Raw genomic sequence first — 113156 nt, 5'->3', positions numbered from 1 at the left:
AGCCGCCGCGCACCGGGTCGACCCGGTTGGCCGTACCGGTCTTGCCCGCCACCCGGTAGCCCGGGATCTTGGCCTTCGTGCCGGTGCCCTCCTCGTCGCCGACCACCGACTCCAGCATGGTGGCGAGCGTCTTGGCGGTCTTCGCGCTGACCACCCTGGTCCGCTCGGGCGGGGCGGCGGCCTGGAAGCGGCCGTCGGCGTCCTTGGTGCCGCGTACCAGGGTGGGTGCGACGCGGACCCCGCCGTTGGCGATCGTCGAGTAGATGGAGGCGGCCTGCATGGCGTTGAGCGAGAGGCCCTGGCCGAACGGGATCGTGTACTGCTGGGAGGTCGACCAGTCCTCGGGCTTGGCGAGGATGCCGGGGGTCTCGCCCGGGTAGTCGAGACCGGTCGGTGAGCCGATCCCGAACTTGCGCAGGTAGGAGTAGAGGACCTTGTTGGCCTCGGCCTGCGTCTTCCCCAGCTCGCCGGTGGCCAGGATGGTGCCGATGTTGCTGGACTTGGCGAGTACGCCGTTGAGCGTCAGGTACCAGGTGGGGTGGTCGATGTCGTCCTTGAAGAGCCGGTCGCCGCGGTGCAGCCGGTTGGGGACGGTGACGTGGGTGCCGGGGGTGGCGGCGCCCTCCTCCAGCACGGCGGCCATGGACATGACCTTGCTGGTGGAGCCGGGCTCGTAGACGTCCTGGAGGGCCGCGTTGCCCAGCGTCGCCGCGTCGGCCTGCGAGAGGTCGTTGGGGTCGAAGCCGGGGGCGTTGGCCATGGCGAGGACCTCGCCGGTCCTGGTGTTCTGGACGACCACGTAGCCGCGGTCGGCCTTGGACTTCTTCACCTGGTCGGTGATGGCCTGCTGGGCGGCCCACTGGATGTCCCGGTCGATGGTCAGCTCGATGTCGGCGCCGGGGACGGCGGGGACCTCCTCGGTGCCCGCGGTGGGCACCCGGCGGCCGCCGGCCTGGGCGTACCTGATCTGGCCGTCCTCGCCCGCGAGCTCCTTGTCCAGCTGCGATTCGAGGCCGCCCGCGCCCTTGCCGTCGGCGTTGACGTAACCCAGTATCCCGGCGGCGAGGCCCCCGTTGGGGTAGACCCGCTTGGTGGTCGCCTCCCGGAAGACGCCGGCCAGCACATTGGTTCCGGGGCCGCCGCTCGCCCGGTCCTTGCCCGCCTTCTCCGCGAAGACGGACTTGAGGTCCTTGATCTGGTTCCAGACCTGCGGGGTCTGCCGGCGGGCCAGGACGACGTAGCGGCCCTTCCCGGACAGTTTCCGGGTCAGCTCGGTGGCGTCGGTGCCGAGGATCGGGGCGAGGAGCGCCGCTGCCTGCCGGGGCGCGTCGGGGGCCTTGCTGAACCCGGGCGTGAACATCGAGGGGTCGGCGGTGATGTTGTACGCGTCGACGCTGGTGGCCAGGGCGATCCCGCTGCGGTCGGTGATCTCGCCGCGCTCGGCGGAGATCGTGTAGCTGAGGTAGCGGTTCTCCTTGGCCTTGGCCGAGTACGCGGCGGCGTCGACGGCCTGGACCTGGAGCAGCCGGACGACGAACGCCAGCATGACGAGCGTCAGGGCGAGGCTGACCAGGCGGAGCCGGGGGCGCGGGCTGCCGAGCCGCAGGGGCGTCGCGCTCCGGTTGCGGGGCGTGCGCGGGCGTGATGCCGGGGAGGAGCGGCGGGCGGCGGGGCGGGGGCGCGCCTGGCCGCCCGCGGCGCTGCGCGGGCGCGCGGGGCCGGGGACCCGCCGGCGCGGTGGTTCCTTGGGCGGCACTGCGTCACCTGCCGGGGCTCGTCGGAAGCTGGTCTGCCGGGGTACGCGTCCCGGCGGGCGGGGTCGCGGAAGTGCTGGGCCGCGCTGCGGCGCCCGGAGGCGTGGCCGATGCCGACGGAGCGGGCGGGGCCGGGGCGGTGGGCCGGGGCCGGGTGGCCGCGGCGGGGGACGCGGTCGCGGGGGGCGCCGCCGGCGCACTGCTCTTCGGGGCCGGTGGCGGGGCGGGCTCGGCGGTGGTCTCGGCGGGTGCGCCGCGGACCGTGCCGTCCGGGTTCAGGAAGGCGGGGCTGCCGCCGGGCACCATACCCAGCTCGCGGGCGCGCCGCTCCAGGGCGTCCGGCTTGGAGTAGTTGTCGACGTCGCGCTGGAGGGCCTGCTCCTCGTCGGTGAGCTCCGTGGTCCGCTTCTTCAGCTCGCTCAGCCGGAACGACCCTTCGTTGAGGGCCGAGTTGAGCACCAGGAGCATGATCAGGCCACCGCCGAGCAGCACCACGACCAGCAGCACGAAGGGCGTACGGGCCGCGTTGCTCGGTTTGGTCGGCATCAGCCGGGCGAGCCGCGCGGCACGCCCTTTCAACTGCCCGGCCGGTCCGCTCACCGCGCCGCCGCCCCGCACGTCACCGGTTTCCGGGCTCCCGGACGCCGGGCTCTCATCGTTCCTCCTCGCGGATCCGCTGGGCTCCGCGCAGTCGGGCGGGGGCGGCCCGCCGGTTCTCGGCGACCTCCTCCTCGGTGGGCAGCTCCGCGCCACGGGTCAGCAGCTTCAGCCGGGGCTGGTAGCGCTCCGGGACGACCGGCAGGCCGGGCGGCGCCGTGGTGGCGGCGCCCGCCGCGAACACCTGCTTGACCAGCCGGTCCTCCAGCGAGTGGTACGAGAGGACGGCGATCCGGCCGCCGACCGCGAGGCTCTGGACGGCCGCCGGAATGGCCCGCTCCAGGACGCTGAGCTCGCCGTTGACCTCGATGCGCAGCGCCTGGAAGGTCCGCTTGGCCGGGTTGCCGCCGGTGCGCTTGGCCGCCTGGGGCAGCGAGTCGCGGATCAGCTCGACGAGCCGGGCGCTGTTGCTGAACGGCTCCTTCTCGCGCTCGCGCACGATCGCGGAGACGATCCGCTTGGCCTGCTTCTCCTCGCCGTACGCCCGCAGGATCCGTACCAGCTCGCCCGGCGGGTAGGTGTTGAGCACCTCGGCCGCGCCGATGCCGGTCGTCTGGTCCATCCGCATGTCGAGCGGGGCGTCCTGGGCGTACGCGAATCCGCGCTCGGCCTCGTCCAGCTGCATGGAGGAGACGCCGAGGTCGAACAGGACGCCCTGGACCCTGGGGATGCCGAGCCGGTCGAGCACCTCGGGCAGTTCGTCGTACACGGCGTGCACCAGGGTGGCCCGGTCGCCGTACGGGGCGAGCCGCTCGCCGGAGAGCCGCAGCGCCTCCCTGTCCCGGTCCAGCCCGATCAGCCGTACGGAGGGGAAGGAGGACAGCAGCGCCTCGCTGTGTCCGCCGAGGCCGAGGGTGCAGTCGACGACCACGGGCGCCTGCGGGCCCGGCGCCTCCAGAGCCGGGGCCAACAGGTCCAGGCATCGCTGGAGCATCACCGGGACGTGTCGGGTCTGGCTCATGCGCCCTCTCAGGCTCAGGTCCCGTGTGGCCGCACGTACGGCCTGGTCCCCGCCCGCTCAGAAGGGGAGGCGGGCCGGCGCCGGGGAAGGGGCGTCGGCCGACCGCGAGCGGGAGAGGGCCGGGCCCGTACGTACGCCGCACACACAGGGGAAATCTACGGAATGTGCAGGGTGTCGGTAACTTCCCGTCACTTTAGTCCACCCTGCCATTCGATCGATTCCCGATCAATCAACCCGGCAGCGCGTCGCCGGGCCCCCCGTTCACCCGCTCGACGCAACGACTGTGAAGCTTGTGGGTTACCTCACAACAAGCCTCGTTGACGTTCTTTGTCCCTTCCCACAGCACGACGGGGACAGGTGCGGGAGCTAACGTCATAGCCATGTCGACTTCCGCGCACTCCCCCGTCCGGTCCTCCGCGACCGATGCCCACCAGGCCCGTCCCGGGGACACGGTCACCGATCGTCTCGTCGAGGCGAACGTCCGGTACGCCGCCGGCTTCGAAGACCCGGGCATGGACGCCAAGCCGGTGCTGCGCGTCGCCGTCGTCGCCTGCATGGACGCCCGGCTCGACCTGCACGACGCGCTCGGCCTGGCGCTCGGCGACTGCCACACCATCCGCAACGCGGGCGGCGTGGTCACCGACGACGTGATCCGTTCGCTGACCATCAGCCAGCGGGCCCTCGGCACGCGCAGCGTCATACTGATCCACCACACCAACTGCGGCCTGGAATCGATCACCGAGGAATTCCGCCAGGAGCTGGAGGTGGAGGTCGGCCAGCGTCCGGTCTGGGCGGTCGAGGCGTACAAGGACGCCGACCAGGACGTACGGCAGTCGATGCAGCGCGTGCGCACCTCGCCGTTCCTGCTGCACACCGACGACGTCCGCGGCTTCGTCTTCGATGTGACCACCGGCCTGCTGCGGGAGATCCTTCCCGCCTCCTGACGTCCCGGACGCCACCTCCCAGGAACCGAAATTCCCACCGAAACCGGCATTTCACCCCCAGTTGTCCACAGGCGAGTGACACGAAGCGGTAACGGCAACAAGAATGCGCGTGTGACATCCCGCCGGACGTGTCCGAGGGGTGTCCCTGTTTCGGGGTGGGCCGGACCGCTGCGTGCGCGTCGGCCCGTGAATGGGGTACCCCACCGCTCCCGGTGAGCGTGGGGCAGGGCCGAGGAGGGCCGGGTGACGACCTATGACGATCGAGCGAGCCTCACAGATCTGACCACGACCGCGGAGCGGGTGCGCAGGTCGGTGGAGAGTGTGATCGAGGGCAAGCCTGAGGTCGTACGGCTTTCGCTGACCGTACTGCTGGCGGAGGGGCATCTCCTCATCGAGGACGTCCCCGGGGTCGGCAAGACGATGCTGGCCAAGGCGCTGGCACGGTCCATCGACTGCTCGGTGCGGCGCATTCAGTTCACGCCGGACCTGCTGCCCTCGGACATCACCGGTGTGTCCATCTTCGACCAGCAGCGGCGTGACTTCGAGTTCAAGCCGGGTGCGATCTTCGCCCAGATCGTGATCGGCGACGAGATCAACCGTGCCTCGCCGAAGACCCAGTCGGCGCTGCTGGAATCCATGGAGGAACGCCAGGTCACCATCGACGGGCACAGCTACGAGCTGCCCGACCCGTTCATGGTGGTGGCCACGCAGAACCCGGTGGAGATGGAGGGCACCTATCCGCTGCCCGAGGCCCAGCGCGACCGGTTCATGGCGCGGGTCTCGATCGGCTATCCGAGTGCGGAGGCCGAGCTGCGGATGCTCGACGTGCACGGCGGCCTCCCGCCGCTCGACGACCTTCAGCCGGTGGCGCACGCCCATGACATCGTGAAGCTGATCGACGCGGTGCGGACGGTCCATGTGGCCGACGCCGTGCGGCGGTACGCGGTGGAGCTCGTCGCGGCCACCCGCAGCCATCCCGATCTCCGGCTCGGCGCCTCGCCCAGGGCCACCCTGCACCTGCTGCGCGCGGCGAAGGCCGCCGCGGCGCTGAGCGGCCGGGACTACTGCCTGCCGGACGACGTGCAGGCGCTGGCGGTCGCGGTGCTCGCGCACCGGCTGCTGCCGACGGCACAGGCCCAGCTCAACCGCCGCAGCGCCGAGCAGGTCGTGCTGGAGATCCTCCAGCAGACACCGGTTCCGACCGCGGGCGGCGCCACCCAGGTGCAGCCGCAGCATCAGCCGGGCCGGGCGGCGTACGGCCGGCAGCAGCCCGGCGCACGGCGGGTGTGATGGCCGCCGGGGGGCCGGCCGCGTCGGACGACGACGGCGAGAAGGGCGGTCTGCGGGCGGCTCTGAGCGGGCTGACCACGCGGGGGCGGTCCTTCCTGGCGGCCGGCGTCGCCGCGGCGGTCTGCGCCTATGTGCTCGGGCAGGCGGATCTGCTGCGGGTCGGGCTGCTGCTCGCCGCGCTGCCGCTGGTCTGTGTGGTGGTGCTCGTCCGCACCCGCTACCGGGTCGCGGGTACCCGGCGGCTCTCGCCGTCCCGGGTCCCGGCGGGCTCGGAGGCGCGGGTCCACCTGCGGATGGAGAACGTGTCGCGGATGCCCACCGGGCTGCTGATGCTCCAGGACCGGGTGCCCTACGTGCTCGGGCCGCGGCCCCGGTTCGTACTGGACCGGGTGGAGGCGGGCGGCCGCCGTGAGGTGTCCTACCGGGTGCGGTCGGATCTGCGCGGGCGCTATCCGCTCGGGCCGTTGCAGCTGCGGCTGAGCGATCCCTTCGGGATGTGCGAGCTGACCCGCTCGTTCAGCGCGTACGACACCCTCGTCGTCATTCCGCGGACCGAGCCGCTGCCGCCGGTGCGGCTGGCCGGCGAGGCCGCGGGGTACGGCGAGGGGCGGCAGCGGTCGCTGGCGCTGGCCGGTGACGACGACGTGATTCCGCGCGGCTACCGGCACGGCGACGATCTGCGCCGGGTCCACTGGCGCTCGACCGCGCGCTACGGCGAGCTGATGGTGCGCCGCGAGGAGCAGCCGCAGCGGGCCAGGTGCACGGTGCTGCTGGACACCCGGCGGATCGCCTACCAGGGGGCGGGGCCCGACTCCGCCTTCGAGTGGGCGGTGTCCGGGGCCGCGTCCGCGCTGGTGCACATGCTGGAGCGCGGCTTCGCCGTCCGGCTGCTGACCGACGACGGGAACGCGGTGCCGGGCGAGGGCATGGGCGGTTTCGCCGGATCGACGCAGGAGTCCGCCGACTCGGCGGGTCTGATGATGGACACCCTGGCGGTGGTCGACCACTCCGACGGCAGCGGTCTGTCACGCGCCTACGACGTGATGCGCGGCGGCAACGAGGGGCTGCTGATCGCTTTCTTCGGTGATCTGGACGAGGAACAGGCGGCGGTGGCCGCGCGGATGCGGCAGCGCAGCGGCGGCGCCGTCGCGTTCGTACTGGACAGCACGGACTGGGTACAGGGCGATGCCCCGCCCGCCGGGGCAGAAGCGGCGTCCGAGCGGCGGCTGCGGCTGCTGCGGGAATCGGGGTGGACCGCCGTGGCGGTTTCGCCGGGGACCGGGCTCGCCCGGTACTGGCAGCAGGCGGGGCACCAGGGCGCGGCGGTGCAGTCCGCCGCCGCGGGCGGCACGACGGGTTTCTCCGGGGGATGGTCATGAGCGGTCGTGGTCGGCTGGCGCTGTGCGCCTTTGCGGCGACGCTGATGGCGGCGGCCTCGATGCTGCCGCTGGTCGAGCCGGCCGGGTGGATCCTGCAGGCGGCGTTCCTGCTGGCGGTCCAGAGCGGGACGGGGGCGCTGGTCCGCCGGGCGCCCGTGCCGCGCGTGCTGGTCGTGGGGGCGCAGGCGCTGGTCACGCTGGTCCTGCTGACGGTGGTGTTCGCCCGGCAGCAGGCGATGGCCGGTCTGCTGCCCGGCCCGGAGGCCGTCCAGCGGCTCACGCATCTGCTGGCGTCGGGCGCCGAGGACGTCGGCAGGTATGCCGCCCCCGCGCCCGTGACGGACGGCATCCGGCTGATGCTGATCGGCGGTGTGCTGCTGGTCGGCCTGGCGGTGGACGCCCTCGCGGTGACGTTCCGCAGCGCGGCCCCGGCCGGCCTGCCGCTCCTGGCGCTGTACTCGGTGGCCGCGGGGCTGTCCGGGGGCGGAGCCGACTGGCTCTGGTTCCTGCTGGCGGCCGGTGGCTATCTGCTGCTCCTGCTGGCCGAGGGCCGGGACCGGCTCTCCCAGTGGGGGCGGGTCTTCACCGGCGCGGCCAGCAGGTCCCCGGGAGGTCCGGCGGTCGGTGCGGCGCTCTCGGGCAGCCGGCCGACGGCCCCGGTCCGTACCGGGCGCCGCATCGGCGCGCTGGCGCTGGGCGTCTCGCTGATCGTCCCGGCGGCGCTGCCCTCGCTCGAAAGCGGAATGCTGTTCGGTGCGGGCGCCGGCGGGGGCGGCAAGGGGGGCGGCGGCACGATCTCCGCGGTGAACCCGCTGGTCTCGTTGCAGGACAACCTGAACCAGCCGGAGGACCGGCAGGTGATGTCCTACCGCACCAATTCCGGTGCTCCGCAGGACTTCTATCTGCGGATTCTGGCCCTGGACCAGTTCAACGGGAGCGAGTGGCGGCCCTCCACACGCCGGCTGAAGGACGTGCCCGAGCGGCTCCCGCAGCCGGAGGGCCTCGGCCAGGACGTGGCGGTCACCGAGATCACGTCGAACATCTCCGCGTCCCGTTCGTACCAGCAGACCTATCTGCCGCTCCCCTACCCGGCGACCGAGGTCGCGATCAGCGGGCGCTGGCGGTACGAACCGGTGGGGCGGACGCTCGTGGGCGACCGCGGTGAGACGACCCGCGGTGCGCAGTACCGGGTCTCCAGCCTGGTGGTCGAACCGACCGCCGAGCAGCTCGCCGGGGCCGGCCCCGCGCCGGCCGCTCTGCGGCGCGAGTACACCCGCGTTCCCGACTCGCTGCCGGAGGTGGTCGAGGAGACCGCGGACCAGGTGACCAGGGGCGCCGCCAACGATTACGAGCGGGCGGTGAAGCTGCAGAACTACTTCGCCTCGGAAGGCGGCTTCAGCTACGACACCTCGGTGAACTCAGGCACCGGAAGTGCGGCGATCAGCCGGTTCCTGAAGGACAAGCAGGGTTTCTGCGTCCATTTCTCCTTCACCATGGCCGCGATGGCCCGGACGCTGGGCATTCCGGCCCGGGTCGCGGTGGGCTTCACCCCCGGCACCGAGCAGTCCGACGGTTCGGTCTCGGTGGGGCTGCGCGACGCGCATGCCTGGCCCGAGCTGTACTTCCAGGGTGTCGGGTGGACCCGTTTCGAGCCGACGCCGACGCGGGGCAGCACGCCGCCGTACACCCTGCCTGATGCCCCCGAGAGCGACACGGACACCCCGGCCCAGCCCGAGAAGGGCCCCTCGGCGGCTCCCTCGATCGCGCCGTCCGTCCCGGACAGCTGCCCGGCGCAGATGCGCAAGCAGGGCGAGTGCGGCAGCCCGGCGGCGCAGGGCGTGAAGCCTCCGACGGACTCCGGGACACCGGCGGGCACCGTCACCGGTGTGGTCCTGCTCGCCGTGGTGCTCCTCGCACTGCCTCTGCTGCCGCTGTTCTGGCGGCTGCGGGCACGCAGGCGGAGGCTGGGGCTCTCTGCCGGGCGCACGCCGGGACGCGGCCGGGCCGCGGTGTCGCCGACGGGGCAGGGCGCCCCGGGCCGGGGCACCGAGCCGCACCCGCCGTCGCACGCGACGGCCGGAACGCTCGCGGCCTGGCAGGAGATCACCGACACCGCCTGGGACCACGGCATCGAGCCGGACGACTCCCGGACCCCGCGCAAGGCGGCGGACCGGGTGGTGCGGCTGGGCCGGCTCGAACCCGATGCGGCGGAGGCGGTGCACCGGGTGGCCGGGGCGGTGGAGCAGGTGCTCTACGCCCCGGAGCCCCGGGCGAGCACCGGTCTAGCCGAGGACGTGGAGACGGTACGAGCCGGTCTGCGGGCGGCCGCCGACCGCTTCACCCGGATCCGGGCGATCGTGGCACCGCGCTCGGCCGTTCGGGTGGTCTGGGCGGCCTCGGACCGCTGGGCGGCCTTCACCGGCAGGTGCGCCGCGCTGCTGGGCCGCGACCGGTGGGCCGGGTGGCTGCGGCGCCCGTCACGCCAGCAGGGGTGACCGGGGCGACCGGGGGCGTGGTCCGCGACCTGTCGGCCTGCGGCCCGCCACCGGTCCAGGCCGCGGGGCGGCTCCATGAGCCGTGCCCTGGGCCGCCGGGGCGATGTCCGTCCGCGGTCACCGGCCCGCGGCCCACGTGCCGGTCCCGCGGCATACGCGCCGGTCCCGGGCACGCACGACGGCCTCGGGCATACGTGACGGCCGCGGGCACGCATGACGGTCCTGGGCACGCATGAGGGGCGGCCGCGAAGACGCGGCCGCCCCTCATCCAAGTGTCCGAGGGCCTACTGGCCCTGCTCGTCGCGGCGGCGCTGCCACCGCTGCTCGATGCGGTTCATCACGGTCCGGCGTTGCCTGGGCCGGCTGCGCTCACCGCCGCCACCGCCTCCGGCTGCCGGATGCTCACCCGGTTTCGGTGCCTTGCGCCAACCAGTGACCGCAAGGACCGCGCAGCCCAGCATGACGAGAAAACCCACCACGCTGATCCAGATGAGCTGGGCGACCATTCCGGCCATGAGGAGCGCGATACCCACCAGGAAGCCTGCGACCGCCTGGTAGACCCGTCGCCGGGTGTACGTACGCAGCCCGCTTCCCTCGAGCGCTGTCGCGAACTTGGGATCTTCGGCGTACAGCGCTCGCTCCATTTGCTCGAGCATTCGCTGCTCGTGCTCCGAGAGCGGCACGGAGTCCTCCTCGTCGTCGGCCGCGGGGGGCGGCCGGTATGCGGCCCTTCCAGGATAGGCAGGGATTCGCCCCCGTGAAACCCGCCTTCTTGCCCATCAGCCAGTCCGGGCCGCCACGACGGCTCAGCTGCTGAGGCGTTGATTCCCCAACCTCCGATCCGTCATGCCGGATGGTGTCCCCCGATCATACGGGGCGAAGCCCCCGATCGGGGGGCCCGGTACGTACTCCGTCTGCCGCTGCGTCGCTGATCAGCCGCGCTACGGCCGAGCCACCGCCGGACCGGGCCGGGCCGGACCGCGCTCAGGCGCGCTTCGTGCCCAGAACGTGCAACTGTGTCGCGACGGAGTGGAAGGCGGGCAGCTCGGCCGCGGCGGACTCCAGCTTGAGCAGGGCCTCCACGGCACCCGGCTCCGTGTCCACCAGGACGCCCGGCACGAGGTCCGCGAAGATCCGTACGCCGTGGATCGCGCCGACCTCGACGTCCGCGCCGGAGACCAGCTCGGTGAGCTGCTCCGCGGTGTAGCGCCGGGGCACCGGGTCGCCCTCGCCCCAGCGGCCCGCCGGGTCGCCGAGCGCCTGTCGGGCCTCGGTGAAGTGGCCGGCGAGCGCCCGGGCCAGTACGGCACCGCCGAGCCCGGCGGCGAGCAGGCTGAGCGCACCGGACGGCCGGAGTGCCGCCACGGCATTGCGTACGTCCTCGGCCGGGTCGTCCACGTACTCCAGGACGCCGTGGCACAGCACCGCGTCGTACCCACCGCGCTCGACCACCTCGAACAGACCGTGGATGTCGCCCTGGACACCGCGGACCCGGTCGGCGACCCCGGCCTCGGCAGCGCGGCGCTCCAGCGCGAAGAGCGCGTTGGGGCTGGGGTCGACGACCGTGACGCGGTGGCCGAGACGGGCGACCGGCACCGCGAAGTTGCCGGTGCCGCCGCCGGTGTCCAGGACGTCCAGGGCGTCCCTGCCGGTCGCCTTCACCCGGTGGTCGAGGGCGTCCTTGAGGACCTCCCAGACCACGGCGGTACGGAGGGAGGCGCGGGGGCGCAGCTGGTCCGACACGGCAGATGACTCCTCGGCACGGTGCCGCCTGGGACGGCGGAGCGTGAACAGTGCAGGTGGTACGAGCAATGCCCACCCTATTGCCTCACGCCGCCGCTGCCGTCATCCCGCGTCGGGCCGCTCCCTCCTGGCCTGCGGGAGCACCGGCTGGAGCACCAGCAGCCGCTCGACCAGACGCAGGAACACCGCCGCGTCACGGAGCAGGTCGTCCGCGTCCCGCCGGGTCGCGGCGCCGGGTATGCCAGCCTCCGCGCGAGCCCGGCGGCGGGCGCCGGAGGCGAACAGTGCGCTCCACTCGGTCAGCTCGGGGGCCATTTCGGGCAGGAGCTCCCAGGCGCTGCGGATGCGCTCCCGGCGCCGCCCGGACGTCTCCGGACGGGCCCGCGCGGCGAGCACCGCGGCCGCGGTGCGCAGCGCTGCGAGGTGGGCGGTGGCATACCGCTCGTTCGGCACATCGAGAACGGCGGCCTCGTCGAGGCCAGCGCGGGCCTTGGCGAGCAGATCGAGGGCGGCGGGCGGCGCCGTGGTGCGGCGCAGAACGGGGTGGACATCGCTTGCCGGGCCGGTCAGTGAGGGGGCAGGGCCGTCTGCGCGGCGCCGGGGTGCGGCTGCTGCGGACGAGTGGGCCATGACGAAACCTCCTGTCTCGTGTAACGGCTCCGTGGCCGTATGTGTCCATCGTGAGGGGCACCACTGACAATCGGCTTCGAACCCGCCCTGACCTGCTCTTTTGCTTCGCTCGCAAGTTCGGGCTACCTTTTTGCACTGACTAGTCAGTTCAAAGCAGGGGGAGGGTCTGTGGACAGCCCGCACGGGGCATCCGTCACCGCCGAGGATTTCGGCCTCAAGGGGCCGCGCGGCTGGGCCTTCCGAGGCATCGGGATCGACGCCGGGCCCGGCTCGCTGGTGGCGATCGAGGGCCCGTCCGGCTCGGGCCGCACCTGCCTGCTGCTCGCTCTCACCGGACGGATGCGCCCCACCGAGGGCCACGCGAGGATCGGCGGGCTGCGCCTGCCGCGCCAGATGGCCGCCGTACGCCGCATCGCCGCGCTGGGCCCCGTCCCCGGGGTCAGCGAGCTCGACCCGGCCTTCACCGTCGCCGAGCACCTGCGCGAGCGGGCCCTGCTGCAGCGCCGCTTCGACGGTTCGCTGCGCGCCCTGCTGCGCCCGCGTGCCGAGCGGATCGCCAGGGCCCAGGGACGGATCGACGCGGCGCTGGACGCCGCCGGACTCGACCCGGTCACCCTGCCCAAGGCCGAGCGGACCTCCGTACGGGATCTGGAGCGGCTGGAGGCGCTGCGGCTGTCCATCGCCCTCGCGCTGATAGGCAGCCCCCGGCTGCTGGCGGTGGACGACACCGATCTCAAGCTCTCCGACGCCGAACGAACCGAGGCCTGGGAGCTGCTGCGGTCCGTCGCGGCCGGCGGCACGACCGTGCTCGCCGTCTGCAGCCAGGCCCCCGAGGACGCGATCACCCTGCGCACGGACACCGCCGCCGAAGGCGGAACGACCGGGGAGGACCCGGCCAGAGAGAACACCGCCGGGGAAGACACGACCGAGGAAGACACGACCGAGGAAGGATCGGCCGATGCGTTCGCCGAGACTGGCCGCGCTTGAGCTCAGGCGTTTCGGCAGGGGGAAGCTGCCGCGCGCCGCGCTCGTCGCACTGCTGCTCCTGCCGCTGCTCTACGGCGCGCTGTACCTGTGGTCCTTCTGGGACCCGTACGGCCGCCTCGACAAAATCCCCGTCGCGCTGGTCAACAACGACAAGGGCGCCACCGCCGCCGGCAAGCGCATCGCGGCCGGTGACGAGATCACCGGCAAGCTCCTCGACTCCAAGGTCTTCGACTGGCACGAGGTGAGCTCCGCCGAGGCCGCCAAGGGCGTCGAGGACGGGACGTACTACCTCTCGCTCACCATGCCGTCGGACTTCAGCAGGCGGATCGCGTCCAGTTCGGGCGACTCCCCCGAGACCGGCGCCCTCCAGGTGCGGACCAACGACGCCAACAACTACATCGTCGGACAGATCTCCCGGACGGTGTTCTCCGAGGTGCGCACCGCCGCGTCGACCAACGCCTCGCGCGGCTTCTACGACCGGATCTTCATCAACTTCTCCGACCTCCACGACGCCACGGCGAAGGCCGCCGAGGGCGCCGACGACCTCAAGGGCGGCATCGGCAGGGCCAAGAAGGGATCGCAGGACCTCGCGGACGGGCTGAAGGACGCCAAGGCCGGCAGCGGCCGGCTGGCCGGCGGGATCGTCAAGCTCAACAAGGGCGCGGGCGACCTGGAGACCGGCTCCCGGCAGGTGGCCGACGGCACCCAGCAGCTCGCCGACAAGGTGAACGGGGTGGCGGCCGACGTCCGCCCGTTCCTGAAGGACAACGGCAAGTCGATCGGCGACACCGCCCGGCTGGTCTCCGACACCTCCAAGGCCGTGCGGCACAACCTCGATCTGCTCGTCGAGGCGGCGCCCACCGCGGCCACCGCCGCCCACACGGCCTCCGACGACCTGGCCCGGATCCACCGCACCAGTTGCGTGGACCAGCAGCCCGCCGACCCCGACATCTGCCCGCCGCTGAAGCGCGCCACGACCTCCGCGGCCGATGTCGCGAAGATCGCCGACGACGTGAACGTGCTGGTCACGAACCAGAACGGGGACCTGAAGAAGCTGAGCAACCAGCTGACCACGCTCCAGAAGCAGGCCGACGCCCTGGCCGAGCACGCGCCGCACCTGGACGAGGACCTGGAGTCCGCGGCCAAGAAGATCAACGCGCTCAACTCCGGTGCCCACAAGGTCGCCAGGGGCGCCGACGACCTGCACACCGGCCTGACCACGGCCAGGACCGGCTCCGCCGACCTGGACTCCGGCGTGAGCGACCTCAAGAAGGGCGCGACGAACCTGGACAGCGGGCTGATCCGGCTCGGCGACGGCTCGACCACCCTGGCCGAGGGACTCAACGACGGCGTCGGCCAGATCCCCGACTACGACAAGAAGGACCGCGACGCCCGTACCGGGGTCATGGCCGACCCGGTGCAGCTGGCCTCCCAGTCGCTGCACGCGGCCCCCAACTACGGCACCGGCTTCGCGCCGTACTTCATCCCGCTCTCCCTCTGGGTCGGCGCGATGGTGGCCTACATGCTGATCCAGCCACTCAACCGGCGCGCGCTCGCCGCCGGGGCCTCCGCCTGGCGGATCGCGTTCGCGGGCTGGCTGCCGGTGGCCGCGATCGGTCTGCTCCAGGTGACGGCGCTGATGTCGGTACTGCACTGGGGGCTCGGTCTGCAGATGACCCGCGCCGCCGGAACGATCGGCTTCCTGGCACTGGTGACCTGCTGCTTCGCGGCGATCGTGCAGTGGCTGAACGCCCGGTTCGGAGCCGCGGGGCGGATCCTCGTACTGGCGGTGCTGATGCTCCAGCTGACCTCGGCCGGGGGAACGTATCCCGTCCAGACCAGCCCCGGGTTCTTCAACGCGATCCACCCCTATCTGCCGATGAGCTACATCGTCGAGGGGCTGCGCCGGCTGATCACCGGCGGTGACCTGGGCCCGGTCTGGCAGGGCAGCGCGGTGCTGCTGGCCTTCACGGCGGGGGCGCTCGCCCTGACCGCGGTGGCCGCGCGCCGCAAGCAGGTGTGGACCCTGGACCGGCTCCATCCGGAGCTGAGCCTGTGAGCACGCCGGAACCTGTGAGAATCGGGGGCATGGAAAGCAGCAGCACCACGCGGCGCCGGGCCACCCGGCAGAAGCTCTACGAGGCGGCCGTCACCCTTATCGCGGAGAAGGGCTTCTCGGCGACCACGGTGGACGAGATCGCCGATCGCGCCGGGGTCGCCAAGGGCACGGTCTACTACAACTTCAAGAGCAAGACCGAGCTCTTCGAGGAGCTGCTGCGGCACGGCGTCGGGCTGCTGACGGCCTCGCTGCGCTCCGCGGCCGAGGAGACCGGGGAGCGCGGCGGCACCCGGGTCGAGGCCCTGGACGCGATGATCCGGGCCGGCCTGGTCTTCATCGACCGCTATCCCGCCTTCACCCAGCTCTACGTCGCGGAGCTGTGGCGCACCAACCGGGCCTGGCAGGGCACTCTCCTGGTGGTGCGTCAGGAGGCCGTCGCGGTGGTCGAGGGGGTGCTGCGCGAGGGCGTGGGCAACGGCGAGCTGAGCGAGGAGATCGACATCCCGCTGACGGCCGCCGCGCTGGTCGGCATGGTGCTGGTGGCGGCCCTGGACTGGCAGGCGTTCCAGCCGGAACGTTCGATCGACGATGTGCACTCGGCGCTGTCGCTGCTCCTGCACGGGCGGGTCAGCGGACGCTGACCGTCCGGGTCCGGTGCCCAGGAGCGCGGAAGGACGCCGGTCCGGCGAGGCTCGATCCCCCCGAGCCTCCGCCGGACCGGCGTCCTTCCGCGCTGCCGGAGAGCCTTCCCCCGTGACCCCGTTCTCCCCCGTGGTCCACGAGCTCTCCGTCGTACTCCCTCCGTACCGGAGGGAGCGCCGCTGCCGTTCCGCCGCCCCGTGCCGGCGGTGCGGAGCCGCGCCCTCCCCGTGCGCTCCACTCTCCCGTCCGCGCAGGTGGGAGCCCATCCGCGCACCTACTCATCTCCTCGTCTAGGTACGGATACTCAGGGCTGCGCTCCGAACCCCTCCCCCGGCGTTACGCCATCTGGTTACGATCGCGTCCGTGTCCGTACTTCCTCTGGTATTCACAAGCGGCTGGGCGAGCGGGATCAACGCCTACGCGGTGGCCCTGCTGCTCGGCCTGTTCGGCGTCACCGGCCTGAGCGACGAGGTGCCCGCGTCGCTGCAGCGCACCGATGTCCTCGTGGTGGCCGGTGTGCTCTTCCTGTGCGAGGTGGTCGCGGACAAGATCCCGTACGTGGACTCGGTCTGGGACTCGGTGCACACCGTCGTCAGGCCCGTCGCCGGCGCCGTCGTGGCCGCGCTGCTGGCCGGCGAGAGCGGTTCGCTGCCGGAGCTCGCGGCGGCGGCGATCGGCGGTTCCACCGCGCTGATGAGCCATCTGGTGAAGGCGGGCACCAGGATGGCGGTCAACTCCTCCCCCGAACCGTTCAGCAATATCGCCGTGAGCATCGCCGAGGACCTGGGCGTCGCCGGGATCGTCACCTTCGCGATCTTCCATCCGGTGGCGGCCGCGGTCATCGCGGGGACGCTGCTGCTGCTGGGCATGGCCATGGTGGCCTTCCTGGCCTCCAGAATCCGCCGGTATCTGCGCCGCAGGGCCCAGCGGCGGGCGGAGAAACGCCTGGCCGCAGCGGGTTCGCACCGGCCGCCGGGGTGACTGTCGGCGGTGGCCGTTAAGGTCACTGACATGGCACGTATTGCGGTGATCGGCGCCGGGATGGGCGCGATGGCGGCGGCCGCCCGGCTCGCCGTGGCAGGCCACCGGGTGACGGTGTACGAGCGGTCGGAGACCTTCGGCGGCTCGGTCGGCCGGTATGCCCATGAGGGCTTCGTCTTCGACACCGGTCCGGCGCTGCTGCATCTGCCCGCCGTCTACCGCGACTTGTTCGTGAAGACCGGCAAGGAGCCGCTGGAGCGGTGCGTCACCATGGCCCAGGTCGATCCGGCGAGCCGCCATCTGTTCGCCGACGGCACCGCGGTCTCGCTGCCGAACGCCTCCCGGGCCGGGGTCGTCTCCGCGCTGGACGACGCGCTCGGCGGCGGTGCGGGCGCGGCCTGGGGCGGGTTCCTCGACCGGGCGCGCGACGCCTGGGACCGGTCCCGGCGTCCGCTCCTGGAGGAGCCCCTGCGCTCCGACTGGCAGGTGCTCGGCCGCGATCCGTATCCGGCGCTCCGCCGGCGCCGCCTGCTGCGCTCCGCCCGGCAGGCGGGCACGGTCGCGGAGGTCGGCGCGTGGGAGCTGGCGGACCCCCGGCTGGCCGCCCTCCTCGACGGGTACGCCCTGTCGTACGGGCTCGACCCGCTACGCGCACCGGCGGCGGCCGCCCTGTTGCCGTACATGGAGGAGACGTTCGGCAGCTGGTACGTCTCCGGTGGGATGCGGGCCCTGGCGCAGGCGGTGTACGAGCGGTGCCTGGCCCGGAAGGTGGAGTTCGTCCTCGGCGCCGAGGTGGCCCGGGTCGTGGAGAAGGACGGCCGGGCGGCGGGCGTGGAGCTCGTGGACGGGACGGTCGCGGAGGCCGGTCATGTGGTGCTGGGGGCCCGGCCCTGGGCGGGGCTGGTGCCCGGTCAGGAGCTCCGGCAGGAGGGCGGCGTGACGGTGCGCCCGGGGCCGGAGCAGGGGGTGGTGCCGGGCCGGTTCATGGTTCTGCTCTCGTTGCGCGGCGCCCGGCCCTCGGACACCGTGCACCGGACGGTGGTGCACGCGGCGGACGGTGCGGCGGAGCGCGAGGCGGTGTTCGGCGGCCGCCTCGCCGAGCGTCCCACGGTGACGGTGCTGCGCCCTGACGACCCGTCGACCCGCCCCGACGACGGCCACGAGGCGGTGACGCTGATGGCGACGGTCGCCCCGCACGGGGCGGTGGACTGGACGGACCCGGCGGTGCGCGAGCGGTACGCCGACGCGCTGATCGAGACGGCGGCCGCGGCCGTGCCCGGGATACGGGAGCGGCTGCTGCGGGCCGAGGTGCGGACGCCGGCCGAGACGGCTGCCGACACCGGCGCCGAGGGCGGTGCGGTGCCCGCGCCCGCGCTGGCCGGGGCGGGCGGCGCGTATCTGCACCCGGGCAATCGCACCCGGCTGCCGGGGCTCTACGCCGCGGGCGGCTGGTCGCACCCGGGCGGCGGGCTCGCGCACGCGGGCATGTCCGGAGCGCTGGTCGCCGGGCTGATCGTGGAGGGCGACGGCTTTCGCGGCTCGCAGTGACCCGGAAAGCCGCCGGCCGGCCGCGGTCCGGCGGCCCCGGGCGGCCGGACCGTCGTCAGTAGCGGTATTGCTGCTCGTCGTAGCCGTTGCCGTTGTTGTAGCCGTTCGGGTACGGGGCGGGCGGCTGCGGCGGTGCGGCCGGGTACTGCTCGCCCTCGCGCTGTTGCGGCACCCAGACACCGCCCGGCGGAGTGTCGGCGGCGTACTGCTGGGCGTACGGGTCGGCGGTGTACTCCTGCCGGCCGCCGAAGCTGTCGTAGTTGCTGCCGTTGCCGTAGCTGTCGTACGCGTCGTACTGCGGGGAGCCGGTGGTGGTGCCGGTACCGATGTACGGGTCGGAGTAGGCGGCGTACTGCTGCCGCTCGGTGCCGTAGTCGTACTGACCGGCGAGCGGGTCCTGGTCGGCGTGGTTGCTCTGGCCCGCGTAGGTTCCCTGGTCCGGCGCACCGTACGCGGCGGAGTCGGCGTACGGGTCGTAGGCGGCGTACTGGGGCTGGGGCTGCTCCTGCCGACCCTGCTCCTGCCGGGACCGGTGGTGGTCGGAGTAGATGCCGTACTGCCCGGTGTCGTCCGGCATCGGCTCGGGTTCGTAGACCGCGGCGGCCTGGGGGCCGGGGGGCGGCGTCCCGGGGACCGCGGGCTGCGGGGTCCCCTCGTCGTACGCCATCTCCAGGTCCGACACCTGGAGGGTGGGCCCGCGGCCCTCCCGGTCGCCGCCGCCGCGACGACGACGGCTCTCGCCGGGGCTGCCCCCTATGGCCCAGCCGGTGGAGAAGCCGCGCCGGAAGGAGAGCGTGACGTACGTCTGGCCGGTCGCGAAGGCGATCGTGCCGAGGACGATGACGAACACCGACGGCATCAGCACGCCGACGACCACGATGCCGAAGCCCGCGAAGGCGAGCAGCCGCCATCGCAGGCGCGCCTTGTACTGCAGGAGCACCTCGCCGAGCAGCCACAGCGCGACGATGCCGAACGCGATGTAGAGGACCGTCCAGCCCATGCCCGCCCCCTCCTACGGCCACCCCCCGGGTCGCGGCGGGTACGGCCGGTCACGACTGCTTGTGCAGTCCGAGATTCTCGTAGATTTCGAGCGTCGCCGTCGAGTTGTTGAGCGTGATGAAGTGCAGTCCGGGCACACCCTCGGACAGCAGCCTCGCGCAGAACTGCGTGGCGAAGTCGATGCCAATGGAGCGTACAGCGGCGGGATCGTCCTTGGCGGCGAGGATGCGTTCTTTCAGGAAAGAGGGGAAAGACGCGTTGCTGAGCTGCGCGAATCTGTCCAACTGCTTGACGCTGGTCAGCGGCATGACCTCGGGAATGATCGGGGTTTCGCAACCCGCAGCGACCACGCGGTCACGCATACGCAAATAGTCCTCCGGATTGAAGAACATCTGGGTGATCGCATAGTCGGCCCCGGCGCGGCACTTGTCCACGAAATGCCGGATGTCGGTGTCCCAGTCGGTCGATCGCGGGTGCATCTCGGGAAATGCCGCGACGCCGACGCAGAAATCGCCGGATTCCTTGATGAGCCGGACGAGATCGGCCGCGTACCGCACGCCCTGCGGGTGCTCGACCCATTCGCCCATGGGGTCGCCCGGCGGGTCTCCGCGCACGGCGAGGATGTTCCGGATCCCGCAGTCCGCGTACTGCCCGATCATGTTGCGCAGCTCGGCGACGGAGTGGTTGACCGCCGTGAGGTGGGCGACCGGGGTGAGGGTGGAATCGGCCGCGATCTGCTCGGTGGCCTTCACCGTCCCGGCCCGCGTGGAGCCACCGGCCCCGTAGGTCACGGAGACGAAACTCGGCCGCACCGCCTCGACCCGGCGCAGCGCGTTCCAGAGGTTCCGCTCGCCCTTCTCGGTCTTGGGCGCCCAGAACTCGAACGAGTACGAGGTCTTGCCGGTCGCGAGAAGCTCACGCACCGTGCGCGCGTGATCTGTCCTGGTGGATGGTGTGCCAAGGGCCATACCGGCAGGTTAACCAGAGCGCGACGACCGATGGACCGAACCAGTGTGAATTGCCCGAATTGACCGGTTGTTTGTCCATCCCTCGGACAGTCGGCCGGAAACCGCCTCCGCGTCGCTCGGCCACCGCCTCCGGCCGGGCCGCCGGATCACGCCGCGACGCGCTCCCGGATCCTCCTGGCCAGGTCGGCGGTGGCGGCGGCCGGGTCGGCGGCCTCGGTGACCGCCCGGACGACGACGATCCGGCGGGCCCCGGCGTCCAGCACCTCGTCGAGGTTGCCGGCGTCGATCCCGCCGATGGCGAACCAGGGGCGCGGCTGGTCGAGCGAGGCGGCGTACCGCACCAGGTCCAGGCCGGGGGCGTGGCGTCCGGGCTTGGTCGGGGTGGGCCAGCACGGACCGGTGCAGAAGTAGTCCACGCCGGGCTCGGCGACGGCCGCGTCGACCTCGGACCGGGCGTGTGTGGAGCGGCCGATCACCACGTCCTCGCCGATGATGGCGCGGGCGGCGGGCACCGGCAGGTCCCCCTGGCCCAGGTGCAGCACATCGGTGCCGATGGCGTGGGCGACGTCGGCCCGGTCGTTCACCGCGAGGAGCTTGCCGTGGCGCCGGCACGCGTCGGCGAGGACGGCCAGGTGGTCGAGCTCCTCGGCCGCCTCCATGCCCTTGTCGCGGAGCTGGACGATGTCCACTCCCGCGGCGAGGACGGCGTCGAGGAACGAGGGGAGGTCGCCCTGACGCCTGCGGGCGTCCGTGCACAGATAGAGCCGGGCGTCGGACAGCAGCGCGCGAGGCGTGGACATGGTGCGGATCCCCCTGGGAGAGCGTGGTGGAGCGGCTGCCGCCGGGCGGTGCGGGGCGCGGGCCGCGTGGTGTCGCGCGGCCCGCCCCTCACATCCGGCCGGTCGTCAGACGGCGAGCGCCTGGGCGCGGCGCTTCACCTCCGTGCCGCGATTCTCGCTCAGTGCCTGGGCGGGGGTGCCCGGCAGGGTCGGGTCGGGGGTGAAGAGCCACTCCAGCATCTCTTCGTCGTTGTAGCCGTCGTCCTTCAGGAGCGTCAGGGTGCCGGAGAGGCCCTTGACCACCTTGTCGCCGTCGATGAAGGCGGCAGGCACCTGGAGCGTCCGGTTCTCACCACGTCGTACGGCGATCAGCTGGCCCTCCTTGACCAGCTGCCGCACGCGCGTCACCTCGACACCGAGCATTTCGGCGATGTCGGGCAGGTGCAGCCAGTCGGGGACGAGAGCATCGATCTTTGCGTCAATCTCGGTCACAAGGACAAGCCTGCCATCCCGCACTGACAGCCGATACCCGGACTCGGCCCTTCAGGGCCTCGCGGACCGCGCCGGCCGGGCCGGCCCGTCGAGAACGGCCATGCTCCAGCGGCTCCCGCACACCGGACGCCCCGCGCGCCCGGCGGCGCGCTACTGACGGGTCGCCGACTTCAGCGGTACGGAGGGGTCGGCGGCCCGTTCCGGATCGAGCCGCGCCCCCGCCTCGATGAGCTTGCGGCCCTGTGCCAGATCGCGCGGCCGGCCGACGGCGAGGACCGCGACCAGGACGCCGTCGCGCAGCCAGCACACCGACCAGGCGGGCCCGGCCGGATCGCCGCGCCACAGCAGGGTGTCGGCGCTCCCGTGGTGGCCCGCGTACTGCACGAACCGGTCGAACTGCTCGGACCAGAAGTACGGCACGGGGTCGTACACCACCGGCTCCGGGGCCTCGTCGGCCATCGCGCCGATGATGTTGGCGGCGGCGGTGCGCGGGCCCTGGAGCGCGTTGTCCCAGTGGTGGACGAGCAGGCGTTCGCCGTACCGGGCGGAGGGGAACGAGGCGCAGTCGCCGACCGCGTACACATCGGGTGCCGAGGTGCGCAGCGCCCCGTCGGCGGTCACCGATCCGTCGGGGCCGAGCGCGATGCCGGAGCCGGCCAGCCAGCCGGTGGCGGGCCGGGCACCGATTCCGACGACGACCGCTCCGGCCGGGACGGTGCGGCCGTCCGCGAGGACCACCCGGCCCGGCTCGACGCGCTCGACCCGGGCCCCGGTGAGGAGTTCGGCGCCGATCTCCGCGTACCAGGCGGCCATCGGGGCGGCGACCTCCGCGGGCATCGCGCCCGCCAGGGGCCGGTCGGCGGCCTCGACGACGGTGACGGCGCAGCCGGCGGCGCGGGCCGCGGTGGCGAACTCGGCACCGATCCAGCCCGCGCCGACGACCACGACGCCGTGCTGCTGGTCGAGGACCGGGCGCAGCCGTGCCGCGTCGTCGAGGGTGCGCAGCAGGTGGACGCCGACAACGCCCTCGGTGCCGGGCAGGACGACCGGTTCGGCACCGGTCGCGATGACCAGGCTGTCGTAGGGAACGGGCCCCGTCGGGGTGTCCAGTTCGTGCGCGCCGGGCCGTACTCCGGTGACCTCGCGGCCCAGTTGCAGATCGATGTCCAGGGCCTCGAAGTCGATGTCGAAGGCGGAGTCCTCGGCCTTGCCGAGCAGCACCGCCTTGGACAACGGGGGCCGGTCGTAGGGCTGGTGCGGTTCGGCGCCGATCAGGGTGACGGGGCCGGTGAAGCCCTGTTCCCGCAGGGCCACCGCGGTCTGCACCCCGGCCATGCCCGCGCCGACGACGACCACGCGGTGCCCTGCCCGCCGGTCCGGCCGCTCTGACTGCTGCTGATCGCTCACCCGTACACCATAAACACCTGACTGATCGTCAGGAAAGGGCGAGTTCCTCGACCGTGCTCGTCCCGCTGCCTTCCTGCGATTCCCACGCCCACCGTTCCTCCAGCCGGACCCGGCCGTCCGGGAGGTCGACGACGGTGGAGACGCAGTGGCCGCCGGCCGTCGTGCCGTCCTGCTTCAGCTGGACGTACCGGAAGTCCAGGGTGTCGCCGTCCCGGGTGCCGACGAGATGGCCGCGCACCACGTCGCCGCCCGCGTACTCGGCCCAGATCCGGCCGTCCTCCTCGTGGTACGTGAAGCGGGTACGGGTGCCGACCTGGCCGGGCGCCTGGTCGGCGACCGGAGCGAGGACGAGTCCGTCGAGCGAACGGGCCACGGTGGCCACTCCCTTACTGGTCCGGCGGGACGGGGTTTAGGGTGGCCAACGTAAAGCACTCGCGGGAGCCCGGACGCACCGGGCTGAGAGGGAGGCTGGGCGGCCTCCGACCGTACGAACCTGATCCGGGTCATGCCGGCGAAGGGAGGGGCTGGAAGCCCATGCGTTCTTCTCGGAACGGGAACGGATCCGATGTCCTGGTCATCGGGGGCGGGATCATCGGCCTGGTGACGGCCTGGCGGGCCGCGCAGCGCGGACTGCGCACGGCGCTCGCCGACCCCGAACCGGGTGGCGGTGCCGCCAGGGTGGCGGCCGGCATGCTGGCCGCCGTCACCGAACTCCACTACGGCGAACAGCTGCTGCTGGGCCTCAACGTCGCCTCGGCGGACCGGTATCCGGCCTTCGTGGCCGAACTGGAGGCGGCGAGCGGGCAGGAGACCGGATTCCGGACCTGCGGCACCCTGGCCGTCGCGCTGGACTCCGACGACCGCGCCCACCTGCGGGAGCTGCACGCCCTCCAGCAGCGGTCGGGCCTCGAATCGGAGTGGCTCACCGGCCGTGAGTGCCGCCGGCTGGAGCCGATGCTCGCGCCGGGCGTCCGGGGCGGCCTGCGGGTCGACGGCGACCACCAGATCGATCCCCGCCGGCTGGCCGCCGCCCTGCTGACCGCCTGCGAGCGGGCCGGGGTGGTCTTCCACCGCGGCTGGGTGGAGCGCCTGAACGTGGTGGGCGACCGGGCCGCCGGGGCGGTGCTCGCCGGGGGTACGGAGCTGACGGCCGACCAGGTCGTGCTCGCCGCGGGCAGCCTCAGCGGGCGGCTGGCCGGGCTGCCGGACGAGGTGGTGCCACCGGTCCGGCCGGTGAAGGGCCAGGTGGTACGGCTGACCGTGCCCGCCGGGTACGCGCCGTTCCTGAGCCGCACGGTCCGGGCCGTGGTCCGGGGCGGCCACCTCTATCTCGTACCGCGCGAGAACGGCGAGCTGGTCGTCGGCGCCACCAGCGAGGAAATGGGCTGGGACACCACCGTCACCGCGGGCGGCGTCTACGAGCTGCTGCGCGACGCCCACGAGCTGGTCCCCGGCATCACCGAGCTGCCGCTCACCGAGACCCTGGCCGGTCTGCGCCCCGCCTCCCCCGACAACGCCCCGCTGCTCGGCCCCACCACCCTGCCCGGCCTCCACCTCGCCACCGGCCACCACCGCAACGGGGTGCTGCTCACCCCCGTCACCGGTGACGTGATGGCGGAGTTCCTCACCGGCGGCGAGCCGCCCGAGCCGGCCCGCCCCTTCACCCCGCAGCGTTTCTCCTCCGTCGCCGCCTCCGTGCGTCAGGATCAGCCCGCAGTACGTCAGGAGCAGCCCGCATGACCGAGCCCGCACCGCTCCCCGGGGCGACCACCCTCTCCGTCTCCGTGAACGGCGAGGTCCGACGTCTCGCCGGGGGCACCACCCTGGCGGCGCTCGTTGCCACGCTCACCACCGCGCACTCCGGCGTCGCGGCCGCCGTCAACGAGACCGTCGTACCGCGCGGCCAGTGGTCCGCCACCGCACTGCTCGACGGTGACCGCGTCGAGGTCCTGACCGCGGTCCAGGGAGGCTGATCATGTCGGACGACCTCTTCGCCCTCGGCGACACCACGTTCGGCTCCCGGCTGATCATGGGGACCGGCGGGGCGCCCAGCCTGGACGTGCTGGAGCGCTCCCTGACCGCCTCCGGCACCGAGCTGACCACCGTCGCGATGCGCCGCCTCGATCCGACCGTGCAGGGTTCGGTGCTCTCCGTCCTGGAGCGGCTCTCCATCCGCGTGCTGCCCAACACGGCGGGCTGCTTCACCGCGGGCGAGGCCGTGCTGACCGCCCGGCTGGCCCGCGAGGCGCTCGGCACCGACTGGATCAAGCTGGAGGTGGTGGCCGACGAGCGGACCCTGCTGCCCGATCCGATCGAGCTGCTGGACGCCGCGGAGATCCTGGTGGACGACGGCTTCACCGTGCTGCCGTACACCAATGACGACCCGGTGCTGGCGCGCCGGCTCCAGGACGTGGGGTGCGCGGCGGTGATGCCGCTCGGCTCCCCCATCGGCTCCGGGCTCGGCATCCGCAATCCGCACAACTTCCGGCTGATCGTCGAGCAGGCCCGGGTGCCGGTGATCCTCGACGCGGGCGCCGGGACGGCCTCCGACGCGGCGCTCGCGATGGAGCTGGGGTGCGCCGCGGTGATGCTGGCGTCCGCGGTGACCCGGGCCCAGGAGCCCGAGCTGATGGCCGCGGCGATGCGTCACGCGGTGGAGGGCGGGCGGCTGGCGTACCGGGCCGGCCGGATTCCGCGCCGCCACTTCGCCGAGGCGTCGTCGCCGGTGGAGGGGCGGGCGGTGCTGGACCCGGAGCGGCCGGCCTTCTGAGCCGCCGGTACGCGGGTGGATCGCATGTCCCTGTCACGGCTCGGCTGCAGTACGGCCCCGGGAATGCCCCGGCCGGTGGGTCGTGTCCGTGGCGGCTCGTAGACTCGCCTGCGTGGATACGACCCTCCAGGACCCTCTCGTCGGGCAGCTGCTCGACGGCCGCTACCGCGTCGATGCCCGTATCGCCGTGGGCGGCATGGCCACGGTCTACCGGGCCGTGGACACCCGGCTCGACCGGGTGCTCGCCCTCAAGGTGATGCACCCGGCGCTGGCGACCGACGCCTCGTTCGTCGAGCGCTTCATCCGCGAGGCGAAGTCGGTGGCCCGGCTCGCGCACCCCAATGTGGTCGCGGTCTTCGACCAGGGGGCCCAGGGGCAGTACGTCTACCTCGCGATGGAGTACGTCGCGGGCTGCACCCTGCGCGACGTGCTGCGCGATCGCGGCGCCCTCCAGCCGAGGGCCGCCCTGGACATCCTGGAGCCGGTCCTCGCCGCGCTCGGCGCCGCACACCGGGCGGGCTTCGTGCACCGCGACATGAAGCCGGAGAACGTCCTGATAGGCGACGACGGCCGGGTCAAGGTCGCCGACTTCGGGCTCGTACGCGCGGTGGGCACCGTCACCAACACCACCGGTTCCGTCCTGGGCACGGTCTCCTATCTCGCCCCCGAGCAGATAGAGAACGGCACCTCGGACACCCGCACCGATGTGTACGCCTGCGGTGTGGTCCTGTACGAGATGCTGACCGGCGCCAAGCCGCATGGCGGCGACACCCCCGCCCAGGTCCTCTACCAGCACCTCAACGAGGCCGTCCCGCCGCCGTCGGCCGCCGTCCCGGGGCTCCCGGCCGAGCTCGACGGCCTGGTGGCGAGCGCCACCGCCCGCGATCCCGAGGCCCGCCCGTTCGACGCGGTGGCGCTGCTCGCCGAGACCCGCACGGCTCGCTCCGGCCTCACCGAGGCCCAGCTGGACGCCGTACCGCCGCAGGCCACCGCCGAGACGCACGACGCCGCCGAGGACCGCACCAGCGTGATCCCGCGGCTGCTCCCGGCCGGCCAGGGCGTCTCGCACCACACCAGCCGGCTGGAGATGCCCCCGCCGGTGCCGCCCGGGGCCACGCCGGAGAACCGGCGCCGCCGCGGACCGAGGCGCTCGGTCGTCGCCGTGGTCGTCGCCGTGCTGCTGGCGCTGGGGATCGGCACCGGTGTCTGGTACATCAACTCCGGGCAGTTCACCCGGGTCCCCTCGCTGCTCGGCCAGACCGAGAAGGACGCCCGGCAGCGGCTCGCGAAGGCCGGCCTGGAGCTCAAGGGCGTCGACCGGGCCTACAGCGACACCGTGGAGCGCGGCGAGGTCATCAGCAGCGACCCGGGGTCCGGCGACCGCATCAGGGGCAACGACGCGGTGAAGCTCGTCGTCTCGCGCGGCCCCGAGACCGTGAAGGTGCCCGACCTCCGGGACCTCTCGGTCGCCGACGCCAGGCGTGAGCTGAAGAAGGTCGGCCTGGTGCCGGGCATGATCACCAAGGAGTTCAGCGAGGAGACGGTCCGGGGCGACGTGATCCGCACGGACCCGGTGGCCGGCACCGAGCGCCACTCGGACTCGGCGGTCGCCCTCCATGTCAGCAAGGGCGCTCCGGTGGACGTACCCGACGTCAGCGGGCTGTCCGTCGAGGACGCCACCGCCGCGCTGGCGGACGAGGGGCTGAAGGCCAAGGTGCTGCCCGACCGGGTCAATTCCCCCGAGGTCGAGGGCGACATCGCCCGGCAGTCGCCGGGCGCGGGCTCCGAGGCCGCCGAGGGCGACACCATCACGCTCACGGTCTCCGACGGGCCGCGGATGATCGACGTCCCCGACGTCACCGGCAAGGACGTCGACGAGGCCACCGACGAGCTGGAGGCCGCGGGCTTCGAGGTGAAGGTCGACCGCCCGTTCCTGTCCTTCAGCGACACCATCGAGAGCCAGTCCGTCGACGGCGGGGATCAGGCCCCCGAGGGCAGCACCATCACCATCAAGACCAAGGGACTCTAGGGCCTTTCGTTAGGATCGTGCCGGGCTCGCGGGGTCTTGCACGTACTCCCCCAAAACCTTGAGGGCCAGGGGGACCCCCTCCGCGTTGTCGTCGGTCGCCGACGCCCCGCGTCGACTCCCTCCTCCGCCTTGCGATCGCATGCACCAGGCCCCGCTCCCTGATCCGGCCTGATCCAAACGAAAGGCCCCATCCATATGCGCAACCCAGTCGGCGGCCACATCCCGGTGGCCGGCGGCCTCGCCAAGGTCGGCCTCCCCTACGCCCGCGAGATGGGGGCGGAGGCCGTCCAGGTCTTCGTCGCCAACCCGCGCGGCTGGGCGACCCCCGTCGGCAACCCGGCCCAGGACGAGCAGTTCCGCGCCGGGTGCGCCGCCGCGTCCATACCGGCGTACGTCCACGCCCCGTATCTGATCAACTTCGGGTCGCACACCGCGGCGACCGTGGAGAAGTCCGTGGAGTCGCTGCGCCACTCGCTGCGCCGGGCCCGGGAGATCGGTGCCCTGGGCGTCGTGGTGCACACCGGATCGGCGACCGGCGGCCGGCCGCGCGAGCAGGCCCTCGCACAGGTACGCACGCACATGCGGCCGCTCCTGGACGAGCTGACGCACGACGACGACCCGTATCTGCTGCTGGAGTCGACCGCCGGGCAGGGGTTCTCGCTCTGCTCGCGGACCTGGGACTTCGGCCCGTACTTCGACGCGCTCGACGCCCACCCCAAGCTCGGCGTCTGCCTGGACACCTGCCACATCTACGCGGCGGGGCACGACCTGACCGGCCCGGAGGGCATGCGGAAGACCCTGGACCTGCTGGTGGCGACGGTCGGCGAGGGCCGGCTGAAACTGATCCACGCCAATGACTCCAAGGACGTGGTGGGAGCCCACAAGGACCGGCACGAGAACATCGGCGCCGGACACATCGGCGAGGGACCGTTCCGTGAGCTCTTCTCGCATCCGGCGACCGAGGGCGTACCGCTGATCATCGAGACGCCGGGCGGCAAGGAAGGCCACGCGGCGGACGTGGCACGGCTGAAGGGGCTGCGCGACAGCTGATTCCCCAGGTGATTCCCTAGGTGATTCCCTCTTCGATCACCATGAGGGAATACCCCGCTGGGGTATACGCTAGTACCACCACCGAGGAACCGGGCCAGGAGCCGCCAGGTCAGAGCTCGGGGCCGTCCCCGGGCTCTTCCTGGTAGGAGTACCGCTGCTCGCTCCACGGGTCACCGATGTTGTGGTAGCCGCGCTCCTCCCAGAAGCCGCGGCGGTCGGCCGTCATGTACTCGACACCCCGGACCCACTTGGGCCCCTTCCAGGCGTAGAGATGCGGCACGACGAGGCGGAGCGGGAAGCCGTGCTCGGCGGTGAGCAGTTCCCCGCCCTTATGGGTGGCGAAAAGTGTTCGGTCCGAGGCGAAGTCGGAGAGCCGCAGATTCGAGCTGAATCCGTACTCGGCCCAGACCATCACGTGCGTGACGTTCGGTGCGGGCGGCGCGAGTTCCAGGACCGTGCGGGCGAGCACCCCGCCCCATTCGGCACCGATCATGCTGAATTTGGTGACGCAGTGCAGGTCGGCGACGACCGAGGCGAACGGCAGTACCGAGAATTCCTGGTGGTTCCAGCAGTGCTTCTCGCCGTCCGCGGTGGCCCCGAAGACCCGGAACTCCCAGCGGTCCGGCTTGAACCTGGGCACGGGCCCATAGTGGGTAACCGGCCAACCGCGCTGGAGTCGCTGGCCCGGCGGAAGCTCGGACTGCTCTGACGCGCGGTGTTCCCGGCTTTCCGGCTGACCCATGCCTCCATGGTGACAGACAGGCAGGGGTGGTCCTGACCAGGGCAGGGGGCGATTCGGACAACTCACAGTAAGCCTGCACTTACTGGACGGCCATCGGGTGCGATGCGAAGATGCGGCCAACTTGCCAGTTCACCGGTTGGAAGGAGCCTCTGCGATGCAGGGCGACCCCGAGGTCCTTGAGTTCCTGAACGAGCAGCTGACCGCAGAGTTGACTGCCATCAACCAGTACTTCCTGCACGCGAAGATGCAGGACAACTTCGGCTGGACGAAACTCGCGAAATACACCCGCTCCGAGTCGTTCGACGAGATGAAGCACGCCGAGATCCTCACGGACCGCATCCTCTTCCTCGACGGACTGCCCAACTACCAGCGGCTGTTCCATGTGCGGGTGGGCCAGACCGTCACCGAGATGTTCCAGGCGGACCGCCAGGTCGAGGTGGAGGCGATCGACCGCCTCAAGCGTGGAATCGAGCTGATGCGCGGCAAGGGCGACATCACGTCCGCGAACATCTTCGAGTCGATCCTGGAGGACGAGGAGCACCACATCGACTACCTCGACACCCAGCTGGAACTGGTCGAGAAGCTCGGTGAGCCGCTCTACATCGCCCAGCAGATCGAGCAGCCGGACAGCTGAGGGCCGCGGCCCGACCGGCTCAGGTCAGGCCGCGTCGGGAAGCTGAATTCCCGGTGCGATCCCCGGCCCGGTCCCCGGTGCGGTGCCCGGTTCGGCGCCAGGTCCGGATCCGGCACCCGTGGCGGTTTCACCGGCGGCGCCGGGCATCCGCTTCTGGTCGAGCAGTTCGCGGCGCGGGCAGGCGCCACGGCCGAGCATCGCCTGGATGGCCCGGACGCAACCGCCGCAGTCCGTGCCCGCCTTGCAGGCGGAGGCTATCTGCCGGGGTGTGCACGCTCCGGCGTCCGCATGCTCCTTGACCTGCTTCTCCGTGATGCCGAAGCACGAGCAGACGTACACGCGGTTCACCTCCCGGCGGGATCGGTCGTTCACTGCCACCCCGTTTATCGGTGAGGCTTACCTAACCTTACCCGGCACCCAGAGGCGTTAAAAGCCTCCGGACGCCCTGTGGGGCACGGATCACATCGATCCGTGCCCCACAGTCGTACGCGCGCCACCTGCGGTGATGCCTACTGGTCCCGGTACATCTCGGCGACCAGGAACGCCAGGTCGAGCGACTGGCTGCGGTTGAGCCGCGGGTCGCAGGCCGTCTCGTAGCGCTGGTGCAGGTCGTCCACGAAGATCTCGTGTCCGCCGCCGACGCACTCGGTGACATCGTCACCGGTGAGCTCGACGTGGATGCCGCCCGGGTGCGTACCGAGGGCCTTGTGCACCTCGAAGAAGCCCTTGACCTCGTCCAGGACGTCGTCGAAGCGACGGGTCTTGTGGCCGGAGGCCGCCTCGAAGGTGTTGCCGTGCATCGGGTCGGTCACCCACGCCACGGTGGCGCCGGAGGCGGTGACCTTCTCGACCAGGGCCGGGAGCTTGTCACGGACCTTGTCGGCGCCCATGCGGACGATGAAGGTCAGCCGGCCGGGCTCGCGCTCGGGGTCGAGGCGGTCGATGTAGCCGAGCGCCTCGTCGACCGTGGTGGTCGGGCCGAGCTTGATGCCGATGGGGTTACGGATCCTCGACGCGAACTCGATGTGCGCACCGTCCATCTGGCGGGTGCGCTCACCGATCCAGACCATGTGGCCGGAGGTGTCGTACAGCTCGCCGGTGCGCGAGTCGGTGCGGGTCAGCGCCGACTCGTAGTCCAGCAGCAGGCCCTCGTGGGAAGCGTAGAACTCGACCGCCTTGAACTCGGCCGGGTCCGTGCCGCACGCCTTCATGAAGTTCAGCGCGTTGTCGATCTCGCGGGCGAGCGCCTCGTAGCGCTGGCCGGACGGGGACGACTTCACGAAGTCCTGGTTCCAGGCGTGCACCTGGCGCAGGTCGGCGTAACCGCCGGTGGTGAAGGCGCGGACCAGGTTCAGCGTGGAAGCGGATGCGTGGTACATCTGCTTCAGCCGCTCGGGGTCCGGGACGCGGTCCTTCTCGGTGAAGGCGAAGCCGTTGACGGAGTCGCCCCGGTAGGTCGGCAGGGTGACGCCGTCACGGGTCTCGGTCGGCTTGGAGCGCGGCTTGGAGTACTGTCCGGCGATCCGGCCCACCTTGACGACGGGCACGGAGGCCGCGTACGTCAGGACGGCGCTCATCTGGAGCAGTGTCTTCAGCTTGGCCCGGATGTGGTCGGCCGACACGGCGTCGAAGGCCTCGGCGCAGTCACCGCCCTGCAGCAGGAACGCCTCGCCCTTGGCGACGGCTCCCATGCGGGCGCGCAGCTGGTCGCACTCACCCGCGAACACGAGGGGCGGATACGACGCGAGGTCCGCGAGTACATCGCGCAGAGCCTCGGCATCGGGGTACTCGGGCTGCTGCGCCGCGGGAAGGTCTCGCCAGGTGTTGCCACCGGCGACGGAGGTATTGGCGTTCACGGTCACAACCCCAACATTACGGGGTTCGGCGGTGGGTCCTGCCACAAGCTCAATAGTTGAGACACGCGCTCGGACGAGGCCGGCGTCCGCTAAGGTTCGGAACATGTTCGCGCTGACAAACCAGAACTGGTGGTGGACCGCTCATCCGGCGGCCCACTGACAATCGCGCGCGACAAACCACGCGAAGGCCGCCCGAGGGGCGGCCTTTTCCGCGTTTTCGGGAGCCGTTCCTCCGTCCGGAAGGAACAATCCCATGCCTCACCGCACCGATGCCGTCATCGACAGGCTCCTGGGTGACGACTGCCCGCCGTTCGCGCTGCTGCGCAGGCGCACCCCCGGCCGCGACCACGACACCGTCGAGGTGCTGATCGGCCGGGTCCGTGAAGCGGACCGGCTCGCCGATCTCCCCGTCGGTGAGCTGCCCTCGCTGGCCCTGGTGCCGTTCCGGCAGATCGCGGAGCGCGGCTTCGACGTGCGCGACGACGGGACCCCGCTGTCCGTGCTGGTCGCGCAGGAGTCGTACGAGCTGCCACTCGCCGAGGTGCTGGACCGGCTGCCGGTCCGGGAGGTGCGGGTCGAGGGCGGTGCCTTCGACGTCGGGGACGAGGAGTACGCCGGGATCGTCCGGCGGGTCATCGAGGACGAGATCGGGCAGGGCGAGGGCGCGAACTTCGTCATCCGGCGGACCTTCCGGGGCGAGATCCCCGGCTTCGGGCGGGCCGACGCGCTGGCCCTCTTCCGGCGGCTGCTGGCCGGTGAGCGCGGCGCGTACTGGACCTTCGTCGTGCACACCGGGGACAGGACGCTGGTCGGCGCCAGTCCCGAGGTGCATGTGCGGATGTCGGGCGGAACGGTCGTGATGAACCCGATCAGCGGGACGTACCGCTACCCCGCCGAGGGCCCGAGCGCGGAGAGTCTGCTGGCCTTCCTCGCCGACCGCAAGGAGACCGAGGAGCTCTCCATGGTGGTCGACGAGGAGCTCAAGATGATGTGCACCGTCGGCGACATGGGCGGGGTGGTGGTCGGGCCGCGGCTCAAGGAGATGGCCCATCTCGCCCATACGGAGTACGAGCTGCGCGGGCGTTCCTCGCTGGACGTGCGGGAGGTGCTGAAGGAGACCATGTTCGCGGCGACGGTCACCGGCTCCCCGGTGCAGAACGCCTGCCGGGTCATCGAGCGGTACGAGCCCGGTGGGCGCGGCTACTACGCGGGGGCCCTGGCGCTGCTGCGGCAGGAGCCGGGCGGGGCACAGACCCTGGACTCGCCGATCCTGATCCGTACCGCCGACATCTCGGCCGGCGGCGAGCTGCGGGTGCCGGTCGGGGCGACGCTCGTACGTCACTCCGATCCGGACGACGAGGTCGCCGAGACCCACGCGAAGGCGGCCGGGGTGCTCGCCGCGCTCGGGGTGCGGCCCGGACGGCCGGTGGACGAGGCGGCCCGGCCGCGGCTGGCGGGCGACCCGCGGGTGCGGGCGGCGCTGGACGCCCGGCGGGACGGTCTCGCGCCGTTCTGGCTGCGGATGCAGGAGCGTACCCACGAGCTCTCGGGCCGGGCGCTGGTGGTCGACGGGGAGGACACCTTCACCGCGATGCTGGCGCATCTGCTGCGCTCCTCGGGTCTCGATGTGTCGGTGCGCCGCTACGACGAGCCGGGGCTGAGCGAGCTGGTGCGGGCGCACACCGGGCCCGTCGTGCTGGGTCCCGGGCCGGGGAATCCGGGCGACACCGCCGATCCGAAGATGCGGCTGATGCGCGGGCTGGCCGCGGAGCTGGTCCGGGATCACCGGTACGGCCTGCTGGGGGTCTGCCTCGGCCATGAGCTGATCGCGGCGGAGCTGGGGCTCGACATCGTCCGCAAGGCCGTGCCGTACCAGGGCGCGCAGACCCGGATCGAGCTGTTCGGGCGGCCGGAGACGGTCGGGTTCTACAACAGCTTCACCGCGCGCTGCGACGGGCCGGTGGCCGACGAGCTCGCGGCGCACGGCGTCGAGGTGAGCGTGGACGCGGCCACCGGTGAGCTGCACGCGCTGCGCGGTCCGGGCTTCGCCACGGTGCAGTTCCACCCGGAGTCGGTGCTGACGCTGCGCGGCTCGGCGATCGTGGCGGAGCTGCTGGCGGGGCTGCCGGTGGCCGGCTGAGGAAGGGGCGTACGGGACCCCGGTACGGCCGGGGTCTCAGCTCGCCGGGAGCGCGGGGACGAGGACGTTGTCGCTGCGGCGGCCGGCCAGGTAGTCGGCGACGTTCCGCACGGTGGTGTCGATGATCTGGCCCACCGCGTCCTGGGTGTAGTACGCCTGGTGCGAGGTGACGATGACGTTCGGGAAGGTGACCAGCCGGGCCAGGGTGTCGTCGTCGATGCCCTCCAGCGACTTGTCGAGGAAGAAGAGCCCGGCCTCCGCCTCGTACACGTCGAGTCCGACGCCGAGGAAGCGGCCCGCGCGCAACTCGGTGACCAGCGCCGTGGTGTCGATGAGTCCGCCGCGGCTGGAGTTGATGAGGATCGCGTCGTCCTTCATCCGGGTCAGGGCGTCCGCGCCGATGATGTGGTGGGTCGCGGGCAGCAGCGGGACGTGCAGGCTGATCAGGTCGGACTCGGCCAGCAGTTGTTCCTTCTCCACGTACTTCATGCCGAGGGCGACACAGGCGGGGTTCTCGGCGACGTCCCAGCCGAGCAGCTGCATGCCGAAGCCGTGGGCGATCCGGGCGAAGGCCTCGCCGATCTTGCCGGTGCCGATCACGCCCGCCGTGCGCCCGTGCATGTCCCGGCCGAGGAGCCCGTGCAGCCGGAAGTCGAAGTCGCGGGTGCGGCTCGCGGCCCGGATGATCCGGCGGTTGACGGCCATCGCGAGGGTCCAGGCGAATTCGGCGACCGAGTACGGCGAGTAGGAGGAGACCCGGGCGACCCGCAGGGCGAGGCGTTCGGCGACGTCCAGGTCGATGTTGTTGAAGCCGGTGGAGCGCTGGGCGATCATCTGCGTACCGCCCGCCGCGAGGGTCTGCAGGACGCCGGCGCCCAGGTCGGCGTTGACGCTGGTGGAGATGATCTCGTAGCCCGCCGCGATGGGGGCGGTGTCCTTGTTCAGGAAGACGTCCAGGCAGCGGACCTCGTGCTGTCCGGCGAAGGCCTTCTCGATCAGCGGCTTCTCGTCGGACTGCACACCGAAGGCCAGGATTTCCACGACTTCTCCCGTTCATCGCGCGGATCGGCGGATCAGCGGATCGGCAGATCAGGGGCATGGGCCGGTCATCGCGAATATACGGCCCGTGCCCCTGCCGCGCCGCCCGGCGTCGGAGCCGTCGGCTCAGACGTCGTCGAGACCGCGCTCGATCGCGTACCGCACCAGCTCCACCCGGTTGTGCAGCTGGAGCTTGCCCAGGGTGTTCTGCACGTGGTTCTGCACGGTGCGGTGCGAGATGACCAGCCGCTCGGCGATCTGCTTGTACGAGAGACCCTTGGCGACCAGCCGCAGCACCTCGGTCTCGCGCTCGGTGAGCTGCGGGGCCTTGGGCTCGTCGGACGCGGCGGGTGCGGGGTCGGAGGCGAGCCTGCGGTACTCGCCGAGGACCAGTCCGGCCAGGCCCGGGGTGAAGACGGGGTCGCCGACTGCGGTGGACCGCACGGCCTCGGTCAGCTCCTGCGTACTGGCCGACTTGAGCAGATAGCCGGTGGCGCCGGACTTGACCGCCTCCAGCACGTCGGCGTGCTCGCCGCTCGCGGAGAGCACCAGCACCCGCAGTCCCGGGTGGGAGCCGACGAGTTCCTTGCAGACCTGGACGCCGGGCATGCCGGGCAGATTGAGGTCGAGCACCAGGACGTCGGGGGTGACGGCCTGCGCCCGGCGGACGGCCTGCGGTCCGTCACCCGCCGTCGCCACCACGTCGAAGCCCGACTCGGAAAGGTCGCGGGCGACCGCGTCGCGCCACATCGGGTGGTCGTCGACCACCATCACCCTGATGGCCCGCTCCTCGGCTGCCTGGGTGTTCTCCGTGCTCATCTCGCTGATCCTGCCTTCCCCCGTGAGACCTTCGGAACCTTCAACTCGACCTCGGTGCCCTGGCCGGGCACCGAGATCAGCTCGGCCGTGCCGCCCAGGTCCCGCAGTCTCCCCCGGATCGACAGGGCCACCCCCATCCGTCCCTCCCCCTCGGCCTGGGCGAGCCGCCCCTCCGGGATTCCCGGGCCGTCGTCCCGGACCGTCACGATCACCTCGTCCGGCCAGTCCTCGACGAGGATCCACGCCTGGGCATTCTCCCCCGCGTGGACCCTGACATTGTCCAGGGCGGCACTGACAGCGGCGGCCAGCTCCATCGCCGCCGCGGGGGCGAGCAGCACCGGAGCGCCCGGCTCCGCGAAGCTGACCCGGGAGCCGGCGTGCGGGGCGAGCAGCGAGCGCAGATCGCAGTCGGCCTGCTCGGAGGGTTCGTCGTCGACCTCGACGCTGCGGACCACGGCGCCCTCGGCGGCGTCCTCGGAGACCCGGGTGGTGGGCACCAGACCGCTGGAGACCAGGGTGCGCAGGGCGACCTCCTGTTCCCCGGCCATCCGGCCCAGTTCGGCGGCCTCCCCGCCGAGCGCGGTGCCGCGGCGCTGCACCATCGCGAGGACCTGGAGCACGCTGTCGTGGATGTCCCGGGCCAGCCGTTCCCGCTCGCGCGTGGCGGCCTCGATCTCCAGGGCGCGGGCGAGGGTGCGCTCACTGGCCCTGGCGACCTCGATGACGTACCCGATGGCGATGGAGGCGACCCAGACCAGCAGCACGTTGTGGAAGGTGTCCCGGCTGGGATGGCCGCGCTCGACGATGTTGGCGACGGCGACGAAGCTGGACGCGAAGGCCGCCCACCGCCAGCCGCCCTTGATCGCGAAGGCCAGTACGGAGCCCGCCGTCCAGATGGACGGCAGCGTCGGGCCGTCGACCCGCTGGGCCTCGAAGTCGGCGAGCGGGGTGAGGAGTATGCCGGTGAGCGCGATGGTCAGATCGGCGCCGAGGAACCGTTTGGTGCAGGCGGTGGCACCCGCGACCTTCGGGAGGGTGGCGAGCGTCCAGACCACCATCACCACCAGGAAGGCGACGGCCACCCACGGCCGGTCGTACTTCTCCCGGCCGAAGACGGCGAGCAGTACCGCGTACAGCATCGTGAGGACGCGGTACGCCCTCAGTGCGCTCCACAGCGGCTGCTCGACCGACATCCGTACGACGCGCTCGCGCCTGGCCACTTCCCCCACCCCCTGGACGGAACGGGCGCGGTCACGCGCCGTCCCGTCGCGTCACGTCTGCGATCCGGACCCGGTGTCCTTGTGCTTCTCGGCCTCGGCGCGGCGCTTCGCCTCGTCCGCGATCTGCCGCTTGGCCGCCGTCGCGTAGATGTCGACGTACTCCTGGCCGGAGAGCTTCATGATCTCGTACATCACCTCGTCGGTGACCGAGCGCAGGATGAAGCGGTCCCCGTCCATCCCGTGGTAGCGGCTGAAGTCGAGCGGCTTGCCGATCCTGATCCCCGGGCGCATCAGCTTGGGGATCACCTGGCCGGGCGGCTGGATCTTCTCCGTGTCGATCATCGCGACGGGGATGACGGGCGCCCCGGTGGCCAGCGCCACCCTGGCGAGCCCGCCGGGCTTGCCGCGGTAGAGACGGCCGTCGGGCGAGCGGGTGCCCTCCGGGTAGATGCCGAAGAGGCCGCCGCTCTCGATGACCTCGATGCCCGCCTTGATGGCCGCCTCACCGGCGCCGCGGGCTCCCGAGCGGTCCACCGGGAGCTGGCCGACGCCCTTGAAGAAGGCCGCGGTCAGTTTGCCCTTCACGCCGGGTGCGGTGAAGTACTCGGACTTGGCGATGAAGGTGACCTTGCGGTCCAGGACGGCCGGCAGGAAGAAGGAGTCGGAGAACGACAGATGGTTGCTCGCGAGGATCGCCGGTCCCTGCGCGGGGATGTTCTCCAGGCCCTCCACCCATGGCCTGAAGGCGAGCTTCAACGAGCCGCCGATGGAGAACTTCATTGCGCCGTAGATCAACTCGGGTGCCTCCTGTGTGCTGTCGGACAGACCTTAACCCGTGGGGCGCCCGCGCTCCCGCCCGGCACGGAGCGGCCGCGGGGGCCGGAGCCGGTGACGGCTCTGGTCGGTGTCAGTCCGGTCGCGTACGGTGAAGTAATCCTCTGCACTCCCCCCTTTCGCTCCCCTGCGAGCCTCACGAACAGGAGACCCCGGTGCCGGTCCTCCCTGGAGCCGAGCCGTTCCGCCACGAGGGCGGAGAGGTCGGCGTCCTCCTCTGTCACGGATTCACCGGTTCCCCGCAGTCGATGCGCCCCTGGGCCGACCATCTGGCGGAGCGCGGGCTCACCGTCTCGCTGCCCCTGCTGCCGGGGCACGGCACCCGCTGGGAGGATCTGCAGATCACCGGCTGGCAGGACTGGTACGCGGAGGTGGACCGGGAGTTGCGCGCCCTGCGGGAGCGGTGCAGCCAGGTCTTCGTCTTCGGGCTGTCCATGGGCGGCGCGCTGACGCTGCGGCTGGCGGCGAAGCACGGGGACGCGATCAGCGGTCTGGTGCTGGTCAACCCGGCCAACAAGGTGCACGGCCTGTCGGCGTACGCGCTGCCGGTCGCCCGCCATCTGGTGCGGACGACGAAGGGGCTGGCGAGCGACATCGCCCTGGCGGGCTCCGACGAGGTGGGGTACGACCGGGTGCCGCTGCACGCGGCGCATTCGCTGCGGAAGTTCTTCCGCCTGGTGGATGCCGAACTGCCCCAGGTCACCCAGCCGATGGTGCTGCTGCACAGCCCGCAGGACCATGTGGTGCCGCCCGCCGACTCGGCGCGCATCCTCAGCCGGGTGTCGTCGACGGACGTCGAGGAGATCCTGCTGGAACAGAGCTACCACGTGGCGACGTTGGACCACGATGCGGAGCGGATCTTCGACGAGAGCTACCGGTTCATCGGCCGCCTCGCCCCGAGCGTCGGAAAGAAGGGGAGCACGTCAGGTGGCTGAGCACGACGCGGAGCGCGCGGGCAGCGAGGAGGAGCGCGAGCCCCTTCCCGCGGAGGGAGCGTCCGTGCCCGACGACGGCACGGGCCCGCAGGACGCCGCCGCCCAGCAGGCGGCACCGGGCGGTGACGGCGACCGTCCCGGACAACCGGTCGACGAGGACGCGGTGTGGAAGGCGATCGTCGCCGGGTACGGCGAGGAGCCGCCGGACCCGCCGGGCGCCAGGCCGTTCAGGTCGGTCGAGGATCTCGCGCTGCCGGAGGACGACCACGACCGGCCCGGCGTCCTGGATCCGGACAAGGGGCTCGGCAAGAAGTCCGTGAAGCCGCCGGAGAAGCCGCTCGGCAGCTCGGTCGTGTTCGCCCCCGGAGTGGTGGGCCCGCGCGACTACGAGGTCGCGGAGCCCAAGGACGACGACCTCGACGACAGCGACGAGGGGCATTTCGTCCCCCCGGAGCCGCCGCCGCTGCCGGAGGCCGATGTCACGGCGAAGTTCGCCTGGCTCGCGGTCGTCGGCGGTCCGGTGCTGATGCTGATCGCGGTGCTGCTGCGGTGGGACATGACCTGGTGGCTGACGACGGTCTGCGTCGGCGGTTTCCTGGGCGGTTTCGTCACGCTGGTGGCGCGGATGAACGATGACGACGAGGACGGCGACGACCCCGGGCGCGGGGCGGTGGTCTGAGCGAGCCTGCCGGGGCGGCGTGGCGGAAGGTGCTCAGGGCAGCATCGCGGGCACCCGTAGCGCCGCCAGCACCGGCAGGTGGTCGGTGGCCGCCCGCAGGTCCACGTCGGTGACCCCGGGCAGCCCGGCGGGGACACCGCAGCCGAGCACCTCGATCCCGTCCGTCGCGAACACCGCGTCGATGCGCCGTCGCGGGTGGTCCGGCGAGTAGGTGTGCTCCTCGCCCCACGGCCGGACCGCCCAGCAGTCCTGGAGCCGCCCGGCCAGCCGCTGGAACGCGCTCCCGGTCGGTACGTCGTTGAGGTCGCCGGCCGCGATGGCGTGCTCGACACCCATCTCGTCCAGCTGCTCCAGCAGCATCTCGGTCTGGGCCAGGCGTTCGTCCCGCTGCAGGCTCAGATGGAAGCTCAGCAGGCCGATCCGGGTGCCCGCGATCCTTACGACCGAGGTGGCGAAGCCCCTGCGGTGCAGCCCGGGGGTGAGCGGCAGCAGCACGTCCTGCGTCCGCTCCACGGTGGCCCGCAGCGAGCAGAGCAGCAGCGGCCCGGCCGCCGTGGCGCCGCCGCCGAGGACGACCAGGTCGGTGCGGGCCGCGAGCCAGGCGGCGCGCTTGCGCCAGCGGAAGAAGCGCGGGGCCTCCTGGATGAGGACCAGGTCGGGGGCGCAGGCGGTGATGACGCGGGCCAGCGCCTCGCAGTCGTCGCGCATCGACCGGATGTTGTAGCTGAGCACTCTGATGACGGCCGAACCATCCGGCTCGGTACGGGAGTCGGGCAGTGGCGTCAGAACCATGCGTCTCACGATACGACGGACGCCCGCCGCTGCCACAGGGGCGCGACGGGCGTCCGGGTCGGTCCGGTTCCGAACAGGCCCTAGCCCTGGCGGGCGAGGTCCGCCGCACCCACCAGCCCTGCCTCGCCGCCCAGTTGGGCCGCGAGCACCTGGGCGTGCGGGCGCCATTCGCCGCCGATCAGCCAGCGCCGGAACGACTTGCGGATCGGGTCGAGCACCAGCTCGCCCTCGTCCGAGACGCCGCCGCCGACGATGAACGCGGACGGGTCGAAGAGCGAGGCGAGGTCGGCGAGTCCGGCGCCGGCCCAGCGGGCCAGTTCGCGGAACGAGTCGATCGCCACCGGGTCGCCCTGCCGGGCGGCCTGGCTGATGTGCTTGCCCTCGATGCCGTCCACCGTGCCGTCGCCGAGCGACAGCAGGACCGTGGCGTTCTCCGGGGTGGCGTTGGCGCGCTGCTTGGCGTACCGGACGAGTGCGCGTCCGGACGCGTACTGCTCCCAGCAGCCCTGGCTGCCGCAGCCGCAGAGCAGGCCGTCCGGGACGACCCGGATGTGGCCGAACTCGGCGGCCACGCCGAAGCGTCCGCGGCGCAGCTTGTTGCCGATGATGATGCCGCCGCCGAGGCCGGTGCCGAGCGTGATGCAGATGACGTCGTCGTGGCCCTGGCCGGCGCCGAAGCGGTATTCGCCCCAGGCGGCGGCGTTGGCGTCGTTCTCGACCACGACGGGCAGGCCGACGCGCTGTTCGACCTTGTCCTTCAGCGGCTCGTGCCGCCAGTTGATGTTCGGCGCGAACAGCACGGTGGCGCGCTTGTCGTCGACGTATCCGGCGGCGCCGATGCCGACGGCCTCGATCTGGTGGCCCTCGCTCGCTCCGGACACGGCCGTGGCGATCGCGTCCACGATGCCTTCGGCCGTCGGCGGGGTCGGCACCTTGTGCGTCGAGAGGATCCGGCCCTCTTCGTCGACCACTCCAGCCGCGATCTTCGTGCCGCCGATATCGACGCCGATGGTGAGTCCCATGAATCCCTCAGTTCCGGTCGAGCCCCGCTGGGGCCAACCGTACCCGAGCCGGGGCCCGGCCCTTCGGTGCCGGTCAGTCCAGGTCGATGTGTTCGCCCGCGGCGGGGCCCTCGTCGCGGGGGTCGGAGGGGTCGTCGGCCTTCTTCGCGGTGCCGGCCGGATCGCCGGCGTCCTGGGTCCAGCGGCGTTCCTGGCCCTCGACGGCGGAGCGGTAGGCGGCCAGGAGCTCGCTGCCGGCCGCGGCGATGTGGTCGAAGACGTCCGGGTTGCGCTCGATGACGGGCTCGACCGCGGACTTCGCCTGCTTGATGATCTGCTGCACGGTGCCCTGGGCCGCCGCGCCGAACAGCGGCGACTGGAGGGACGAGAACTTGTCGGCCACGGCGTCGACCAGCTTGCGCAGTTCCTCGGCGGCGGAGCCGGGCGGCGGGCCGTACTGGGCCCGGCGGCGGGCCTTCTCCGCTTCGAGGTCCTCGGCGCAGGCCTTCGCCCACGCGTCGTCGTCGACGGGACGATCGGTGGCATCGCTCATGGCGGACTCCTGCGACGTGGTGTGCCTGCGGCCCGGCATACGGGGCACGTACTACCGACGTTACCCGAAGCGTGACGCGCCGTTCAGCCCGTCCTCGGCCACAGCCCGGGGTCCGGCGTGAACCGGACCCGGAGCACCCCGTCGGTGAGGGCGGCGCCCGAGACGGTGCAGCGGCGCAGTCCGGACTCCAGCGGGACGATCCGGTGGAACGGGCCGACGGTGAGCAGCAGTTCGTCGCCGCGGCGGACCAGCTGGAGGTCCTTCTTGGCGGCGCCGGGCAGCGGCAGGCACCAGACGAGGACCGGGTCGCCGTCGCCGGCCGGCGGGCCGGTGGTCACGATCCGGGCGCCGGGCAGCAGCCCGTCGAGGCCGTCCGGGGTGTCGGGGCTCTCTATCCACCAGGGGTCGTCGGCCCGGCCGGGGCCCCGCCCGTCCAGCCCCCCGGCGAGTCCGGCGTCCCCGGCGGCGCCGTCGGCCGCCGTGCCGAGGCGGGCGAGGTCGTCGAGGCCACGCGGGTCGCGGCCTAGGTGGGGCACCTGGCACAGCGCGGTGCCGGGCGCCCACTCCTCGTACCAGTGGTCGACGGTCTTCTCCTGCTGTGCGGCGAGCTCCGCGAACCAGGGGTCGGCCGAGTGCCTGGGCAGCACCCGGTTGACCGCGAGGGCGTCGACCCGCAGTCCGTGCAGGGCGAGGCCGGTGCGGGCGGTGCGCAGGGCGTCCTCGGCGGCGGGGCCGGGCTCCGCGACCAGCCGGAGCGTGGTGTCGCGGTCCTCGATCAGGGCCTGGACGGCGGCCAGCTGGGCGTCCCTGCGGGCGGCCGCCTCGTACAGCCACTGGGCGGGCATGGGCACCCCGGCGAGCTGGGCGAGCATCGGGCGCAGGGCGCGGGCGGCCTGGCGTTCCGGGGGAAGCAGCCGGCGCAGGTAGCGGCGCAGCTGCTCGGGGAGGGCGAGCAGGGCGAGTGCTTCGCGCAGGGGCGGCAGGTCGACGACGAGGAGGTCGTGGCCGGCTCGCGACCAGTCGCCCCGGGCGGCGCGGCGCAGCGTGTGCAGGAGGGCGAGTTCGGCGCTGCCGGGGAGTTCGGTCAGCTCCTCGCCGTCCAGCCGGTTGCCGCCGAGCAGGTCGAGGACGGCGGAGGCCTGGTCCTGGAGGGCGAGGAGTTCGCCGCGGAAGTGCTCGCCGGAGTCGATGCGGGCGGACCACAGCCCGTCGGTGACCTCGGTGGGTTCGGTGTCCTCGGGGAAGCCGGGTATGCCGTCGGCGGTCAGCAGCAGCGTGCGCCGGCCCCGGCGGGCGGCGGCCAGCGCGGTCGCCGCCGCGACGGTGGTACGGCCGGCGCCGCCGGGGCCGGTGACGAGGACCGTACGCATCCGGGTCAGGCCTTCGGGACGGACTCGACGCGCTTCTTCAGTCCGGCCAGGGCCCGGTCGATGATGACCTTCTCGGCCTTGCGCTTGATCATGCCGAGCATCGGGATCTTGACGTCGACGGTCAGCCGGTAGGTGACCTCGGTGCGGTCGCCGTCGCCGAGCGGGGCCAGTGCGTAGGAGCCGTCGATGGCGCGCAGCATCTGGGACTTGACGAGGGTCCAGCTGACCTCGTAGTCGCCGATCCAGGTGTAGGCGAGGGTGTGGTCGTCCTTGATCGCTCCGGCGTCGAGGACGAGCCGGACCTTCTCGGCACGGCCCCGGTCGTCCTCGGCGAGGACCTCGGCCTCCTTGACCTCGCCGGTCCACTCCGGGTAGCGGGCGAAGTCGGCGATCACTCCCATGACGTCGGCCGGTGCCGCCTCGATCGTGATGCTCGAGCTGGTGTGTTCAGCCATCGCCGTGGCTCCTCCAGTGCGGTGTACCGGTGCGTCGGCAGATGCCTGCCGTCAGAAGGCTATCGCGTGTGCGCGACGCCTCGTTCCAGGGTCCGGTGCCGGTGTGGTCACCACTCCAGGGCCCAGGGCCTGCCGGTGGACGCGAAGTGGCCGACGTTCACGCACTCGGTGGCGCCGATCCGCATCCGGCGCACCAGCGGCTGGTGGACGTGGCCGAACAGGGCGTACCGGGGGCGGGTCCGGCGAATGGCGTCCAGCAGGGCCCGGCTGCCGCGCTCGAAGCGGCGCGCCACCGTGTCGTAGGTCAGCTCGGGCACATCGGGCGGGATGTGGGAGCAGAGCACGTCGACCGGGCCGATCGCCTCGATCTTCGCCGCGTACTCCTCGTCGCCGATCTCGTACGGGGTGTTCATCGGGGTCTTCAGCCCGCCGCCGACGAAGCCGAAGACACGGCCGCCGATCTCGGCCCGTTCGCCGTCGAGGACGGTGGTGCCGGGGTGTGCGTACTCGGACCACAGGCCGGGAATGTCGACGTTGCCGTAGGTGGCGTACGTCGGTGCGGGGAAGGCCGCGAAGAGCTCGGCGTACTGCTTGCGCACCGCCGAGACGATCGCGGCGTTGCGGTCCATGCCCTTCCACAGGCCCCGGCCGAACTCGCGGGCCTCCTCGAAGCGGCGCGCGGTGCGCAGCGCGACGATCCGGTCGGCGTTCTCCACGCCGAACAGATCGGGGAAGATGCCGCGCGAGTGGTCGGCGTAGTCGAGGAAGAGCACCAGGTCACCGAGGCAGACCAGCGCGTCGGCGCCGTCCCCGGCGCGGGCCAGCGCCTCGGCGTTGCCGTGCACGTCGCTGACCACATGGATACGGGTGCGCTGTCGGGTGCTGTCCGTTCCGGCTGGCATGACGATCACCCTAGGGGGCCGTCCGCCACCTGGGTAGGGGCCGCCGGACCTGCGAATACCGTCGCCCGGTCACACGGGTGGACTACTGTGCGGCCAAGGATCAACGTTATGTGTGACGCATAAGACATCTGGCCGGAACCCCCTATCGGGAACCCAGTACTGGTGGGTAACGTCCGGGCAGTCCAGTCGTGCTCACCTCACTGAGCACCCGCCAGTCTTGGACCGCAGCCGGTGCGTCACACAGAGCCGTGGCACCGGAGCCCGATGAGGAGCAGCAGTCTTGCGCGAGTTCAGCCTTCCGGCCCTGTACGAGGTCCCCTCGGACGGCAACCTGACGGATCTCATCCGCCGCAATGCCGCTCAGCATCCCGATGTCGCGGTGATGAGCCGCAAGGTGGGGGGCGTGTGGACCGATGTCGACGCCGCCCGGTTCCTGGCCGAGGTCAGGGGCGTCGCCAAGGGACTGATCGCCGCGGGCGTCGAAGCCGGTGACCGGGTGGCCCTGCTCTCGCGCACCCGCTACGAGTGGGTCCTGCTCGACTTCGCGATCTGGAGCGCGGGCGCGGTCACCGTCCCGGTGTACGAGACCAGCTCGCCCGAGCAGATCCAGTGGATCCTCGGTGACTCCGGTGCCGCCCTGTGCCTGGTGGAGTCCGCCGCGCACCAGGCCTCCGTGGTCTCCGTGCAGGCGGACCTGCCGGCACTGAAGGGCATCTGGCAGATCGAGGACGACGCGATCCGCGGGCTGACGGCGATCGGCGAGGACGTCTCGGACGAGACGCTGGACCTGCGGATGACGAGCGCCAAGGCGGACGACCCGGCCACCATCGTCTACACCTCGGGCACCACCGGCCGCCCCAAGGGCTGTGTGCTCACGCACCGCAGCTTCTTCGCCGAATGCGGCAACGTGGTGGAGCGGCTCAAGCCCCTCTTCCGTACCGGCGACTGCTCCGTACTGCTCTTCCTGCCCGCCGCCCACGTCTTCGGACGGCTGGTGGAGGTGGCCTCGGTGATGGCCCCGATCAAGCTCGGCTGCGTACCGGACATCAAGCATCTCACCGATGAACTGGCCTCGTTCCGGCCGACGTTGATCCTCGGTGTGCCGCGGGTCTTCGAGAAGGTGTACAACGCGGCGCGTGCCAAGGCGCAGGCCGACGGCAAGGGAAAGATCTTCGACAAGGCCGCGAACACGGCGATCGCCTACAGCCGCGCCCTGGGTACCCCGCAGGGCCCGCCGCTGGGCCTGCGGCTGAAGCACAAGCTCTTCGACCGGCTGGTCTACAGCAAGCTGCGGGCGGTGCTCGGCGGGCGCGGCGAGTACGCGATCTCCGGCGGCGCGCCGCTGGGCGAGCGGCTCGGCCACTTCTACCGCGGGATCGGCTTCACCGTCCTGGAGGGCTACGGCCTGACCGAGACGTGCGCGGCCACCGCCTTCAACCCGTGGGACCGGCAGAAGATCGGTACGGTCGGCCAGCCGCTGCCCGGTTCGGTGGTGCGGATCGCCGACGACGGCGAGGTGCTGCTGCACGGCGAGCACCTGTTCACCGGTTACTGGAACAACGAGTCGGCGACGGCCGACGCGCTGGCCGACGGCTGGTTCCACACGGGCGACATCGGCACGCTGGACGAGGACGGCTATCTCGCGATCACCGGCCGCAAGAAGGAGATCATCGTCACGGCGGGCGGCAAGAACGTCGCTCCCGCGGTGATCGAGGACCGGATCCGCGGGCACGCCCTGGTCGCCGAGTGCATGGTGGTCGGCGACGGACGGCCGTTCGTGGGCGCGCTGGTCACCCTGGACGAGGAGTTCCTGGGCCGCTGGGCCGAGGAGCACGGCAAGCCGGCCGGCTCGACGGCCGTGTCGCTGCGCGAGGACCCGGAGCTGCTGGCCGAGGTGCAGCGGGCGGTGGACGACGGGAACGCGGCCGTGTCCAAGGCGGAGTCGGTGCGCAAGTTCCGCATCCTGGACTCGCAGTTCACCGAGGAGGCGGGCCACATCACGCCGTCGCTGAAGCTGAAGCGGAACGTGGTGGCGAAGGACTTCGCGGACGAGATCGAGGCGATCTACCGCGGCTGACGCCCTGAAGGACGTACGCGTGAGAGGGGCCCGCACGGCAAGTGCGGGCCCCTCTCGCGTACCCGGCCCGGAGCAGCGCCTTCGCGCCTGCCCGCATCGGAGCCGTGCCTCTCGCCTACCCGGTCCGGAGCCGTGCCTTCGCGCGTACGCGAATCGGAGCCGTGCCCGCACGCCCGTACGGCTCAGAGCAGCGCCCGCAGCCGCTCGGCGAGCAGGTCCCAGCGCCACTTCTCCTCGACCCAGGCCCGGCCCCGCTCCCCCATCCGCCGCCGCAGCTCCGGATCGCGCAGCAGCGTGACGATCCGGTCGGCCGCCTCCTCGGGGGAGCCGCCGCGCACCACCCACCCGGTCTCGCCGTCGAGCACCGCGTCGGGCGCGCCGCCCGAGTCGCCCGCCACCACCGGCAGACCGGTCGCGGACGCCTCCAGGAAGACGATGCCGAGGCCCTCCACGTCGAGGCCGCCGCGGCGGGTGCGGCACGGCATGGCGAAGACGTCGCCCGCGCCGTAGTGCGCGGGCAGCTCCTCCCACGCCACCGGTCCGGTGAACCGCACGGAGTCGCCGACCCCGGTCTCCTCGGCCAGCCGCTCCAGCTCCTCGGCGTAGGGTCCGCCGCCGACGATCAGGAGCACCGCGTCCGGGACCTGCGCCAGGATCGCGGGCATCGCGAGGATCAGCGTGTCCTGGCCCTTGCGGGGCACGAGCCGGGAGACGCAGACGACGACCGGCCGGTCCGAGAGCCCGAGCCCGGCCCTCGTCCGGTCCCCGCCCGAGTCGGGGTGGAAGGTCTTCTCGTCGACGCCGGGCGGCAGTTGGACCATCCGCGCCGCGGCCCGGGAGGTGAGCGCGGGGGCGATCCGGGAGCGGGTGTACTCCCCCAGGTACGTGATCGTGTCCGTGCCCTCGCCGATCCGTCGCAGCAGCTGCCGGGCCGCGGGCAGTTGCGCCCAGCCCGCCTCGTGCCCGTGCGTGGTGGCGACCAGGCGGCGGGCGCCCGCCCTGCGCAGCGCCGGTGCCATCAGCCCGAGCGGGGCCGCGGCGCCGAACCAGACGGAGGTGCAGCCGTGCTCGCGCAGCAGCCGCACCGCGCGCCGGGTGACCCTCGGGGTCGGCAGCAGCATCGTCGTCGGGTCGCGCACGACGGTGAACGGCTGCTCGGCGTCGAAGGCGGCGGTGGCCGCGCGGCCCTCCGGGGTCCGCTTCCAGGTGGAGGCGTACACGACGACCTGTGCGGGGTCCAGGCGCAGCGCCATGTTGTGCAGGAATGCCTGGATGCCGCCGGGGCGGGGCGGGAAGTCGTTGGTCACGATCAGGGTCTTGTCCATCCCGGCCGACAGTACCGGGCCGTCCGGCCCCGATGGCTCCCGCACCGGCCGGGCGGGCATCATGGCTCCTTCACCCACCGAGTACCGACCGGGCAACCACCGGGCGACGACCGACGAATGAGGCGTTCATGAGGGGATCGGCCGGCGCACGACTCGCCGCCGCGGCGGTGTGGGCCCTGACCAGGGTCGCGCTGCTGTGCTTCGTCACCAAGGTGATCACGCTGCCCGGACCGGACGTGACCAGCGATGTCTCGGTGATCTACCACGGCTGGTCCGAGGTCCTGAAGACCGGTACGTATCCGGAGTCCGACGTCACCTGGCAGTACCCGCCGCTGGCCGCGCTCGCCGTCCTCTCCCCCGCGCTGCTGCCGTTCCTGGACTACGCCTCCGCCTTCTTCGTCCTCGCGTTCGTGTGCGACGCGCTGGTACTGGGACTGCTGCTGTACGCGGGCCGGGGCGGCGGCCGGTCGGTGGCGGGCGCCTGGGTGTGGGTGGCGGGGGTGCCGCTGCTCGGCACGACCGCGTACGCCCGTTACGACGTGATGGTCACGGCGGTCGCGGTGGCGGCGCTGCTCGCGGGGGTGCGGCATCCGCGGGTGATGGGTGTGCTGGCCGCCGTCGGCGCGCTGCTGAAGGTGTGGCCGGCGCTGGTCCTGGCCGGTACGGCGCGGGGCCGGTCCACGCGGTCGGCGTGGACGGCGGCGGCGGTGACGGCGGCCGGGCTGCTGGTGGTGTGCACCGTGGCGATGCCCGGTGCGCTGGCCTTCCTCGGCTTCCAGCGCGACCGGGGCACCGAGGTCGAGTCGCTGGGGGCGCTGGTCTTCCACGTGGCGCGGCAGTTCGGCTGGTCGGGCCGGGTGGAGTACCACTACGGCTCGATGGAGTTCCTGGGGCCGCACGTGCCGCTGGTGAGCACGCTCGCCCTCGGTCTGTCCGTCCTGGCGTTCGGCTGGCTGCTGGTGTGGCGGCTGCGGGCCCGTGAGTTCGGTGCGAGCACCCCGGCGGACGCGGCGTTCGTGGCGGTGCTGCTGTTCACGACCACGAGCCGGGTGATCAGCCCCCAGTACATGCTCTGGCTGGTCGGCCTGGCGGCGGTCTGCCTGGTGTTCCGCGACAGCCGGATGGTGCTGCCGGCCGGTCTGGTGCTGCTGGCGACGGGCGTCACCCAGTGGGAGTTCCCGCTCGGGTTCACGCACGTGGTGACCAGCGACGCGACGGGCGTGACGCTGATGTTCGCGCGCAACGGCCTGCTGGTGGCGGCGACGCTGATCGCCGCTGGCCGGCTGTGGCGGCGGACGGTCACCGGGGCGGCGCGCGACGGCGGGTCCGCCGCCCGGTCCGGCCTCGACCGCGAGACGGAGCCGGTCGGCTCCTGAGCCGTGCGCCGGCTCAGCCGAGTGCGGAGCGCAGATACTCCCGCCAGAGCGCGGTGAAGTCCTGCTCGGTCGTGTCGAGCACCTCGTGCATGGCCTGCTCCACCGCTCCGTCGCGTCCCGGGTGCCCTCCGACGGCCCGGTAGAAGGCGAGCAGCTTCTGCTCGCCCCAGCGGTCGGCGATCAGCTCGCAGGCCGCCCAGCCGCCCTCGTACGCCCTCGCCAGGCGCGCCGCGTCGCCCGCGAAGCCGAAGTCCTCGTCGGTGGGGAGGGCGGCCGGCACCTCGCCGCGCGCGACGGCGTCCGCGAGTTCGGGCGCGATCCGGGCGGCGGTGCGGTCCTCGGCGCGGTAGGCCGCCCAGTCCGCGAAGCCCTCGGAGAGCCAGGTCGGCGTCGCGGCGGAGGTGTGGGCGCGGGTCGCGACATGGGTGGTCTCGTGGGTCAGGACGACCCGCTGCCCGAAGGCGCCCAGCGTGCCGTACGCCTGCGGGTTGACGATCACCCGGTCCGCGGGCGTCCGGCCCGCGCCGCCGGTCCGCCCGGTGGTGACGGCGGCGATCCCCCGGTAGTCCGCCGCCGACCCCAGCAGCTCCGCCATGTCGTCCACCGTGCGCGGCACGAGCACCACCACGCGGCCCGCCCAGCGCTCCGGCCAGGCGTCGGACACGACGGGCACCGCGCGGTCGGCGGTCCCGGCGACGGCGCGCAGCTCCTGGTCCGTGCGGCCCACCCCGAGGACGAGGCTGCGCTTGCCGCGCACCACCCGTACGTCGCCCTGCTGCCAGAGCTGGCGGGCGCCGTCCCCGCCGGCCCGCTCCCCGACGACGTACCAGCGGCCGGCCGCCCGGTCCCGTCTGAGGTCGAGCACCCGGTCCGCGGCGACCGGCGCCGCGTCGTAGCCCTTGATCCGGTAGCGCAGCTCGGCGTCGGCGGTGGCCCGGTCGGTGCCCCGGGCGGTCACGTCGCGCAGCCGGTACGTCCATGAGCCGAGCGGTACGTCGGCGAGGTTGCCGAGCTCCCGGCGCTGGGCCGCGCGCAGCCCGGTGGCGCGGGGGTCCGTGGTGGCCAGGTAGGCGTCCGTGTCGTGGGCGAGCACGGCGGCGGCCCGGCGGTCCAGCGTGGCGCGGACGGCCCGGGTGGTGGATCCGGGGGCGGCGCCGTCGTCGTCGGGGGCCGCGCAGCCGGAGACGAGCAGCAGCCCGGCGAGCAGCGCTCCCGCCGCGCTCCGTCCGCTGTTCCGTCCCCGCCGCCGCATCACCCGATCGAGGGTACGGTCAGACGCGGGTCACCGACGAGACGGGCATCATGCCGACGGGGTCGTAGCGCACCGGGGCCCCGGGGTACGGGGCGTGGATCACCTGTCCGTCGCCGACGTACATCGCGACATGGCTCGCGTCCGCGCGGTAGACGACGAGGTCGCCGGGGCGGGCCTCGGAGAGCGGCACCATGCGTCCCGCGTACCGCTGGGCCTGCGAGGTGCGCGGCAGGCTGACCCCGGCGCGGGCGTACGCCCACTGCATCAGCCCGGAACAGTCGAATCCGGCCGGTCCGTTGGCCCCCCAGATGTACGGGCGGCCCAGCGCCTGCCGGACCGCCGCGACGGCGGCCGCCGCGCGTGCGGAGCCGGCCGGCAGATCCGCCATGGCGGGGAGCCCGCCGTCGCGGCCGGAGCGCGAGGCCCGCCCGAACTCCGCCCGGTCGGCGCCGGGCAGCGTCGCCAGCAGCTTCCTGGCCTCGGCGAGCTTGCGATCGACGGTGCGTTTGTGGCGGGTGGCGGCCGCCCGGCTGAGCTCCAGCTCGGCCAGTGCCCGGTCCGCCTCCGCCCGGGTCTGCTCCAGCCCCTGCTGGACCCTCTGGAGTTCCCGCAGCTCGGCGGCCTGGACTTCGTTCAGGCGCTCCAGCACGGCCGCCCGGTCCAGGTAGCTGTCCGGGTCGGAGGAGAGCAGCAGGGCGAGCGAGGGGTCGATGCCACCGGAGCGGTACTGCGCGCTCGCCGCCGAACCGAGCACCGTACGCATCCGGTTGACCTGTTCCTGGCCGCGGGCCGCCCGGTCCTGGGCCCGGTCCACCTCGCCGCGCAGCCGGCCGGCGTTCTCACCGGCCTCGTTGTACTGCTCGGTGGCCCGCTCGGCCTCGGTGTACAGCCGGTCGATGCGGGCCTTCGCGGTCCGGGGGGCGTCCTGCGGGTCGGCGTTCGCGGTGGCCGTGCCGAGGGTGGCGGCCGCGGTCGCCGCCGCGGCGGACAGAACGGTGGCCCGGACGCTCAGGTTGAGGCCGGACTGTGTGGAACGGCGATGGGACACCACGGACGCCGCACTCCTTCCGCTGTACGCAGACGCGCGCAGCCCCTGCCGCCCGGGGCGGGCGGACCGACGACCGGGAGCCGCGCAGCAGGCAGACAGTAGTCGCACGATCACGGAGCGACGAACGGCCGCGCCGCGAGGAAGGGTGCCGGAAACGACGGCGCCCCGCCGGTGACCTGTGGTCTCCGGCGGGGCGGACGGTCCGTGCGGGCGCGGGAATTCGCCCGTTCGGGCGTCGTCAGCCGACGCGCACGCCGAACTGGAAGCTGCCGATCGTGTCCATCGACTCGTACCGGACGAACGTGCCCGGGTACGGGGCGTGCAGGACGGTGTTGTTGCCCGCGTAGAGGCCCACGTGCGCGGTGTTGTTGAAGAAGACCAGGTCGCCGGGCTTCAGCGCGCTGCGTCCGATGTGGACACCGTCGTTGACCTGGGTGTAAGTGACCCGGGAGATCTGGACGTTGGCCTGGGCGTAGGCCCACTGGGTCAGCCCGGAGCAGTCGAAGGAGCCGGGGCCGGTGCCGCCGCGGCCGTACGGCTTGCCCACCTGGGTCTTGGCGGCGTTCAGGGCGGCGGCGCCCCAGGCGGAGGCGGGGACCTCGTTGCCCAGTTCGACCCGGTCGCCCGCGGAACGGCTGGCGCGCTGCTGGTCCTCGCGCATCTTCGCGCGCTCGGCGGCGGTCATCGAGTTGAGCAGCTGCTGCGCCTTGGCCAGCTTGGTCTGGAGGTCCTTCTTCTTCTCACCGAGCGTCTTGCGCACGTCCGCGAGGTCACCGAGCTTGTCCTGGGCCTCCTTGCGCTGCTGCGCGAGGACCCGCTGCTTCTCCTGGATCTTGCCCAGGGCCTCGGTCTGCTTGGCCGTCAACTGGTCGAGGGCCGAGGCCTGGTCGAGGAAGCTGTCCGGGTTGGACGAGAGGAAGAGCTGCACCGACGGGTCGATGCCACCGGAGCGGTACTGCGCCGCCGCGAGCGAACCGAGGCCATTGCGCAGGTTGTTGAGCTCCTGCTGACCGCGGGCCACCTTGTCCTGCAGTGCGCTGACTTCCTTCTCCAGCTTCTGCTGCTTCTCCTTGGCGCCGTAGTACTTCTCGTTGGCGTCACCGGCGTCGTGGCTGAGCTTCTCGACCTCTTCCCGGACTTCGCCCTTGGAGGGCTTCGGGTCGGCGTGGGCCGCCTGGGAGGTCAGGGCCACGGCCGCGGCGGCGGTCGCGGTGAGCACGGTCACACGGGCGCGGCTCGGCTGCTTGGGACGACGGTGGGACGCCACGGAGGCGAGCTCCTTCTTCCTCGAGCCGCCTACCGGGCTGTGGGGGACCTGAATCCCCGGCTCCGTGCATGTCACGGACTCGGCGGTGCCCTCGCCGTCACCCCGGATGGGTGATCAACCGTGCGAAGGTTCGAAGGCTGACCCTAGTGACCAACTTGTGATCAGTTCAAATCCTCACCCGAAAAATCTCGTCACGGAGCGCACTTCTTTACCCACGACGCACGGGGTGTAGTGAGGAATTGACGGTCCGTTCCCCGATTTCCACCGAGACCAGGCAAGTGCCGCTAGACGCGCGAAAGGCGCTTCAGGAGCAAGACGGACGCAACGGGCCTGGCACCCGCCTTCGCCACTCCGTCGGCGACTTCACGGTCGGTGGAGACCACCACGACCGGCCTGCCCGGAGGTTCGGCGCGCGCCAGCTGACGGATGAGCTCGTCGGCGGTCACCCCGGGCTTGCTGAAGAGCACCCTGACCCCGCGCGGCGGCGCCAGCAGCACCGGGGCCGCCAGCTCGGCACCGTCGAAGACACAGGTCATCTCCGCGCCGGTCTGCGCGGCAAGCACCGAGAGCCCGCCCAGCAGCCGCAACCGCTGCTTCTCCAGCGGCAGCTGCGGATAGCCGGTCTTGGTGACGTTGTAGCCGTCGACGATCAGATGCGCCTGCGGCAACGCGAGCAGCTGGTCGAGCAGGGCCGGATCGGTCTCCGAAAGGGCCCTGGCGGCGATGTCCTTGGGCGACAGCCGGCCCGGCTCGACCGCGTCCACGCTGTCCGCGGGGCGCATCGAGGAGGGCGGCAGGGCCAGTTCACGGCGGAGTCCGCTCGCCGCGTCGAGCACCGTGTCGAGCAGCAGCCGCAGCCGCATGTCCTCGACCGAGCGACCCTCCCTGGCGGCCCGGCGGCCCGCCTCCACGGACGCCTCGGCCTCACCGAGCCGCGCCTTGAGCCGCCGGCTCTCGCTCTCGGCCGCCGAGACCTGGGCGGCCGCCTCGGACCGTACGGCCTCGATCTCGGTCCGGCTGCGGCGCAGCGCGGCCTCTCCGCGCTTGACCTCGTTGACGGCGCTGCGCAGCTTGCGCTGGAGGGATTCGGCCTCCTTGCGGGCCGCGTCCAGCTCGGCGCGCAGCCGTTCCGTCTCGCTCTTCGTCTGGGAGCGGGCCTCGACGAGCTCCTCGCGCAGCCGCCCCAGTTCGCGCCGGCTCTCCTCGTCGGCGCGCTCGGCGTCCGCGCGCTGGGCCTCCTCGCCCGCGGCCGCGACCAGCTTGACCCAGCCCGCCGGGCGCAGCACATAGGCCGCCGCGGCCACGTCGACCGGGTCGGCGGCGGCGGGCGGCACCCCCGCCTCCAGGGCGGCGGCCAGCTCCGGCTGCCCCTCCCTGAGCCGGTCGCCGATCCGCTGCCGGAACAGCGCGTCGCCCTCCAGGGCGGCCGCCATCGCGTTCCCGGCGAACTTGGCCCGCCGGGTCGGGGTGAAACGGGCGTACTGCCGCAGCTGGGCCGGGAGTTCGGTGACCGTCAGGCCGCCGAACGCGTCCGAGACGAGCGCGACGACCCGCCGCCGTACGCCTTCGGGCAGCGGGCGGTCGAGCGCCTCGACGGCGCCGTCGGCCGCCTCGGCCGACTCGGCGCCGCTAGCGGGCTGCTCCACCATCCGTCACCCCAAATGTCTGTGGGCGCGGCTCCGTCAGGAGTCGGCACCCGGCCTGTCCACCAGTTCGATCTGATCCACCGCGTTGCACCAACGGCAGCGCACCGACTCGATGGTCTCACTGACCACCTCGCGTTCCTCGACGCTGGACTCACCGGCCAGGTCGAGATGGACATATTCGACGACCTTCGAGGAGCGCGTCACGTCGAAGCGCGTGAGATTTCCGCAGAGCGTGCAGCGCCAGCGAGTCCCGTCGGTCATCTGGGGAACCGTCGTCATCGTTGCGTCCTCTTTCGTCGAGTCTCTTGCTGCCTTGCTTCAAGGATCTCGCGGTGCGCCGTCGAACTGCGGATGTCCTGCCGTAACCCTACGGCCTCGCCCTGTCCCCCCGACACGGCGAGGCGGTCTGTCCCGTTCCCTCCGCTTGCGTCATGCTCTGTTCATGATCGATCGGCGAGCTGTGACCGGCAGGCTGACCGGTGGGCTGCTACGGACGGTCACCTCGGGCGGGCCGGTGGTGACCCATGCCCTGATCGCTGCCTGCGTCCTGGTCTTCGTGATCAGCCCGCTGTCCGGCTTCAACCCGGTCCCCGGCACCGCCGACGCCCTGCTCGCCGCCCAGGCCGGGTACTTCGAACGCTGGGGCGTGATCCCCAGCGAGCTGTGGGACGGCTCCGCGCACGCCCTGCTCACCCCGCTCACCGCCCTCTTCGTGCACGGCAGCTGGCTGCATCTGCTCGGCAACGTACTCTTCCTGTACGTGTTCGGGGCGATGACCGAGGAGCGCATGGGCCGGCTCGGGTTCACCTTCTTCTACGTGATCTCCGGCTACCTGGCCCTGGTCGCCTACGCGGCCGCGCACGCCACGTCCGACCAGACGCTGGTGGGCGCCTCGGGGGCGATCTCGGCGGTGCTCGGGGCGTTCCTGTACCTGTTCCCCCGGGCCCGGGTCACCAGCCTGTTCCCGTTCCTCTTCTTCCTGCCGCTGCGCTTCCCCGCCTGGATCGTGCTGGTCTTCTGGTTCGCCCTCCAGTGGCTGGCCGTCCAGGGCGCGGGCAGCGGGGGGCCGGGGGTGGCCTATCTGGCCCATGTGGTGGGCTTCGCCCTCGGCTTCCTCTACGCCTGGGGGCGTTACCGGCGTACGGATAGAGTGAAGGGACCAGCCACGGCCACCGAGGGAGAAAGCCAGCCGTGATCACCGCGATCGTGCTCATCAAAACCAGCGTGGACCGGATTCCCGAGATCGCCGAGGCCATCGCCGCGCTGGACAGTGTCAGCGAGGTCTTCTCGGTCACCGGTACGTACGACCTGATCGCCATGGTCCGGGTGCCCAAGCACGACGATCTCGCCGATGTCATCCCCGGCCGGATCAGCAAGATCCCCGGCGTCGAGGCCACCGACACCCATGTGGCGTTCCGTACCTACTCGCAGCACGACCTGGAGGCCGCCTTCGCCATCGGCCTCGACGCGTAGGCACCCCTTCAGCACACCTCGGCGGGGGACGGGCACACGGCCCGGCCCCCGCCGAAGGTCTGTTCAGAGCTGCGCCGCACCCCGGTCCGGGACGCAGCGGCCGTCCTCGGTGCGGTACTTCCACTGGGCGCCCTTGCGCACGAGCTCCTTGACCGCGCGGACGAACCGCTCGATGTGCTCGTCGGGGGTACCGGCGCCGAAGCTCACCCGGATCGCGTTGAGCGAGCGTTCACCCGGCTCGGCCTCCGGCGCACCGCACTCGCCGACCTCCTGCGGGTCGCTGCCCAGCAGGGTGCGGACCAGCGGGTGGGCGCAGAACAGTCCGTCGCGGACGCCGATGCCGTACTCGGCGGAGAGCGCGGCGGCGAAGTGCGAGCTGTTCCAGCCCTCCACCACGAAGGAGATGACGCCGACCCGCGGGGCGTCGTCGCCGAACAGCGAGAGCACCTTGACCTCGGGGACCTCGGCGAGGCCGGCACGGACCGCGTCGACGAGGTGCTGCTCCCGGGCGACCAGGTTGTCGAAGCCCGCCTCGGTGAGCGCCTTGCAGGCGGAGGCGATGGAGTACACGCCGATGACGTTGGGGGAACCGGCCTCGTGGCGGGCGGCGGTGGAGTGCCACTCGACGTCCACCCCGCCGTCGGTGCGACGGGCGACCTTGCGCGAGGCGCCGCCGCCCGCGAGGTAGGGCTCGGCCTGCTGCAGCCAGTCGGCCCGGCCGGCGAGGACGCCCGAGCCGAAGGGCGCGTACAGCTTGTGCCCGGAGAAGGCGACCCAGTCCACGTCCAGCTCGGCGATGTCGACGGGGTGGTGCGGGGCGAGCTGGGCGGCGTCCAGCACGATCCGGGCGCCGTGCGCGTGGGCGGCGGCGGCCAGCTCCTTCACCGGCCACAGCTCGCCGGTGACGTTGGAGGCGCCGGTGACACAGACCAGCGCGGGGCCGTAGGGCTCACGGTCGGCGAGCGCCCGCTCCAGCGTCTCGACCGCCTGGGCCGGGGTGCGCGGGGCGTTCAGGTACGTCACCCGGGCGTCGCGCCACGGCAGCAGCGAGGCGTGGTGCTCGGTCTCGTAGACGAAGACCTGGCAGTCGGCCGGGACGACCGCGGCCAGCAGGTTCAGCGAGTCGGTGGTCGAGCGGGTGAAGATCACCTGGTCACCGGCGCGGCAGCCGAGGAACTCCGCGACGGTCGCGCGGCTGTTCTCGAAGAGGTCCGTGGAGAGCTGCGAGAGGTATCCGGCCCCGCGGTGGACGCTGCCGTAGTACGGGGCGTACGCGGCGACGTCGTCCCAGACCCGCTGGAGCGCGGGGGCGCTGGCGGCGTAGTCGAGCGCGGCGTAGGTGACCTCGCCACCCGTGACCAGCGGAACCGTCACATCCTTGCCCAGAACCGGCAGAGGGGCACAAAGCGACTGGTCGGCGGCAGCGGTGAAGACAGACATGGCGAACTCCCGTAAGAGGCAGGCGAATCGCATGCGCCGGCGGATACGCGGCAGCGCAGCGGAAGAGGTGAAGAAGGGGGTGCGGAGGAGGGCCGACGGCCCTATCGCATTCGCATGCTCACAAGAGGCTCCCTAGGGACCAGGACCCCGGGGGTTGGCATTCACAGATGCCGAGGGGCCCGCGCTTGCCGCAGACCTCGCTGCCTACGGCCTGGTCTTCACCCGGGGCACCCCGCCACGGACGGAGGGTTGCCGGACAGCGGGCCGGGGCCGTAGTCGCTGTCACTCATGACCTGACCAGCATCCTGCCATACGTACGAAGACGCGCAAGGCGCAGTCCAGGATCCGGACTGCGCCTCGCACCACATCTGCGCCTGTTTCAGGCGTTGCTGGCCGCCACCCAGCGCTCCAGCGCACGCGCCGCCGCCCCGGAGTCGATGGACTCGGCGGCCTTCGCGATCCCGGCCGCGAGCTGCTCGTCCAGCGTGCCGTCCGTCGGGTCGAGAGCCGTCAGCGCCGCCGCCGAGTTGAGCAGCACGGCATCCCGCGCGGGCCCCCGCTCACCGGACAGCACCCGCCGGGCCACATCGGCGTTGTACGAGGCGTCCGCACCGCGCAGGGCCTCGACGGGCACCAGTTCCAGACCGACGTCGCGCGGGTCGAAGACCTCCTCGCGCACCGATCCGTCCCGGACCACCCAGACCCGCGAGGTCGCGGTCGTGGTCAGCTCGTCCAGGCCGTCGTCACCGCGGAAGACCAGCGCCGAATTGCCGCGCTCGGCAAGGACACCGGCGACGATGGGCGCCATCTTCAGATCGGCGACACCGACGGCCTGGGAGCGCACCCGGGCGGGGTTGGTGAGCGGTCCGAGGATGTTGAACGTGGTCGGCGTGCCGAGTTCCTTGCGGGCCCTGGCGACGTACCGCAGGGCGGGGTGGAACTTCACCGCGAAGCAGAAGGTGATGCCCGCCTCCTCCGCGACCTCGACGACCCGCTGCGCGGAGAGGTCCAGGTTGACGCCGAGCTTCTCCAGCACGTCGGAGGAACCGCTCGCCGAGGAGGAGGCGCGGTTGCCGTGCTTGACGACCTTGGCGCCGGTGCCGGCGATGACGACCGCCGACATGGTGGAGATGTTGACCGTCTTGGCGAGGTCGCCGCCGGTGCCGACGATGTCGACCGTACGGCCGGGCACATGGATGGTGTTGGCGTGCTCGTACATCGTCCGGACCAGGCCGGAGACCTCGTCGATGGTCTCGCCCTTGGCACGCAGGGCCACCGCGAATCCGGCGATCTGCACATCGCTCGCCTCGCCGCTCATGATGCGGTCCATCGCCCACGCGGTGTCGTCGGCGGTGAGGTCCTCGCCACGCAGCAGGGGGTTCAGCACGCCGGGCCAGGTACGGTCCGCCACGCTGTCGCCGCCGATCGGGGTCACAACGTTCATGGTCCGCTCCTGGGGTCCACAGCCGGTAAAAGGGATCACCTCCACCCTATCGAGCGCCGGGGGCAGCAAAGAGCCCCGTCCATCGAATGGACGGGGCTCTCGCTGTGGCGATCAGTTCAGGCGATCAGTGGTGACCGTGGCCGCTGGTGATCTCCTTGTACTCCTCGGCGGTGGGCTTGGCGATCTGGTTGTTCTCGCCGTAGTAGCCCTTGCTGAGCCGGGCCCGCAGCTTCTGCAGCGCCGACACCTTGCGCTCGACACCGTTCTCGTCGACCGTCGGGCCGATCTCGACCGGCTTGTACTGCTCGTGCGCGGTGAGCGTGTGCAGCTGCTCGGGGCCGAGCGGCTCGTGGATCTCGACGAACTCGCCGTGCGGCAGGCGCTTGATGATGCCGGACTCGCGTCCGTGCAGCACCTTCTCCTTGTCGCGGCGCTGGAGGCCGAGGCAGATCCGCCGGGTGGCGATGAACGCGAGGACCGGGCCGACGAAGATGAAGATCCGGACGAACCAGGAGATGGCGTTCAGCGACAGGTGGAAGTGCGTGGCCCACAGGTCGTTGCCACCGCCGATGAAGACGATGACGTACTCGGTGATCCAGGCGACACCGAAGGCCGTCCGGGTCGGGGCGTTGCGCGGGCGGTCCAGGATGTGGTGCTCGCGCTTGTCCCCGGTGACCCAGGACTCGACGAACGGGTAGACCGCGATGATCGCGAGTACCAGTCCGAAGGCCATCAGCGGGATGAACACACCCAGGACGAGCGTGTGACCCCAGAGGTTGATCTCCCAGCCGGGCATCACTCGGATCAGACCCTCGGCGAAGCCCATGTACCAGTCGGGCTGGGCGCCGGTGGACACCTGGTCCGGGCGGTACGGGCCGATGTTCCAGATCGGGTTGATCGTGGCGATCGCCGCGATGATGGCGATGATGCCGAAGACCAGGAAGAAGAAGCCACCGGCCTTCGCCATGTACACCGGCAGCAGCGGCATGCCGACGACGTTCTTGTTGGTGCGGCCGGGACCCGCGAACTGCGTGTGCTTGTGGTAGAAGACCAGGATCAGGTGCGCCACCAGCAGACCGAGCATGATGCCCGGCAGCAGCAGGATGTGGATCGAGTAGAACCGGGCGACGAAGTCGTGACCGGGGAACTCTCCGCCGAACAGGAACATCGAGATGTACGTGCCGACGATCGGCGTCGACAGGATCGCGCCCTGGGTGAAGCGGACACCCGTACCGGACAGCAGGTCGTCCGGGAGCGAGTAGCCGGTGAAACCGGTGAACATACCCAGCACGAACAGCAGGAAGCCGAACAGCCAGTTGATCTCACGCGGCTTGCGGAACGCACCCGTGAAGAAGACGCGCATCATGTGCACGAACATGCCGGCCAGGAAGATCAGCGCGGCCCAGTGGTGGATCTGGCGAACCAGCAGACCACCGCGGACGTCGAAGCTGATGTCCAGCGTCGAGGCGTAGGCCTGCGACATCCGGATGCCCTGCATCGGCTCGTACGAGCCGTGGTACACGACCTCGCCCATGCTCGGTTCGAAGAACAGCGTCAGATACACACCCGTGAGGATGATGATGATGAAGCTGTAGAGGGCGATCTCACCGAGCATGAAGGACCAGTGGTCCGGGAAGATCTTGCGCATGTTGGCCTTGGCCAGGGAGTAGATCCCGAGCCGGCCGTCCGCCCAGTCGGCCACCCGCTCACCGGCGGGCGCCTTGCGCTGTGTGTCGGTCGCAGTACTCATCCGCGCTCCCAGAATGCAGGACCGACGGGCTCGTCGAAGTCACCGAGCGCCTCGAGGTTGCCCTCGCTGTTCACACCGATCCGCAGCTGCGGAAGGGCGTGACCGGCCGGACCGAAGATGACGCGGGCGCCGTCGGAGAGGTCGAAGGTGGACTGGTGGCACGGGCAGAGCACGTGGTGCGTCTGCTGCTCGTACAGGCTGATCGGGCAGCCGACGTGGGTGCAGATCTTGGAGAAGGCCACGATTCCCTCGTGGGCCCACTCGCGCTCGCGCTTGTCCTTGATGTTCTCCGGCTGGATACGGACGATCATCAGCGCGGCCTTGGCGATCTGGTTCTGGAAGTCGTGCGCGCTCTCCTCCAGGCCCTCGGGCATGGCGAAGGTCAGCGAACCGACGGCGACGTCCTCGGGACGCAGCGGCTCCATCGTGTTCATGTTGATGAGCTGCTTGCCCCTGGCCCACAGGGTGGTGCGGAGCTTCTTCTCCGGCAGCGGACCGAGGTCGCGCAGCAGCACCACGCCGGAGAGCGGCACCAGGGCCAGCGCGCCGAACATGGTGTTGCGGATCAGCTTGCGCCGTCCGAACGCGGACTCCTCGGCACCCGCCGCGAAGTCCGCCATGACCTTCGCCTTGACCTCGGGCTCGGCCTCGATGGCGTGCCGGTCGTCGGCGACCTCCACGTCGGACATCAGCGTGCGCGCCCAGTGGACGGCGCCCGCGCCGATCGTGAAGAGTGCCACGCCCAGGGTCAGCCCCAGGGAGAAGTTGAGCGCGCTCACATGGCCGAAGGGCCAGATGTACACGATCTTGTCGACCGGGAAGATGACGTACGAGGCGATGAAGCCGATCGTCGCCAGCATGGACAGCGTGAACATGAACGCGACGGCGCGCTCGGAGCGCTTCGCGGCCCGTTCGTCGATGTCCTGGATGCGCGGCTTGTGGGCCGGCAGCCCCGGGTCGGCGAACGGGTCGTCCGCGACCTTCACCGCGTCGTGCGCGGTGCCCTGCTCAGCGGGCAGGTTCTCGTCTGGAATCTCTTGGCTACTCATGACTTCTTGGCCTTAGCGGTGTGGGCCGCGACCCAAATGGCAACTGCGATCAGTGCGCCGAGCCCGAAGATCCAGGCGAACAGTCCCTCGCTGACCGGCCCGAGGCCGCCCAGCTTCAGCCCACCCGGGTTCTCCGACTGAGCGCTGTTCACGGTCTGGACGTACGCGATGATGTCCCGCTTCTGCTGCTCGGGCATCGTCGTGTCCGGGAAGGACGGCATGCTCTGCGGGCCGGTCTGCATGGCCTCGTAGAGGTGCTTCGGGTCCACGTCTTCAAGGCTGGGCGCGTACTTGCCGTTCGACAGCGCGCCGCCCTCACCGGTGAAGTTGTGGCACTGCGCGCAGTTGGTACGGAACAGATCGCCACCCTTGGCGATGTCCGCACCCGCAGGGTCGACCTGCTTCTTGGTCGGAACGACCGGACCGGCGCCCAGCGACGCGACGTACGCCGCGAGCTGGTCGATCTGCGCCTGGTTGTAGATGACCTTCTTCTTCGGCACCTGGGCGCCGGGCTGCTGCGCCGGCATACGGCCCGTGCCGACCTGGAAGTCAACGGCGGCGGAGCCCACGCCGACCAGGCTCGGCCCGTCGGTGGTGCCCTGACCGCCGGTTCCGTGGCAGCTGGCGCAACCGACGGCGTACAGCTTCTTGCCCTCGTCGATGGCGAGGGACTGGGCGGTTTCGTCGGCCTGCGCCTTACTCGCGGGCGCAAACGCGGCGTACAGCCCCCCAGTGGCCGCCAGCGCGAGGAGGAGTACGACGACCGCCGCCAACGGATGGCGTCGTCGTGCGGAGAGCTTTTTCACGGATTACCCCGGTGTCAGGATCTTCTGCGTCGATGCTGGATGTGGTTCGGTTTCGAACCCGGTTACTTGATCATGTAGATCGTGGCGAAGAGGCCGATCCATACGACATCGACGAAGTGCCAGTAATAGGACACGACGATGGCGGAGGTCGCCTGTTCGTGGGTGAACCTCTTGGCCGCGTATGTCCTGCCCAGAACGAGCAGGAAGGCGATGAGACCGCCTGTCACATGCAGACCGTGGAAGCCGGTGGTCAGGTAGAACACCGAGCCGTACGGGTCGGAGGACAGCGAGAGGCCGTCCTCCTTCACCAGCTCGGTGTACTCGAAGACCTGGCCTCCGATGAAGATCGCACCCATCACGAAAGTGATCACGAACCACGCACGGAGCTTCTTCACATCGCCCCGCTCCGCGGCGAAGACGCCGAGCTGGCAGGTGAGTGAGGAGAGCACCAGGATCGTGGTGTTCGTCGCCGAGAACGGGAAGTTCAGGGCCGAAGCCATTTCCTTCCAGTGCTCCGGTCCGGTCACCGATCGCAGGGTGAAGTACATCGCGAAGAGGGCCGCGAAGAACATCAGCTCGGAACTCAACCAGATGATGGTTCCGACGCTGGTGAGGTTCGGTCGATTGACCGACGGGTGCGCGTGCCCGGTTTCTACTGTCGTTGCTGTCGCCACGACCGACATTATGTCGGTCGCTTATCCCGCCCTCACCCCGGGGGGTGCCGTTCGGTGTGTCAGCCGGGTGTGTCCTCCCCGAACGGCCCATGGAACAGCGGTCCGAAGCGGTGCTGACAGGCCGTCGGGCGGAGTACGATCCGCGCATCGGTTCATGCCCGGAAAGCCCCGAAGACACAGATGTCACGGAGGAACAATGCAGCCGACCGCCACGGTCCTGGTCTACAGCGACGACGCCAACACCCGTGAGCAGGTGAGGCTGGCAGCCGGGCGCAGGCCCGCGGCCGACGTGCCACCGGTGGAGTTCCTGGAATGCGCCACCATGCCCGCCGTGCTGGAGGCGCTGGACCGCGGCGGCATCGACGTCTGCGTGCTGGACGGCGAGACGGCGCCCGCGGGCGGCATGGGCGTCTGCCGGCAGATCAAGGACGAGATCTTCCGGTGCCCGCCGGTGCTGCTGCTGATCGGGCGCCCGCAGGACGCCTGGCTGGCCACCTGGAGCCGTGCGGACGCCGCGGTGACCCTTCCGGTCGAACCGGTCGAGTTCGCGGACGCCCTGGCCGCCCTGCTGCGCAGCAGGGACTGCGTGGCCGTCTGATGCCCGCCGCGGCCCCGTCCGCGGCACCACTGAGGGGCAGTGCACTCCCCGGGCCGGTCAGACCTCGGGGCGCAGTCGCGCCGCCTGGATCGTGTCTTCGCGGTCCGGGGCGGTGTCCTTCTGCAGGGCGCTGCCCTTCAGCCATTTGGCCCAGGACAGGTTCCAGTCGCCGAAGCCGTTGTCGAACGGCGTCATCATCTCGCCCTGGCTGCCCACGACCGTGACGATGTCGCCCGTGCGCACGGTGTTGTAGAACCACTCGGCCTGGCCGGTGCTCATGCCCGTGCAGCCGTGGCTGACGTTCTCGTACCCCTGCGAGCCGGTGGACCAGGGGGCCGCGTGCACGTACTCGCCGCTCCAGGTGACCCGGGTCGCGTAGTAGACCTGCAGGTCGTACGAGTCGGAGGAGCCCTCCGCGATGCCGATCGTCTCCCCGCGCATACGTACGCGGTACTCCTTGCCCAGCACGACCTTGACGCCGTTTCGGGTGGAGAAGCCGGGCTTGCCGGTCGTCACCGGAATGGTTTTGATCACTTTCCCGTTGCGCTTGACCGTCATCGAGTGCGACGCGGCGTTCGTGATGGCCTCGACACGGTCGCCCGTGGTGAGCCTCAGCGCCTTCGTGGGGGCGCCGTAGAGGGTGTCGGTGACCTTGACGCCGGCCAGGCCGCTGGTGACGTCGATGGTGGCCCTGGCGGGCCAGTAGTCCTTGGGGCGGTAGTGCAGGATCTTGTCGTCGACCCAGTACCAGGAGCCGGTCACGGCGGGCGTCGAGCGGACCCTGAGGGCGCGCTCGACGTTGGCCCTGGACGCCTTGTCCTTGACCGGAGCGCTGAGTTCCGCCGTGATGGGCTGTCCCACGCCGTAGGTGCCCGCCTGAGGGCCGAAGGTGACCTTCAGGAACTTCTTGGCGGTGGTGGTCCCGAAAGAGAGCGTACGGCTGCCCGGAGCGCCGTCGTCGTCCTCCACACCGACCCTGACGGTGTACCGGGTTCCGGCGGCGAGCGGGACGGTGGAGTGCCACCGCTTCCCGTCGGCGTCGAGTTCGCCCGCCAGATGGCGGCCGGTCGTGTCGACGGCCGACACGTCCGTGATCCGGCCGTCGTCGCCGTTGACGGTGACTTCCAGCGGCTTGCCGGGGTCGACCTTCTCGTCGCCGTCCGTGGCGTTGGCGGAGATCTCGTCCGCCGCGTCGTACGGCTTCTCCGCGAGCGGATGGCCGCCGGAACCGCCACAGGCGGTCACACCTGCGACCAGGGTCACGACCAGCAGAGTGCAGCTCACTACGGGGCGGATGCGCGGCGTGTGGTTCATGAACCCAAGCTATGGAGATTCACCCGAATCAGCGCGCGGTGTGACTGCAAACGGGGGACCCGTACTCCTCTCGGTGGAGAAGTGCGGGCCCCCCGTTCAGGTGGAGCGGTGGAGCGGTGTCACTGGGTGCGGTTCTCACCGCGGTAGTACTCGAAGACCCAGCCGAACAGACCGATCAGGATCATCGGGGCCGAGAAGTAGAGCAGCCACCAGCCGAAGATGACTCCCATGAAGGCGAGTGCACCGCCGACCGCCAGCGAGAGCGGCTGCCAGCTGTGCGGGGAGAAGAACCCCACCTCGCCGGCCTCGTCCGCCACATCGGCTTCCTTGTTGTCCTGCGCCATGGCGTCGACCCGCCGGGCCGTGAAGGCCAGGTAGAAGCCGATCATGATGCTCAGCCCGAAGGCCAGGACGAGCGCGGTGGTACCGGCCGGCTCCTTCGACCACACGCCGTACGTGATGGCGATGACGAGGATGAAGACGCTCAGCCAGATGAACATCTTGCCTTGGATCTTCACTTGCCGGCCTCCTTGCCACCAGCGAGGGCCTTGTCATCCTCGGAGTGGTGCTCCAGCTGCTCGAGCGCCGAGATCTCCGGGTGATGCAGGTCGAACGCCGGGGATTCGGAGCGGATCCGCGGCAGGGTGAGGAAGTTGTGCCGCGGCGGCGGGCAGGAGGTCGCCCACTCCAGCGAACGGCCGTAGCCCCACGGGTCGTCGACCTCGATCTTCTTGCCGTACTTGGCGGTCTTCCACACGTTGTAGAAGAACGGCAGCATCGACAGACCGAGCAGGAACGAGGAGATCGTCGAGATCGTGTTCAGCGCGGTGAAGCCGTCGGCGGCGAGGTAGTCCGCGTAACGACGCGGCATGCCCTCGGCACCCAGCCAGTGCTGCACCAGGAACGTGCCGTGGAAGCCCACGAACAGCGTCCAGAACGTGATCTTGCCGAGCCGCTCGTCCAGCATCTTGCCGGTGAACTTCGGCCACCAGAAGTGGAATCCGGAGAACATCGCGAAGACCACGGTGCCGAAGATGACGTAGTGGAAGTGCGCGACGACGAAGTACGAGTCCGAGACGTGGAAGTCCATCGGGGGCGATGCCAGGATCACGCCGGTCAGACCACCGAAGGTGAAGGTGATCAGGAAGCCGACGGCCCAGAGCATCGGTGTCTCGAAGGACAACGATCCCTTCCACATCGTGCCGATCCAGTTGAAGAACTTCACACCGGTCGGTACCGCGATGAGGAATGTCATGAACGAGAAGAACGGCAACAGCACGCCGCCCGTCACGTACATGTGGTGCGCCCACACCGTCACGGAAAGACCCGCGATGGCGATCGTCGCGCTGATCAGGCCGATGTAGCCGAACATCGGCTTGCGGCTGAAGACCGGAATCACTTCGGAAATGATTCCGAAGAATGGCAGAGCAATGATGTACACCTCTGGATGGCCGAAGAACCAGAAGAGGTGTTGCCAGAGCAATGCGCCGCCATTGGCCGCGTCGAAGACATGCGCACCGAATTTACGGTCCGCCTCCAGCGCGAAGAGCGCGGCGGCGAGCACCGGGAAGGCCAGCAGGACCAGCACACCGGTCAGCAGGACGTTCCAGACGAAGATCGGCATGCGGAACATCGTCATGCCGGGGGCACGCATGCAGATGATCGTGGTGATGAAGTTGACCGAACCGAGGATCGTGCCGAAGCCGGAGAAGGCCAGACCCATGATCCACATGTCGGCGCCGACACCCGGCGACCGGACCGCGTCCGAGAGCGGGGAGTAGGCGAACCAGCCGAAGTCCGCCGCACCCTGCGGGGTGAGGAAGCCGGCCACCGCGATGAGCGAACCGAAGAGGTACAGCCAGTACGCGAACATGTTCAGCCGCGGGAACGCCACGTCGGGCGCGCCGATCTGCAGCGGCATGATCCAGTTCGCGAATCCGGCGAACAGCGGCGTCGCGAACATCAGCAGCATGATCGTGCCGTGCATCGTGAACGCCTGGTTGAACTGCTCGTTCGACATGATCTGCGTGCCGGGACGGGCCAGTTCGGCGCGCATGAAGAGCGCCATCAGACCGCCGATGCAGAAGAACGCGAACGACGTGACCAGGTACATCGTGCCGATCGTCTTGTGGTCAGTGGTGGTCAGCCACTTGATGACGACGTTTCCCGGCTGCTTGCGCCGGACCGGCAGCTCGTCCTCGTACGAGTCGTCTGCTGCCGCGGCACCCTGAGGTTCGTTGAGGATGCTCACAGTTTGTTCGTCTCCGCATTCCTGGCCGGGTCAGTCTGCTCGATGCCGGCCGGCACGTAGCCCGTCTGGCCCTTCTTCGCCAGCTCCTCGAGGTGCGCCTGGTAGCGCTCCGGGGAGACGACCTTGACGTTGAAGAGCATCCGGGAGTGGTCGACGCCGCAGAGTTCGGCGCACTTGCCCATGAAGGTGCCCTCCTGGTTGGGAGTCACCTCGAAGGAGTTGGTGTGGCCCGGAATGACGTCCTGCTTCATGAGGAACGGCACCACCCAGAAGGAGTGGATGACGTCACGCGAAGTCAGAACGAAGCGGACCTTCTCGCCCTTCGGCAGCCACAGGGTCGGACCCGGGTTGCCGTTCTGCGGGTTCCGGGTTCCCGGGACGCCGAAGTCGTAGACGCCTTCCGCACCCTTGGGGAAGTCCTCCCGGAAACGGTTGGGGATGGCGTCGAGCTCCTTGGGGATCTCGTTGCCCGTGGCGGTCGAGCCGTCCACGTTCTCGATGTAGTTGAAGCCCCAGCTCCACTGGTAGCCGACCACGTTGATGGTGTGGGCAGGCTTCGGAGAGAGCGAGAGGAGCTTCGATTCATCGCGCGCGGTGAAGTAGAACAACACCGAGACGATGATCAGAGGGACCACGGTGTACAGCGCCTCGATGGGCATGTTGTACCTGGTCTGCGGAGGAACCTCGACCTTGGTGCGGCTGCGCCGGTGGAAGATGACGCTCCACAGGATCAGGCCCCAGACCAGCACGCCCGTGGCGAGCGCTGCCGCCCACGAGCCCTGCCAGAGGGAAAGGATCCGTGGTGCCTCTTCTGTTACCGGCGTAGGCATACCAAGGCGGGGGAAGTCCTTGTATGTGCAACCGGTTGCGGTCGCCAGGATCAGGCCCGCAGTCAGCACCTGCGGCAGCTTCCGCCGCATCGGGCGCCGCGACGAGCGGTCGGAGCCGTTGGGACTCACGTAGCGCCTTCCCGAGAGTCTCGCCCGCGCGGTCGGCGCGGCCGTCGTTCTGGTCGGTCGCCGCCCTGACGCGGGCAGGGGTTTGGATGTTTATGCGGACCAAACCCTACTGGACGCTATTTGGGGTCGCGCGGGGAGGGTGCCCAACGCGCCGTCCGACTCCCCGAAGGGGTGGAATACGGGCCTCCGGCCGCCATCTGACGCCCCCTCTCCTGGCCCCCCGCCGGGCCCGTCCCCGGCCCGGCGCCCACCTCGGGCTAGCGTGGCCGCGTGCCCTACTTCGACACCGCATCCGCTGCCCCCCTGCACCCCGTCGCACGCCAGGCCCTGCTTGCCGCGCTGGACGAGGGCTGGGCCGACCCGGCCAGGCTCTACCGGGAGGGACGACGGGCCCGGCTGCTGCTGGACGCCGCCCGGGAGGCCGCCGCCGAGGCCGTCGGGTGCCGCCCGGACGAGCTCACATTCACTCCTTCGGGGACCCTGGCGGTTCACTCGGGAATTTCCGGAGCCCTCGCGGGGCGTCGGCGTGTCGGCCGCCATCTGGTCGTCTCCTCGGTCGAACACTCGTCGGTGCTCCATTCGGCCGCCACCCATGAGGCGCAGGGCGGGTCGGTCTCCGAGGTCCCGGTGGACCGGTCGGGGGCGGTGAGCGCGGCGGCGTACGCGGAGGTGCTGCGCGAGGACACCGCGCTGGCCTGTCTGCAGTCCGCCAACCACGAGGTCGGCACCGAGCAGCCGGTGGCCGCGGTGGCGGAGGCCTGCCGGGCGGCCGGGGTGCCGCTGCTGGTGGACGCCGCGCAGTCGCTGGGCCGAGAGCCGGTGCCGGCGGGCTGGTCGCTGCTGACCGGGAGTGCCCACAAGTGGGGCGGGCCGCCCGGCGTCGGGCTGCTGGCGGTGCGCAAGGGGGTGCGGTTCGCCGCCCAAGGTCCGGCCGACGAGCGGGAGTCGGGGCGGGCGGCGGGGTTCGAGAACCTTCCGGCGATCGTCGCCGCGGCGGCGTCTCTGCGGGCGGTACGGGCCGAGGCCGCCGCCGAGTCCGTACGGCTGCGGGCCCTGGTGGACCGGATCAGGGCCGCGGTGCCGGAGCTGGTGCCCGATGTGGAGGTGGTCGGCGATCCGGTGCGGCGGCTGCCGCACCTGGTGACCTTCTCCTGTCTCTATGTCGACGGGGAGACACTGCTGCACGAGCTGGACCGGGCGGGTTTCTCCGTATCGTCCGGTTCGTCCTGCACCAGCAGCACGCTGACCCCGAGCCATGTGCTCAGGGCCATGGGAGTGCTGTCGGAGGGGAACGTACGGGTGTCGCTGCCGAACGGCACCGCCGCGGCGGACGTCGACCGTTTCCTGGACGTGCTGCCCCGGGTGGTGGCGGAGGTGCGGGAGAGGCTGGGCGCGCCGGTCGCGGCACCCCGGGCGGCCGCACCGGCCGGGTCCCTGGTGGTCGACGCGCTCGGGAAGCGGTGCCCGATCCCCGTGATCGAACTCGCGAAGGTGATCGGGGACGTACCGGTGGGCGGAACGGTGACCGTGCTCTCCGACGACGAGGCGGCGCGGCTGGACATCCCGGCCTGGTGCGCGATGCGCGAGCAGGAGTACGTGGGCGAGGAGCCGGCGGACCGTGGCTCGGCCTATGTGGTCCGCCGGCTGTCCTGACGGGGTCTTTCGTTTGGATCGGGCCGGATCAGGGTGCGGGGTCCGGTGCCGTGCATCGCAAGGCGGAGGAGGGAGTCGACGCGGCGCGTCGGCGACCGACGACGACGCCGCGAGGCGCGGCACCGGGGCACGCGAGCCCGGCATGATCCAAACGAGAGGCCCTACGCGAGGTGGGTGCGGACCTCGGCGGCGGCGTCATGGCCGTACGCCTTGGTGAAGCGGTCCATGAAGTGGGTGCGGCGCAGGGTGTACTCCTGGGTGCCGACCGTCTCGATGACCAGGGTGGCGAGCATGCAGCCGACCTGGGCGGCGCGCTCCAGGCCGACGCCCCAGGCGAGGCCGGAGAGGAATCCGGCCCGGAAGGCGTCGCCGACGCCGGTCGGGTCGGCCTTGGTCTCCTCCTCCGGGCAGCCGACCTCGATCGGCTCCTGGCCGGCGCGCTCGATGCGGACGCCGCGGGCGCCGAGGGTGGTGACCCGGTGGCCGACCTTGGACAGGATCTCCTCGTCGGTCCAGCCGGTCTTGGACTCGATGAGCCCCTTCTCGTACTCGTTGGAGAAGAGGTACGTGGCGCCCTCCAGGAGGATCCGGATCTCGTCGCCGTCCATCCGGGCGATCTGCTGCGAGAAGTCCGCGGCGAACGGGATGCCCCGGGAGCGGCACTCCTCGGTGTGGCGGAGCATCGCCTCGGGGTCGTCGGCGCCGATCGAGACCAGGTCGAGGCCGCCGACCCGGTCACCGACGGCCTTCAGCTCGATGAGGCGGGCCTCGCTCATCGCACCGGTGTAGAAGGAACCGATCTGGTTGTGGTCGGCATCCGTGGTGCAGACGAAACGGGCGGTGTGCAGGACCTCGGAGATCCGGACCGATCCGGTGTCGACGCCGTGGCGGTCGAGCCAGGCGCGGTACTCGTCGAAGTCGGAGCCGGCGGCGCCGACCAGGATCGGCTCCGTGCCCAGCAGGCCCATGCCGAAGCAGATGTTGGCGGCGACACCGCCCCGGCGCACGTCGAGGTTGTCGACCAGGAAGGAGAGCGAGACCGTGTGCAGCTGATCCGCGACCAGCTGGTCGGCGAAACGGCCGGGGAAGGTCATGAGGTGATCGGTGGCGATGGAGCCGGTGACTGCGATTCGCACGGGGAGACTGCTCCTGCGGAGATCGGGGGGAACGGGTGACTGTGTTCCCGGGGCGGCGTGACAGTTCACGCTACCGGTTCCACGGAGCACCACGAATAGGGAAAAACTACCCGATAGTAGGGCTTTCTTCCTGAGGGCGGTGGTGCCTACGGTGCGGATATGTCGAACCACATCGCCACGCGCGACTCCGAGATGAGCCTGGCCGAGCTGCGCGGTGACTGCGCCCGGATGGCTCCGCACTGGGTGGCCCACCCGAAGTCTGCCCCTGTTCCGGTCGCCCCGTCCCGGATTCACGGAGTCACCGTGCCCGCCGCCTCCGCCCGGCTGATCGACGCCATGTCGGACTACGGGGACTGAGAGGCGGCCGCGACCCGCGCCGATCGCACCTGAGCCCCGCGAGGGAACCGTGCGCGCCGCTGCTCCGTCCCACTGTCGTCCCCGTCCGGGGACGGACGACAGGCCGGGTGACGGCCTGTGACGGCCAGGCAGGCGAAGGAGCGATCCGGTGAGCACCGAGCGACCCGACAACGACGTGACCGGCCCCCGGCGGCGTTCGCCGCTCGCCGTGGCCTCGGTGGCGGCAGCCGTGCTGCTGGCCGGTGGCGGCGGTGCGTACTGGGCCGCGACCGCGGCCGGCGGCGACGACAGGTCCGGCGGCAGCGCGGACGACGGCGGGCGGCGCACCCCTCCCCCGCTGTCCCTGGACCGGCCCTCGGGCGCCCCGGCGTCGCCCGAGGCGCCCTCGCGGGGCATCGCGCCGGGCGAGCCCGACCCGAGTGGCGGCCGGGTGGTCTACCGCGCGTCCGGCAAGCTGCCCGAGGGTCCGCGCACGGCCGCGGTGCGGCACGCGGTGGGGACCGTCTCGGCGGCCGAGGTGGCCCGGCTGGCGAAGGCGCTGAAGCTGGCGGGCACGCCGCAGGCCGAGGGCACATACTGGAAGGTGGGGTCCGACGGGGACGGCTCCGGCTCGGCCCTGCGGGTCGAGAAGCAGGCCCCGGGCACCTGGAGCTTCGCCCGGTACGGCTCCGGCGGCACGGACAACTGCCAGAAGGAGACGATCTGTTCGGGCGGGAACCCGACTCCGGGCGGCAGCGGCTCCCCGGTGAGCGAGAGTGCCGCCAGGGCCGCCGCGGCACCGGTCCTGAAGGCGGCGGGGCAGGACGGCGCCGCGCTCGATTCCGGTCAACTCATGGGCTCGGTACGGGTGGTGAACGCCGACCCGAAGGTGGACGGCCTTCCCACGTACGGCTGGTCGACCGGGATCCAGGTGGGAGCGAACGGTGAAGTGGTCGGCGGCAGCGGGCAGTTGAAGGGCCTGGAGAAGAGCGACAGCTATCCGGTGATCGGTGCGGCCCAGGCGCTGGAGCAGCTGAACGGGCCGGCGTCCCGCAAGGAGGCCCGCGCGGACATCGGCGGATGCGCCACCCCCGTGCCGCTGGACGAGGGCCTGAAGTCGCCGAAGGCCCGCTGCGGGGCGCGGACCGGGGCGGAGCGGCCGACGACGACCGTGACGGTCGACAAGGCGGTGTTCGGCCTGGCGACGCAGTACGTGGCGGGCAAGCAGACGCTCGTACCGTCCTGGCTCTTCTCGGTGCGGCCGGCCGCCGGTGGCCGGGGCACCACGGTGACGCAGGTCGCCGTGGCCCCCTCGTACCTGGCGAAGGACGCACCGGTGACGACCGCCCCCACGCCGGCTCCGACGCCCCCGGGTGGCGCGGAGAAGTCCCAGCGGCAGCTGCTGTCGTACAGCGCCGACGGACGGACCCTGTCGGTGACCTTCTGGGGCGGGGTGTGCAGCACGTACACCGCGAGCGCGACCGAGAGCCCGGACCGGGTGACCGTGAAGGTGACGGAGGCGCAGCAGCCCGGGAAGAAGGTCTGCATCATGATCGCCAAGGAGCTGACCCGGACGGTGACGCTCGACGCGCCGCTCGGCGACCGGACCGTGGTCGACGCGGCGTCGGGCGGCGACGTGCCCCGCGCCTGAGCGCCGGGGCCCCGGGGCGACGCGGAACGGCACGACGGCGGCGGCCCCGGATTCCGGGGCCGCCGCCGTCGTGCCGTTCCGCGTCGCGTTCAGACGTACGCGTCGCCTTCAGGGCTCAGTCGCCTTCAGGGCCTAGCTGAAGGAGTCGCCGCAGGCGCAGGAGCCCGTGGCGTTGGGGTTGTCGATCGTGAAGCCCTGCTTCTCGATGGTGTCGACGAAGTCGATGGAGGCGCCACCCAGGTACGGAGCACTCATCCGGTCGGTGACGACCTTGACGCCGTCGAAGTCCTTCACGACATCGCCGTCGAGCGAACGCTCGTCGAAGAAGAGCTGGTAGCGCAGGCCGGAGCAGCCGCCGGGCTGCACGGCGACGCGCAGCGCCAGGTCGTCACGGCCTTCCTGCTCCAGCAGGCCCTTGACCTTGGCTGCGGCGGCGTCGGACAGGAGGATGCCGTCGCTCACGGTGGTGGTCTCGTCCGATACGGACATCTGCTTCTCTCCCGGGTTGTACGGAGACTGCTTGCCGACGTTGCAACCGTCGGGACCGCGGATTCATTCCGGGCCGAGCGCTTGCCTGTTCCATTCATGCTCGCACACCGGTCGGCCGGGGGGATGCGTCACATCGACACTATGGACATCGTCAAAGTGACGTGAACCGGATATGATAGATAGCGTCAATTAGACGAAAAGGCTTCGCGGAAGCTTTTCGCAGAGGCTTTCAGCAGAGAAGAAAGGGTGCGTGACGTGACCACGGCCCACCCCGTCCAGGATCTCGACGTCCAGCCGACGCCCCTCGCCCTGCTCCTGCTCGGCCGTGAGGCCGACCCGCGGAGCGAGCGCGGCGTCGAGTGCCCCGGCGACCTGCCCTCCCCGTCCGACCCGGACCTGGTGGAGCGTGCCCGCGCGGCCAAGGAGAAGCTCGGGGACAAGGTGTTCGTCCTCGGCCACCACTACCAGCGCGACGAGGTCATCCAGTTCGCGGACGTCACGGGCGACTCGTTCAAGCTCGCCCGGGACGCGGCCGCGCGGCCGGAGGCCGAGTACATCGTCTTCTGCGGCGTGCACTTCATGGCCGAGTCCGCGGACATCCTGACCACCGACGACCAGAAGGTCGTGCTGCCGGACCTGGCTGCGGGCTGTTCCATGGCCGACATGGCCACCGCCGAGCAGGTCGCCGAGTGCTGGGACGTGCTGACCGAGGCCGGGGTAGCCGAGCAGGTCGTGCCCGTCTCGTACATGAACTCCTCCGCCGACATCAAGGCGTTCACCGGCAGGCACGGCGGCACCATCTGTACCTCCTCCAACGCCAAGCGGGCGCTGGAGTGGGCCTTCGAGCAGGGCGAGAAGATCCTCTTCCTGCCCGACCAGCACCTGGGCCGGAACACCGCGGTCCGGGACATGGGGATGTCGCTGGAGGACTGCGTCCTCTACAACCCGCACAAGCCCAACGGCGGACTGACCGCCGAGGAGCTGCGGGACGCGAAGATGATCCTGTGGCGCGGGCACTGCTCGGTGCACGGCCGCTTCTCGGTCGAGTCCGTCAACGACGTCCGCGAGCGGATACCGGGCGTCAACGTCCTGGTGCACCCCGAGTGCAAGCACGAGGTCGTGGCGGCGGCGGACCACGTCGGCTCGACGGAGTACATCATCAAGGCCCTGGAGGCGGCCCCGGCCGGCTCGAAGTGGGCGATCGGCACCGAACTGAACCTGGTGCGCCGGCTGGCCAACCGGTTCGCGGCCGAGGACAAGGAGATCGTCTTCCTCGACAAGACGGTCTGCTTCTGCTCGACGATGAACCGGATCGACCTGCCGCACCTGGTGTGGGCGCTGGAGTCGCTGGCCGAGGGCAAGCTGATCAACCGGATCGAGGTCGACCCGGAGACGGAGAAGTACGCCAAGCTCGCGCTGGAGCGGATGCTGGCGCTGCCGTAGCCGTACGGCACACACAGCACACGCGGTACGCAGGAAGGCCCCGGCACCGGAACTCGGTGCCGGGGCCTTCCTGCCGCCGGGTCAGGCCTTCGCGGGCTCCGGCTCCTCGGAGGCGGTGTCCGCCGCGGGGGCCGGGGCGGGCAGGCCCGCCTTCTTCTCGCGCTTGAGCGCCTTCTTCTTCGCGCGGCGCTCCTTGCGGAGCTCCACCATCGCGTAGAGCGTCGGCACCAGGAGCAGCGTGAGCAGGGTCGAGGTGACCAGGCCGCCGATCACGACCACCGCGAGCGGCTGCGAGATGAAGCCGCCCTCGCCGGTGACGCCGAGCGCCATCGGGAGCAGGGCGAAGATCGTCGCGAGTGCCGTCATCAGGATCGGGCGGAGCCGGTGGCGGCCGCCCTCGACGACCGCTTCGACGACGCCCATGCCCTGGGTCCGGTACTGGTTGATCAGGTCGATCAGCACGATCGCGTTGGTCACCACGATGCCGATCAGCATCAGCATGCCGATCATCGCCGGGACGCCCATCGGGGTGCCGGTGATCACGAGCAGGCCGATCGCGCCGGTCGCCGCGAACGGGATGGAGACCAGCAGGATCAGCGGCTGGATCAGGGACTTGAACGTCGCCACCAGCAGCATGAAGACGATCGCGATCGCGGCCAGCATGGCCAGGCCGAGCTTCAGGAACGCGTCGTTCTGGTCCTCGGAGACACCGCCGATGGTGGCGGTGGCGCCGTCCGGGAGCTTCAGCGCGTTGATCTTCGTCTGGAGCGAGGCGCTGACCGCACCGGTGTTGTCGCCGGTGGGCTTGGCGGTGATCGTCGCGGCGCGCTGGCCGTCGATCCGGGTCATGGAGACCGGGCCGGGGACCAGTTCGACGTCGGCGATCCGTCCGAGCTTCACCGGGCCGAGGGGCAGGTTCTTCAGCTCGGCCATGGTGGTGGCCGGGTGGGCGGACTTGATGACGACGTCCCGCTCGGTGTCGTCCATGATCGCCTTGCCGGACGGGGTGCCGCGCACCGCTCCGGCGACGGCCGCGCCGAGCGTGGCCTGGCTGAAGCCGGCCTCGGCGGCCTCGGGCTTGGCCTTGACCGAGATCCGCGGGACGCTCTGCGCGAGGTCGCTCTGGACGTCGGTGACGTCCTTCAGCTTCGCCACCTCGGCCCGGACCTGCTCGGACGCCTTCCTCAGCACGTCCGCGTCGGCGGCCTTGACCACGACGCTGAGGTCCTGGCTGCCGAAGCCGTCGCCCGCGGAGATGGTGGTGTCACCGATGCCGTCGAGCTTGCCGAGCGCGGTGTCGATGCGCTTCTGCGTGGCGTCGAAGTCGCCCGAGTCCTTCAGGGTGACCTGGTACGAGGCCTGGTTGGCGCCGGTGCCGCCGCCGAAGGCCGCCATGAAGCCGGACGAGCCGACGGTGACCTGGTAGTCCTTGACGCCCTTGTCGTCGGTGAGGACCTTCTCGACCTTCTTGGCCGCCTCGTCGGCGGCCGCCAGGCTGGTGCCGGGGGCCAGCTCCTGCTTGATCGAGAGGACCTCCTGCTCTCCCTGGTCGAAGAAGTTGGTCTTCAGCAGCGGGGCCATGCCGAAGGTGCCGATGAACACGGCGATCGCGATGACGATGCTGGTGATGCGGCGCCGGGTGGCGAAGCGCAGCACCGGGATGTACAGCCGCTGGAGCCGGCTGCGGGCCTCCTTCTCCTCGGCCTTGCGACGGGCCTCGTCCGGGTTCTCCGTGGCGCCCTTCGGGGCGCGCAGGAACCAGTAGGACAGGACGGGGACGACGGTCAGCGAGACCAGCAGCGAGGCCAGCAGGGCCGCGGTGACGGTCAGCGAGAAGGAGCCGAAGAGCTCGCCGACCATGCCGCCGACGAGGCCGATCGGCAGGAAGACGGCGACCGTGGTGAGGGTCGAGGAGGTGACCGCGCCGGCCACTTCCTTCACCGCGGCGATGATCGCCGACTGGCGCTCCTCGCCGTAGCCGAGGTGCCGCTTGATGTTCTCCAGGACCACGATCGAGTCGTCGACGACGCGGCCGATCGCGATGGTCAGCGCGCCCAGCGTGAGCATGTTGAGCGAGAGGTCACGGGTCCAGAGCACGATCAGCGCGAGGACCACGGAGAGCGGGATGGAGACCGCGGTGACCAGGGTCGAACGCAGCGAGGCGAGGAAGACCAGGATCACGATGACGGCGAAGAGCAGACCGAGCGCACCTTCGGTGGTCAGACCGGAGATCGCCTTGGAGACGGCGGGGCCCTGGTCGGAGACGACGGTCAGTTCGGCGCCGGCGCCGAGATCCTTGCGGAGGTCGGGGAGCTTGTCCTTGACCGCGTCCGAGATGGCGACGGCGCTGCCGTCCTTGTCCATCGTGGCCATCACGGCGAGGCTCGGCTTGCCGTTGGTACGGGTGATGGAGACCGCGGTGGACGGCTCCTGCTTCACCGTGGCGACGGCACCGAGCCGGACCGGCCTGCCGGGCTTGCCCGTGGCCGGGTCCTGACCGGCGACCCGCAGGTCCTCGATCTGCTTCAGGGAGGTGAAGGCGCCGCCGACCTGGACGGTGCGGCTCTTGCCCGACTCGGAGAAGGAACCGGCGGGGACGGTCGCGCCGCCCGCCTGGAGCGCCTGGGAGAGCGTCATGGCGTTCAGCCCGGCGGCGGCGAGCTTCTTGTCGTCGGGGGTGATGGAGACCTGGAGGTCCTGCACCCCGTCGACGGTGACCTGGCCGACGCCGCTGATGTCCTCCAGGGCGGGGACGACCGTGCGGTCCAGCTGGTCGGCGAGCGCCTGCTGGTCCTTGTCGGAGGTGACGGCGAGGACGACGGCCGGGATGTCGTCCGTCGAGCCGGCGATGACCTGCGGGTCGACGTCGTCGGGAAGCTGGGCGCGGGCGCGGTTCACCGCCTGCTGGATGTCGGCGACGAGCTGCTTGGTGCCCTCGCTGCCGAAGTCGAAGGACGCCATGATGACGGCGCTGCCCTCGCTGGCGGTCGAGGTGATCCCGGTGACGCCGTCGACGGCCTTGACCGAGTTCTCCAGCGGCTCGACGACCTGCTTCTCGACCACATCGGGGGACGCACCCTGGTAGGGGGCGATGACCGACACCATCGGGAGTTCGATGGTGGGCAGCAGCTGCTGCTTGAGCTGCGGGATCGCGATCGCTCCGAATACGAGCGCGACGATCGAGATCAAACCGATCAGGGCCCGTTGCGCGAGGCTGAATCTGGACAGCCAGGACATGGGTGAGGTCTCTCTTCTGTGGCTTACGCGGCAGGTGGGCGGGTGGCTGGGGGACAGACCCGGCCCAGTTACACGATCGCCCACCGGCAGGGGTGAAAGCGTCGGCCCCCGGGTTGCTTTCTTATGCCGCGCATACCGCAGGTGGAGTACGCCGGATCTCCACCCCTCACTCCACCCTGGGGCGCACCAGGCCGGATTCGTAGGCAATTACCACCAATTGGGCCCGGTCCCTGGCGCCCAGCTTCGCCATCGCCCGGTTCACATGGGTCTTGACGGTGAGCGGGCTGACGACGAGCCGCTCGGCGATCTCGTCGTTGGAGTGGCCGCCCGCGACCTGGACGAGCACTTCGCGCTCGCGTCCGGTGAGCGCGCCGAGCCGCTCGGAGTACTCCGCGGCGCTCGGCCCGTCGCCCTGCGAACTGCCGCCCTGGGCGAGGAAGGTGGCGATCAGGCCCTTGGTCGCGGCGGGCGAGAGCAGCGCCTCCCCGCCCGCGGCGATACGGATCGCGTTGAGCAGCTCCTCCGGTTCCGCCCCTTTGCCGAGGAAGCCGGACGCCCCGGCCCGCAGCGACTGCACCACGTACTCGTCCACCTCGAAGGTGGTGAGCATGACCACCCGTACGCCGGACAGCTCCGGATCGGCGCTGATCATCCGGGTCGCGGTGAGCCCGTCCGTACCCGGCATCCGGATGTCCATCAGCACCACGTCGGCGCCGGTCGAGCGGGCGAGTTCCACGGCCTGCGCGCCGTCCGCCGCCTCGCCGACCACCTCCATGTCGGCCTCCGAGTCGACCAGCACCCGGAACGCGCTGCGCAGCAGCGCCTGGTCGTCGACGAGCAGCACCTTGATGGGCGGTGTCATGCGTTCTCCCCCGTCCGGCCCGCCGCGTCCGGTCACCCGGACTCCGCCGTGCGGGCCTCGACGGGCAGGATCGCATGGACCCGGAATCCGCCGCCGTAGCGGGGCCCGGCGGTGAGGGTGCCGCCGAGCGCGGTGACGCGTTCACGCATGCCGAGCAGGCCGTGCCCGCCGCCGTCGCCGTGGCCGCCGCCCCCGCCGGAGCCGTTGTCGAGCACAGTGACCTCGGCCGTGTTCCCGACCCGTACGACGCTCACCTCGGCCCTGGCCCCGGGGCCCGCGTGCTTGCGGACATTGGTCAGCGCCTCCTGGATGACCCGGTACGCGGCCAGGTCGACGGCCGCGGGCAGCGGGGGCCGCCGGTCGGTGCAGGCCACCTCGACGGGGAGCCCGGCCCGGCGGACGGTCTCGACCAGCTCGTCGAGGACGGCGAGCCCCGGGGCGGGTTCGGTCGGCGCCTCCGGGTCGCCGGACTGGCGCAGCAGCCCGACGGTGGCCCGCAGTTCGTCGAGCGCGGAGCGGCTGGCCTCCCGGACGTGGGCGAGCGCCTCCTTGGCCTGGTCGGGGCGCTTGTCCATGACGTGGGCGGCCACCCCGGCCTGGACGTTGACCAGGGCGATGTGGTGGGCGACGACGTCGTGGAGGTCGCGGGCGATGCGCAGCCGCTCCTCGGCGACCCGTCGCCTGGCCTCCTCGTCGCGGGTGCGTTCGGCCCGTTCGGCCCGCTCCCTGATCGCGCCGATGAAGGCGCGCCGGGAGCGGACGGCGTCGCCCGCCGCGCAGGCCATGCCGGTCCAGGCGAGGATGCCGAAGTTCTCCTGGCTGTACCAGGGCGCCGCGCCGAAGCACATCGCCGCGGCCGTCAGCACGGCCACCGTCAGCAGACCGACCCGCCAGGTGGTGGGCCGGTCGGTGCGGGCGGCGACGGTGTACAGCGCGATGACGGTGGCCATGACCACGGGCGCGGGCGGATCGGACTTCACCAGCTCGACGACGGTCAGCCCGGCGGTGACCGCGAGCACCGCCATGGGGTTGCGCCGCCGCCAGATGAGCGCCACGGCACCGGCCACCATCAGCAGCACGCCGCTCATCTCGGGCGGGCGGGTCCCGAAGGAGGGCACCTCCCCCGGGCGCGGGTGGACGAACGACCCGATGATCATCGCCACCAGCACGGCCAGGGCCAGGGCTGCGTCCAGCGCGAGGGGATGGTCGCGCAGCCAGTGCCGGACGCGCAGGACCCCGGTTCCGAGGGTGGTCACGTCAAGCTACGTTACGGCGTGTCGCGCGGGAGCCGGACCGGCCCCGCGCGAAAGACCCGGGCGTCGAGGACCCGGACACGGCCATGCCCCGGATGCGAAGGCCCGGACACGGCCGTGCCCCGGATCCGGCGGACCGGACCCGGGGCACGGGTTCATGCGGGTGCTGGAGAGGGGCGGACGGCGTCAGCCGGGGATCAGGCCGTCATCGCGGAGCATGGCGCGCACCTCTTCGAGGGTCGCGTCGGACGACGGAAGGATCAGCTCGGACGGTTCCAGGGAGTCGTCCGGCAGTGCCGTACCGAGCTCGCGCACCCTGGCCAGGAGAGCGTGGAGGGTGGCCCGGAAACCCGGTCCGTCACCGCTCTCCATCTCGGCGAGCAGTTCGTCGTCGAGCCCGTCGAGCTCGGCGAGATGACTGTCGGCCAGTGCGACCTGGCCCTCCCCCATGATCCGTACGATCATGACGCCGCCTCAACTCTTGTCGAACCTGTGCGGGGACTGGGACGACTGCTGCTGGGCGGCGTCCTGCGGGCCGCCCTCGATCGCCTGCTGCTGGGTGGAGCCGCCGGCCAGCTCGGCCTTCATGCGCTGGAGCTCCAGCTCCACATCCGTACCACCGGAGATCCGGTCCAGCTCGGCGGCGATGTCGTCCTTCGCCGTGCCGGTCGGGTCGTCCAGGGCACCGGAGGCGAGCAGCTCGTCGATCGCGCCGGCGCGGGCCTGCATCTGCTGGGTCTTGTCCTCGGCCCGCTGGATCGCGAGACCGACGTCGCCCATCTCCTCGGAGATCCCGGAGAAGGCCTCGCCGATCCTGGTCTGCGCCTGGGCGGCGGTGTAGGTGGCCTTGATGGTCTCCTTCTTGGTGCGGAAGGCATCGACCTTGGCCTGCAGCCGCTGCGCCGCGAGGGTGAGCTTCTCCTCCTCGCCCTGCAGCGTGGTGTGCTGCGTCTCCAGGTCGGTGACCTGCTGCTGGAGTGCGGCGCGCCGGGACAGCGCCTCGCGGGCCAGGTCCTCGCGGCCGAGCGCGAGCGCCTTGCGGCCCTGGTCCTCCAGCTTGGACGACTGTCCCTGCAGCTGGTTCAGCTGCAGCTCCAGCCGCTTGCGCGAGGTCGCCACGTCGGCGACACCGCGACGTACCTTCTGAAGCAGTTCGAGCTGCTTCTGGTACGAGTAATCGAGGGTCTCGCGCGGATCCTCGGCCCGGTCAAGGGCCTTGTTTGCCTTCGCGCGGAAGATCATCCCCATACGCTTCATGACACCGCTCATGGGCTTCGCGCGCCCCCTTCTGACGGACTGAGCTCCAGCACTCCAACAGAACCCACAGTACGGGCCCTGCCTCTATTACCGCACTGTTCGAGCAAGGATGGGCTCCTACCCAAGGACGACTGCACCGGGTCACCACTCCGGCCCAAGGAGTAGGCGGAGGTCAGGGGGACCCGGTCCGGTCATCCGTGCCGGATACCCCGGTACACCTGCGAGGACGCAGGCCGTTGCCGGATCGTTCCCGACCGGCCTGGGGTCGTGGCGCTCGAACCCGTACCCTTGGGCCTTGTGTTCCGTAGCCGTTCGAAGGAAGAGAAGGCGCCCACCGGCAAGGTGACGGCGGACCTCTCCACGCAGCCCCGCGACCCGCAGGCCCCCAAAGGTCGCCCCACCCCCAAGCGCAGCGATGCCCAGTCGCAGCGCCGTCGCGCCTCCAGTGGCGCGCCTCTCGACCGCAAGGAGGCCATGAAGCGGCAGCGCGAAGCGCGCCGCGTGGACATGGCCAAGCAGCGCGAGGCGCTCGCCAGTGGCGACGAGCGCTATCTGCCGGCTCGCGACAAGGGCCCGGTGCGGCGCTTCGTCCGCGACTACGTGGACTCGCGTTTCTGCATCGCGGAGTTCTTCCTGCCGCTCGCCGTGATCATCCTGATCCTCAGTGTGATCCAGGTGCAGAACATCCAGAACATCTCGCTGCTGCTCTGGCTCATCGTGATCGTGCTGATCGTGATCGACTCGATCGGGCTCTCGTTCCGCCTGAGGAAGCAGCTGAACCAGCGCTTCCCCGATACGCCCAAGCGTGGCGCGGTCGCCTACGGCCTGATGCGCACGCTTCAGATGCGTCGCCTCCGGCTGCCCAAGCCCCAGGTCAAGCGAGGCGAGCGGCCCTGAACACGCACGTCTCCGGCTCGGTCGGCGGTCCGTCCGCCGACCGGCCGGACGATGTCGTTCCCGTCACCGGCTTCTCCGGAGCCTCCTCGGTGTGGCTGAAGGGGCTCGGCGGGTTGCGCAACACCGTCCGCCAGGAGCTCGTGGCCCGGCAGCTCGACGAACAGATAGCGGCACGCTTCCCGGTCGGGCAGCGGCTGCGCGTGCTGGACGTCGGCATGGGCCAGGGCACCCAGGCGCTGCGCCTGGCACGGGCCGGTCATACGGTGACCGGCCTGGAGTCGGACGCGGAGATGCTGCGGGTGGCCAGGGAGGCGCTCGGCAGCGAACCAGCGGGCATCCGCGAGCGGGTCCGGCTGATCGAGGGCAACGGCCTGGACACCGGGGTGCACTTCCTGCCCGGCAGTTTCGACGTGGTGCTCTGCCACGGCGTGCTGATGTACGTCCGGGATCCGGACGCGATGCTGGCGGGCCTGGCCCGGATGCTCGCCCCGGGCGGGCTGCTGTCGCTGCTCGTACGGAACGCGGACGCCCTGGCGATGCGCCCCGGGACCGCCGGGGACTGGGACGCGGCGCTGGCCGCCTTCGACACGGACACGTACACCAACCGGCTGGGCCTCACGGTACGGGCCGACCGGCTGGACGCCCTGACGTCCACCCTCGCCGGGATCGCGGCGCCCCTGCACGCCTGGTACGGGGTGCGCGTCTTCACGGACAACGTGAGCAACGACGTGGAGCTGCCGGCCGCGGCCGAGCTGGAGCAGGTGCTCGCCGCGGAGGACCGGGCCGGGCGGACGGATCCGTACCGCCGGGTGGCCGCGCTGCTGCACCTGTGCGGCGTCCGGGGCTGAGCGGACACGGGGGCGGGTCGCCGGGGCTGCCCGGCGACGTGCCCCGACCGGCCGAACCCAAGAGGCCACCAAAAGGGTCAAAAGCAACAATCGGGGCATGGATATATTCCACTCCCGCACCCGCGTCCGCCGACTGCTGCTGCCCCTGGCCGCAGGGGTCTGTGCGATCGCCCTGGTGAGCGGCTGCTCGGACGCGTCCTCCGAGTCACCGAGGACCGAACCCAGCAATCCGGCCTCGGCGACCCGGACCGCGAGCGATCTGCAGAGCGACTACCAGGCCGTGATCCAGAACGTACTGCCGTCGGTGGTGCAGATCGAGGCCTCCGAGAGCCTGGGCTCCGGCGTCGTCTACGACACCAAGGGCCATATCGTCACCAATGCCCACGTGGTCGGCAACGACAAGACGTTCAAGGTCACCGTCGCGACCGGCGAGAAGGAGCAGCGGGCCGTGCTGGTGGCCTCCTACCCGGAGCAGGATCTGGCCGTCATCAAGCTCGACAGCGTGCCGGACGGGCTGAAGCCCGCGAAGTTCGGCAACTCGGAGAAGGTCGAGGTGGGGCAGATCGTGCTGGCGATGGGCTCGCCGCTCGGTCTGTCCTCCAGCGTCACCCAGGGCATCGTCTCGGCGCTCGGCCGGACCGTCAGCGAGAGCCGCGCAGGCGGCGGCACCGGCGCGACGATCGCGAACATGGTGCAGACCTCGGCCGCGATCAACCCGGGCAACAGCGGGGGTGCGCTGGTCAACCTGAACAGTGAGGTGATCGGCATCCCGACCCTGGCGGCGACCGATCCGGAGCTGGGCGGCAGCGCGGCGCCGGGGATCGGGTTCGCGATCCCGGTGTCGATGGTGAAGACGGTCGCCGATCAGATCATCGAGAGCGGCAAGGTCACCGACTCGGGCCGGGCGGCCCTGAACATCACCGGCCGTACGGTCGTCGACGACAACTACCAGCCCGCCGGGGTGGCGCTGGTGAGCGTGTCGAAGGACGGCGCCGCGGACAAGGCCGGGCTGCGGCCCGGCGACATCATCACCGGGATCGACGACCAGCCGGTCACGACGATCACCTCCTTGTCGGAGGCGCTGGCCGCGGACAAGCCCGACCAGAAGGTCACGGTGACCTATCTGCGCGACGGGGCGGAGAAGACGGCAAAGGTCACCCTGGGCGAGATCTAGGGTTCCCGCATCCGGAGTTCGCGCATCCGGAAGTTCGCGCGCGAGGAGGGCCCGAGACCGCCTCTCCTCGCGCGCGGGCGGATCAGCCCTGGTCCGCCTGGAGGCTCATGGGGCCGTAGATCTTCGTCGAGTCGTCGAAGAGCGTCACCTGGTCCGCCCCGCCGTCCAGGAGTTCCTTCCAGTACTCACCGATCCAGGACTCCGCGTCGCCCTGGGTGGTGAATTCCTCCGGCTGCAGGGCCGGCTCCGTCTCCGTACCGTCGGACTTCTCGAACCGCCACGTCCACGCCATGTCCGCCTCCTGGGTCGCTTCGCTGCCCCCGCAGCCTAGTGCCTGCGTCCCGTGCGGGGGCGGGCTCCGTACCCGTCCGGACGCACCCAGGTCGCGCATCGGGCGCACGGACACGGGAGGATCGAAGGCGTGGAACTGACTCTGCTCGGCACCGGAGCCCCCGATGGGCTGCCGCAGCCCGAATGTCCCTGCGCCGCCTGCGCCGTCGCCCACGGGGCGCGCTCGCGGGCCGCGACCGCGCTGCTGGTCGACGACGCGCTGCTGCTCGACCTCACTCCGGGAGCCGTGTTCGCCGCGGCCCGTGCGGGGCACTCTCTCACCGGAGTGCGGCAGGTGCTGCTCACCCATCCGCACGACGGGCCCGCCGTGGAACTGCCCGCGGGGCTGCCCCCGGCGGGGCGGGTGCCGGACGGGCGGGAGCTGACGCTGATCAGCGGGCACCGGGTGCGGGCGGTGCCGATGGACGCGCCGGGTACCGGGTACGAGGTCACCGGACCTGCGGGGGGCCGGCTGCTGTACATGCCGCCGGGGGCCGCGCCCGCCGGTCTCACGGACCGGGCCTCGGAGCCGTACGACATGGTGGTCGGCGATGTGGTGGGGCGGCCGGACGCGGTGGCGCGGCTGCGGGCCGTGGCGGCGGTCGGCCCGGCCACCGAGATCGTGGCCGTCCATCTGGACCATGACGCGCCGCCCGGCGCCGAACTGGACCGGCGGCTCGCGGCGGCCGGCGCGCGGGCCGTGCCGGACGGGACGACGCTGCTGGTGGGCGAGTACCGCACGGCCCCGGCGGTGCCCCGGCGCACGCTGGTGACGGGCGGGGCCCGGTCGGGGAAGTCGGTGGAGGCCGAGCGGCGCCTGGAGACGTTCCCCGAGGTGGTGTACGTGGCGACCGGCGGCGGCCGCGAGGGCGACGCCGAGTGGGCGGCCCGGATCGGTCTGCACCGGGAACGCCGGCCGGCCGCCTGGCGCACCGAGGAGACCTGTGAGCTGGTGGGGCTGCTGGAGTCGGACGGGCCGCCGCTGCTGATCGACTGCCTGTCGCTGTGGCTGACCGACGCGATGGACCGGGTGGACGCCTGGGACGACGCGGCGTGGGCGGAGGGCGGCGAGGGCGCTCTGCGGGAGCGGACCGCGGAACTGGTCGCGGCGGTGCGGGGAACACGTCGTACGGTCGTCGCCGTCACCAACGAGACCGGCTCGGGCGTGGTGCCCGCGACGGCCGCCGGGCGGCGCTTCCGGGACGAGCTGGGCCGGCTGAACGCCGCGTTCGCCGACGAGTGCGAGCAGGTGCTGCTGGTGGTGGCCGGTCAGGCGCTGGTCCTGCGGGGCTGACCGGGGCGCCCGCGCCCGTGGTCAGGGGAAGTGCATCGCGCCGACCGGGCGCCGGAAATGCGGCGGGTACTGTTCCGCAGTGAGCCCGCCGCCGGGCTCACCGGCCCACTCGACGCATCGACCCGCGAGGCAGATCCCCGTGAATCTGGACGACTTCTCCGACCTGATCGAACGCCCCGACGGCGGCGTACGGCGCGATGCCGAGGAACGCCGGGAACGCATGGCCGTTCCCGTCGGCGCCCTCGGCCGCCTGGACGAGCTGGGCGAATGGCTCTCGGCCGCGCAGCAGTCCGTACCGGTCAAGGCGATCGAGCAGCCGCGCGTGGTGCTCTTCGCCGGTGATCACGGGGTGGCCGAACTGGATGTGTCCGGGCGCGCGGCCAGGACCGCGCACGAGCTGGTGCGGGCCACCCTGGACGGCGCGACGCCGCTCGCGGTGCTGGCCCGGCAGTTCTCCGTACCGGTACGGATCGTCGACGCAGGTCTGGACTGCGATCCGGAACTGCTGCCGGAGTCGGTGGTACGTCATCGGGTGCGGCGCGGCAGCGGCCGGATCGACATCGAGGACGCGCTGACGGCCGAGGAGGCCGAGCAGGCGGTACGGCTCGGCATGGCGATCGCCGACGAGGAGGCCGACTCCGGCACCGATCTGGTGGTGCTCGGCGACCTGAGCGTGGGCGGGACGACGGCCGCGGCCACGCTGATCGCGGCGCTGTGCGGTACGGACGCCTCGGTGGTGACCGGGCGCGGCGGCACGGGCATCGACGATCTGGCGTGGATGCGCAAGTGCGCGGCGATCCGTGACTCGCTGCGGCGGGCCCGGCCGGTCCTCGGTGACCAGATGGAGCTGCTGGCCACGGTGGGCGGCGCGGATCTGGCGGCGATGACCGGGTTCCTGCTGCAGTGCGCGGTGCGCAGGCTGCCGGTGATCCTGGACGGCGTGGTCTCCGCGGCCTGCGCGTTGGTGGGCCAGCGGGCCGCCTTCCGGGCGCCGGACTGGTGGCTGGCGGGTCAGGCGAGCGGTGAGCCGGCCCAGGCCAAGGCGCTGGACCGGATGGCGCTCAACCCCTTGCTGGACCACGGCGTCATCGTGGGGGAAGGAAGCGGGGCATTGCTCGCACTCCCGCTGGTCCGGGCGGCGGCCGCACTCGCGGCCGAGCTGCCCGAACGCGACGTCGTCGCCGATGAGGAGAAGGACGGCGCCGACGAGGGAGCCGGGGCAGGCGCCGCCGCGTACGGCGACGCGACCTGAGACCGACCGGTCCCGGACTCACGGACCAGCTGCGCTGCGGCCGCCGAACACCGGCCGCAGCGCAGCCCCTCATGCAGTGCGATGCACCATATGATCGCTTTTCATGGGAGAGGTCCGATTGGCCACCGACGATTCCGGGCGGGGCACCGTCCGGGCACCGAGCACCGTCCGGTCACGGCGCAGCGCGGCGTTCGCCATCTGGTACCTGCGCGTCGTGTCGTTCATCAACTTCCTGAGCGCCGTCTGGGTCACTCTCGGCAACGATCTGCGCCGCCACAACACGGCGAACTACTTCACCCCCTACCTGCTCACCGCGGGCTTCTCCTCCGGGGTCGTCGCCCTCTTCCTGGCCATCACCATGCGCCGCCGCAAGCGCGCCGCCTGGATCGTGAACATGGTGGTGAGCGGGCTGCTGCTGCTCCTCTTCGCCCTGGTGATCGCCTTCCCGGAGGTCCGGCGGTATCCGCAGAACTGGATCTCGCTGGCGCTGACCGCCGCCTTCGTCCTGGCGCTGGTACTGGGCCGGCGCGAGTTCTACGCGAAGGGCGACCGGTCCAACCCGAAGCTGGCGGCCGTCGTCGCGGTCGGCGGGCTGCTGGTCACCTCGCTGATCGCCGCGGGCCTGGTCACCCTCACCAACACCGCGACCGACGACCACCGCGCGACCTTCCTGGACCGCTGGCGCTACGGGGCGCTGAGGCTGGTATCGGTCGCCGACAACGACGCCGCCTTCCCCGGGATCACCACCCCCGGCTGGGTCGACGTCACCATCAACGTGCTCTCCACGCTGCTGCTGATCGCCGTCGTGTACGCGGCGTTCCGGTCCCGCCGGGCCGTCGACCCGCTCACCCCCGAGGACGAGGCCCGGCTCCGGGCGCTGCTGGAGAAGCACGGCGACCGCGACTCGCTCGGCTACTTCTCGCTGCGCCGGGAGAAGAGCGTCATCTGGTCCCCGACCGGGAAGGCCGCCGTCGCCTACCGGGTGGTGGGCGGGGTCTCGCTCGCCTCCGGTGACCCCATCGGCGACCCGGAGGCCTGGCCGGGGGCGATCGGGCCGTGGCTGGCCGAGGCCCGCGAGCACGGCTGGATCCCGGCGGTGATGGGAGCGAGCGAGGAGGGCGGCACCATCTACTCGCGGCACGGCCTGGACGCCCTGGAGCTGGGCGACGAAGCGATCGTGGAAACCGCCGAGTTCACCCTCGAAGGGCGGGCGATGCGGACCGTCCGCCAGGCGTACAACCGGGTCGGGCGTGCCGGGTACGAGGTGACCGTCCGCCGCCACGCGGACATCCCCGAGGCGGAGATGGCCGAACTGGTGCGGCGCGCCGACGACTGGCGCGACGGGGCCACCGAACGCGGCTTCTCGATGGCGCTGGGCCGGCTCGGCGATCCGGCCGACGGCCGGTGCGTGATGCTCGAATGCCGCGACGCCGGCTCCGAGGAGGGCGCGCCGGGCGAGTTGCGTGCCGTACTGAGCTTCGTGCCCTGGGGACCGAACGGCCTCTCGCTGGACCTGATGCGCCGTGACCGGGACGCCGAGAACGGGCTGATGGAGTTCATGGTCATCGAACTCCTCCAGCGCGCCCAGGAGATCGGGATCACGCAGGTCTCACTGAACTTCGCGATGTTCAGGTCCGTCTTCGAGCGCGGTTCGCGGCTCGGCGCCGGACCGGTGCTCAGGCTCTGGCGCTCGATGCTCAGCTTCTTCTCGCGCTGGTGGCAGATCGAGTCGCTGTACCGCGCCAACGCCAAGTACCGGCCGATCTGGGAGCCACGCTTCATGCTGTTCGAGAAGAGTTCGGACCTGCTGCGCATCGGCGTCGCGGCGGGCCGTGCCGAAGGCTTCCTGGAGGCGCCCGGCCTGCCCAAGTGGCTGCACCGCTCGCAGCTGGGGAACAACGGATGAAACCCGTGCGCGCGCTGCGCCGGGCAGCTCGCCGCGAGTGGGGTCCGCTGCTGGGGACCGTACGCGCGGCACTCGCGGACGGCCGGCTGCGGGCGGTACCGATGACGGTCGCCGCGGTCTGTCTGACGGCGCTGCTCCATGCGCTGCAGAACCAGTCGTGGGGGTTCGGGGCGGTGCACTTCCTCGGGGCGGTGCGGGCCGAGGACCCGTTGTGGGCGTCCCTGCTGCGTACGCCGTTGTCGCTGTTCGTACCGGCGCTGGATCTGCCGGTCTGGGGGGCGCTGGTGCAGATCCTGCTGGTGTTCGGCGCCGCCGAGATCTGCCTGGGCCGGGGGCGGACGCTGCTGATCGCGTACGTGGCGACGCTGACCGGGACGCTGTACGCGCGGATCGGCGTCGCCCTCGGCCCGGACGGGCTGATCGGACTGCCGGCCTCGGACGCCCAGGTCGTCGACACCGGCCCGTCGGCGGCGGTCGTGGGCCTCGCCGTCTATCTCTGTCATGTCCACCGGGCCCCCTTCACCGGGGCTCTGGTGATCGCGGCGATGGTGGCCGAGGTGGTGCTGAAGAACAATCTGGCGGGCAAGGAGCACCTGGTGGCGATCGCCGCCGTCCTTCTGATGTGTGTCCGCGCGCCCCACCGGAACCGGCCCCGGGATCAGGGCTTGCGTCCGGGGAGCGGCGTCCGGTCCGGTGCGCCGCCGATCAGATCCTCGAACCTGCGCCGCGGCCCCACCCAGCGCACGTCGTGATGGTAGGCGCGCAGCACCGACCGGGCGCGGGCCCGGTGGCGGTTGCGGTAGAAGCGCCTGGCCCACATCGAGGTCGGCCGGGCCAGCCGGATCGCGCCGATCAGCGCGACGAACGGGACGAGCGTGCCGATGACGGCGAGCCGTGCCTTGCCCTTGAAGAGGGCGATCAGCACGAAGCAGAAGTTGACGATCAGGGTCAGGACCACGCCGAGCCGGTCCTGCTGCTCGTCGCTGCTCAGCTCGTTCACGCCGAGCGGTGAGAACCCGCCCAGCACCAGCAGCACCAGCGCCGCGGTGAGGACCACCACCTCCACGCTCTGGCGGCCCTCCTCGGTCCAGTACACGTCGTCGAGGTGGAGGATCAGCGCGAACTCGTCCAGTACCAGCCCCGCGCCCGCGCCGAAGACCACGGCGCAGACCCCCGCGGTGACGCCCTGCCGCCCGCTGGCGACCGCGCCGAAGCCGCCGACGACGCTCAGCACCACCCCGGGGACCACATGGTGGATGTGCATCCCGCCGGGAGTGATGTTGCGGAACGGGCCCTTCCCCGCCCGGATCATCCGGGTGATGAACCGGGTGATCGCGAAGGTGAGCACGAAGGAGGCCAGGGCGAGGAGCAGCGGGAGCTTCCCCGGCTCGACGATGTTCTGCTCGAACCAGTGACCCATGCCACCCACTCCCGATAAGCCGCTTCCGTCATGGTTTGTTGCGTTACGGGCAATCTATCGGCCGGGCACACCGATTAGCCTGCGCGCCGTGACCTCCCTGAACAGCCACGGCATCCGCTTCGCCTTCGGCACCCTGACCGTGCTCCCCGTCCGCGTCACCCGCTGGGACCGGGAGGCCGCCCGCGCCGGGATGCTGTGCGCGCCGCTGGCCGGCCTCGTCGTGGGGGTGCTCGCGGCAGCGGCCGGCGGTCTGTCGCTGCTGCTCGGCTCGGGCCCGCTGCTCGCCGCGGTCGCCTCGGCCGCCGTGCCCGCCGCGCTGACCCGGGGTCTGCATCTGGACGGTCTCGCGGACACCGCCGACGGCCTGGGCAGCGGCAAACCCGCCGACGACGCCCTGCGGATCATGAAGCAGTCGGACATCGGTCCGTTCGGTGTGATCACCCTGCTGTTCGTGCTGCTGGCCCAGGTCGCGGCGCTGTACGAGCTGTACGGGCGGAGCTGGGCACACGGCGCGGTGGCGGCGGCCGTCGCCGCGGTCACCGCCCGGCTCGCGCTCACCCTGGCCTCCCGCCGGGGCGTGCCGCCGGCCCGTCCGGAAGGGCTGGGCGCGGCGGTGGCGGGCACGGTCCCGGGGCGGGGCGCGGTGGCGGTCGGGGCGGTGGTGGTCGCGGGCTGCGCGGGTGCCGGTGCGCTGCTCGGCGGGTACGGGGCGGTGCACCACGCGCTGGCCGCGGTGGCCGCGCTCGGTGTCGCCCGGCTCCTGCTGCGGCACTGCGTGCGGCGCTTCGGCGGGGTGACCGGCGATGTGTTCGGCGCGCTGGCGGAGACGGCGGCGACGGCGGCCCTGGTGGTCCTGACCTTCGGTTAGGACCGGTCCGGCGCGCTGCCCTTCGGGCACTCCTGGCGCCACGCGCCGAGCTCGTACTTCTTCAGCAGCGAGCTGAGCCCCAGCCGCCGCGAATCGGCGCAGAACCGGGCGAGGGGCAGCTCGTACTCGACATGGAGGACGGCCTTGCCCGCCTTCACGAACGGGGTGAGCTTCTCGCACTCCTCGTACTGCGCGCACTGCTCGTTGACCGCGAAGTCGAAGTCCGGCTCCAGCTCCGGGATCTGCCCGAGGTCGTTCTTCAGGCCGACGGCGAGCCCGTGGCGGTGGGCGATCCGGGCGATCAGCCGGTTGTAGCGCACCTGGTCGGCGGCGGTCAGCGGGAAGCCGGTGCGGTTGCGGTAGCCGTCCATGTTGTCGGGCTCCACCGCGTCGAACCCCTTCTCGGCGCACATCTTCATCCGCCGCTCCATCAGCGGCTCCAGGATGTCCGTGCGGCGGATGTCGAGCCAGTACTCCCCCTCCCAGCCGTTGCCCTCGCCGCGCACCGAGGCGGGGAACTTCCCGGCGTCCGGACGGAAGTCCTCCCAGGCGCCGGTGGAGAGATAGCAGATCACCTTGCGGCCCCGGCGGTGCAGATCGGCCACCGCCGACGCCTCGTGGTCGAAGCCGTCGATGTCGTACACCGGGACGTCCACCGTCGGATCCAGCCGTCCGGAGAGCTGCCACTGCCAGCCGGTACCGGGTTCCGGCCGCCAGAGCTCCTTCCCGGCGGGGTCCGGCGCCGAGGTGCAGCCGGCCAGCAGGGCCAGCAGAACCAGTACGGCGACGGGCAGCGCCCGGCTCCCTCCCGTCACGCGTGCGACCCCACGGGCGCGCATGGTTCTCCTCCCGTGGATCCGGCACCTCCAACGACCCTATGTCCACCGCCGTTTCCGGCCGCACGGACCCCGGCCCGGACGTCCGGGACCGGAGCCGTGGCTCCACAACGAGCCATCCGCGGCCCGCCGCCGTGTTCCGGCACCAAGGGCGCGCGTAGGCTCATTCCCGGCACATTGCGGCGGCGTCTACGATGCGCCGGGCACGGTCGGCCCACCCCTCGACCGAAAACGAACTCAACGGAAGCGAGATTTCACCACCGTGACTGCTCTCACTCTCAGCACTGCCGGTGCGGCGACGCTGCGCGCCGACGCACTCGTCGTCGGCGTCGCCAAGGGCGTCAAGGGGCCGGTCCTCGCGCCCGGCTCCGAGGCCGTGGACAAGGCGTTCGACGGAAAGCTCGCCACCGTCCTGGAGGCCCTGGGCGCCGCAGGTGCCGAGGGCGAGGTGACCAAGCTCCCCGCACCCGACGGCCTCAAGGTCCCGGTCGTCGTCGCGGTCGGGCTCGGCTCCGTCCCGAAGAAGGACGAGGCGTACGACGGCGAGGCGCTGCGCCGCGCCGCGGGCTCGGCCGCCCGTGCCCTGGCCGGCTCGAAGAAGGCCGGCTTCGCGCTGCCCGTCGAGTCCGCCGAGGACGCCGGGGCGATCGCCGAGGGCGCGCTCCTGGGCGCGTACGCCTTCACCGCGTACCAGGGCGGCGAGAACAAGCTCGCCCCCAAGGGCAAGAAGAACGGCAACGGCGCGAAGCTGCCGCTCGGCGAGGTCGCCCTGCTCGGCGCCAAGCCGCGTGACAAGGCGTTCAAGGCGGTGGCCGAGCGCGCCGTCGCACTGGCCGAGGAGATCAACCGCGCCCGCGACCTGATCAACACCCCGCCGAACGACCTGTACCCCGAGTCCTTCGCCGCCGTGGCCACCGCCGCGGGCAAGGAGCACGGCATCAAGGTGCAGGTCCTCGACGAGAAGGCGCTCGTCAAGGGCGGCTTCGGCGGTCTGCTGGGCGTCGGCCAGGGCTCGACCCACGGCCCGCGCCTGGTGAAGCTCGCCTACACGCACCCGAAGGCGGAGAAGACCCTGGCCCTGGTCGGCAAGGGCATCACCTACGACTCGGGCGGCATCTCGCTGAAGCCGGCCGGCCACAACGAGACGATGAAGTGCGACATGAGCGGCGCCGCCGCCGTGTTCGCGGCCGTCGTCGCGGCCTCCCGGCTCGGCCTCCAGGTCAACGTGACCGGCTGGCTGGCGCTCGCCGAGAACATGCCGTCGGGCAACGCCACCCGCCCCGGTGACGTGCTGCGCATGTACAGCGGCAAGACCGTCGAGGTCCTCAACACGGACGCCGAGGGCCGGCTCGTCCTCGCCGACGCGCTGACCCGCGCCTCCGAGGAGAACCCGGACGCGATCGTCGACGTGGCGACCCTGACCGGCGCGATGGTGCTGGCGCTGGGCAACCGCACCTTCGGCATCATGGCGAACGACGACGCCTTCCGTACCTCCGTCCACGAGATCGCCGAGGAGGTCGGCGAGGCCTCCTGGCCGATGCCGCTCCCCGCCGACCTGCGCAAGGGCATGGACTCCCCGACCGCCGACATCGCCAACATGGGCGAGCGGATGGGCGGCGGCCTGGTGGCCGGTCTGTTCCTGCAGGAGTTCGTGGGCGAGGGCATCGCCTGGGCGCACCTGGACATCGCGGGTCCGGCCTTCCACGAGGGCGCGCCGTACGGCTACACGCCGAAGGGCGGCACCGGTTCCGCGGTCCGCACGCTGGTCAGGCTGGCCGAGCGCACCGCCGCCGGCGACCTCGGCTGAGACCGCTGCTGTGACGTACGGCCCCGGGCATAGGCCCGGGGCCGTACGTGTTACGCCGATGGCATCGCCGCACGGCTCCGGCCGGTTTCGCTCTCGACGAAATCAGTAGGGGTCTACGCAGCGGTAACCCCCTGAGACGGATGATCCTCCGTCTCAGACCCGGGCCCCGCGTCCCGCTCACCGTCGACAAGTGCGAAGATGGGTTCTCGGCAGGACAGGGCCCCCACCACAGGGCCGAATGACAAAGCGGCCGCACACCAGCCGACCGGCCGGTCACACCCCAGCGACGGGGCCCGGCGTACGGCGCACATGCATGGAGGACGTGACGTGGCGAACGACGCCAGCACCGTTTTCGACCTAGTGATCCTCGGCGGTGGTAGCGGCGGTTACGCCGCGGCCCTGCGCGGAGCGCAGCTGGGCCTGGACGTCGCTCTGATCGAGAAGGGCAAGGTCGGCGGCACCTGCCTGCACAACGGCTGCATCCCCACGAAGGCCCTGCTCCACGCCGGCGAGATCGCCGACCAGGCGCGCGAGTCCGAGCAGTTCGGTGTCAAGGCCACCTTCGAGGGCATCGACATCGACGCCGTCCACAAGTACAAGGACGACGTGATCTCGGGCCTGTACAAGGGTCTGCAGGGTCTCATCGCCTCGCGCAAGGTCACCTACATCGAGGGTGAGGGACGGCTCTCCTCCCCCACCTCGGTGGATGTGAACGGCCAGCGCGTCCAGGGCCGCCACGTGCTGCTCGCGACCGGCTCCGTGCCGAAGTCGCTGCCCGGCCTGGAGATCGACGGCAACCGCATCATCTCGTCGGACCACGCGCTCAAGCTGGACCGCGTCCCGAAGTCCGCGATCGTGCTGGGCGGCGGCGTCATCGGCGTCGAGTTCGCCTCGGCGTGGACGTCCTTCGGCACCGACGTGACGATCATCGAGGGCCTGAAGCACCTCGTCCCGGTCGAGGACGAGAACAGCTCGAAGCTTCTTGAGCGCGCCTTCCGCAAGCGCGGCATCAAGTTCAACCTCGGTACGTTCTTCCAGAGCGCCGAGTACACGCAGGACGGCGTCCGCGTGACCCTCGCCGACGGCAAGACCTTCGACGCCGAGGTGCTGCTGGTCGCCATCGGCCGCGGCCCGGTCTCGCAGGGCCTCGGCTACGAGGAGGCCGGTGTCGCGATGGACCGCGGTTACGTCCTGGTCGACGAGTACATGCAGACCAACGTGCCCACCATCTCGGCCGTGGGCGACCTGGCCCCGACGCTCCAGCTCGCGCACGTCGGCTTCGCCGAGGGCATCCTGGTGGCGGAGCGGCTGGCCGGTCTGAAGACCGTTCCGATCGACTACGACGGTGTCCCGCGGGTGACGTACTGCCACCCCGAGGTCGCCTCCGTGGGCATCACCGAGGCCAAGGCCAAGGAGCTCTACGGCGCGGACAAGGTCGTCGCCCTGAAGTACAACCTCGCGGGCAACGGCAAGAGCAAGATCCTCAAGACCGCGGGCGAGATCAAGCTCGTCCAGGTCAAGGACGGTGCCGTGGTCGGCGTCCACATGGTCGGTGACCGTATGGGCGAGCAGGTCGGCGAAGCCCAGCTGATCTACAACTGGGAGGCGCTGCCCGCCGAGGTCGCGCAGCTCATCCACGCCCACCCGACGCAGAACGAGGCCATGGGCGAGGCGCACCTGGCCCTCGCCGGCAAGCCGCTGCACTCCCACGACTGATCCAGTCGACCGGGCGCGACGACCGACCTACTTCCGCACTTTCGTAAGGAGCAACTGAAACCATGTCGGTTTCCGTAACCCTTCCGGCGCTCGGCGAGAGCGTCACCGAGGGCACTGTCACCCGCTGGCTGAAGGCCGAGGGCGAGCGCGTCGAGGCCGACGAGCCGTTGCTCGAGGTTTCGACCGACAAGGTCGACACCGAGATCCCGGCCCCCGCGGCCGGCATCCTGGCCGCCATCAAGGTCGCCGAGGACGAGACCGTCGAGGTCGGCGCCGAACTGGCCGTCATCGACGACGGCACGGGTGCGGCTGCCGCCCCGGCGCCTGTGGCTGAGGCACCTGCCGCCCCGGCGCCGGTCGCCGAGGCCCCCGCCGCCGCACCGGCCCCCGTGGCCGAGGCTCCGGCCGCCGCACCGGCCGGTGGCGCCGCCGGTACCGACGTCACCCTCCCGGCGCTCGGCGAGAGCGTCACCGAGGGCACCGTCACCCGCTGGCTGAAGGAGGTCGGCGAGGAGGTCACGGAGGACGAGCCCCTCCTGGAGGTCTCCACGGACAAGGTCGACACCGAGATCCCGGCCCCGGTTTCCGGTGTGCTGCTGGAGATCGTCGTCGCCGAGGACGAGACCGCCGAGGTCGGCGCCAAGCTCGCCGTCATCGGTGCCGCGGGTGCTGCCCCGGCCGCCGCTCCGGCTCCGGCCGCTCCGGCCCCCGTGGCCGCCGCTCCGGCCCCGGCTCCGGCCGCCGCTGCCCCCGCCCCGGCCGCTCCGGCCGCCCCCGCGCCGGCTCCGGCCCCGGTGGCGCCCGCCGCCCCGGTCGCCGCTCCGGCGCCCGTGGCCGCCGCTCCGGTCGCCGCCCCGGCTCCGGTCACCCCGGCCGCCCCGGCCGCGACCTCCGGCGACGACGGCGCGTACGTCACGCCGCTGGTCCGCAAGCTCGCCGCCGAGAACGGCGTCGACCTGGGCTCGGTCAAGGGCACCGGCGTCGGTGGCCGCATCCGCAAGCAGGACGTCGTCGCCGCCGCGGAGGCCGCCAGGGCCGCCGCAGCCGCCCCGGCTCCGGCCGCCGCCGTTGCTCCGGCCGCCTCGAAGGCGCCGAAGCTGGAGGTGTCCCCGCTGCGCGGTCAGACGGTCAAGATGACCCGCATGCGCAAGGTCATCGGCGACAACATGATGAAGGCCCTGCACTCGCAGGCCCAGCTGACCTCGGTCGTCGAGGTCGACGTCACCAAGCTGATGAAGCTGCGCAACAAGGCGAAGGACGCGTTCGCCGCCCGCGAGGGCGTCAAGCTGTCCCCGATGCCGTTCTACGTCAAGGCGGCGGCCCAGGCGCTGAAGGCCCACCCGGTCATCAACGCCCGGATCAACGAGGACGAGGGCACCATCACGTACTTCGACTCGGAGAACATCGGCATCGCCGTGGACGCCGAGAAGGGTCTGATGACCCCGGTCATCAAGGGTGCGGGCGACCTGAACATCGCCGGTATCTCGAAGAAGACCGCCGAGCTGGCCGGCAAGGCCCGCGGCGGCGGCCTGACGCCGGACGACATGTCCGGTGCCACCTTCACCATCAGCAACACCGGCTCGCGCGGTGCGCTGTTCGACACCGTCATCGTGCCGCCGAACCAGGCAGCCATCCTGGGCATCGGTGCCACGGTCAAGCGTCCGGCGGTCATCGAGACCGAGGAGGGCACCGTCATCGGTGTCCGCGACATGACGTACCTGTCGCTCTCCTACGACCACCGTCTGGTGGACGGCGCGGACGCCGCCCGTTACCTGACCTCGGTCAAGGCGATCCTGGAGGCCGGTGAGTTCGAGGTCGAGCTCGGCCTCTGAGCCCTCCGGCTGTAACCAGCCTCACCAGCGGCGCCCCCGTCCGGAACACTTCCGGGCGGGGGCGCCGCCGTATTGTCTAGACACCACCGGTCGCCCCGGCAATCGTGATGGTGCGGACAGCACCGGTTTGCCTCGAAGGAGCCCCTCATGACCCCGCCCGTCGTCCACTCGCTGCGCGAACAGATCCGCGAGCACATCGTGGACGGGATCGTCAGCGGGCGCTGGAAGCCCGGTGAGCGGATCGTGGAGCGCCGGATCGCCACCGAGCTGGAGGTCAGCCAGACGCCCGTGCGCGAGGCGCTGCGGGAGCTGGAGACGCTCCGGCTGATCGAGTCGGCGCCCAACAAGGGTGTACGGGTCCGCAATCTGACCGCCGCCGACCTGGAGGAGAGCTATCCGGTCCGGGCCGGTCTGGAGCAGATCGCGGCGGAGCTGGCGGCGCCGACCCTCGGCGAGGACTGCTCGCGCCTCACGCCGTACGTGACGGCGCTCTACGAGGCCGACCGGCTGGCCGACGGCGAGGCGCAGGTGCGGCACACCGTGGGCTTCCACCGCGAGATGGTGCGCGCCGCCGGGAACGCGGTGCTGCTGCACACCTGGGAGGGGCTGGGCATCGAGGTGTTCACCGCCCTGTCGATCCGATGGCTGGGCACGGTGCAGAAGTCGTACGCGGAGGAGCACGAGGCGCTCATCGAGGCGTTCCTGCGCAAGGACCCGGACATCGGGGTGCTGGCCAAGGCCCACGTACTCGGCTGCGCGCCGCGCGCCTGAGGACCTCTGAGGGGCCTGCGGTACCCCTCGGAGGTCGTACGCATCTGTCGTAGGGGGCGCTCGCCTGTGCAGGTGGGCGCCCCTTTTGCCTGCAAAATCCCGTCACTCCGTGCCCCCTTTCGCGGCACCGCATGCCAATTTCTTCATATCGAGAAGTTTTGCCCTTCACCCTTTGATCGATCATCGATCGGCGACTTACAGTTCACTTCGCGGGCCCACCGGCCCCATCGCCCTGTCCTGCCAGTCAGGGCCTTCTCCACCCCCCTCCACTCCGGAAGGCGGCGATCATGACCGACCCCGTAGGAAAGCTTCCGAGCGAGCTCGACCAGCTCCCGGACCGTGACCCCGAGGAGACCGCCGAATGGGCGGCCTCCCTGGATGCCGTCACCAAGGCCGCGGGCCCGCACCGGGCCGCGTACCTGATGCGTCGCTCGCTCGAACACGCCGAGGGCGCCGGTCTCGCGCTGCCCAAGCTGCTGGAGACCGACTACGTCAACTCCATCCCGACCGCCGCCGAGCCCGCGTTCGACGGCGACCTGGAGATGGAGTCCAGGATCACCGCCTGGAACCGCTGGAACGCCGCCGCGATGGTCACCCGCGGCTCCCGCTTCGGCGTCGGCGGCCACATCGCCACCTTCGCCTCGGCGGCCTGGCTGTACGAGACCGGCTTCAACCACTTCTTCCGCGGCAAGGAGGGGGACGGCTCCGGCGACCAGCTCTACATCCAGGGCCACGCCTCCCCCGGCATCTACGCCCGCGCCTTCCTCGACGGGCGCCTCAGCGAGCAGCAGCTCGACAACTTCCGCCAGGAGGCGGGCGGCGACGGTCTGCCGTCCTACCCGCACCCGCGGCGGCTGCCCTGGCTGTGGGAGTTCCCCACCGTGTCGATGGGCCTCGGCCCGCTCTCGGCGATCTACCAGGCGCGCTTCAACCGCTACCTCGCCAACCGCAACATCAAGGACACGTCGAACTCGCACGTCTGGGCCTTCCTCGGCGACGGCGAGATGGACGAGCCCGAGTCGACCGCCGCCCTCGCGCTGGCGGCCCGTGAGGGTCTCGACAACCTGACCTTCGTCATCAACTGCAACCTGCAGCGCCTCGACGGCCCGGTCCGCGCCAACTTCCGCGTGGTCCAGGAGCTGGAGGGCGCGTTCCGCGGCGCCGGCTGGAACGTCGTCAAGACGCTCTGGGGCAACGCCTGGGACGAGCTGTTCCAGCTGGACACCACCGGTGCGCTGGTCCGCCGGCTCCGCGAGGTCCCGGACGCGCAGTTCCAGACGTACGCCACCCGCGACGTCGCGTACATCCGCGAGCACTTCTTCGGTGCCGAGCCCGCGCTCGCCGAGCTGGCGAAGCTGCTCACCGACGCGAAGATCGCCGAGTGCTTCTACACCTCGCGCGGCGGCCACGAGGCCCGCAAGGTGTACGCGGCGTACAAGGCCGCCGTCGAGCACAAGGGCGCGCCGACCGTGATCCTCGCCCAGACGGTGAAGGGCTTCACGCTCGGCAAGGGCTTCGAGTCCAAGAACGCCAACCACCAGATGAAGAAGCTGTCCGTCGACGAGTTCAAGGACATGCGCGAGCTGCTCGGACTCCCGATCCCGGACAGCGCCTTCGCCGACGGCCTGGTGCCCTACGGCCACCCGGGCGCCGACTCCCCCGAGGTCCGTTACCTCCAGGAGCGCCGCGCCGCCCTCGGCGGTCCCGCCCCGGCCCGCCGGGTGCACGCCGCGGCGCTGCCGCAGCCCGAGGAGCGGGCGTTCGCCGCGCTCAAGAAGGGCTCCGGCAAGCAGGAGATGGCCACGACCATGGCCTTCGTCCGCCTGGTCAAGGACCTGATGCGGGACAAGGAGACCGGCCGGCGCTGGGTTCCGATCGTCCCGGACGAGGCCCGTACCTTCGGCATGGAGTCGCTGTTCCCGTCGGCCGGCATCTATTCGCCGCTGGGTCAGACGTACGAGCCGGTCGACCGCGACCAGCTGATGTACTACAAGGAGGCCAAGGACGGCCAGATCCTCAACGAGGGGATCACCGAGGCCGGGGCCATGGCGGACTTCATCGCCGCGTCGACGTCGTACGCGACGCACGGCGAGACGATGATCCCCTTCTACATCTTCTACTCGATGTTCGGCTGGCAGCGGACCGGCGACCAGATGTGGCAGCTCGCCGACCAGCTCGGCAAGGGCTTCATCGTCGGTGCCACGGCGGGCCGTACGACGCTGACCGGTGAGGGGCTCCAGCACGCGGACGGCCACTCGCAGCTGATCGCCGCCACGAACCCCGCGTCGCTCAACTACGACCCGGCGTTCGCGTACGAGATCGCGGTGATCGTCAAGGACGGTCTGCGGCGGATGTACGGCCCCGAGGCCGAGAACGTCTTCTACTACCTGACGGTCTACAACGAGCCGAAGCCGCAGCCCGCGATGCCGGAAGGCGTCGAGGAGGGCATCGTCAAGGGCCTGTACCGCTTCAAGGAGGGCACGCCCGCCTCGGCGGACGCCCCCCGGGCCCAGCTGCTGGCCTCCGGAACGGCGATCCACTGGGCACTTGAGGCGCAGGAGCTGCTGGCCGCGGAGTGGGGTGTCACGGCCGACGTCTGGTCCGCCACCTCCTGGGGCGAGCTGCGCCGCGAGGCGCTGGAGTGCGACGAGGCGCTGCTCCGCGGTGAGCAGCGGGTGCCGTACGTGACCCAGGCGCTGGAGGGCGCACCGGGTCCGGTCCTCGCGGTCAGCGACTGGATGCGTCAGGTCCCGGACCAGATCAGCCAGTGGGTGGAGCAGGACTGGTCCTCGCTCGGCACGGACGGCTTCGGCCTCTCCGACACCCGCGACGCCGCCCGCCGTCACTTCGGTGTCGACGCGCAGTCCGTCGTGGTCGCGACGCTGGCCCAGCTGGCCCGCCGCGGCGAGGTGTCCGCGGCCTCGGTCAAGGAGGCCCGGGAGCGCTACGGCCTGTGATGCCGGGGCGGCCGGGTACGCCCCGGCCGCCGCTTCGCCCCCGGTCACCGGGCGGTCCCGTGGAGCGGGCCCGTCCGGTGGCCGGGGGCGCGCGCGTTCTGCGGTCACAATGGCCGGATGCGTGCTGCCCGCCTGATCAGAATGGTGCTGCTCCTGCAGTCCCGCCCGGCCATGACCGGCGCCGAGCTCGCCCGTGAACTGGAGGTGTCCGAGCGGACCGTGACCCGGGACGCCCAGGCGCTCTCGGAGGCGGGTGTCCCGGTGTACGCGGACCGGGGCCGGGCCGGGGGCTACCGCCTGGTCGGCGGCTACCGCACGCGCCTGACCGGCCTGGCCCGTGACGAGGCGGAGGCGCTCTTCCTCTCCGGGCTGCCGTCCGCGCTGCGCGAGATGGGCCTGGAGGACGCCGCGTCCGCCGCCCGGCTCAAGGTGTCGGCGGCCCTGCTGCCCTCGCTGCGGGACGCCTCCGACAGCGCCGCCCGGCGCTTCCACCTGGATGCTCCCGCCTGGTACCAGGAGCCGGTCACCCCCGAACTGCTGCCGGCCGTCGCCGAGGCCGTATGGGACGACCGGGTCGTCCGTGCCCGCTACCGCCGGGGCGGTGCGGACGGCGAGGTGGAGCGGGAGCTGGCACCGTACGGGCTCGTCCTGAAGGCCGGGGTCTGGTACGTCTGCGCCCGGGTGGGGGACGACTTCCGGGTGTACCGGATCGACCGGTTCTCGGCCGTGACGGTGTCGGACGAGCGGTTCGAGCGCGACGGGCGGTTCGACCTGTCGGGCTTCTGGGAGGAGCGGGCCGCGCAGTTCGCCCGGTCGCTGCTGCGGGCCGAGGTGAGGGTGCGGGTGTCGCCCGAGGGGGTACGCCGACTGCCGTACGCCATGGACCGTTCGGCGGTCCGGGACGCCCTGGACGCGGCCGGCCCGCCGGATGCCGAGGGGTGGCTCGCGCTCACCCTGCGGGTCGAGTCGATGGAGGTCGCCTACAGCCAACTGCTGTCGCTGGGGCCGGAGTCGGAGGTGCTGGAGCCGGCCGCCCTGCGGGAGCGTTTCACCGCGGCCGCCGAACGGTTGCGCGAGCTCTATCGCTGAGGGGCGTCTCTCGCCGCGTCCGCGTGCGTGGCCCGCTGCCAGGGCCGATGCTTGACCCGTGATGGACGAGACGGAGTTCTGGGAGCTCATCGACGGCACCCGCACGGCCGCCGGGGGTGATCCCGAGGATCAGGCCGACCTGCTGGTCGAACGGCTGGTGCGGCTCGATCCCGATGCGGTGCTGGACTTCGCCCGGCATTTCGAGGCCCGTTTCAACCGCGCCTACCGCTGGGACCTGTGGGGCGCCGCCGCCGTGCTGCTCGGCGGCGCGAGCGACGACGCCTTCGACTACTTCCGCTGCTGGCTGATCGGCCAGGGCCGGGAGGTCTTCGAGGGGGCTCTGCACGACCCGGACGGCCTCGCCGATCTCCTCGACGACTTCGACGAGGAGATCGACGGGGACGCCGAGGATCTCGGCTACGCCGCCGACGAGGCGTACGAACAGCTCACCGGCGTGGTCGCCCCGGACCTCGGCCTGCCGCCCCAGGCCGCCGAGCCCGAGGGGACCCCCGTGAGCTTCGAGGACGACGCGGTCCTGGCGGAGCGCTTCCCCGCGCTCTGGGAGCGGTTCGGGCCCGGCTGAGGGGCTCGGTCGCCCCGTTCGCTCAGAAGTGGGTGCCGCCGTCGATGCGGATCTCCGTACCGGTGATGAAGGCACCGTCCCGGGAGCCGAGCATCGCGACGACGCCGGCGACGGTGTCCGGGCTGGCGAAGCCCGCGCCGAGCGCCGGGGCCAGCTTCATGAAGAGCGACATGTCGGCGTCGGCGGGCAGCCCCGGGCCGTGGCCGCTGGTCATGTCGGAGGAGATCGAGCCGGGCGCGACGGCGACGAACCGCAGCCCCTGCTTGCTGTACTCGCTCGCCAGCGCGTGCGTCATCGACTGGATGCCGCCCTTGCTCGCCGCGTACGCCGACATGTAGGGGTGCGCGAAGCTCGCCGAGGTGGAGGAGAAGTTCACCACGGCCGGCTCGTCGCCCGCCAGCAGGGCCGGGAGCGCCTCGCGGATCATCAGGAACGTACCCGTGAGGTTGACGGCGAGGATCTTGTTGAAGAACTCCAGCGTCGTCTTGTGGGTGTGCTCGGAACGCAGGATCCCGGCCGCGTTGACCAGCACGTCGAGCCCGCCGAGGGTCTCCACGGCTGAGGCGACGCCCGCCTGGACCGCGGCCTCGTCCGAGATGTCCAGGACGAGGGTGGTGAGGCGCTCGGCGGCGCCGTTCGCCACGGCCGTCTCGTACGTGGCCTTCAGCCCGGCCTCGTTGACGTCGGCCGCGACGACGTGGCCGCCCTCGGCGAGAACGCGGTGGACGGTGGCCTGGCCGATGCCGGAGCCGCCTCCGGTGATGAGTACGCGGCGGCCTTCGTAGCGGTTCATTTCTGTCTCTCTTCCGATCCCGGTGACTGCTGTCACGAAGCGGCTCGGCGGCGCCCCGATGACGTCCCGATCTGTGTCCACCGTACGCCCGAGTGGCACGTTTTGCCACAGTGGCATTTCGCGCACACCTCTGCCCGGCAGGGGTAATCTCCTGGGAATGAGCACCGAGCCGAGTCAGCCCTCCCTCACCGAGCGCCGGAAGGCCGCGACCCAGCTGGAGATCGCACGCGCCGCGGCCGCGCTCTTCGCCGAGCACGGGCCCGACGGCACCACGGCGGAGGACATCGCCGGCCGGGCGGGGGTGGCGCTGCGCACCTTCTACCGCTACTTCCGCTCCAAGCAGGACGCGGTGGGCCCGCTGCTCTCCGGCGGCGGCGATCGCTGGCGGGCGCTGCTGGAGGCGGCCGAGCCCGGGGAGCCGCTCGCCGGGACCCTGGAACGGGCGGTCACCGAGGCGCTCCGGCCGCCGGGCGCGGACGGCGCCGAGCAGCTGGGCGTGACGCGCGGGCTGCTGCGGGCGGCGGCGCAGGACCCGGCCCTGCGGGCCGTCTGGTACCGGGTCAATCAGGATTCGGAGGAACGGCTGCTGCCGGTGCTGGCCCGGCTGGCGGGCGACGGGGCGGACCCCCTGGAGGTCCGGCTCGCCGCAGCCGCCGCGACGGACGCGGTACGGGTCGCGCTGGAGTCCTGGGCGCAGACGGACGCACCGACGACCGGGCCCGGCTCACCCGCCGAGCTGGCGGTGCGCTGCCTGCACGAACTCACGGGCGGCATGCGGCTGTTCAAGCCGTAGAAGCCGTACTCACGGGACGAGCGGACGGCCCATCAGCACGTCGTCCACGTAACGCCCGTCCAGGAAGAACTCACCGGGCAGCACCCCCTCGACGACGAACCCCTCCGACTCGTACAGGGCGCGCGCGGGTGTGTTGTGTCCGAGCACCCGCAGGGTCATCCGGTTCGCCCCGTCGCTGCGCGCCGCCGCGAAGGCGGCCCGCAGCAGGGTCCGGGCGACCCCGCGGCCGCGCGCCCAGCCGGCCACGGCGAGGCCCTGTATCTGCCGTACATGGGAGTTGCAGGCCAGTGGGGTCGGCAGGACCAGCCTGAGGTACCCGGCCGGGCGCCGCTCGCCGCCGGCGTCCACCGCCTCGGCCACCAGGAAGTCCTCGGGTTGGTGGCGCTTGTCGAAGAACGGCTCGTACGGCGGCTGCGGCCTGGGCATCACGGCGTGCAGCGTCGACCAGGTGGCGCGGTCGAGCTCACCGAGTGCGGCCTCGTCGGCGAGGACTGCGGGGCGGACGAGGACCGGATGGGTGCGGGTCTCGGACATGCGCGCCACTGTGCCACGGAGGTCCGGGCCCGGTCAGCCCGGTTTCCCCGCCCGACCGGCCCGGCTGGTGGGCCGGGCGGGGCCGCTGGGGCAGGATGGACCCATGCCGCACTCCCGTATCGCTGTCACCGGAGCATCAGGACTCATCGGAGCGGCGCTGGTGCGCTCGCTGCGGGCCGACGGGCACGAGGTGGTGCGCCTGGTGCGGCACCCCGCGCGGGCCGGCGACGAGGTGGAGTGGGACCCGAAGCGGGGTTACGTCGACGGGGCGGGCCTGGTGGGCTGCGACGCGGTCGTCCACCTCGCCGGGGCCGGGGTCGGCGACCACCGCTGGACCGCCGCGTACAAGCGGGAGATCCGGGACAGCCGGGTGCTGGGGACGGCGGCGATCGCACAGGCGGTCGCCTCGCTGGACGTACCGCCGAAGGTACTGCTGTCCGGGTCCGCGATCGGCTACTACGGCGACACCGGGGACCGCGCCGTCGACGAGAGCGCCCCGGCCGGTGAGGGCTTCCTGCCCTCCGTCTGCGTGGAGTGGGAGGCGGCCACGGCCCCCGCCGAGGAGGCGGGCGTACGGACGGTGCACGCGCGCACCGGTCTGGTCGTCGGCCGCGAGGGCGGCGCCTGGGGTCGGCTCTTCCCGCTGTTCCGGGCGGGTCTGGGCGGCCGGCTGGGCAACGGGCGCCAGTACTGGAGCTTCATCGCACTGCACGACGAGGTCGCGGCGCTGCGCCACATCCTGGACACGGAGTCGCTCTCGGGCCCGGTGAACCTGACCGGCCCCGACCCGGTCACCAACCGCGAGGTGACGGCCGCGATGGGGCGGGTGCTGCACCGCCCCACGCTCTTCACGGCCCCGGCACCGGCGTTGCGGATCGCCCTGGGGGACTTCGCCGAGGACGTGCTGGCCAGTCAGCGGGTGCTGCCGGGCCAACTGCTGGACTCGGGCTTCGTGTTCGCCTTCCCGGGCATCGACGCGGCGATCCGCGCGGCCCTGCGCTGAGCCCCGCACCGGCCGGCGCGCCCCGCGGGAACGGCGCGCCCCGCCGGGACAACACGCCCTCCATGCCATCGGACGGACGTGCGACCCCGTGCAACGGTGCCCCGGGCGCGCGCGACTGCTCCATTACCGGCCGCCTTCCTACCCTCCTTGCGAACTCGGGCATTCCGGGGGCCTGTTGGGGGCAAGAGCCTCCCACCAGTTGCGCCGACTCGGGGAGGGGCACGTGCTCAGCACGGCACACCACGCGGACGTCGTCATCATCGGGGCCGGGATCGCCGGCCTGTCAGCCGCCCACCGACTGACCAGTGCAGGGGTAAGCGTCAGCGTCCTGGAGGCCGGCCCGCGGGTCGGCGGCCGGATGACCACCACCGACCTGGACGGCTTCCGGCTCGACCATCTCGGCCCCCTGCTCAGCACCTCCTACCCGGCCCTGCGCACGACGCCCGGACTCGAAGGGCTGGTACTGCGCACCTTCGCCCCGGGGGTCCTCGTCCACAGCGACGGCCGTCAGTACCGGACCGGCGATGTGCGGGGCGCGCGGGGCGCATTCAAGGCAGCGCGCGCCCTGGCAAGCGCCCCCCGGCCGCCGATGGGCGGGCCGATCGACCAGGCCCGGCTGGGCGCCGCCCTGTCCCGGCTCGCCGCCACCCCGTCGGCCCGCATCCTGGCGCGCCCCGAGCAGACCGCGCTCGCCGCCCTGTCCCACCGCGGCCTGCCCGCCCGCACGGTCAACGGCTTCCTGCGCCCGCTGCTCTCCGCGCTGCTCAGCGACCCGGGGCTCACCACGTCCAGCCGGTGCGCCGATCTGGCCCTGCGCGGCTATGCGAGCGGCAGGCTGTGCGTGCCCGAGGGCGGCGCGGCGACGCTGCCCGAACTCCTCGCGGCGGCACTGCCGCCCAACACCGTACGCACCGGTGTGCATGTCACGGCCGCCGACATCACCTCGGTCCGCACCAAGGAGCACGGCGAACTGGGCTGCCGTTCCCTGCTGCTGGCGACCGGCGCGGGCGCCGCCGCCGAGCTGCTGCCGGGTCTGCGGGTGCCGCCCTTCCATCCCGTGACGGTCCTTCACCACACCGCCCCCGCTCCCCCGCCGACCGGCGCCGCGCTGCTGCTGGACGCCGACCGCTCGGGCCCGGTCGCGCACACCGCGGTGATGAGCGCGGTCGACCCCTCGCGCGCCCCGCGGGGCCGCACGCTGATCAGCTCGACGGTGCTCGGCACCCCGCCGCCCGACCTGGACCGCACGGTCCGCACCCATCTCGCCGCGCTGTACGGCGTCCCCACCGACGACTGGGAGCTGCTGGCCGCCCACCACGATCCGGAGGCGGTCCCCGCGATGCCGGCCCCGCACGATCCGCGCCGTCCGGTGCGGCTGCTGGCCGGCCTGTACGTGTGCGGGGACCACCGCGACACGAGCACGGTCCAGGGGGCCCTGTTCTCGGGCCACCGGGCGGCCGAGGCGATCCTCACCGACCTGGGTGTACGGCCGGGGAGCGGGACGGCGCTGCCCGAGGCCGCGTAGGCGCCGGCGGGGACCCCCGGGGCCCGCCGGACGGCATCGGCCCGGGGTGCGCCGGTGGCCGCCCCGGGCTCAGCCGAGCGCGGCGACCCGGTCGCGGTAGCCGCGTACCGCGGCGGCGTCCCGGTACGGCTCCAGGCGCCGTTCGAATTCCCGCACGTACTCCGTCGCCCGCACCGAGCGCATCTCCGTGGCCTGCCGGGCGGCCTCCGCGCCGAGCGCGCACGCCTGGTCGAGCTCGCCGAGCCCGAGCCGGGCGGAGGCCAGCACCACCCGGCAGAACAGCCGGCTGCGGGCGTACGCCGGGGAGCGCAGCTGGAGGGAGCGCTCCGCGTGCTGTGCCGCGGCCCGGTACTGCTGGAGGTCCCGGTGGCAGTGCCCGAACTCGTCGGCGAGCTGGGCCTCGTCGAAGTACCGCGCCCAGTGCGGCACCTCGTCCCCCGGCCGGGCGATCTCCAGCGCGTGTTCCGCCCGGGCCAGCGAGGTGGTGCAGGGCCTGGCCTCGCCGAGCACCCCGTGACCGCGCGCCTCGACGGCGTGCAGCAGGGCCTGGACGACGGGCGGCGCCGAGGAGCCGATGCCCTGCTGGGCCACCCGGGCCAGCTGCACGGCTTCCCTGCCGTGGCCGAGGTAGACCGCCTGCCGGCTCATGGTGATCAGCACGTAGCTGCCGTACGCGCGGTCCCCGGCGGCCTGGGCCAGCCGCAGCGCCTGGACGAAGTACCGCTGGGCCAGGCCGTGGGCCGCGATGTCGTACGAGGTCCAGCCCGCCAGCCGGGTCAGGTCGGCGGCGGCGGCGAAGAGCCGGCGTCCGGTGGCCTCCCCGTACGTGCCGCGGAGCATGGGTTCCGTCTCGTGCTCCAGGTACCGGACGAGGGCCTGGCGGGCGTGGCCGCCGCCGTAGGTGTTGTCGAGGGCGCGGAAGAGCTCGCCGACCGAGCGCAGGGCGGCGACGTCGCCGCCGCTGACCCGCTGGCCGGGGGCGCGTTCGGACTGTCGTTGCCGCGGGACGCCGGGGACGCCCGGCAGCCCCGCGCCCAGCGGGGCCGGAGCCGTCGGAGCGGTGGGGGCTCCCGGTGGGGCGCCGGGACCGGAGGGCCGGGAGGGGACGGGTCCGCGGGCGCCGCCCCGGCCGCCGACGCCGTGCGCCGGAATCCCGCCGTGCGTTCCGTACGGGCCGCCGCGCGCCGCGCCGGGGCCCCCGGGCCGAGCGGGGGCACCGGTCTCGGCGGCCCCGGCGGACCTGGTGGTCCCACCGGCCCCGTGGTCCCCGCCGGTCCCGTCATGCGTCGGGGGCGCGGGCTCGCCGCCCCGCCCCACCCACTCGTCGGCCCGTCCGATCAGCCAGTCCCGGCTGGGGACGACGAGCCCGGCCGGGGTGAAGGCGATCTTGCGCAGCTCCGCATGGCTGCCCGAGTCCTTGCGCCACAGCCCGCTGACGATGTCGACCGCCTCCGCGGGCGTGGCCGCGAACTCCAGGCCCGCGTAGACCGGGGCGCAGGCGTCGAGGCCCAGGTCCTGTGCGGAGAGACGGCGCCCGAGCCGCCGGGTGAAGACCTCGGCGATCAGCGCGGGGGTGGTCCCGCGGGGCTGCTGACCACGCAGCCAGCGGGTCACGGAGGTCTTGTCGTACCGCAGGTCCAGGCCGTGCTCCAGGCCGAGCTGGTCCACCCTGCGGGCGAGGCCGGCGTTGGAGAAGCCGGCCTCCGTGATGAGCGAGGCGAGTCGGCGGTTGGGGGTGCGCTGCGGAGGTCGTTCCGACATCAGCTGTACGGTCTCCTGCCTTCGGGGCCGGGCGGGCAGCCCTTATGGAACGGCGCGAATTTAGCGGCCTCCGCAGCAGTCACAGCCACCTTCGCTTCACTTTCATCCGATCGTGTGAGGATTGATGGCGGCGCTGACGGGAAGACCTGCCGGGCCGCCGCCCGAGGACCGGTCGTACAGTGGCCGGGGGCGTGATTTCAGTGCATGGTGACGCGATTCCGGGCACCCCCGGCGCACGGCACCGCGAAGAGGAAGGCATCTGTCGTGGCTGAGCTTCGGTTCGTCCGGCTGGGATTCGGCGAGGAAGCCGTCGACTACCAGGAGGCCTGGCAGAAGCAGCGCGAGGTGCACGCGGCCAGATTCGAGGACACCGTCCCCGACACCTGTCTGCTGCTGGAACACCCGCCCGTCTACACGGCCGGACGGCGCACGACCGACAGCGAACGCCCACTGGACGGCACCCCCGTCATCGACGTGGACCGCGGCGGCAAGATCACCTGGCACGGTCCCGGCCAGCTGGTCGGCTACCCGATCCAGAAGCTGCCCCGCCCGGTGGACGTCGTCGCGCACGTCCGGCGGCTGGAGGACGCGCTGATCCGTACCGCCGCCGAGTTCGGCGTGGAGACCACCCGGGTCGAGGGCCGCAGCGGCGTCTGGGTGCTCGGCGACCCGGTCGAGGACCGCCCGGCGATCGGCGGACTCTCGCTCGACTTCGACCCGCGGCTGCACGACGAGGAGTTCGACGCCCGGCTGAACGGCCCCGAGTACGCCCCGTCCAACGCCGGCCAGCGCCGCGAGGACCGCAAGCTGGCGGCGATCGGCATCCGGGTGGCCAAGGGCGTCACCATGCACGGCTTCTCCTTCAACGTGAACCCGGACAACACCTGGTTCGACCGGATCGTGCCGTGCGGCATCCGGGACGCGGGCGTCACCTCACTGGCGTACGAGCTGGGCCGCGACATCACCATCGCGGACGTGCTCCCGGTCGTGGAGAAGCACCTCCAAGACGTCCTGGAGAACGCCGAACTCGCCCCGCGCACCATCGGGCGCACGGACGATGCAGTGGCCACGGCATGACGCTCGGATCACACCTCCGGGAATAGGCCCTGCCGGCCACAGGTTGGCCACACGTAAAGCCGTTTGAACCACGGGCGTACCCTGGTGTTCGCCGAAGAATCCAATGCAGTGAAAGCAAAGGGGAGTGCCGGAGTGTCCGCTGTCGCACCCGACGGGCGCAAGATGCTGCGCCTGGAGGTCCGGAACAGCCAGACCCCCATCGAGCGCAAGCCCGAGTGGATCAAAACCCGGGCGAAGATGGGCCCCGAGTACAACCAGCTGCAGAAACTCGTGAAGAGCGAGGGTCTGCACACGGTGTGCCAGGAGGCCGGCTGCCCCAACATCTTCGAGTGCTGGGAGGACCGCGAGGCCACCTTCCTCATCGGGGGTGACCAATGCACCCGGCGCTGTGACTTCTGCCAGATCGACACGGGCAAGCCGCAGGCGCTGGACCGGGACGAGCCCCGCCGCGTCGGTGAGTCCGTCGTCACGATGGACCTGAACTACGCCACCATCACCGGCGTCGCCCGCGACGACCTGGAGGACGGCGGTGCCTGGCTGTACGCGGAGACCGTGCGCCAGATCCACGCGCTGACCGCGGAGCGGGAGGCCGGCCGCACCAAGGTCGAGCTGCTGATCCCCGACTTCAACGCGGAGCCCGAGCAGCTCGCCGAGGTCTTCTCCTCGCGCCCCGAGGTGCTCGCGCACAACGTCGAGACGGTGCCGCGGATCTTCAAGCGGATCCGCCCCGGCTTCCGTTACGAGCGTTCCCTGGAGGTCATCACGCGGGCCCGTGAGGCCGGTCTGGTGACCAAGTCCAACCTGATCCTCGGCATGGGCGAGACCCGCGAGGAGGTCAGCGAGGCGCTCCAGGACCTGTACGACGCGGGTTGCGAGCTCATCACGATCACGCAGTACCTGCGGCCGTCCGTGCGCCACCACCCGGTCGAGCGCTGGGTGAAGCCGCAGGAGTTCGTGGAGCTCAAGGAGGAGGCCGACGAGATCGGCTACTCCGGCGTGATGTCCGGGCCGCTGGTCCGTTCCTCGTACCGCGCGGGCCGCCTCTTCCAGCAGGCGATCGAGCGTCGCGGCGCGACCGCCGCGGCGCCCACCGTGTGAATCCGAGCACAAGAAGCTACCGAGCGGTAATCGCTGTTTCGAAGCGGCCCGTACGCTCCCCGCAGGTCGGGGGCGCGGATGGGCCGCTTCGGCGTGCGCGGCGCCGGTATCAAGGTTTCATTGGTGTTTGACCGACCGGTCATGCGCTGGTAACACCGGGCAGTGACGCTGGGTGCACACGACGCGGTGGCCGGCAGCAGCCGTCCGGGCCGCTGCCGCCCCCGCGCCCCGCACCCCAGCGCCCGCCACCCACTTCGCGCAACGCAGTCCCGGGCAGTTCGGCCCGGGCAGCTGAGTCCACGCAACTCAGTCCGCACATCCGCTCCGAGGAGATCTCCACGATGCAGGCCGTGCCGGTACGCGCCACCGCCATCCCTTCCGTCACCGATGCCCTCCGTGCCGTCGAGTCGCTGTTCCTGGGCAGCGGCCAGCGCACCGCCCGCCGCAACGCCTGGAACGCCGTCCTGGAGGACCGGCGCCGGGCCAAGGACCGGGTCGAGGCCGAGCACGTACTGGAGGCCGCGGCCGACCACCGTTCCTAGGCCACGTAAACTTCTGTACATGGCGAGGAAGGCAAACACTGAAGGCGCGGACAGCGCCGAGAACGCGGGGCGGCTCAAGCAGATCGCCCTGACCTACAAGATGGCCAAGCGGTCCGACCCGAAGGTCGGTCTTGTCGTCGCGGGCGTGGGAATTGTCACCTTCGGTGTCCTCCTCGGGGTCGGCTTCCTGATCGGCCACCCGGTCTATCTGGGCATCCTGGGCTTCGTGCTGGCCCTCCTCGCGATGGCGATCGTCTTCGGACGGCGTGCCGAGCGCGCCGCCTTCGGGCAGATGGAGGGGCAGCCGGGCGCCGCGGCGGCGGTGCTGGACCGCGTGGGCCGCGGCTGGACGACGACACCCGCGGTCGCGATGAACCGCAGCCAGGACGTCGTGCACCGCGCCGTCGGCAAGGCGGGCATCGTGCTGGTCGGCGAGGGCAACCCGAACCGCGTGAAGCTGCTGCTCGCGGCCGAGAAGAAGAAGATGGCGCGCATCCTGGTCGACGTACCGGTGCACGACATCATCGTCGGCAACGACGAGGGCCAGGTGCCCCTGAAGAAGGTGCGCACCAAGATGCTCAAGATGCCGCGCGTGCTCACCGGCCCGCAGGTGACGGCCGCGAACGACCGGCTGCGCGCGATGGGCGACCTGATGAGCAACATGCCGCTGCCCAAGGGCCCGATGCCGAAGGGCATGCGGATGCCGCGCGGCGGAAAGATGCGCTGACACGGACAGGCAGACAGAGCGGCGGGGGGGGGGGGGGGGGGGCGGGGCCGGGGGCCCCCCCCGGGCCGCAGGGGTTGAAGGCTGGCAAAAGCAGGAGCACCAGCAAAGCACCCATCACCCGGG

104 protein-coding genes and 2 riboswitches (1 of these 106 only partly in view) are annotated in these 113156 nt (G+C 71.6%); of the genes, 50 read left to right on the top strand and 54 right to left on the bottom strand.

Annotation, left to right across the window (positions count from 1 at the left end):
* The 3 genes in view from ACFYY1_RS04425 to rsmH are tightly spaced (at most 52 nt apart) and all read right to left on the bottom strand, a layout consistent with a single transcriptional unit that may run on beyond the window.
* Positions 1 to 1756: the 5' portion of a penicillin-binding transpeptidase domain-containing protein gene (locus ACFYY1_RS04425; protein WP_388580632.1), read on the bottom strand. It extends 224 nt beyond the left edge of the window; only the first 1756 of its 1980 coding nucleotides appear in the window; its start codon is at positions 1754 to 1756; the stop codon falls past the left edge of the window.
* 4 nt (positions 1757 to 1760) lie between these two features.
* The gene (locus ACFYY1_RS04420; RefSeq protein ID WP_388580629.1) at positions 1761 to 2354 is read right to left on the bottom strand and encodes a septum formation initiator family protein; all 594 of its coding nucleotides are present in this window, start codon (positions 2352 to 2354) and stop codon (positions 1761 to 1763) included.
* Positions 2355 to 2406: 52 nt separating this feature from the next.
* A complete protein-coding gene (gene rsmH, locus ACFYY1_RS04415) occupies positions 2407 to 3372 on the bottom strand; it encodes a 16S rRNA (cytosine(1402)-N(4))-methyltransferase RsmH (RefSeq protein ID WP_388580626.1) in 966 nt (321 codons plus the stop codon).
* Between the two features lie 380 nt (positions 3373 to 3752).
* Between rsmH and ACFYY1_RS04410 the strand changes: the two genes are divergently transcribed.
* The 4 genes from ACFYY1_RS04410 (at position 3753) to ACFYY1_RS04395 (ending at position 9480) form a co-directional block, all read left to right on the top strand.
* On the top strand, positions 3753 to 4316 hold the full coding sequence (locus tag ACFYY1_RS04410; RefSeq protein ID WP_388580623.1) for a beta-class carbonic anhydrase: 564 nt from the start codon (positions 3753 to 3755) through the stop codon (positions 4314 to 4316).
* Between the two features lie 243 nt (positions 4317 to 4559).
* Entirely contained in the window at positions 4560 to 5606 is a 1047-nt protein-coding gene (locus tag ACFYY1_RS04405) for an AAA family ATPase (protein ID WP_388580620.1), read from the top strand.
* Positions 5606 to 6985 (top strand): DUF58 domain-containing protein, encoded by a 1380-nt coding sequence (locus ACFYY1_RS04400; protein ID WP_388580617.1) that lies wholly within the window; start codon positions 5606 to 5608, stop codon positions 6983 to 6985. Before ACFYY1_RS04405 ends, ACFYY1_RS04400 begins: the two co-directional genes overlap by 1 nt.
* Complete coding sequence (locus ACFYY1_RS04395) at positions 6982 to 9480, top strand: DUF3488 and DUF4129 domain-containing transglutaminase family protein (protein ID WP_388580614.1); 2499 nt, start codon at positions 6982 to 6984, stop codon at positions 9478 to 9480. The genes ACFYY1_RS04400 and ACFYY1_RS04395 overlap by 4 nt, the downstream gene beginning before the upstream one ends.
* Positions 9481 to 9764: 284 nt before the next feature.
* Here the strand turns inward: ACFYY1_RS04395 and ACFYY1_RS04390 are convergent, their stop codons facing one another.
* The 3 genes from ACFYY1_RS04390 to ACFYY1_RS04380 all read right to left on the bottom strand — a co-directional run bounded on the left by ACFYY1_RS04390 (position 9765) and on the right by ACFYY1_RS04380 (position 11853).
* Positions 9765 to 10163: a DUF3040 domain-containing protein gene (locus ACFYY1_RS04390; protein WP_351257541.1), complete on the bottom strand. Its 399-nt coding sequence runs from the start codon at positions 10161 to 10163 to the stop codon at positions 9765 to 9767.
* Positions 10164 to 10464: 301 nt separating this feature from the next.
* Positions 10465 to 11223 (bottom strand): class I SAM-dependent methyltransferase, encoded by a 759-nt coding sequence (locus ACFYY1_RS04385; protein WP_388580611.1) that lies wholly within the window; start codon positions 11221 to 11223, stop codon positions 10465 to 10467.
* A 102-nt stretch (positions 11224 to 11325) separates the two neighbouring features.
* A complete protein-coding gene (locus tag ACFYY1_RS04380) occupies positions 11326 to 11853 on the bottom strand; it encodes an SAV_6107 family HEPN domain-containing protein (protein ID WP_388580608.1) in 528 nt (175 codons plus the stop codon).
* Between the two features lie 168 nt (positions 11854 to 12021).
* Between ACFYY1_RS04380 and ACFYY1_RS04375 the strand changes: the two genes are divergently transcribed.
* From ACFYY1_RS04375 to ACFYY1_RS04355, 5 genes are all read left to right on the top strand, one after another.
* Complete coding sequence (locus ACFYY1_RS04375; RefSeq protein WP_388580605.1) at positions 12022 to 12840, top strand: ATP-binding cassette domain-containing protein; 819 nt, start codon at positions 12022 to 12024, stop codon at positions 12838 to 12840.
* Positions 12812 to 14899, top strand: coding sequence for a YhgE/Pip family protein (locus tag ACFYY1_RS04370; RefSeq protein WP_388580602.1), 2088 nt, complete (start codon positions 12812 to 12814; stop codon positions 14897 to 14899). Before ACFYY1_RS04375 ends, ACFYY1_RS04370 begins: the two co-directional genes overlap by 29 nt.
* Positions 14900 to 14928: 29 nt before the next feature.
* Complete coding sequence (locus ACFYY1_RS04365) at positions 14929 to 15540, top strand: TetR/AcrR family transcriptional regulator (protein WP_388580599.1); 612 nt, start codon at positions 14929 to 14931, stop codon at positions 15538 to 15540.
* Between the two features lie 364 nt (positions 15541 to 15904).
* Complete coding sequence (locus ACFYY1_RS04360) at positions 15905 to 16522, top strand: DUF4126 domain-containing protein (protein ID WP_388580597.1); 618 nt, start codon at positions 15905 to 15907, stop codon at positions 16520 to 16522.
* Positions 16523 to 16552: 30 nt separating this feature from the next.
* Positions 16553 to 18070: a phytoene desaturase family protein gene (locus ACFYY1_RS04355; RefSeq protein WP_388580594.1), complete on the top strand. Its 1518-nt coding sequence runs from the start codon at positions 16553 to 16555 to the stop codon at positions 18068 to 18070.
* 55 nt (positions 18071 to 18125) lie between these two features.
* On the opposite strand, the gene ACFYY1_RS04350 is transcribed toward ACFYY1_RS04355, so the two are convergent.
* The 6 genes from ACFYY1_RS04350 to ACFYY1_RS04325 all read right to left on the bottom strand — a co-directional run bounded on the left by ACFYY1_RS04350 (position 18126) and on the right by ACFYY1_RS04325 (position 23088).
* Positions 18126 to 19070, bottom strand: coding sequence for a hypothetical protein (locus tag ACFYY1_RS04350; RefSeq protein ID WP_388580591.1), 945 nt, complete (start codon positions 19068 to 19070; stop codon positions 18126 to 18128).
* Between the two features lie 49 nt (positions 19071 to 19119).
* On the bottom strand, positions 19120 to 20037 hold the full coding sequence (gene metF, locus ACFYY1_RS04345) for a methylenetetrahydrofolate reductase [NAD(P)H] (protein WP_388580589.1): 918 nt from the start codon (positions 20035 to 20037) through the stop codon (positions 19120 to 19122).
* Between the two features lie 146 nt (positions 20038 to 20183).
* Positions 20184 to 20837 (bottom strand): thiamine phosphate synthase, encoded by a 654-nt coding sequence (gene thiE / locus ACFYY1_RS04340; protein ID WP_388580586.1) that lies wholly within the window; start codon positions 20835 to 20837, stop codon positions 20184 to 20186.
* Between the two features lie 105 nt (positions 20838 to 20942).
* Positions 20943 to 21308 carry an Rv2175c family DNA-binding protein gene (locus tag ACFYY1_RS04335; protein ID WP_266736757.1) on the bottom strand — a complete coding sequence of 122 codons (366 nt, stop codon included), beginning with the start codon at positions 21306 to 21308 and terminating at the stop codon, positions 20943 to 20945.
* 150 nt (positions 21309 to 21458) lie between these two features.
* Positions 21459 to 22715 (bottom strand): NAD(P)/FAD-dependent oxidoreductase, encoded by a 1257-nt coding sequence (locus tag ACFYY1_RS04330; protein WP_388580583.1) that lies wholly within the window; start codon positions 22713 to 22715, stop codon positions 21459 to 21461.
* Between the two features lie 28 nt (positions 22716 to 22743).
* Positions 22744 to 23088 carry a hypothetical protein gene (locus ACFYY1_RS04325; RefSeq protein WP_388580581.1) on the bottom strand — a complete coding sequence of 115 codons (345 nt, stop codon included), beginning with the start codon at positions 23086 to 23088 and terminating at the stop codon, positions 22744 to 22746.
* Between the two features lie 51 nt (positions 23089 to 23139).
* Positions 23140 to 23252: riboswitch (TPP riboswitch) on the top strand.
* Between ACFYY1_RS04325 and thiO the strand changes: the two genes are divergently transcribed.
* The 5 genes from thiO to ACFYY1_RS04300 all read left to right on the top strand — a co-directional run bounded on the left by thiO (position 23250) and on the right by ACFYY1_RS04300 (position 28564).
* Positions 23250 to 24455: a glycine oxidase ThiO gene (thiO, locus tag ACFYY1_RS04320; RefSeq protein ID WP_388580579.1), complete on the top strand. Its 1206-nt coding sequence runs from the start codon at positions 23250 to 23252 to the stop codon at positions 24453 to 24455. Its footprint overlaps the riboswitch before it by 3 nt.
* The gene (gene thiS, locus ACFYY1_RS04315; RefSeq protein WP_388580576.1) at positions 24452 to 24688 is read left to right on the top strand and encodes a sulfur carrier protein ThiS; all 237 of its coding nucleotides are present in this window, start codon (positions 24452 to 24454) and stop codon (positions 24686 to 24688) included. Before thiO ends, thiS begins: the two co-directional genes overlap by 4 nt.
* Before the next feature lie 2 nt (positions 24689 to 24690).
* Entirely contained in the window at positions 24691 to 25485 is a 795-nt protein-coding gene (locus ACFYY1_RS04310) for a thiazole synthase (protein ID WP_388580573.1), read from the top strand.
* Positions 25486 to 25597: 112 nt separating this feature from the next.
* Positions 25598 to 27514 carry a Stk1 family PASTA domain-containing Ser/Thr kinase gene (gene pknB / locus ACFYY1_RS04305; protein WP_388580571.1) on the top strand — a complete coding sequence of 639 codons (1917 nt, stop codon included), beginning with the start codon at positions 25598 to 25600 and terminating at the stop codon, positions 27512 to 27514.
* A gap of 195 nt (positions 27515 to 27709) precedes the next feature.
* Positions 27710 to 28564, top strand: a complete 855-nt coding sequence (locus ACFYY1_RS04300; RefSeq protein ID WP_388580567.1) for a deoxyribonuclease IV — start codon at positions 27710 to 27712, stop codon at positions 28562 to 28564.
* 109 nt (positions 28565 to 28673) lie between these two features.
* Here the strand turns inward: ACFYY1_RS04300 and ACFYY1_RS04295 are convergent, their stop codons facing one another.
* On the bottom strand, positions 28674 to 29306 hold the full coding sequence (locus ACFYY1_RS04295; protein ID WP_388580564.1) for a sulfite oxidase-like oxidoreductase: 633 nt from the start codon (positions 29304 to 29306) through the stop codon (positions 28674 to 28676).
* A gap of 154 nt (positions 29307 to 29460) precedes the next feature.
* On the opposite strand from ACFYY1_RS04295, the gene bfr reads away from it, so the two are divergent.
* On the top strand, positions 29461 to 29940 hold the full coding sequence (gene bfr, locus ACFYY1_RS04290) for a bacterioferritin (protein WP_093543851.1): 480 nt from the start codon (positions 29461 to 29463) through the stop codon (positions 29938 to 29940).
* 24 nt (positions 29941 to 29964) lie between these two features.
* Here bfr and ACFYY1_RS04285 read toward each other — a convergent pair whose 3' ends face one another.
* Together ACFYY1_RS04285 and ACFYY1_RS04280 are read right to left on the bottom strand one after the other, a co-directional pair.
* Complete coding sequence (locus ACFYY1_RS04285; protein ID WP_388581510.1) at positions 29965 to 30279, bottom strand: bacterioferritin-associated ferredoxin; 315 nt, start codon at positions 30277 to 30279, stop codon at positions 29965 to 29967.
* A gap of 170 nt (positions 30280 to 30449) precedes the next feature.
* On the bottom strand, positions 30450 to 31796 hold the full coding sequence (locus ACFYY1_RS04280) for a class II 3-deoxy-7-phosphoheptulonate synthase (protein WP_388581508.1): 1347 nt from the start codon (positions 31794 to 31796) through the stop codon (positions 30450 to 30452).
* Between the two features lie 103 nt (positions 31797 to 31899).
* Between ACFYY1_RS04280 and ACFYY1_RS04275 the strand changes: the two genes are divergently transcribed.
* Complete coding sequence (locus ACFYY1_RS04275; protein WP_353962612.1) at positions 31900 to 31956, top strand: trp operon leader peptide; 57 nt, start codon at positions 31900 to 31902, stop codon at positions 31954 to 31956.
* A 93-nt stretch (positions 31957 to 32049) separates the two neighbouring features.
* Entirely contained in the window at positions 32050 to 33936 is a 1887-nt protein-coding gene (locus ACFYY1_RS04270) for an anthranilate synthase family protein (protein ID WP_388580561.1), read from the top strand.
* 36 nt (positions 33937 to 33972) lie between these two features.
* Here ACFYY1_RS04270 and ACFYY1_RS04265 read toward each other — a convergent pair whose 3' ends face one another.
* The 4 genes from ACFYY1_RS04265 to ACFYY1_RS04250 form a co-directional block, all read right to left on the bottom strand.
* Positions 33973 to 34977 carry a 2-hydroxyacid dehydrogenase gene (locus ACFYY1_RS04265; protein ID WP_388580558.1) on the bottom strand — a complete coding sequence of 335 codons (1005 nt, stop codon included), beginning with the start codon at positions 34975 to 34977 and terminating at the stop codon, positions 33973 to 33975.
* A gap of 123 nt (positions 34978 to 35100) precedes the next feature.
* Positions 35101 to 35793 (bottom strand): response regulator, encoded by a 693-nt coding sequence (locus tag ACFYY1_RS04260; protein ID WP_388580556.1) that lies wholly within the window; start codon positions 35791 to 35793, stop codon positions 35101 to 35103.
* Entirely contained in the window at positions 35790 to 37013 is a 1224-nt protein-coding gene (gene macS / locus ACFYY1_RS04255) for a MacS family sensor histidine kinase (RefSeq protein WP_388580553.1), read from the bottom strand. The genes ACFYY1_RS04260 and macS overlap by 4 nt, the downstream gene beginning before the upstream one ends.
* 51 nt (positions 37014 to 37064) lie before the next feature.
* Complete coding sequence (locus ACFYY1_RS04250; RefSeq protein ID WP_388581505.1) at positions 37065 to 37793, bottom strand: lysophospholipid acyltransferase family protein; 729 nt, start codon at positions 37791 to 37793, stop codon at positions 37065 to 37067.
* Between the two features lie 209 nt (positions 37794 to 38002).
* Between ACFYY1_RS04250 and ACFYY1_RS04245 the strand changes: the two genes are divergently transcribed.
* Together ACFYY1_RS04245 and ACFYY1_RS04240 are read left to right on the top strand one after the other, a co-directional pair.
* Positions 38003 to 38782, top strand: a complete 780-nt coding sequence (locus ACFYY1_RS04245; RefSeq protein WP_388580550.1) for an alpha/beta hydrolase — start codon at positions 38003 to 38005, stop codon at positions 38780 to 38782.
* Positions 38775 to 39461 (top strand): hypothetical protein, encoded by a 687-nt coding sequence (locus ACFYY1_RS04240; protein WP_388580547.1) that lies wholly within the window; start codon positions 38775 to 38777, stop codon positions 39459 to 39461. The genes ACFYY1_RS04245 and ACFYY1_RS04240 overlap by 8 nt, the downstream gene beginning before the upstream one ends.
* 33 nt (positions 39462 to 39494) lie before the next feature.
* On the opposite strand, the gene ACFYY1_RS04235 is transcribed toward ACFYY1_RS04240, so the two are convergent.
* The 6 genes from ACFYY1_RS04235 to ACFYY1_RS04210 all read right to left on the bottom strand — a co-directional run bounded on the left by ACFYY1_RS04235 (position 39495) and on the right by ACFYY1_RS04210 (position 44534).
* On the bottom strand, positions 39495 to 40253 hold the full coding sequence (locus tag ACFYY1_RS04235) for an endonuclease/exonuclease/phosphatase family protein (RefSeq protein WP_388580544.1): 759 nt from the start codon (positions 40251 to 40253) through the stop codon (positions 39495 to 39497).
* Between the two features lie 80 nt (positions 40254 to 40333).
* Positions 40334 to 41275, bottom strand: a complete 942-nt coding sequence (locus tag ACFYY1_RS04230; RefSeq protein WP_266736788.1) for an ROK family glucokinase — start codon at positions 41273 to 41275, stop codon at positions 40334 to 40336.
* Between the two features lie 73 nt (positions 41276 to 41348).
* Entirely contained in the window at positions 41349 to 41807 is a 459-nt protein-coding gene (locus tag ACFYY1_RS04225; protein ID WP_388580541.1) for a DUF5304 domain-containing protein, read from the bottom strand.
* An 83-nt stretch (positions 41808 to 41890) separates the two neighbouring features.
* Positions 41891 to 43177: an ArsA family ATPase gene (locus tag ACFYY1_RS04220; protein ID WP_388580538.1), complete on the bottom strand. Its 1287-nt coding sequence runs from the start codon at positions 43175 to 43177 to the stop codon at positions 41891 to 41893.
* 5 nt (positions 43178 to 43182) lie between these two features.
* Positions 43183 to 43632, bottom strand: coding sequence for an SRPBCC family protein (locus tag ACFYY1_RS04215; protein WP_342283426.1), 450 nt, complete (start codon positions 43630 to 43632; stop codon positions 43183 to 43185).
* A 107-nt stretch (positions 43633 to 43739) separates the two neighbouring features.
* Positions 43740 to 44534 (bottom strand): metallophosphoesterase, encoded by a 795-nt coding sequence (locus ACFYY1_RS04210; protein WP_388580535.1) that lies wholly within the window; start codon positions 44532 to 44534, stop codon positions 43740 to 43742.
* Between the two features lie 280 nt (positions 44535 to 44814).
* Here ACFYY1_RS04210 and ACFYY1_RS04205 point away from each other — a divergent pair, with 280 nt between their 5' ends.
* Entirely contained in the window at positions 44815 to 46611 is a 1797-nt protein-coding gene (locus ACFYY1_RS04205; RefSeq protein ID WP_388580532.1) for an AMP-dependent synthetase/ligase, read from the top strand.
* Positions 46612 to 46793: 182 nt separating this feature from the next.
* On the opposite strand, the gene ACFYY1_RS04200 is transcribed toward ACFYY1_RS04205, so the two are convergent.
* Positions 46794 to 47936, bottom strand: coding sequence for a glycosyltransferase family 4 protein (locus tag ACFYY1_RS04200; RefSeq protein WP_388580529.1), 1143 nt, complete (start codon positions 47934 to 47936; stop codon positions 46794 to 46796).
* A 128-nt stretch (positions 47937 to 48064) separates the two neighbouring features.
* On the opposite strand from ACFYY1_RS04200, the gene ACFYY1_RS04195 reads away from it, so the two are divergent.
* The gene (locus tag ACFYY1_RS04195; RefSeq protein ID WP_388580526.1) at positions 48065 to 49312 is read left to right on the top strand and encodes a glycosyltransferase 87 family protein; all 1248 of its coding nucleotides are present in this window, start codon (positions 48065 to 48067) and stop codon (positions 49310 to 49312) included.
* A 13-nt stretch (positions 49313 to 49325) separates the two neighbouring features.
* Here the strand turns inward: ACFYY1_RS04195 and ACFYY1_RS04190 are convergent, their stop codons facing one another.
* The 5 genes from ACFYY1_RS04190 to ACFYY1_RS04170 all read right to left on the bottom strand — a co-directional run bounded on the left by ACFYY1_RS04190 (position 49326) and on the right by ACFYY1_RS04170 (position 54804).
* Positions 49326 to 50564 carry a hypothetical protein gene (locus tag ACFYY1_RS04190; RefSeq protein ID WP_388581503.1) on the bottom strand — a complete coding sequence of 413 codons (1239 nt, stop codon included), beginning with the start codon at positions 50562 to 50564 and terminating at the stop codon, positions 49326 to 49328.
* 19 nt (positions 50565 to 50583) lie between these two features.
* A complete protein-coding gene (locus ACFYY1_RS04185; protein ID WP_388580523.1) occupies positions 50584 to 51615 on the bottom strand; it encodes an NlpC/P60 family protein in 1032 nt (343 codons plus the stop codon).
* Positions 51616 to 51850: 235 nt separating this feature from the next.
* Complete coding sequence (locus ACFYY1_RS04180; protein WP_388580520.1) at positions 51851 to 52879, bottom strand: NlpC/P60 family protein; 1029 nt, start codon at positions 52877 to 52879, stop codon at positions 51851 to 51853.
* 284 nt (positions 52880 to 53163) lie between these two features.
* Positions 53164 to 54525 (bottom strand): NYN domain-containing protein, encoded by a 1362-nt coding sequence (locus ACFYY1_RS04175; protein ID WP_388580517.1) that lies wholly within the window; start codon positions 54523 to 54525, stop codon positions 53164 to 53166.
* Positions 54526 to 54561: 36 nt separating this feature from the next.
* Positions 54562 to 54804: a hypothetical protein gene (locus ACFYY1_RS04170; RefSeq protein ID WP_266736800.1), complete on the bottom strand. Its 243-nt coding sequence runs from the start codon at positions 54802 to 54804 to the stop codon at positions 54562 to 54564.
* Between the two features lie 163 nt (positions 54805 to 54967).
* On the opposite strand from ACFYY1_RS04170, the gene ACFYY1_RS04165 reads away from it, so the two are divergent.
* Both ACFYY1_RS04165 and ACFYY1_RS04160 read left to right on the top strand, forming a co-directional pair.
* Positions 54968 to 55720, top strand: a complete 753-nt coding sequence (locus ACFYY1_RS04165; RefSeq protein ID WP_388580513.1) for a rhomboid family intramembrane serine protease — start codon at positions 54968 to 54970, stop codon at positions 55718 to 55720.
* Entirely contained in the window at positions 55717 to 55998 is a 282-nt protein-coding gene (locus tag ACFYY1_RS04160; protein ID WP_124718123.1) for an Lrp/AsnC family transcriptional regulator, read from the top strand. Before ACFYY1_RS04165 ends, ACFYY1_RS04160 begins: the two co-directional genes overlap by 4 nt.
* Positions 55999 to 56061: 63 nt before the next feature.
* Here ACFYY1_RS04160 and ACFYY1_RS04155 read toward each other — a convergent pair whose 3' ends face one another.
* The 6 genes from ACFYY1_RS04155 to ACFYY1_RS04130 form a co-directional block, all read right to left on the bottom strand.
* The gene (locus tag ACFYY1_RS04155) at positions 56062 to 57438 is read right to left on the bottom strand and encodes an aminotransferase class V-fold PLP-dependent enzyme (RefSeq protein WP_388580510.1); all 1377 of its coding nucleotides are present in this window, start codon (positions 57436 to 57438) and stop codon (positions 56062 to 56064) included.
* 176 nt (positions 57439 to 57614) lie between these two features.
* A riboswitch (SAM riboswitch) is annotated at positions 57615 to 57732 on the bottom strand.
* Positions 57733 to 57817: 85 nt separating this feature from the next.
* Positions 57818 to 58882 (bottom strand): anthranilate phosphoribosyltransferase, encoded by a 1065-nt coding sequence (gene trpD / locus ACFYY1_RS04150; RefSeq protein WP_388580507.1) that lies wholly within the window; start codon positions 58880 to 58882, stop codon positions 57818 to 57820.
* 124 nt (positions 58883 to 59006) lie between these two features.
* Positions 59007 to 60632, bottom strand: a complete 1626-nt coding sequence (locus ACFYY1_RS04145; RefSeq protein ID WP_388580505.1) for a cytochrome bc complex cytochrome b subunit — start codon at positions 60630 to 60632, stop codon at positions 59007 to 59009.
* Complete coding sequence (locus tag ACFYY1_RS04140) at positions 60629 to 61681, bottom strand: Rieske 2Fe-2S domain-containing protein (RefSeq protein WP_388580502.1); 1053 nt, start codon at positions 61679 to 61681, stop codon at positions 60629 to 60631. The genes ACFYY1_RS04145 and ACFYY1_RS04140 overlap by 4 nt, the downstream gene beginning before the upstream one ends.
* Complete coding sequence (locus tag ACFYY1_RS04135) at positions 61678 to 62487, bottom strand: c-type cytochrome (RefSeq protein ID WP_388580500.1); 810 nt, start codon at positions 62485 to 62487, stop codon at positions 61678 to 61680. The genes ACFYY1_RS04140 and ACFYY1_RS04135 overlap by 4 nt, the downstream gene beginning before the upstream one ends.
* Before the next feature lie 62 nt (positions 62488 to 62549).
* Positions 62550 to 63170, bottom strand: a complete 621-nt coding sequence (locus tag ACFYY1_RS04130; RefSeq protein WP_388580497.1) for a heme-copper oxidase subunit III — start codon at positions 63168 to 63170, stop codon at positions 62550 to 62552.
* 187 nt (positions 63171 to 63357) lie between these two features.
* On the opposite strand from ACFYY1_RS04130, the gene ACFYY1_RS04125 reads away from it, so the two are divergent.
* Positions 63358 to 63759 carry a hypothetical protein gene (locus ACFYY1_RS04125; RefSeq protein ID WP_388580494.1) on the top strand — a complete coding sequence of 134 codons (402 nt, stop codon included), beginning with the start codon at positions 63358 to 63360 and terminating at the stop codon, positions 63757 to 63759.
* Positions 63760 to 63816: 57 nt separating this feature from the next.
* On the opposite strand, the gene ACFYY1_RS04120 is transcribed toward ACFYY1_RS04125, so the two are convergent.
* The 4 genes from ACFYY1_RS04120 to coxB all read right to left on the bottom strand — a co-directional run bounded on the left by ACFYY1_RS04120 (position 63817) and on the right by coxB (position 68283).
* The gene (locus tag ACFYY1_RS04120; protein ID WP_388580491.1) at positions 63817 to 65073 is read right to left on the bottom strand and encodes an Ig-like domain-containing protein; all 1257 of its coding nucleotides are present in this window, start codon (positions 65071 to 65073) and stop codon (positions 63817 to 63819) included.
* A 119-nt stretch (positions 65074 to 65192) separates the two neighbouring features.
* Positions 65193 to 65591 (bottom strand): cytochrome c oxidase subunit 4, encoded by a 399-nt coding sequence (locus ACFYY1_RS04115; protein WP_388580488.1) that lies wholly within the window; start codon positions 65589 to 65591, stop codon positions 65193 to 65195.
* Positions 65588 to 67324 (bottom strand): cytochrome c oxidase subunit I, encoded by a 1737-nt coding sequence (gene ctaD / locus ACFYY1_RS04110; RefSeq protein WP_388580486.1) that lies wholly within the window; start codon positions 67322 to 67324, stop codon positions 65588 to 65590. The genes ACFYY1_RS04115 and ctaD overlap by 4 nt, the downstream gene beginning before the upstream one ends.
* Positions 67321 to 68283 (bottom strand): cytochrome c oxidase subunit II, encoded by a 963-nt coding sequence (gene coxB / locus ACFYY1_RS04105; RefSeq protein WP_388580483.1) that lies wholly within the window; start codon positions 68281 to 68283, stop codon positions 67321 to 67323. The genes ctaD and coxB overlap by 4 nt, the downstream gene beginning before the upstream one ends.
* Positions 68284 to 68553: 270 nt before the next feature.
* Here coxB and ACFYY1_RS04100 point away from each other — a divergent pair, with 270 nt between their 5' ends.
* Positions 68554 to 69936 carry a cysteine desulfurase/sulfurtransferase TusA family protein gene (locus tag ACFYY1_RS04100; protein ID WP_388580481.1) on the top strand — a complete coding sequence of 461 codons (1383 nt, stop codon included), beginning with the start codon at positions 68554 to 68556 and terminating at the stop codon, positions 69934 to 69936.
* A gap of 161 nt (positions 69937 to 70097) precedes the next feature.
* Here ACFYY1_RS04100 and ACFYY1_RS04095 read toward each other — a convergent pair whose 3' ends face one another.
* The gene (locus tag ACFYY1_RS04095; RefSeq protein WP_388580478.1) at positions 70098 to 71072 is read right to left on the bottom strand and encodes a carbohydrate kinase family protein; all 975 of its coding nucleotides are present in this window, start codon (positions 71070 to 71072) and stop codon (positions 70098 to 70100) included.
* A gap of 159 nt (positions 71073 to 71231) precedes the next feature.
* Between ACFYY1_RS04095 and ACFYY1_RS04090 the strand changes: the two genes are divergently transcribed.
* Together ACFYY1_RS04090 and ACFYY1_RS04085 are read left to right on the top strand one after the other, a co-directional pair.
* Positions 71232 to 71429, top strand: a complete 198-nt coding sequence (locus ACFYY1_RS04090) for a hypothetical protein (RefSeq protein WP_388580476.1) — start codon at positions 71232 to 71234, stop codon at positions 71427 to 71429.
* 148 nt (positions 71430 to 71577) lie between these two features.
* Positions 71578 to 73059, top strand: coding sequence for a hypothetical protein (locus ACFYY1_RS04085; RefSeq protein WP_388580473.1), 1482 nt, complete (start codon positions 71578 to 71580; stop codon positions 73057 to 73059).
* A 132-nt stretch (positions 73060 to 73191) separates the two neighbouring features.
* On the opposite strand, the gene ACFYY1_RS04080 is transcribed toward ACFYY1_RS04085, so the two are convergent.
* Positions 73192 to 73548, bottom strand: coding sequence for an iron-sulfur cluster assembly accessory protein (locus ACFYY1_RS04080; RefSeq protein WP_030933606.1), 357 nt, complete (start codon positions 73546 to 73548; stop codon positions 73192 to 73194).
* Positions 73549 to 73794: 246 nt separating this feature from the next.
* Here ACFYY1_RS04080 and nadA point away from each other — a divergent pair, with 246 nt between their 5' ends.
* On the top strand, positions 73795 to 74991 hold the full coding sequence (gene nadA, locus ACFYY1_RS04075; RefSeq protein WP_388580471.1) for a quinolinate synthase NadA: 1197 nt from the start codon (positions 73795 to 73797) through the stop codon (positions 74989 to 74991).
* Between the two features lie 81 nt (positions 74992 to 75072).
* Here nadA and ACFYY1_RS04070 read toward each other — a convergent pair whose 3' ends face one another.
* From ACFYY1_RS04070 to ACFYY1_RS04050, 5 genes are all read right to left on the bottom strand, one after another.
* Positions 75073 to 78228 carry an efflux RND transporter permease subunit gene (locus ACFYY1_RS04070; RefSeq protein ID WP_388580468.1) on the bottom strand — a complete coding sequence of 1052 codons (3156 nt, stop codon included), beginning with the start codon at positions 78226 to 78228 and terminating at the stop codon, positions 75073 to 75075.
* A 166-nt stretch (positions 78229 to 78394) separates the two neighbouring features.
* Entirely contained in the window at positions 78395 to 79090 is a 696-nt protein-coding gene (locus tag ACFYY1_RS04065) for a response regulator (protein WP_388580466.1), read from the bottom strand.
* A 32-nt stretch (positions 79091 to 79122) separates the two neighbouring features.
* Entirely contained in the window at positions 79123 to 80346 is a 1224-nt protein-coding gene (locus ACFYY1_RS04060; protein ID WP_388580463.1) for a sensor histidine kinase, read from the bottom strand.
* 183 nt (positions 80347 to 80529) lie between these two features.
* Positions 80530 to 80808 (bottom strand): hypothetical protein, encoded by a 279-nt coding sequence (locus tag ACFYY1_RS04055; RefSeq protein ID WP_124718101.1) that lies wholly within the window; start codon positions 80806 to 80808, stop codon positions 80530 to 80532.
* Positions 80809 to 80817: 9 nt separating this feature from the next.
* Positions 80818 to 81600 carry a PspA/IM30 family protein gene (locus ACFYY1_RS04050; protein ID WP_266736832.1) on the bottom strand — a complete coding sequence of 261 codons (783 nt, stop codon included), beginning with the start codon at positions 81598 to 81600 and terminating at the stop codon, positions 80818 to 80820.
* A 297-nt stretch (positions 81601 to 81897) separates the two neighbouring features.
* Here ACFYY1_RS04050 and ACFYY1_RS04045 point away from each other — a divergent pair, with 297 nt between their 5' ends.
* From ACFYY1_RS04045 to ACFYY1_RS04035, 3 genes are all read left to right on the top strand, one after another.
* On the top strand, positions 81898 to 82497 hold the full coding sequence (locus ACFYY1_RS04045) for a DUF3043 domain-containing protein (RefSeq protein ID WP_388581500.1): 600 nt from the start codon (positions 81898 to 81900) through the stop codon (positions 82495 to 82497).
* Positions 82498 to 82610: 113 nt separating this feature from the next.
* Positions 82611 to 83345 (top strand): bifunctional 2-polyprenyl-6-hydroxyphenol methylase/3-demethylubiquinol 3-O-methyltransferase UbiG, encoded by a 735-nt coding sequence (locus tag ACFYY1_RS04040; protein ID WP_266737372.1) that lies wholly within the window; start codon positions 82611 to 82613, stop codon positions 83343 to 83345.
* Positions 83346 to 83442: 97 nt separating this feature from the next.
* Positions 83443 to 84519: a S1C family serine protease gene (locus ACFYY1_RS04035; protein WP_388580459.1), complete on the top strand. Its 1077-nt coding sequence runs from the start codon at positions 83443 to 83445 to the stop codon at positions 84517 to 84519.
* 82 nt (positions 84520 to 84601) lie between these two features.
* On the opposite strand, the gene ACFYY1_RS04030 is transcribed toward ACFYY1_RS04035, so the two are convergent.
* Entirely contained in the window at positions 84602 to 84811 is a 210-nt protein-coding gene (locus ACFYY1_RS04030) for a hypothetical protein (RefSeq protein ID WP_072483289.1), read from the bottom strand.
* Between the two features lie 129 nt (positions 84812 to 84940).
* Between ACFYY1_RS04030 and ACFYY1_RS04025 the strand changes: the two genes are divergently transcribed.
* The 4 genes from ACFYY1_RS04025 to ACFYY1_RS04010 all read left to right on the top strand — a co-directional run bounded on the left by ACFYY1_RS04025 (position 84941) and on the right by ACFYY1_RS04010 (position 90053).
* Positions 84941 to 86143, top strand: coding sequence for a bifunctional adenosylcobinamide kinase/adenosylcobinamide-phosphate guanylyltransferase (locus ACFYY1_RS04025; protein ID WP_388580455.1), 1203 nt, complete (start codon positions 84941 to 84943; stop codon positions 86141 to 86143).
* 139 nt (positions 86144 to 86282) lie between these two features.
* Entirely contained in the window at positions 86283 to 87395 is a 1113-nt protein-coding gene (gene cobT, locus ACFYY1_RS04020) for a nicotinate-nucleotide--dimethylbenzimidazole phosphoribosyltransferase (protein ID WP_388580453.1), read from the top strand.
* Between the two features lie 103 nt (positions 87396 to 87498).
* Positions 87499 to 89301: a phosphatidylglycerol lysyltransferase domain-containing protein gene (locus tag ACFYY1_RS04015; RefSeq protein ID WP_388580450.1), complete on the top strand. Its 1803-nt coding sequence runs from the start codon at positions 87499 to 87501 to the stop codon at positions 89299 to 89301.
* Complete coding sequence (locus tag ACFYY1_RS04010) at positions 89298 to 90053, top strand: hypothetical protein (RefSeq protein WP_388580448.1); 756 nt, start codon at positions 89298 to 89300, stop codon at positions 90051 to 90053. The genes ACFYY1_RS04015 and ACFYY1_RS04010 overlap by 4 nt, the downstream gene beginning before the upstream one ends.
* Here the strand turns inward: ACFYY1_RS04010 and ACFYY1_RS04005 are convergent.
* Positions 89960 to 90721, bottom strand: coding sequence for a hypothetical protein (locus tag ACFYY1_RS04005; RefSeq protein WP_388580447.1), 762 nt, complete (start codon positions 90719 to 90721; stop codon positions 89960 to 89962). The genes ACFYY1_RS04010 and ACFYY1_RS04005 overlap by 94 nt on opposite strands.
* 88 nt (positions 90722 to 90809) lie before the next feature.
* Here ACFYY1_RS04005 and cobS point away from each other — a divergent pair, with 88 nt between their 5' ends.
* Complete coding sequence (gene cobS / locus ACFYY1_RS04000; protein ID WP_388580445.1) at positions 90810 to 91589, top strand: adenosylcobinamide-GDP ribazoletransferase; 780 nt, start codon at positions 90810 to 90812, stop codon at positions 91587 to 91589.
* Here the strand turns inward: cobS and ACFYY1_RS03995 are convergent.
* Positions 91586 to 92428: an endo alpha-1,4 polygalactosaminidase gene (locus tag ACFYY1_RS03995; RefSeq protein ID WP_388580442.1), complete on the bottom strand. Its 843-nt coding sequence runs from the start codon at positions 92426 to 92428 to the stop codon at positions 91586 to 91588. The genes cobS and ACFYY1_RS03995 overlap by 4 nt on opposite strands.
* A gap of 259 nt (positions 92429 to 92687) precedes the next feature.
* On the opposite strand from ACFYY1_RS03995, the gene ACFYY1_RS03990 reads away from it, so the two are divergent.
* The 7 genes from ACFYY1_RS03990 (at position 92688) to ACFYY1_RS03960 (ending at position 103180) form a co-directional block, all read left to right on the top strand.
* Entirely contained in the window at positions 92688 to 94232 is a 1545-nt protein-coding gene (locus ACFYY1_RS03990) for a leucyl aminopeptidase (protein ID WP_388580439.1), read from the top strand.
* 327 nt (positions 94233 to 94559) lie between these two features.
* Positions 94560 to 95948 (top strand): dihydrolipoyl dehydrogenase, encoded by a 1389-nt coding sequence (gene lpdA, locus ACFYY1_RS03985; protein ID WP_266736850.1) that lies wholly within the window; start codon positions 94560 to 94562, stop codon positions 95946 to 95948.
* Positions 95949 to 96010: 62 nt separating this feature from the next.
* Positions 96011 to 97780, top strand: a complete 1770-nt coding sequence (gene sucB, locus ACFYY1_RS03980; RefSeq protein WP_388580435.1) for a 2-oxoglutarate dehydrogenase, E2 component, dihydrolipoamide succinyltransferase — start codon at positions 96011 to 96013, stop codon at positions 97778 to 97780.
* 147 nt (positions 97781 to 97927) lie between these two features.
* On the top strand, positions 97928 to 98551 hold the full coding sequence (locus ACFYY1_RS03975; RefSeq protein ID WP_266494461.1) for a GntR family transcriptional regulator: 624 nt from the start codon (positions 97928 to 97930) through the stop codon (positions 98549 to 98551).
* A gap of 287 nt (positions 98552 to 98838) precedes the next feature.
* Positions 98839 to 101508: a pyruvate dehydrogenase (acetyl-transferring), homodimeric type gene (gene aceE / locus ACFYY1_RS03970; RefSeq protein ID WP_388580432.1), complete on the top strand. Its 2670-nt coding sequence runs from the start codon at positions 98839 to 98841 to the stop codon at positions 101506 to 101508.
* A 117-nt stretch (positions 101509 to 101625) separates the two neighbouring features.
* A complete protein-coding gene (locus ACFYY1_RS03965) occupies positions 101626 to 102597 on the top strand; it encodes a helix-turn-helix transcriptional regulator (protein WP_388580430.1) in 972 nt (323 codons plus the stop codon).
* Between the two features lie 61 nt (positions 102598 to 102658).
* Positions 102659 to 103180 carry a DUF4240 domain-containing protein gene (locus tag ACFYY1_RS03960; RefSeq protein WP_388581497.1) on the top strand — a complete coding sequence of 174 codons (522 nt, stop codon included), beginning with the start codon at positions 102659 to 102661 and terminating at the stop codon, positions 103178 to 103180.
* A 22-nt stretch (positions 103181 to 103202) separates the two neighbouring features.
* Here the strand turns inward: ACFYY1_RS03960 and ACFYY1_RS03955 are convergent, their stop codons facing one another.
* Entirely contained in the window at positions 103203 to 103973 is a 771-nt protein-coding gene (locus ACFYY1_RS03955) for an SDR family NAD(P)-dependent oxidoreductase (RefSeq protein ID WP_388580427.1), read from the bottom strand.
* Positions 103974 to 104130: 157 nt separating this feature from the next.
* On the opposite strand from ACFYY1_RS03955, the gene ACFYY1_RS03950 reads away from it, so the two are divergent.
* Positions 104131 to 104766: a TetR family transcriptional regulator gene (locus ACFYY1_RS03950; RefSeq protein ID WP_388580424.1), complete on the top strand. Its 636-nt coding sequence runs from the start codon at positions 104131 to 104133 to the stop codon at positions 104764 to 104766.
* A gap of 9 nt (positions 104767 to 104775) precedes the next feature.
* Here ACFYY1_RS03950 and ACFYY1_RS03945 read toward each other — a convergent pair whose 3' ends face one another.
* Entirely contained in the window at positions 104776 to 105300 is a 525-nt protein-coding gene (locus ACFYY1_RS03945) for a GNAT family N-acetyltransferase (protein ID WP_388580421.1), read from the bottom strand.
* A 103-nt stretch (positions 105301 to 105403) separates the two neighbouring features.
* On the opposite strand from ACFYY1_RS03945, the gene ACFYY1_RS03940 reads away from it, so the two are divergent.
* Complete coding sequence (locus ACFYY1_RS03940; protein WP_388580419.1) at positions 105404 to 106303, top strand: TIGR01777 family oxidoreductase; 900 nt, start codon at positions 105404 to 105406, stop codon at positions 106301 to 106303.
* A gap of 223 nt (positions 106304 to 106526) precedes the next feature.
* A complete protein-coding gene (locus ACFYY1_RS03935) occupies positions 106527 to 107828 on the top strand; it encodes an NAD(P)/FAD-dependent oxidoreductase (RefSeq protein WP_388580416.1) in 1302 nt (433 codons plus the stop codon).
* A 69-nt stretch (positions 107829 to 107897) separates the two neighbouring features.
* Here the strand turns inward: ACFYY1_RS03935 and ACFYY1_RS03930 are convergent, their stop codons facing one another.
* Positions 107898 to 109589, bottom strand: a complete 1692-nt coding sequence (locus ACFYY1_RS03930; RefSeq protein WP_388580414.1) for a regulator — start codon at positions 109587 to 109589, stop codon at positions 107898 to 107900.
* Between the two features lie 264 nt (positions 109590 to 109853).
* Here ACFYY1_RS03930 and lipB point away from each other — a divergent pair, with 264 nt between their 5' ends.
* The 4 genes from lipB to ACFYY1_RS03910 all read left to right on the top strand — a co-directional run bounded on the left by lipB (position 109854) and on the right by ACFYY1_RS03910 (position 113033).
* Positions 109854 to 110666, top strand: coding sequence for a lipoyl(octanoyl) transferase LipB (gene lipB / locus ACFYY1_RS03925; RefSeq protein WP_388580411.1), 813 nt, complete (start codon positions 109854 to 109856; stop codon positions 110664 to 110666).
* Positions 110667 to 110798: 132 nt separating this feature from the next.
* Complete coding sequence (gene lipA / locus ACFYY1_RS03920) at positions 110799 to 111764, top strand: lipoyl synthase (RefSeq protein ID WP_356079931.1); 966 nt, start codon at positions 110799 to 110801, stop codon at positions 111762 to 111764.
* A gap of 341 nt (positions 111765 to 112105) precedes the next feature.
* Positions 112106 to 112306, top strand: a complete 201-nt coding sequence (locus ACFYY1_RS03915) for a hypothetical protein (protein ID WP_388580408.1) — start codon at positions 112106 to 112108, stop codon at positions 112304 to 112306.
* A gap of 19 nt (positions 112307 to 112325) precedes the next feature.
* Entirely contained in the window at positions 112326 to 113033 is a 708-nt protein-coding gene (locus tag ACFYY1_RS03910; protein ID WP_351266782.1) for a DUF4191 domain-containing protein, read from the top strand.
* The last annotated feature ends 123 nt before the right edge of the window (positions 113034 to 113156 follow it).

Source organism: Streptomyces sp. NPDC001890 (assembly GCF_042891445.1).
GTDB lineage: Bacteria > Actinomycetota > Actinomycetes > Streptomycetales > Streptomycetaceae > Streptomyces.
Note: the sequence above shows the minus strand (reverse complement) of the source record. Positions and strands in the feature narration are given on the sequence as shown.

What these genes read in the sequence shown, in the direction of transcription:
- rsmH (WP_388580626.1), bottom strand. Translation starts at nt 3,372, where the DNA reads ATGAGCCAGACCCGACACGTCCCGGTGATGCTCCAGCGATGCCTGGAC.
- ACFYY1_RS04410 (WP_388580623.1), top strand. Translation starts at nt 3,753, where the DNA reads ATGTCGACTTCCGCGCACTCCCCCGTCCGGTCCTCCGCGACCGATGCC.
- ACFYY1_RS04400 (WP_388580617.1), top strand. Translation starts at nt 5,606, where the DNA reads ATGGCCGCCGGGGGGCCGGCCGCGTCGGACGACGACGGCGAGAAGGGC.
- ACFYY1_RS04395 (WP_388580614.1), top strand. Translation starts at nt 6,982, where the DNA reads ATGAGCGGTCGTGGTCGGCTGGCGCTGTGCGCCTTTGCGGCGACGCTG.
- ACFYY1_RS04380 (WP_388580608.1), bottom strand. Translation starts at nt 11,853, where the DNA reads ATGGCCCACTCGTCCGCAGCAGCCGCACCCCGGCGCCGCGCAGACGGC.
- ACFYY1_RS04370 (WP_388580602.1), top strand. Translation starts at nt 12,812, where the DNA reads ATGCGTTCGCCGAGACTGGCCGCGCTTGAGCTCAGGCGTTTCGGCAGG.
- ACFYY1_RS04365 (WP_388580599.1), top strand. Translation starts at nt 14,929, where the DNA reads ATGGAAAGCAGCAGCACCACGCGGCGCCGGGCCACCCGGCAGAAGCTC.
- ACFYY1_RS04355 (WP_388580594.1), top strand. Translation starts at nt 16,553, where the DNA reads ATGGCACGTATTGCGGTGATCGGCGCCGGGATGGGCGCGATGGCGGCG.
- ACFYY1_RS04350 (WP_388580591.1), bottom strand. Translation starts at nt 19,070, where the DNA reads ATGGGCTGGACGGTCCTCTACATCGCGTTCGGCATCGTCGCGCTGTGG.
- metF (WP_388580589.1), bottom strand. Translation starts at nt 20,037, where the DNA reads ATGGCCCTTGGCACACCATCCACCAGGACAGATCACGCGCGCACGGTG.
- thiE (WP_388580586.1), bottom strand. Translation starts at nt 20,837, where the DNA reads ATGTCCACGCCTCGCGCGCTGCTGTCCGACGCCCGGCTCTATCTGTGC.
- thiO (WP_388580579.1), top strand. Translation starts at nt 23,250, where the DNA reads ATGCGTTCTTCTCGGAACGGGAACGGATCCGATGTCCTGGTCATCGGG.
- thiS (WP_388580576.1), top strand. Translation starts at nt 24,452, where the DNA reads ATGACCGAGCCCGCACCGCTCCCCGGGGCGACCACCCTCTCCGTCTCC.
- ACFYY1_RS04310 (WP_388580573.1), top strand. Translation starts at nt 24,691, where the DNA reads ATGTCGGACGACCTCTTCGCCCTCGGCGACACCACGTTCGGCTCCCGG.
- ACFYY1_RS04300 (WP_388580567.1), top strand. Translation starts at nt 27,710, where the DNA reads ATGCGCAACCCAGTCGGCGGCCACATCCCGGTGGCCGGCGGCCTCGCC.
- ACFYY1_RS04295 (WP_388580564.1), bottom strand. Translation starts at nt 29,306, where the DNA reads ATGGGTCAGCCGGAAAGCCGGGAACACCGCGCGTCAGAGCAGTCCGAG.
- bfr (WP_093543851.1), top strand. Translation starts at nt 29,461, where the DNA reads ATGCAGGGCGACCCCGAGGTCCTTGAGTTCCTGAACGAGCAGCTGACC.
- ACFYY1_RS04270 (WP_388580561.1), top strand. Translation starts at nt 32,050, where the DNA reads ATGCCTCACCGCACCGATGCCGTCATCGACAGGCTCCTGGGTGACGAC.
- ACFYY1_RS04260 (WP_388580556.1), bottom strand. Translation starts at nt 35,793, where the DNA reads ATGAGCACGGAGAACACCCAGGCAGCCGAGGAGCGGGCCATCAGGGTG.
- ACFYY1_RS04250 (WP_388581505.1), bottom strand. Translation starts at nt 37,793, where the DNA reads ATGAAGTTCTCCATCGGCGGCTCGTTGAAGCTCGCCTTCAGGCCATGG.
- ACFYY1_RS04235 (WP_388580544.1), bottom strand. Translation starts at nt 40,253, where the DNA reads ATGGTTCTGACGCCACTGCCCGACTCCCGTACCGAGCCGGATGGTTCG.
- ACFYY1_RS04230 (WP_266736788.1), bottom strand. Translation starts at nt 41,275, where the DNA reads ATGGGACTCACCATCGGCGTCGATATCGGCGGCACGAAGATCGCGGCT.
- ACFYY1_RS04225 (WP_388580541.1), bottom strand. Translation starts at nt 41,807, where the DNA reads ATGAGCGATGCCACCGATCGTCCCGTCGACGACGACGCGTGGGCGAAG.
- ACFYY1_RS04220 (WP_388580538.1), bottom strand. Translation starts at nt 43,177, where the DNA reads ATGCGTACGGTCCTCGTCACCGGCCCCGGCGGCGCCGGCCGTACCACC.
- ACFYY1_RS04215 (WP_342283426.1), bottom strand. Translation starts at nt 43,632, where the DNA reads ATGGCTGAACACACCAGCTCGAGCATCACGATCGAGGCGGCACCGGCC.
- ACFYY1_RS04210 (WP_388580535.1), bottom strand. Translation starts at nt 44,534, where the DNA reads ATGCCAGCCGGAACGGACAGCACCCGACAGCGCACCCGTATCCATGTG.
- ACFYY1_RS04200 (WP_388580529.1), bottom strand. Translation starts at nt 47,936, where the DNA reads ATGGACAAGACCCTGATCGTGACCAACGACTTCCCGCCCCGCCCCGGC.
- ACFYY1_RS04195 (WP_388580526.1), top strand. Translation starts at nt 48,065, where the DNA reads ATGAGGGGATCGGCCGGCGCACGACTCGCCGCCGCGGCGGTGTGGGCC.
- ACFYY1_RS04190 (WP_388581503.1), bottom strand. Translation starts at nt 50,564, where the DNA reads ATGCGGCGGCGGGGACGGAACAGCGGACGGAGCGCGGCGGGAGCGCTG.
- ACFYY1_RS04170 (WP_266736800.1), bottom strand. Translation starts at nt 54,804, where the DNA reads ATGACGACGGTTCCCCAGATGACCGACGGGACTCGCTGGCGCTGCACG.
- ACFYY1_RS04165 (WP_388580513.1), top strand. Translation starts at nt 54,968, where the DNA reads ATGATCGATCGGCGAGCTGTGACCGGCAGGCTGACCGGTGGGCTGCTA.
- ACFYY1_RS04155 (WP_388580510.1), bottom strand. Translation starts at nt 57,438, where the DNA reads ATGTCTGTCTTCACCGCTGCCGCCGACCAGTCGCTTTGTGCCCCTCTG.
- trpD (WP_388580507.1), bottom strand. Translation starts at nt 58,882, where the DNA reads ATGAACGTTGTGACCCCGATCGGCGGCGACAGCGTGGCGGACCGTACC.
- ACFYY1_RS04145 (WP_388580505.1), bottom strand. Translation starts at nt 60,632, where the DNA reads ATGAGTACTGCGACCGACACACAGCGCAAGGCGCCCGCCGGTGAGCGG.
- ACFYY1_RS04140 (WP_388580502.1), bottom strand. Translation starts at nt 61,681, where the DNA reads ATGAGTAGCCAAGAGATTCCAGACGAGAACCTGCCCGCTGAGCAGGGC.
- ACFYY1_RS04130 (WP_388580497.1), bottom strand. Translation starts at nt 63,170, where the DNA reads ATGTCGGTCGTGGCGACAGCAACGACAGTAGAAACCGGGCACGCGCAC.
- ACFYY1_RS04125 (WP_388580494.1), top strand. Translation starts at nt 63,358, where the DNA reads ATGCAGCCGACCGCCACGGTCCTGGTCTACAGCGACGACGCCAACACC.
- ACFYY1_RS04120 (WP_388580491.1), bottom strand. Translation starts at nt 65,073, where the DNA reads ATGAACCACACGCCGCGCATCCGCCCCGTAGTGAGCTGCACTCTGCTG.
- ACFYY1_RS04090 (WP_388580476.1), top strand. Translation starts at nt 71,232, where the DNA reads ATGTCGAACCACATCGCCACGCGCGACTCCGAGATGAGCCTGGCCGAG.
- ACFYY1_RS04080 (WP_030933606.1), bottom strand. Translation starts at nt 73,548, where the DNA reads ATGTCCGTATCGGACGAGACCACCACCGTGAGCGACGGCATCCTCCTG.
- ACFYY1_RS04070 (WP_388580468.1), bottom strand. Translation starts at nt 78,228, where the DNA reads ATGTCCTGGCTGTCCAGATTCAGCCTCGCGCAACGGGCCCTGATCGGT.
- ACFYY1_RS04065 (WP_388580466.1), bottom strand. Translation starts at nt 79,090, where the DNA reads ATGACACCGCCCATCAAGGTGCTGCTCGTCGACGACCAGGCGCTGCTG.
- ACFYY1_RS04055 (WP_124718101.1), bottom strand. Translation starts at nt 80,808, where the DNA reads ATGATCGTACGGATCATGGGGGAGGGCCAGGTCGCACTGGCCGACAGT.
- ACFYY1_RS04050 (WP_266736832.1), bottom strand. Translation starts at nt 81,600, where the DNA reads ATGAAGCGTATGGGGATGATCTTCCGCGCGAAGGCAAACAAGGCCCTT.
- ACFYY1_RS04035 (WP_388580459.1), top strand. Translation starts at nt 83,443, where the DNA reads ATGGATATATTCCACTCCCGCACCCGCGTCCGCCGACTGCTGCTGCCC.
- ACFYY1_RS04030 (WP_072483289.1), bottom strand. Translation starts at nt 84,811, where the DNA reads ATGGCGTGGACGTGGCGGTTCGAGAAGTCCGACGGTACGGAGACGGAG.
- ACFYY1_RS04015 (WP_388580450.1), top strand. Translation starts at nt 87,499, where the DNA reads ATGGGAGAGGTCCGATTGGCCACCGACGATTCCGGGCGGGGCACCGTC.
- ACFYY1_RS04010 (WP_388580448.1), top strand. Translation starts at nt 89,298, where the DNA reads ATGAAACCCGTGCGCGCGCTGCGCCGGGCAGCTCGCCGCGAGTGGGGT.
- ACFYY1_RS04005 (WP_388580447.1), bottom strand. Translation starts at nt 90,721, where the DNA reads ATGGGTCACTGGTTCGAGCAGAACATCGTCGAGCCGGGGAAGCTCCCG.
- ACFYY1_RS03995 (WP_388580442.1), bottom strand. Translation starts at nt 92,428, where the DNA reads ATGCGCGCCCGTGGGGTCGCACGCGTGACGGGAGGGAGCCGGGCGCTG.
- sucB (WP_388580435.1), top strand. Translation starts at nt 96,011, where the DNA reads ATGTCGGTTTCCGTAACCCTTCCGGCGCTCGGCGAGAGCGTCACCGAG.
- ACFYY1_RS03975 (WP_266494461.1), top strand. Translation starts at nt 97,928, where the DNA reads ATGACCCCGCCCGTCGTCCACTCGCTGCGCGAACAGATCCGCGAGCAC.
- aceE (WP_388580432.1), top strand. Translation starts at nt 98,839, where the DNA reads ATGACCGACCCCGTAGGAAAGCTTCCGAGCGAGCTCGACCAGCTCCCG.
- ACFYY1_RS03965 (WP_388580430.1), top strand. Translation starts at nt 101,626, where the DNA reads ATGCGTGCTGCCCGCCTGATCAGAATGGTGCTGCTCCTGCAGTCCCGC.
- ACFYY1_RS03960 (WP_388581497.1), top strand. Translation starts at nt 102,659, where the DNA reads ATGGACGAGACGGAGTTCTGGGAGCTCATCGACGGCACCCGCACGGCC.
- ACFYY1_RS03955 (WP_388580427.1), bottom strand. Translation starts at nt 103,973, where the DNA reads ATGAACCGCTACGAAGGCCGCCGCGTACTCATCACCGGAGGCGGCTCC.
- ACFYY1_RS03950 (WP_388580424.1), top strand. Translation starts at nt 104,131, where the DNA reads ATGAGCACCGAGCCGAGTCAGCCCTCCCTCACCGAGCGCCGGAAGGCC.
- ACFYY1_RS03945 (WP_388580421.1), bottom strand. Translation starts at nt 105,300, where the DNA reads ATGTCCGAGACCCGCACCCATCCGGTCCTCGTCCGCCCCGCAGTCCTC.
- ACFYY1_RS03940 (WP_388580419.1), top strand. Translation starts at nt 105,404, where the DNA reads ATGCCGCACTCCCGTATCGCTGTCACCGGAGCATCAGGACTCATCGGA.
- ACFYY1_RS03930 (WP_388580414.1), bottom strand. Translation starts at nt 109,589, where the DNA reads ATGTCGGAACGACCTCCGCAGCGCACCCCCAACCGCCGACTCGCCTCG.
- ACFYY1_RS03915 (WP_388580408.1), top strand. Translation starts at nt 112,106, where the DNA reads ATGCAGGCCGTGCCGGTACGCGCCACCGCCATCCCTTCCGTCACCGAT.
- ACFYY1_RS03910 (WP_351266782.1), top strand. Translation starts at nt 112,326, where the DNA reads ATGGCGAGGAAGGCAAACACTGAAGGCGCGGACAGCGCCGAGAACGCG.